Source organism: Pseudomonas sp. E1BtOHC1 (assembly GCF_058744285.1).
The window spans coordinates 5678928-5794270 of the sequence record NZ_CP196023.1 but is presented as its reverse complement, the minus strand read 5'-3'; the positions used below and the strand labels follow the sequence as shown (position 1 = coordinate 5794270).

The 115343-nt window shown below is 63.8% G+C and carries 86 protein-coding genes, 2 tRNA genes, 3 rRNA genes and 1 pseudogene (2 of these 92 cut by a window edge); 45 read left to right on the top strand and 47 right to left on the bottom strand.

Annotation, left to right across the window (positions count from 1 at the left end; genetic code table 11):
- From ACSSVC_RS26000 to ACSSVC_RS25990, 3 genes are all read right to left on the bottom strand, one after another.
- A protein-coding gene (locus ACSSVC_RS26000) for a response regulator (protein ID WP_346632129.1) crosses the window boundary here: on the bottom strand, positions 1-484 show its 5' portion. The gene continues 176 nt to the left of window position 1, outside the view; 484 of the gene's 660 nt are visible here — the first part of the coding sequence; it begins with the start codon at positions 482-484; its stop codon lies beyond the left edge, outside the window.
- On the bottom strand, positions 481-1374 hold the full coding sequence (locus ACSSVC_RS25995) for a sensor histidine kinase (RefSeq protein ID WP_404940070.1): 894 nt from the start codon (positions 1372-1374) through the stop codon (positions 481-483). Before ACSSVC_RS25995 ends, ACSSVC_RS26000 begins: the two co-directional genes overlap by 4 nt.
- A gap of 535 nt (positions 1375-1909) precedes the next feature.
- Positions 1910-2347 (bottom strand): hypothetical protein, encoded by a 438-nt coding sequence (locus tag ACSSVC_RS25990; RefSeq protein WP_346632128.1) that lies wholly within the window; start codon positions 2345-2347, stop codon positions 1910-1912.
- A gap of 563 nt (positions 2348-2910) precedes the next feature.
- On the opposite strand from ACSSVC_RS25990, the gene ACSSVC_RS25985 reads away from it, so the two are divergent.
- Both ACSSVC_RS25985 and ACSSVC_RS25980 read left to right on the top strand, forming a co-directional pair.
- Positions 2911-3846, top strand: coding sequence for a chemotaxis protein CheV (locus ACSSVC_RS25985; protein WP_102860937.1), 936 nt, complete (start codon positions 2911-2913; stop codon positions 3844-3846).
- A gap of 93 nt (positions 3847-3939) precedes the next feature.
- The gene (locus ACSSVC_RS25980; RefSeq protein ID WP_492611666.1) at positions 3940-4743 is read left to right on the top strand and encodes an MOSC domain-containing protein; all 804 of its coding nucleotides are present in this window, start codon (positions 3940-3942) and stop codon (positions 4741-4743) included.
- A gap of 80 nt (positions 4744-4823) precedes the next feature.
- Here the strand turns inward: ACSSVC_RS25980 and ppnP are convergent, their stop codons facing one another.
- The 8 genes from ppnP to ACSSVC_RS25940 all read right to left on the bottom strand — a co-directional run bounded on the left by ppnP (position 4824) and on the right by ACSSVC_RS25940 (position 14111).
- Positions 4824-5108, bottom strand: coding sequence for a pyrimidine/purine nucleoside phosphorylase (gene ppnP / locus ACSSVC_RS25975; protein WP_011062476.1), 285 nt, complete (start codon positions 5106-5108; stop codon positions 4824-4826).
- Between the two features lie 74 nt (positions 5109-5182).
- A complete protein-coding gene (locus ACSSVC_RS25970) occupies positions 5183-5722 on the bottom strand; it encodes a 3'-5' exonuclease (protein ID WP_306399780.1) in 540 nt (179 codons plus the stop codon).
- Between the two features lie 62 nt (positions 5723-5784).
- On the bottom strand, positions 5785-7770 hold the full coding sequence (locus ACSSVC_RS25965; protein WP_492611665.1) for an acetyl/propionyl/methylcrotonyl-CoA carboxylase subunit alpha: 1986 nt from the start codon (positions 7768-7770) through the stop codon (positions 5785-5787).
- 57 nt (positions 7771-7827) lie between these two features.
- Positions 7828-8625: an enoyl-CoA hydratase/isomerase family protein gene (locus tag ACSSVC_RS25960; protein WP_492611664.1), complete on the bottom strand. Its 798-nt coding sequence runs from the start codon at positions 8623-8625 to the stop codon at positions 7828-7830.
- The gene (gene atuD, locus ACSSVC_RS25955; RefSeq protein WP_123727110.1) at positions 8622-9779 is read right to left on the bottom strand and encodes a citronellyl-CoA dehydrogenase; all 1158 of its coding nucleotides are present in this window, start codon (positions 9777-9779) and stop codon (positions 8622-8624) included. Before atuD ends, ACSSVC_RS25960 begins: the two co-directional genes overlap by 4 nt.
- A gap of 41 nt (positions 9780-9820) precedes the next feature.
- Entirely contained in the window at positions 9821-11437 is a 1617-nt protein-coding gene (gene atuC / locus ACSSVC_RS25950; protein ID WP_492611663.1) for a geranyl-CoA carboxylase subunit beta, read from the bottom strand.
- A gap of 3 nt (positions 11438-11440) precedes the next feature.
- The gene (locus ACSSVC_RS25945; protein WP_346632122.1) at positions 11441-12310 is read right to left on the bottom strand and encodes an SDR family oxidoreductase; all 870 of its coding nucleotides are present in this window, start codon (positions 12308-12310) and stop codon (positions 11441-11443) included.
- 10 nt (positions 12311-12320) lie between these two features.
- On the bottom strand, positions 12321-14111 hold the full coding sequence (locus ACSSVC_RS25940; RefSeq protein WP_492611662.1) for an acyclic terpene utilization AtuA family protein: 1791 nt from the start codon (positions 14109-14111) through the stop codon (positions 12321-12323).
- A 178-nt stretch (positions 14112-14289) separates the two neighbouring features.
- Here ACSSVC_RS25940 and ACSSVC_RS25935 point away from each other — a divergent pair, with 178 nt between their 5' ends.
- The 3 genes from ACSSVC_RS25935 (at position 14290) to ACSSVC_RS25925 (ending at position 16253) form a co-directional block, all read left to right on the top strand.
- Entirely contained in the window at positions 14290-14913 is a 624-nt protein-coding gene (locus tag ACSSVC_RS25935) for a TetR/AcrR family transcriptional regulator (RefSeq protein ID WP_346632120.1), read from the top strand.
- 96 nt (positions 14914-15009) lie between these two features.
- On the top strand, positions 15010-15804 hold the full coding sequence (locus tag ACSSVC_RS25930) for a substrate-binding periplasmic protein (protein ID WP_346632119.1): 795 nt from the start codon (positions 15010-15012) through the stop codon (positions 15802-15804).
- 95 nt (positions 15805-15899) lie between these two features.
- Positions 15900-16253: a hypothetical protein gene (locus ACSSVC_RS25925; protein WP_404937418.1), complete on the top strand. Its 354-nt coding sequence runs from the start codon at positions 15900-15902 to the stop codon at positions 16251-16253.
- Between the two features lie 40 nt (positions 16254-16293).
- On the opposite strand, the gene ACSSVC_RS25920 is transcribed toward ACSSVC_RS25925, so the two are convergent.
- Entirely contained in the window at positions 16294-16842 is a 549-nt protein-coding gene (locus ACSSVC_RS25920) for an RNA polymerase factor sigma-70 (protein ID WP_011062465.1), read from the bottom strand.
- A 374-nt stretch (positions 16843-17216) separates the two neighbouring features.
- On the opposite strand from ACSSVC_RS25920, the gene ACSSVC_RS25915 reads away from it, so the two are divergent.
- From ACSSVC_RS25915 to ACSSVC_RS25890, 6 genes are all read left to right on the top strand, one after another.
- Positions 17217-30233 carry a non-ribosomal peptide synthetase gene (locus tag ACSSVC_RS25915; protein WP_492611661.1) on the top strand — a complete coding sequence of 4339 codons (13017 nt, stop codon included), beginning with the start codon at positions 17217-17219 and terminating at the stop codon, positions 30231-30233.
- 211 nt (positions 30234-30444) lie between these two features.
- Complete coding sequence (locus ACSSVC_RS25910) at positions 30445-30783, top strand: PH domain-containing protein (protein ID WP_446439287.1); 339 nt, start codon at positions 30445-30447, stop codon at positions 30781-30783.
- Between the two features lie 90 nt (positions 30784-30873).
- The gene (locus ACSSVC_RS25905) at positions 30874-31911 is read left to right on the top strand and encodes a ParB/Srx family N-terminal domain-containing protein (RefSeq protein WP_492611660.1); all 1038 of its coding nucleotides are present in this window, start codon (positions 30874-30876) and stop codon (positions 31909-31911) included.
- A 148-nt stretch (positions 31912-32059) separates the two neighbouring features.
- Positions 32060-33109, top strand: a complete 1050-nt coding sequence (locus tag ACSSVC_RS25900) for a hypothetical protein (RefSeq protein ID WP_404937414.1) — start codon at positions 32060-32062, stop codon at positions 33107-33109.
- Between the two features lie 657 nt (positions 33110-33766).
- The gene (locus ACSSVC_RS25895; RefSeq protein ID WP_492611659.1) at positions 33767-34123 is read left to right on the top strand and encodes a DUF6124 family protein; all 357 of its coding nucleotides are present in this window, start codon (positions 33767-33769) and stop codon (positions 34121-34123) included.
- A 108-nt stretch (positions 34124-34231) separates the two neighbouring features.
- Positions 34232-35044 carry an alpha/beta fold hydrolase gene (locus tag ACSSVC_RS25890; protein ID WP_492611658.1) on the top strand — a complete coding sequence of 271 codons (813 nt, stop codon included), beginning with the start codon at positions 34232-34234 and terminating at the stop codon, positions 35042-35044.
- 111 nt (positions 35045-35155) lie between these two features.
- Here the strand turns inward: ACSSVC_RS25890 and dsbG are convergent, their stop codons facing one another.
- Genes dsbG through dsbD form a run of 3 tightly spaced genes read right to left on the bottom strand, consistent with a single transcriptional unit; the run spans position 35156 to position 38513 of the window.
- Positions 35156-35923: a thiol:disulfide interchange protein DsbG gene (gene dsbG, locus ACSSVC_RS25885; protein WP_210694041.1), complete on the bottom strand. Its 768-nt coding sequence runs from the start codon at positions 35921-35923 to the stop codon at positions 35156-35158.
- Complete coding sequence (locus ACSSVC_RS25880) at positions 35899-36762, bottom strand: TlpA disulfide reductase family protein (RefSeq protein ID WP_123727123.1); 864 nt, start codon at positions 36760-36762, stop codon at positions 35899-35901. The genes dsbG and ACSSVC_RS25880 overlap by 25 nt, the downstream gene beginning before the upstream one ends.
- Positions 36762-38513 (bottom strand): protein-disulfide reductase DsbD, encoded by a 1752-nt coding sequence (dsbD, locus tag ACSSVC_RS25875; protein ID WP_446439290.1) that lies wholly within the window; start codon positions 38511-38513, stop codon positions 36762-36764. The genes ACSSVC_RS25880 and dsbD overlap by 1 nt, the downstream gene beginning before the upstream one ends.
- A gap of 154 nt (positions 38514-38667) precedes the next feature.
- Between dsbD and ACSSVC_RS25870 the strand changes: the two genes are divergently transcribed.
- From ACSSVC_RS25870 to ACSSVC_RS25855, 4 genes are all read left to right on the top strand, one after another.
- Complete coding sequence (locus ACSSVC_RS25870) at positions 38668-39345, top strand: response regulator (protein ID WP_041119327.1); 678 nt, start codon at positions 38668-38670, stop codon at positions 39343-39345.
- Positions 39346-40671 carry a sensor histidine kinase gene (locus ACSSVC_RS25865; protein ID WP_346632112.1) on the top strand — a complete coding sequence of 442 codons (1326 nt, stop codon included), beginning with the start codon at positions 39346-39348 and terminating at the stop codon, positions 40669-40671.
- Positions 40672-40905: 234 nt separating this feature from the next.
- Positions 40906-42318, top strand: coding sequence for an aspartate aminotransferase family protein (locus ACSSVC_RS25860; protein ID WP_404937413.1), 1413 nt, complete (start codon positions 40906-40908; stop codon positions 42316-42318).
- Between the two features lie 82 nt (positions 42319-42400).
- Positions 42401-42625: an MbtH family protein gene (locus ACSSVC_RS25855; RefSeq protein ID WP_011062453.1), complete on the top strand. Its 225-nt coding sequence runs from the start codon at positions 42401-42403 to the stop codon at positions 42623-42625.
- Positions 42626-42713: 88 nt separating this feature from the next.
- Here ACSSVC_RS25855 and ACSSVC_RS25850 read toward each other — a convergent pair whose 3' ends face one another.
- From ACSSVC_RS25850 to ACSSVC_RS25805, 10 genes are all read right to left on the bottom strand, one after another.
- The gene (locus tag ACSSVC_RS25850) at positions 42714-43541 is read right to left on the bottom strand and encodes a class I SAM-dependent methyltransferase (protein WP_346632110.1); all 828 of its coding nucleotides are present in this window, start codon (positions 43539-43541) and stop codon (positions 42714-42716) included.
- Positions 43542-43663: 122 nt separating this feature from the next.
- Entirely contained in the window at positions 43664-44653 is a 990-nt protein-coding gene (locus ACSSVC_RS25845; RefSeq protein WP_346632109.1) for a metal ABC transporter solute-binding protein, Zn/Mn family, read from the bottom strand.
- Positions 44654-45553, bottom strand: coding sequence for a metal ABC transporter permease (locus tag ACSSVC_RS25840; RefSeq protein WP_011062450.1), 900 nt, complete (start codon positions 45551-45553; stop codon positions 44654-44656).
- Positions 45553-46296 (bottom strand): metal ABC transporter ATP-binding protein, encoded by a 744-nt coding sequence (locus ACSSVC_RS25835; protein ID WP_325985070.1) that lies wholly within the window; start codon positions 46294-46296, stop codon positions 45553-45555. Before ACSSVC_RS25835 ends, ACSSVC_RS25840 begins: the two co-directional genes overlap by 1 nt.
- The gene (locus tag ACSSVC_RS25830) at positions 46293-47222 is read right to left on the bottom strand and encodes a metal ABC transporter substrate-binding protein (protein WP_346632107.1); all 930 of its coding nucleotides are present in this window, start codon (positions 47220-47222) and stop codon (positions 46293-46295) included. The genes ACSSVC_RS25835 and ACSSVC_RS25830 overlap by 4 nt, the downstream gene beginning before the upstream one ends.
- A gap of 34 nt (positions 47223-47256) precedes the next feature.
- Entirely contained in the window at positions 47257-47829 is a 573-nt protein-coding gene (locus tag ACSSVC_RS25825; RefSeq protein WP_346632106.1) for a DUF6162 family protein, read from the bottom strand.
- A complete protein-coding gene (locus ACSSVC_RS25820) occupies positions 47826-48164 on the bottom strand; it encodes a hypothetical protein (RefSeq protein ID WP_346632105.1) in 339 nt (112 codons plus the stop codon). The genes ACSSVC_RS25825 and ACSSVC_RS25820 overlap by 4 nt, the downstream gene beginning before the upstream one ends.
- A complete protein-coding gene (locus ACSSVC_RS25815; protein ID WP_404937409.1) occupies positions 48164-48703 on the bottom strand; it encodes a PA2404 family protein in 540 nt (179 codons plus the stop codon). The genes ACSSVC_RS25820 and ACSSVC_RS25815 overlap by 1 nt, the downstream gene beginning before the upstream one ends.
- A complete protein-coding gene (locus ACSSVC_RS25810) occupies positions 48700-49923 on the bottom strand; it encodes a PepSY-associated TM helix domain-containing protein (RefSeq protein ID WP_346632103.1) in 1224 nt (407 codons plus the stop codon). Before ACSSVC_RS25810 ends, ACSSVC_RS25815 begins: the two co-directional genes overlap by 4 nt.
- Before the next feature lie 368 nt (positions 49924-50291).
- Positions 50292-50759: a VOC family protein gene (locus tag ACSSVC_RS25805; protein ID WP_346632102.1), complete on the bottom strand. Its 468-nt coding sequence runs from the start codon at positions 50757-50759 to the stop codon at positions 50292-50294.
- 283 nt (positions 50760-51042) lie between these two features.
- Here ACSSVC_RS25805 and ACSSVC_RS25800 point away from each other — a divergent pair, with 283 nt between their 5' ends.
- From ACSSVC_RS25800 to ACSSVC_RS25790, 3 genes are all read left to right on the top strand, one after another.
- Positions 51043-52266 (top strand): SfnB family sulfur acquisition oxidoreductase, encoded by a 1224-nt coding sequence (locus tag ACSSVC_RS25800; RefSeq protein ID WP_492611657.1) that lies wholly within the window; start codon positions 51043-51045, stop codon positions 52264-52266.
- A 4-nt stretch (positions 52267-52270) separates the two neighbouring features.
- Complete coding sequence (locus ACSSVC_RS25795; protein WP_346632100.1) at positions 52271-52936, top strand: methionine ABC transporter permease; 666 nt, start codon at positions 52271-52273, stop codon at positions 52934-52936.
- 84 nt (positions 52937-53020) lie between these two features.
- Positions 53021-53791, top strand: coding sequence for a MetQ/NlpA family ABC transporter substrate-binding protein (locus ACSSVC_RS25790; protein ID WP_346632099.1), 771 nt, complete (start codon positions 53021-53023; stop codon positions 53789-53791).
- Positions 53792-53906: 115 nt separating this feature from the next.
- Here the strand turns inward: ACSSVC_RS25790 and ACSSVC_RS25785 are convergent, their stop codons facing one another.
- The 5 genes from ACSSVC_RS25785 to soxR form a co-directional block, all read right to left on the bottom strand.
- Positions 53907-55241, bottom strand: coding sequence for a coiled-coil domain-containing protein (locus ACSSVC_RS25785; protein ID WP_446439294.1), 1335 nt, complete (start codon positions 55239-55241; stop codon positions 53907-53909).
- Positions 55238-61555 carry an AAA domain-containing protein gene (locus ACSSVC_RS25780; RefSeq protein ID WP_492611656.1) on the bottom strand — a complete coding sequence of 2106 codons (6318 nt, stop codon included), beginning with the start codon at positions 61553-61555 and terminating at the stop codon, positions 55238-55240. Before ACSSVC_RS25780 ends, ACSSVC_RS25785 begins: the two co-directional genes overlap by 4 nt.
- Positions 61556-61570: 15 nt before the next feature.
- Positions 61571-62215 carry a 4Fe-4S cluster-binding domain-containing protein gene (locus tag ACSSVC_RS25775; protein ID WP_346632096.1) on the bottom strand — a complete coding sequence of 215 codons (645 nt, stop codon included), beginning with the start codon at positions 62213-62215 and terminating at the stop codon, positions 61571-61573.
- On the bottom strand, positions 62212-64050 hold the full coding sequence (locus tag ACSSVC_RS25770) for an AAA family ATPase (protein WP_492611655.1): 1839 nt from the start codon (positions 64048-64050) through the stop codon (positions 62212-62214). Before ACSSVC_RS25770 ends, ACSSVC_RS25775 begins: the two co-directional genes overlap by 4 nt.
- 343 nt (positions 64051-64393) lie before the next feature.
- On the bottom strand, positions 64394-64867 hold the full coding sequence (gene soxR, locus ACSSVC_RS25765) for a redox-sensitive transcriptional activator SoxR (protein ID WP_346632094.1): 474 nt from the start codon (positions 64865-64867) through the stop codon (positions 64394-64396).
- Between the two features lie 108 nt (positions 64868-64975).
- Here soxR and ACSSVC_RS25760 point away from each other — a divergent pair, with 108 nt between their 5' ends.
- Positions 64976-65338, top strand: coding sequence for an antibiotic biosynthesis monooxygenase (locus ACSSVC_RS25760; protein WP_346632093.1), 363 nt, complete (start codon positions 64976-64978; stop codon positions 65336-65338).
- Here the strand turns inward: ACSSVC_RS25760 and ACSSVC_RS25755 are convergent.
- From ACSSVC_RS25755 to msuE, 4 genes are all read right to left on the bottom strand, one after another.
- Positions 65335-66435 carry a sigma-54 interaction domain-containing protein gene (locus ACSSVC_RS25755; RefSeq protein WP_492611654.1) on the bottom strand — a complete coding sequence of 367 codons (1101 nt, stop codon included), beginning with the start codon at positions 66433-66435 and terminating at the stop codon, positions 65335-65337. The genes ACSSVC_RS25760 and ACSSVC_RS25755 overlap by 4 nt on opposite strands.
- A 24-nt stretch (positions 66436-66459) precedes the next feature.
- A complete protein-coding gene (locus ACSSVC_RS25750; RefSeq protein ID WP_404937404.1) occupies positions 66460-67647 on the bottom strand; it encodes an acyl-CoA dehydrogenase family protein in 1188 nt (395 codons plus the stop codon).
- Between the two features lie 134 nt (positions 67648-67781).
- Entirely contained in the window at positions 67782-68921 is a 1140-nt protein-coding gene (gene ssuD, locus ACSSVC_RS25745) for an FMNH2-dependent alkanesulfonate monooxygenase (protein WP_492611653.1), read from the bottom strand.
- A 9-nt stretch (positions 68922-68930) separates the two neighbouring features.
- Complete coding sequence (gene msuE / locus ACSSVC_RS25740) at positions 68931-69494, bottom strand: FMN reductase (RefSeq protein WP_346632090.1); 564 nt, start codon at positions 69492-69494, stop codon at positions 68931-68933.
- A 399-nt stretch (positions 69495-69893) separates the two neighbouring features.
- Here msuE and ACSSVC_RS25735 point away from each other — a divergent pair, with 399 nt between their 5' ends.
- The 4 genes from ACSSVC_RS25735 (at position 69894) to ACSSVC_RS25720 (ending at position 74116) form a co-directional block, all read left to right on the top strand.
- Positions 69894-70154: a hypothetical protein gene (locus tag ACSSVC_RS25735; RefSeq protein WP_492611652.1), complete on the top strand. Its 261-nt coding sequence runs from the start codon at positions 69894-69896 to the stop codon at positions 70152-70154.
- A gap of 103 nt (positions 70155-70257) precedes the next feature.
- The gene (locus ACSSVC_RS25730; RefSeq protein ID WP_492611651.1) at positions 70258-70872 is read left to right on the top strand and encodes a LysE family translocator; all 615 of its coding nucleotides are present in this window, start codon (positions 70258-70260) and stop codon (positions 70870-70872) included.
- A 210-nt stretch (positions 70873-71082) separates the two neighbouring features.
- Complete coding sequence (locus ACSSVC_RS25725) at positions 71083-72252, top strand: cysteine desulfurase family protein (RefSeq protein WP_346632087.1); 1170 nt, start codon at positions 71083-71085, stop codon at positions 72250-72252.
- Between the two features lie 55 nt (positions 72253-72307).
- On the top strand, positions 72308-74116 hold the full coding sequence (locus ACSSVC_RS25720; RefSeq protein WP_492611650.1) for an aminopeptidase P family protein: 1809 nt from the start codon (positions 72308-72310) through the stop codon (positions 74114-74116).
- 71 nt (positions 74117-74187) lie between these two features.
- Here the strand turns inward: ACSSVC_RS25720 and ACSSVC_RS25715 are convergent, their stop codons facing one another.
- Positions 74188-74781, bottom strand: a complete 594-nt coding sequence (locus tag ACSSVC_RS25715) for a 2-hydroxychromene-2-carboxylate isomerase (RefSeq protein WP_346632085.1) — start codon at positions 74779-74781, stop codon at positions 74188-74190.
- A 37-nt stretch (positions 74782-74818) separates the two neighbouring features.
- Entirely contained in the window at positions 74819-75559 is a 741-nt protein-coding gene (locus ACSSVC_RS25710; protein WP_123727151.1) for an SDR family oxidoreductase, read from the bottom strand.
- A gap of 92 nt (positions 75560-75651) precedes the next feature.
- On the opposite strand from ACSSVC_RS25710, the gene ACSSVC_RS25705 reads away from it, so the two are divergent.
- Entirely contained in the window at positions 75652-76221 is a 570-nt protein-coding gene (locus ACSSVC_RS25705; protein ID WP_346632084.1) for a TetR/AcrR family transcriptional regulator, read from the top strand.
- Positions 76222-76230: 9 nt separating this feature from the next.
- Here ACSSVC_RS25705 and ACSSVC_RS25700 read toward each other — a convergent pair whose 3' ends face one another.
- Complete coding sequence (locus ACSSVC_RS25700; RefSeq protein WP_317069416.1) at positions 76231-76512, bottom strand: hypothetical protein; 282 nt, start codon at positions 76510-76512, stop codon at positions 76231-76233.
- Positions 76513-76670: 158 nt separating this feature from the next.
- On the bottom strand, positions 76671-77558 hold the full coding sequence (gene rhtA, locus ACSSVC_RS25695; protein ID WP_492611649.1) for a threonine/homoserine exporter RhtA: 888 nt from the start codon (positions 77556-77558) through the stop codon (positions 76671-76673).
- 696 nt (positions 77559-78254) lie between these two features.
- Between rhtA and ACSSVC_RS25690 the strand changes: the two genes are divergently transcribed.
- The 6 genes from ACSSVC_RS25690 to mrdA all read left to right on the top strand — a co-directional run bounded on the left by ACSSVC_RS25690 (position 78255) and on the right by mrdA (position 85621).
- Positions 78255-79793 (top strand): 16S ribosomal RNA (locus tag ACSSVC_RS25690).
- A gap of 123 nt (positions 79794-79916) precedes the next feature.
- Positions 79917-79993, top strand: a tRNA-Ile gene (locus tag ACSSVC_RS25685).
- A gap of 10 nt (positions 79994-80003) precedes the next feature.
- Positions 80004-80079, top strand: a tRNA-Ala gene (locus ACSSVC_RS25680).
- Positions 80080-80314: 235 nt separating this feature from the next.
- Positions 80315-83206 (top strand): 23S ribosomal RNA (locus ACSSVC_RS25675).
- A 148-nt stretch (positions 83207-83354) separates the two neighbouring features.
- A 5S ribosomal RNA gene (rrf, locus tag ACSSVC_RS25670) occupies positions 83355-83470 on the top strand.
- The 16S, 23S and 5S rRNA genes sit together here with 2 tRNA genes alongside, the layout of an rRNA operon.
- A 258-nt stretch (positions 83471-83728) precedes the next feature.
- Positions 83729-85621, top strand: coding sequence for a penicillin-binding protein 2 (gene mrdA, locus ACSSVC_RS25665; RefSeq protein ID WP_346636199.1), 1893 nt, complete (start codon positions 83729-83731; stop codon positions 85619-85621).
- Between the two features lie 57 nt (positions 85622-85678).
- On the opposite strand, the gene ACSSVC_RS25660 is transcribed toward mrdA, so the two are convergent.
- Positions 85679-86614 carry a LysR family transcriptional regulator gene (locus ACSSVC_RS25660; protein WP_492611648.1) on the bottom strand — a complete coding sequence of 312 codons (936 nt, stop codon included), beginning with the start codon at positions 86612-86614 and terminating at the stop codon, positions 85679-85681.
- Between the two features lie 177 nt (positions 86615-86791).
- Between ACSSVC_RS25660 and ACSSVC_RS25655 the strand changes: the two genes are divergently transcribed.
- The 7 genes from ACSSVC_RS25655 (at position 86792) to qhpG (ending at position 96412) form a co-directional block, all read left to right on the top strand.
- The gene (locus tag ACSSVC_RS25655; RefSeq protein WP_404937400.1) at positions 86792-88105 is read left to right on the top strand and encodes an MFS transporter; all 1314 of its coding nucleotides are present in this window, start codon (positions 86792-86794) and stop codon (positions 88103-88105) included.
- Positions 88106-88124: 19 nt separating this feature from the next.
- Positions 88125-89354, top strand: coding sequence for a Zn-dependent hydrolase (locus ACSSVC_RS25650; protein WP_492611647.1), 1230 nt, complete (start codon positions 88125-88127; stop codon positions 89352-89354).
- Between the two features lie 10 nt (positions 89355-89364).
- Positions 89365-90390 (top strand): histone deacetylase family protein, encoded by a 1026-nt coding sequence (locus tag ACSSVC_RS25645; protein ID WP_446440632.1) that lies wholly within the window; start codon positions 89365-89367, stop codon positions 90388-90390.
- Between the two features lie 422 nt (positions 90391-90812).
- The gene (locus tag ACSSVC_RS25640) at positions 90813-92717 is read left to right on the top strand and encodes a sigma-54-dependent Fis family transcriptional regulator (protein ID WP_492611646.1); all 1905 of its coding nucleotides are present in this window, start codon (positions 90813-90815) and stop codon (positions 92715-92717) included.
- Complete coding sequence (locus ACSSVC_RS25635) at positions 92717-94435, top strand: ABC transporter ATP-binding protein (protein WP_346636193.1); 1719 nt, start codon at positions 92717-92719, stop codon at positions 94433-94435. Before ACSSVC_RS25640 ends, ACSSVC_RS25635 begins: the two co-directional genes overlap by 1 nt.
- Positions 94425-95108: a subtilisin-like serine protease QhpE gene (gene qhpE / locus ACSSVC_RS25630; RefSeq protein ID WP_404937395.1), complete on the top strand. Its 684-nt coding sequence runs from the start codon at positions 94425-94427 to the stop codon at positions 95106-95108. Before ACSSVC_RS25635 ends, qhpE begins: the two co-directional genes overlap by 11 nt.
- Positions 95093-96412: a flavin-dependent monooxygenase QhpG gene (gene qhpG / locus ACSSVC_RS25625; RefSeq protein ID WP_346636191.1), complete on the top strand. Its 1320-nt coding sequence runs from the start codon at positions 95093-95095 to the stop codon at positions 96410-96412. Before qhpE ends, qhpG begins: the two co-directional genes overlap by 16 nt.
- Before the next feature lie 150 nt (positions 96413-96562).
- Here qhpG and ACSSVC_RS25620 read toward each other — a convergent pair whose 3' ends face one another.
- Together ACSSVC_RS25620 and ACSSVC_RS25615 are read right to left on the bottom strand one after the other, a co-directional pair.
- On the bottom strand, positions 96563-98053 hold the full coding sequence (locus ACSSVC_RS25620; protein ID WP_346636190.1) for an aldehyde dehydrogenase family protein: 1491 nt from the start codon (positions 98051-98053) through the stop codon (positions 96563-96565).
- 203 nt (positions 98054-98256) lie between these two features.
- Positions 98257-98835 carry a DUF4337 domain-containing protein gene (locus tag ACSSVC_RS25615; RefSeq protein WP_346636189.1) on the bottom strand — a complete coding sequence of 193 codons (579 nt, stop codon included), beginning with the start codon at positions 98833-98835 and terminating at the stop codon, positions 98257-98259.
- Between the two features lie 238 nt (positions 98836-99073).
- Here ACSSVC_RS25615 and ACSSVC_RS25610 point away from each other — a divergent pair, with 238 nt between their 5' ends.
- Genes ACSSVC_RS25610 through ACSSVC_RS25600 form a run of 3 tightly spaced genes read left to right on the top strand, consistent with a single transcriptional unit; the run spans position 99074 to position 103240 of the window.
- Positions 99074-100552: an efflux transporter outer membrane subunit gene (locus tag ACSSVC_RS25610; protein WP_346636188.1), complete on the top strand. Its 1479-nt coding sequence runs from the start codon at positions 99074-99076 to the stop codon at positions 100550-100552.
- Positions 100549-101658: an HlyD family secretion protein gene (locus tag ACSSVC_RS25605; protein ID WP_492611645.1), complete on the top strand. Its 1110-nt coding sequence runs from the start codon at positions 100549-100551 to the stop codon at positions 101656-101658. The genes ACSSVC_RS25610 and ACSSVC_RS25605 overlap by 4 nt, the downstream gene beginning before the upstream one ends.
- Positions 101651-103240 (top strand): DHA2 family efflux MFS transporter permease subunit, encoded by a 1590-nt coding sequence (locus ACSSVC_RS25600; RefSeq protein WP_346636186.1) that lies wholly within the window; start codon positions 101651-101653, stop codon positions 103238-103240. Before ACSSVC_RS25605 ends, ACSSVC_RS25600 begins: the two co-directional genes overlap by 8 nt.
- Positions 103241-103244: 4 nt before the next feature.
- Here ACSSVC_RS25600 and ACSSVC_RS25595 read toward each other — a convergent pair whose 3' ends face one another.
- A complete protein-coding gene (locus tag ACSSVC_RS25595) occupies positions 103245-104012 on the bottom strand; it encodes an AraC family transcriptional regulator (protein WP_492612591.1) in 768 nt (255 codons plus the stop codon).
- Positions 104013-104350: 338 nt separating this feature from the next.
- On the opposite strand from ACSSVC_RS25595, the gene ACSSVC_RS25590 reads away from it, so the two are divergent.
- A complete protein-coding gene (locus ACSSVC_RS25590; RefSeq protein WP_492611644.1) occupies positions 104351-106066 on the top strand; it encodes a 2-isopropylmalate synthase in 1716 nt (571 codons plus the stop codon).
- A gap of 518 nt (positions 106067-106584) precedes the next feature.
- Here ACSSVC_RS25590 and ACSSVC_RS25585 read toward each other — a convergent pair.
- The gene (locus tag ACSSVC_RS25585) at positions 106585-107250 is read right to left on the bottom strand and encodes an HAD family hydrolase (protein ID WP_492611643.1); all 666 of its coding nucleotides are present in this window, start codon (positions 107248-107250) and stop codon (positions 106585-106587) included.
- Positions 107251-107343: 93 nt separating this feature from the next.
- Entirely contained in the window at positions 107344-108999 is a 1656-nt protein-coding gene (locus tag ACSSVC_RS25580) for a WG repeat-containing protein (RefSeq protein ID WP_346636184.1), read from the bottom strand.
- 380 nt (positions 109000-109379) lie between these two features.
- Between ACSSVC_RS25580 and peaA the strand changes: the two genes are divergently transcribed.
- From peaA to peaD, 4 genes are all read left to right on the top strand, one after another.
- Positions 109380-110960, top strand: a complete 1581-nt coding sequence (gene peaA, locus ACSSVC_RS25575) for a quinohemoprotein amine dehydrogenase subunit alpha (RefSeq protein WP_492611642.1) — start codon at positions 109380-109382, stop codon at positions 110958-110960.
- 80 nt (positions 110961-111040) lie between these two features.
- Positions 111041-112474 carry a quinohemoprotein amine dehydrogenase maturation protein gene (peaB, locus tag ACSSVC_RS25570; RefSeq protein ID WP_446440640.1) on the top strand — a complete coding sequence of 478 codons (1434 nt, stop codon included), beginning with the start codon at positions 111041-111043 and terminating at the stop codon, positions 112472-112474.
- Between the two features lies 1 nt (position 112475).
- On the top strand, positions 112476-112799 hold the full coding sequence (qhpC, locus tag ACSSVC_RS25565) for a quinohemoprotein amine dehydrogenase subunit gamma (protein ID WP_102861784.1): 324 nt from the start codon (positions 112476-112478) through the stop codon (positions 112797-112799).
- 23 nt (positions 112800-112822) lie between these two features.
- Positions 112823-113941 carry a quinohemoprotein amine dehydrogenase subunit beta gene (gene peaD / locus ACSSVC_RS25560; RefSeq protein ID WP_346636180.1) on the top strand — a complete coding sequence of 373 codons (1119 nt, stop codon included), beginning with the start codon at positions 112823-112825 and terminating at the stop codon, positions 113939-113941.
- Positions 113942-114046: 105 nt separating this feature from the next.
- Here peaD and ACSSVC_RS25555 read toward each other — a convergent pair whose 3' ends face one another.
- The 3 genes and pseudogenes from ACSSVC_RS25555 to ACSSVC_RS25545 all read right to left on the bottom strand — a co-directional run.
- Positions 114047-114445, bottom strand: coding sequence for a lysozyme inhibitor LprI family protein (locus ACSSVC_RS25555; protein ID WP_492611641.1), 399 nt, complete (start codon positions 114443-114445; stop codon positions 114047-114049).
- Positions 114446-114482: 37 nt separating this feature from the next.
- Positions 114483-114932 (bottom strand): GFA family protein, encoded by a 450-nt coding sequence (locus ACSSVC_RS25550; RefSeq protein ID WP_346636202.1) that lies wholly within the window; start codon positions 114930-114932, stop codon positions 114483-114485.
- Positions 114909-115343: pseudogene (locus tag ACSSVC_RS25545) on the bottom strand (ADP-ribosylglycohydrolase family protein) (its annotated part continues 462 nt past the right edge of the window); the annotation flags it as partial. The pseudogene ACSSVC_RS25545 and the gene ACSSVC_RS25550, both read right to left, overlap by 24 nt.

Below are 115343 nucleotides of genomic sequence, written 5' to 3'. Positions count from 1 at the left end.
TTTCCAGCTGGCGAGCCGTCAGGTTGTGGTTTTCCACAGGCTGGGGCTGGTGCTTCTGGGCCCGGGTCAGCGCCTGGTTGATCACTGTGTGAGCAATGGCCGGGCTCAGGTAGCGCTCGTTGTTGCGCAGCGCTTGCAGGGCATGTTCGAGTTCGGTGGCGGTGGTGTCCTTGAGCAAATAGCCGTGGGCGCCGGATTCCAGGGCCTGCATGATCAGGGTGGGATCGGTGTGCATCGACAGGATCAGGACTTTGCTCTGGGGCCGCATCGCCTTGAGCCGGCGCAGGGCGTCGAGACCGCCAATGCGTTTCATCGACAGGTCCAGCAGGACGATGTCCGGATGCAGTTTCTCGACCATCTCCAGCAGGTGTGCGCCATCATCGGCTTCACCGATCACCGCGTATCCGGGAATGTCCATGACCAGGGCACGCACGCCAGCCCTGATAAGCGAGTGGTCATCCACCAAGAGTAAATTACAGGTCAATGTGAAACCTTATTCGTGCTGGCCCGCTCCAGGGTGCGAGGGGCCCAGGGAAAGAGTGCTTCGATCTGGGTGCCTTGGTCGACCTCGCTGGTGACCTGCAACAGGCCGCCCAACTGGCTGATTCGTTCCTGCATCCCGGCCATGCCGCGCTGGCCCAGGGCGCCGGGATCGCTGGCCGGGGCGAACCCCTGGCCATCGTCGCTGATGAACAGCGAAAGGCCTTCCGGCAGTCGCTGCACCCGTACCAGCAGGTTTTTCGCCTGGGCGTGGCGCAGCATGTTGGTGACCGCCTCCTGAGTGATGCGGAACGCTGCGACGGCCATTTCCTCCGGGATTCCCGACAGGCGCTGGCGGCATTCCAGGCTCCAGTGCACCGAGGTGTTTTCCAGGGTCTTGAGCAGGTGGGCGCGCAGGCTGGCTTCCAGTCCCAGGCTGGCCAACTGCCGGGGATTGAGGATCGCGGACACGTCACGCACCTTGGCCAGGGTCTCTTCCAGGGTGGTGCCCAGTAACGCGCAGGATGCCTGCAGGTCATCCGGCAGGCGCCGCTTGAGCCAGTCGGTCTGCAGTTTTGCCGCTGTCAGCAACTGGCCGATGTCATCGTGCAGTTCACGGCTGAGGCGGTGCCGCTCATTCTCCTTGACCTCAAGCAGGCGTTCGGCGAGTTCCTGGGGCTGGAAGCGAATGGACTTTCGCGAATAGCCGTATTGCATCCAGATACAGGTCAGAGCCGCGACATTGAGCAACAGCAAGATCAGCGGCAGGGGCCGGCCCAGGCAATAGATCAGCACATTGCCCAGGGTCGAGCAGGAACACAGCAACAGGCTGAGCCAGCGCAGATGATCTCGGGAGAGGGGCCAAGAGAAGAGTGACTTGAGGCTGGCGTACATAGCGGATGGAGCCAATGAATGTTCGCTGCGAGAGCCCGGTCAGGGGTGGATGACGGGGCTTGTTTGAGAAACGGTGCTATTTGAATACCCGGTTTCAATCAACCTTGTCTGTTTGTCTTGTACAAGCCGAGTAGTGACTGCCGACATTGGAATCAAAGTGCCATTAACTGTGTCCGTTTATGGGCGACATAATACCACCGAAGATACCGTTGGTCGCGTTTATACGCACAGGTATATATGTCTTGAAAGTCAGGAATATGGGCCTGCGGAACGTCTGTTCCATGTCCTCCATAGGCCTTGGAGAGGCCGAGGATATTGGGGGTTGCGGACGGTTTTGCGGGCACGTATATGGGGCCGAACAGTAAGTCCCGGGGCTGGCTCTAATTGAAGTTATTGAATCGATGATGTCGCTCTTGGGTATGAAATACTCAATAACGACCAGATATTTGACCCGAAACCTGAAGTCTTACTGATGTTTCGGGCTGGCTATCGTAACTACGGGTTTTATCTGCCATCCAGCGGCACAAGTGCAACTTCAATGGGTGCAGGATGGATAAGCGCAGGTGCAGTTTTGCGCCACTTGATCGGTCAGTTCATCGATCAGCAGGACCTGTTCGCTGTCATCCAGATTGAGTTGGCCGTTGTGCGGGTCGATCAGTTCCAGTTGCCAGGCCATCAGGGTCAGGCAGCTTTTCAAGGCGTCGAGGATTGGGTCGTTAAGGTCCAGCGGATGTGCTGTGGGTTTCAGCACGCCATGAATATGCACGGCGAATTCGGCCAGCGGGCTGATGGAATGGCGAGCCGCTGTCTGGGCCAGACACAGCAGGCTGGCGAGCAGGCAATTGATCGCCTCTTCGTCATTCCTGATCAAGTGCAGATGGCTCAGGCAATCTTCCGATTTAGCCAGCAGGGCCTGGGCTTCAAGCAGGAACTCAGGCAGGGGGGGAGCGCACTTGCGGCCGTCCTTTAGCATGCTTATCTCCATGACTTCGAGTCCGATGACGGGATAGGGCGTTGGCTGAACGGTTTTAAGGTAGGGCGCGTTTTTTGCGTTTGTATATAAGATAAATCTGAATATTTTTCAGGGCTCGCAAGGGGCCGTAAGAGCCGATGTTCATCGCTTGCGCAAGCAGCCCGAATACCGGCCACAGCAATGCGGCGCAGGTGCGCTGGGGCTTGATGGGTGTGGGTGCTTGGGCTTGAAAGGGTACTGGGCCACCTTTCTGCGATCACAAACAAAAGCCTGACTCCGTTCATGCAATGAGAATGGCGTCACATTAATGGCTATTGGATATTGCGAATATCAGGATGGTCCTGATTGTTGCTAGGGGAAACCCTTAGGCGCGGGAACTTCACGTCGCGAACAAGGTCGCGTCGTCGGAGAGTCGTGCTGCTGAATTGACCGCCTCAGTAAAGCATGATGTTAATGTGACATCAATGGCTTTCGTGTGGCAATTTGCATGCGAGTCAAGATACGGCGAATCCCGCCGATATCAGTCTTTAGTGAATTCATCAGAACAAGCCCAGGAGTCATTAATGGCCGGCATTCTCGACACGGTAGATCAACGCACGCAACTGGTGGGTGAGAATCGCCTGGAAATCCTCATGTTCCGTCTGGCCGGTCGGCAGTTGTTCGCGATCAACGTCTTCAAGGTCCAGGAAGTCCTGCAACTGCCCAAGCTGACCCTGATGCCGCAGCGCCATCCATTCGTTTGCGGTGTGGTCAACCTGCGTGGCCAGACCCTGCCGGTCATCGACCTGTCCCAGGCCATCGGCATGCGCCCGCTGGTCCCGGGGCCCAACAGCACCATTATCGTCACCGAGTACAACCGTTCGGTTCAGGCGTTCCTGGTGGGCGGCGTGGACCGCATCGTCAACATGAACTGGGAAGCCATCATGCCGCCGCCTACCAGTGCCGGACGCCAGCACTACCTGACGGCCATCAGCAAGGTTGACGAGCAGCTGGTGGAAATCATCGACGTCGAGAAAGTCCTGGCGGAAATCGTGCCCTACAACGCCAAGGTTTCCCGGGACAAGCTGGAAGATCCCGTGCTGGAGCGTGCTCGCGGCCGCGAAGTGCTGCTGGTGGACGACTCCAATGTGGCGCTCTCGCAACTGCGCGATACCCTCGGCCAGCTCGGTGTGAAGATGCACATCGCCAGCGATGGCCTCAAGGCTCTGAACATGCTCAAGGCCTGGGCCGATACCGGGGTCGACATGACCGACAAGCTGTTGATGGTGTTCACCGATGCGGAAATGCCGGAGATGGACGGCTATCGCCTGACTACCGAGATCCGCAACGACCCGCGACTGCGTGGGCTCTATGTGGTGCTGCATACATCCTTGTCCGGCAGCTTCAACGAATCCATGGTGAAGAAAGTCGGTTGCGACAACTTCCTCTCCAAGTTTCAACCGGACAAACTGGTGGACGTGGTCCGTCAGCGTTTGATGCTGGATGAAGTCAGCGTCTGATTCGGGGGATGTCCGGCCGCTTTTCCCTTGCGTCTTTGTTTCGTCGAAGCGCTGGTATAGGGTGAGCTTTTTTGCCCACACAGGGAGCTGGACATGCGTCTTAGCGCGCTTTATCGATACCCGTTGAAATCCGCCAGGGGCGAAACCCTGCAACAGATCGGCCTGGACAAGCTCGGTCTGGAGGGGGATCGCCGCTGGATGCTGGTGGATGAGGCCAGCGGGCGCTTCCTCACCCAGCGTGCCGTGGGGCGCATGAGTCAGCTCTCGGCGCTGTGCAATGACCAGGGTGGCCTGACCCTCAGCGCTCCCGGGTTTTCCACCCTTGATGTGCCCCTGCCGGTGGCCGATGCCGCACTGCGCGGCGTCACCATCTGGCACGACAGCCTGCGGGTGCCCGATGCCGGGGACGAGGCGGGCGCCTGGGTCAGTGAGTTCATTGGCAAGCCTACCCGCTTGGTGCAGGTGCCCGCGGAACGGGCGCGGAGCACCGCTGCCGGTTACGGCAGGGACGACGATCAAGTGGCGTTTGCCGATGGTTTTCCGCTGTTGTTGATTGGTCAGGCGTCCCTGGAGGACCTGTCGGGTCGGGTGGGTCGGCCTCTGGAGATGCTGCGTTTTCGACCCAATCTGGTGATCGAAGGCAGCGAGGCCTTTGCCGAGGACCAGTGGCGGCGCATACGGATTGGCGATGTCGAGTTTCGTGTGGTCAAGCCGTGTTCGCGCTGCATCCTGACCACCATTGATCCACAGACTGGTGAACGCAGCGCCGACCGCGAACCCCTGGCCACCTTGCAGAAGTATCGCGCCCAGGCTGACGGCGCGATGTTCGGACAGAACCTGGTCAACGACGGCAATGGTCGATTGCAGCTGGGGATGCCCGTGACCGTCCTCGAATAGCGTTTCTTGGCTCCATGAAAAAAGCCCGTCTCTTTAGGAGACGGGCTTTTTTTGTCAGCGCGATAGCCGTGGCAGGTGAATCAACCGCGGTATTCGCACAGGTAGGCGGTGTCCACGGCGACTTTCAGCTGGAACTTGCTGTTGGCCGGTACGTTGAACTGGCTGCCGGCAGGAAAGGTTTCCCAATCGGCGCTGTCGGGCAGGCGCACGGTCAGGGCGCCGGACACCACGTGCATGATTTCCCGTTGCGCTGTACCGAACTCGTATTCGCCCGGGGCCATGACGCCAATGGTGGCTGGACCTTCGGCCGTGCCGAAGGCAATCGACTTGACGGTGCCGTCGAAGTACTCGTTGACTTTAAACATGGGCGATTCCTCAAGAAAGGGTCAAAAAGGTCGGCCAGTATGCACAAGGCCTCAAAGGCCGTCACCTGCCGCCATCATGGAAGAATCAGCGGCAATAAGCGTGCTGTATTACGTGCATCTTCCAGGGCTCGATGCTGTTGGCCGTTGAACTGCATGCCGGCCAGTTGCAAGGCAGCATTCAGGCCCAGGGGGCGCTCCAGACGCCGGGCTTTGGCAAAGCGCTGCTTGAGGTTCATGTGCGGGACGTCATTCAACAGGCTGTGCAGTTGCTGGTTATGCCACTCCAGTTGCAGTTGCTTGCGGTCGTAGTCGCCCCAGCTGGCCCAACCCTCCAGGCGCGACTGATGCTGGCCGAGCCAGCGTTCGAACAGGGTCCAGACTTCGCTCAACGGTGCGGCGCTGTCGATATTGGCCTGAGTGATATGGGTCAGCTCGCGACAGAACGGCGTCAGCCGCGGACGTCGCAAGGGACGGACGAAACGCTGGAAATGGTCCTGTTCCCGACCCTGGCGATTGACCAGGGTGGCTCCGATTTCGATGATTTCCATCTCGCTTACCGGCCAGCCCCCTTCATCCGTCGTGGCTTCCAGATCTATTACCAGCCAGTGGGGCATCGCAAATTCCAGCCTTCAAACTCCTGATGAGGCTTGAGCGTAGCCAAAGCTGACGCATCCGCCTAGTGCTCCATTTCCGAGGCGGGACCGGCTTGCTCCACCTCCAGCAGAATCTGCCGGTTCTTCACCTGGTCCCCGAGGTTGACCTGGACCCGGGTGATCACTCCGTCGATCCCGGCCTTGAGCGGGTGTTCCATCTTCATTGCCTCCAGCACCAGCAGCAGTTGGCCCTTGCTGACACTCATGCCTTCACTGACCAGCACGTCGACTATGGCCCCGTCCATGGGCGCCTTGAGGGTGCCGGAATCGGCGCCCAGTTGACCCTGTACCGGCGCATGGGTGCGGTCCTGCAGATGCAGGCTGCCCTGGCGGCTGCTCAGCCAGAGTTCGCCGTCGTGCAGTTGATAGGCGTAGTGCCGGCGAATGCCCGCGACCTCCAGTGTGGCCCGGCGGCCATCGGCGGCCATGACCTTGATTGTCCACACCTCATCCCCCTGCTGTACGTGCAACAGGCCCGATGCCGAGGGGCTCAGTTCCAACGACCATTGACTGTCATCCAGACCGATGCGGTAGCCCAGGGGCACACTGGCATTGTTGCGCCAGGCACTCAGGTTTGAGCGGTGTGCGCTGGCGCTGTGGTGGTAGAAGAGCGCAGCGGCGATGGCCAGTTCCTCGTGGCTGGGTTGCTGCGGTTGCAGGCTCGGGTCCTCGGCAAAGTGTTCGGCGATGAACCCGGTGCTGAACCGACCACTGGCAAATACCGGGTGCCTGAGCAAGCCGGCCAGCAGCCGACGGTTGCTCTCAAGCCCCAGCAGCACACAGTCCTCGACCCCGCGCAACAGCTTGCGCCGGGCTTCCTCGCGGGTGGCGCCGTGGGCGATCAGCTTGCCCAGCATCGGGTCGTAGAAGGGACTGACCCATTGGCCTTCCTGCAAGCCGTGGTCGATGCGTATCCCCGGCGCCGGCTCCCAGCGCAGAACCTGGCCGGTCTGGGGCAGGAAGTTCTGCGCCGGGTCCTCGGCGTACAGGCGCACTTCAATGGCATGGCCGTTGAGCTGTACTTGCTCCTGGGTCAGGGGCAGCGGCTCGCCGGCAGCGACTTGCAACTGCAGGGCCACCAGATCCAGGCCGGTGACCAGTTCGGTGACCGGATGCTCCACCTGCAGGCGGGTGTTCATTTCCAGGAAGTAGAACTGACCGCGGGCGTCCAGCAGGAACTCCACGGTGCCGGCGCCGACATAGTTCACCGCGTGTCCGGCCTTGAGCGCCGCCTCGCCCATGGCCCGACGCAGTTCCTCGGTCATTACCGGGCAGGGGGCCTCTTCGATGACCTTCTGATGGCGGCGCTGAATCGAGCAGTCCCGTTCACCCAAATAGATCAAATGACCGTGCTGGTCGCCGAAGACCTGCATTTCCACGTGCCGGGGCTCGATCAGCGCCTGCTCCAGAATCAGCTCGTCGCTGCCGAAGGCATGCAGGGCTTCCGAGCGAGCGGTACGGATCTGTTCCAGCAGTTGCTCGTGACGCTGCACCAGGCGCATGCCGCGTCCGCCGCCCCCGGCGCTGGCCTTGATCATCAGCGGATAGCCGATGCGCTCGGCCTCGCGCTGTAAAGTGGCGTCGTCCTGCTCCTCGCCCTGGTAACCCTGGATACAAGGCACGCCGGCTTCGAGCATGGCGATCTTCGAGCGGCGCTTGCTGCCCATCAGTTCGATGGCGGCGGCACTGGGGCCAATGAAGGTGATGCCCGCGGCTGCACAGGCCGCGGCGAACTCGGGGTTTTCCGAGAGGAAGCCGTAGCCAGGGTGGATGGCGTCGGCACCGCTGCGTCGGGCGGCGTCGAGGATTGCGCCGCTGTTGAGGTAGGACTGCTGCACCGGGGACGGGCCGATGTGGATGGCTTCGTCGGCCATGTGCACATGCAGGGCATCGGCGTCGGCGTCGCTGTACACGGCCACGGTGCGGTAGCCCAGGGCCTGGGCGGTGCGCTGGATGCGGCAGGCGATTTCACCACGGTTGGCGATCAGGATCTTGCTGAAGGTGGGCATACAGGCTCCCGGGAATCGGTGGGGGGCGTTCGCCGGCAAGCCGGCTCCTGAAAGGGCTCAGCTGGCCCAGGTCGGTTTGCGTTTCTGCACAAAGGCCAGGGTGCCTTCGAGGCCTTCCGCTCCGGTGACGGCCTGGGCGAAGTCTTCGGCGGCCTGATCCAGCAGCGGCCCCAGAGGCTGGTCGACGCTGGCCAGGAGCAGGGCCTTGGTCGCAGCGTTGGCCCCGGGGGCGCAGCGCAGGACTTGCGACAGCTGCTGTTCAAGGCGTTCTTCCAAGGACCGGGGATCAGCCTCGACAAAGTGCACCAGGCCCAGGCGCACGGCCTCGGCCCCGTCGAAGCGGGCGGCGGTCAGGGTCAGGCGTCGGGCCTGGGTCAGGCCGATGCGCCGCACCACGAAGGGGGCGATCTGCGCCGGCAGCAGACCGAGGCCGGTTTCCGGCATGCCGAACTGCGCACTGTGTTCGGCGATGGCGATATCGCTGACACACGCCAGGCCGAAGCCGCCGCCCAGCACCGCGCCCTGCAGCACGCAGACCAGCACCTGGGGTGTCTGCTGGGCTTCTTCGAGCAGCGCACCGAAGGCCCGGTTCAGTTCACGGTAGGCAGCGCTGCCTCGGGTGCGGGCGCCGGCCATGTCCTTGAGGTCGCCGCCGGCACAGAAGTGGCCAGCGGCACCCCGCAGGACCAGGGCGCGGATGCTCCGGCGCTCTCGCACGGCGGCGAGCACGGTACGCAGTTCCGCCACCATCTGCAGGCTCATGGCGTTGCGGCTCTCGGGGCGGTTGAGGGTGATGAACAGCACACCATTGCGCGGTTCCAGCAGCAGGGTCTGGCAGGCCGGGAGCGGGCTCATTTCTTTTTCCCCGGCAGGATGCCCATGAGTTTGCAGATGATCCCCAGCATGATCTCGTCGGCGCCGCCGCCAATGGAAACCAGGCGCACATCGCGATAGGCGCGGGCCACCGGGTTGTCCCACATGAAGCCCATGCCGCCCCAGTACTGCAGGCAGCTGTCGCTGACCTCGCGGCCCAGGCGCCCGGCCTTGAGTTTGGCCATGGAGGCCAGGCGAGTCACGTCCTGGCCGCGCACATACTGCTCGGTAGCCTGGTAGACCAGGGCCCGCAGGCACTCGATCTCGGTGGACAGTTCGGCCAGGCGGAAGTGGATCACCTGATTGTCGATCAGCGGGTTGCCAAAGGTGCGGCGCTCCTTGCAGTACTCGATGGTGCTGTCCACGCAGTACTCCAGGCCCTTGATCATGTTCGCCGCGCCGAACAGCCGTTCCTCCTGGAACTGCAGCATCTGCATCATGAAACCGGCGCCTTCATGACCGATACGATTGCGCTGGGGCACCCGCACGTTGTCGAAGAATACCTGGGCGGTTTCCGAGCTGCGCATGCCGAGCTTGTCCAGGTGCGAACTGAGGCTGATGCCCGGGGTGTTCATCGGCACCATGATCAGCGACTTGTTGACGTGGGGCTTGTCGTCCGAGGTATTGGCCAGCAGACAGATGAAGTCGGCGCTGGGGGAGTTGGTGATCCACATCTTGCTGCCGTTGATCACGTAGTCGTCGCCGTCCTTGCGGGCGTGGGTCTTGAGCCCGGCCACATCGGAACCGGCGCCGACTTCGGAGACGCCGATGCAGCCGACCTGCTCGCCCGTGATGGCCGGCCGCAGAAACTCGTCGCGCAGCTCATCGGAACCGAAGCGCGCCAGGGCCGGGGTGCACATGTCGGTCTGTACGCCGATGGACATGGGAATGCCGCCGCAATGGATGGTGCCGAACTCTTCGGCGGCGACGATGGAATAGCTGTAGTCCAGGCCCATGCCGCCGAACTTTTCCGGCTTGGAGATGCCCAGCAGCCCCAGTTCGCCGGCCTTGCGGAAAATCTCGTGGATGGGAAAGCGCCCGGCTTTCTCCCATTCCTCCACATGGGGGTTGATTTCGCGGTCGACAAAATGGCGCACCGTGCGCCGCAGCTCTTCGTGTTCCTGGGTGAAGATCATTGTTGTTCTCCTCAAGTGGGGTCAGACCGCGAAATGCCCTATCAAAACCGTGCCACACCGAAACTGTTGGGCTGCAAGACCCGGGCATCGGCCTCATGGCAGATGTCCAGCAGATAGCCCAGGAGCGTGCGGGTATCCCGGGGGTCGATCAGGCCGTCGTCCCACAGGTTGGCGCTGCCGTACAAGGCGGTGGACTGGCTGTCGAGCTTCTGCGCCGTGACCTGTTCCAGCATGTCGAGCATCTTCGGGTCCGCCTCCTGGCCGCTCTTCGCATGCTTGGCCTCGGTGACGATGCGCAGCACCTTGCCGGCCTGGGCGCCGCCCATCACCGCGGTACGGCTGTTGGGCCAGGCGAAGATGAAGCGCGGGTCCAGGCCTCGGCCACACATCGCATAGTTGCCGGCGCCATAGGAGCCGCCGACGACGATGGTCAGCTTCGGCACCCGGGCATTGGCCACCGCCTGGATCAGCTTGGCGCCGTGCTTGATCACCCCTTGCTGTTCCGACTCGGTACCCACCATGAAACCGGTGGTGTTGTGGAAAAACAGCAAGGGCGTGCGGCTCTGGTCGCAAAGCTGGATAAACTGCGCGGCCTTGCTCGCGCCCTGGGGCGTGATCGGGCCGTTGTTGCCGATAAAGCCGCAGGGCCGGCCTTGGATCTGCAGGTGGCCACACAGGGTCTGGGCATCGAACTCGCCCTTGAACTCCAGGAACTGTGAGCCGTCCGCCAGGCGGGCGATGATTTCCCGGGCGTCATAGGGTTTTTTCGGATCGTCGGGAATCAGGCCGAGCAGTTCGTCGATGGGGTACAGCGGCTCGTTCCAGGTTCTGGCCGGTTGTACCGGCAGTTGGGCGTTCCAGGGCAACAGGCTGACGATCTCGCGGACGATGCGGATGCCGTCGGCGTCGTTCTCCGCCAGGTACTCGGCAGTGCCGGCGACCTGGGCGTGCATCTCGGCCCCGCCCAGTTGTTCATCGGTGGCCACTTCACCGGTGGCGGCCTTGAGCAGTGGCGGCCCGGCGAGAAACAGCTTGGCCTTGCCGCGCACCACCACCACGTAATCCGAGAGCCCGGGCTGATAGGCGCCGCCGGCGGTGGCCGAACCGTGGACCACGGTGATCTGTGGCAGGCCCATGGCCGACATCCGCGCCTGATTGGCGAAGCTGCGCGCACCTTCGACGAAGATCTCTGCCGCGTAGTTAAGGTTGGCGCCACCGCTTTCCGCCAGGGTCACCACTGGCAGTTTGTTCTCCATGGCGATCTGTTGCAGGCGCAGGGACTTCTTCAGGCCGCTGGGGGAAATGGTCCCGCCCTTGATCGCACTGTTATTGGCCACCACCAGCATGCGCACCCCGCACACATAACCGATGCCGGCGATCAGGCCGCCGCCGGCCTGGCTGCCGTCCTTGTCGTCGTGCAGCTTGTAGCCGGCGAGGCTGGCCAGTTCAAGAAAGGGCGCTCCGGGGTCCAGCAGCAAGTTGAGGCGGTCCCGGGGCAGCAACTGGCCGCGCTTGTCGAACTTGGCCTTGGCCTCGGCCGCCTTGTTCAGCAGGTTCTGCTGCAGCGTCTGCAACTGTTGCAGGCCTGTCAGCATCGCCTCGCGGTTCTGGGCGAACTGCGGGCTGTGGGGATCGAGCTGGGATAGGATCACCGGCATGGCTCAGTCCTCGCCTTTGAGCACATCGGGCAGGTAGGCCCGATGAAAACCGTTGTACGACTCACTGTTGCGCGCCTTGGCCAACGGCCAGGCGCGGCTGCCGAGGCTGGCGGCGCCGTCGATGCGCAGGGTGCTGCCACTGACAAAGGCCGCGCCGGGGCTGAGCAGAAACACGATGGCCGCGCTGACTTCCGATTCCGTGCCAATGCGTTTGAGCGGCACGTGCTCGCGCAGGGTGGGAATGACGGCCTTGAACGCGCCTTCGTAAGTGTCCATGCCACTGGAGGCGATCCAGCCCGGGGCCACGGCGTTGACCCGGACGCCGGCATGGCCCCATTCGTAGGCGGCGGTCTTGGTGAAGTTGTCCATACCCGAGCGCGCCGCGCCGGAGTGGCCCATGCCGGGCATGCCGCCCCACATGTCGGCGAGCATATTGACGATGCTGCCGCCGTGGCGGCTCATAGACTGGTTGAACACTTCCCGGGCCATCAGGAAACCGCCCACCAGATTGGTGCGCAGCACGGTTTCGAAACCTTTCTGGTTGATCGAAGCCAGGGGCGCCGGATATTGGCCGCCGGCATTGTTCACCAGGCCATGGATCGGCCCGTAGCGCTCGATCAACTGCCCCACCAGGGTCTTGACTGCTTCCTCGTCGCGAATGTCACAGGCTTGCCAATGAGCCTGGCCGCCGTCCTCGGCAATCTCCCCGGCAACCTTCTGCAGTTTCTCCGCCTTGCGCCCCACCAGCAGCACCTGGGCGCCCAGTGCCGCCAGCTCATGGGCCGTGCAACGGCCGATGCCGCTGCCGCCGCCGGTGACGATGATGGTCTGGCCGGCGAACAATTGCGCTTTGAAAATCGAGTCGTACACCACGGCAGCTCCTTTAGTTGACGGCGTCGGCGATGCGCTGGGGCACCGGGATCTGGATTTCCAGCAACTGCTGGGCGAAGGCCTTGCCTTGTGGGTCGATGCGCAGGCTGGCGACACCGCCGCCGCCCAGGGCGTTTTCCAGCAGGAAGTTGAGGCCATGGATACCCGGCAGGTACCAGCGCTGTACACGGCCGTGGACCGGGTCCAGCACATGCCCCATCCAGTCCACCAGCACTTCGGGGGTCAGGGCTTCAGCGATCCACGGCAGGTAGTCGGGGTGACGCGCCAGCACGCCGATGTTGCTGTGGTTGCCCTTGTCGCCCGAGCGTGCCACCGCCAGCTTGACCAGGGGCACGCTGGCGTCGGGACGGCCTTGGGGTTTGGGCAGTGAATGCGGGGCGGGCAGGGCGCTGGCGTCCAGGCGGTCGACTTCGGGCAGGGTGCAGGGATGACGCTGGCCGGCGAGGTCGATTTCCAGGTGGCAGGCGTCCTTGTCCAGCAGGAAAGAAAACAGCCGGATCACCGGATACACCGTGGGGCGTCCGCCGACGATGCCGGTCAGCCCTGGAGCCATGCCGGTGGCAGCCTGGGCAATCTCCCGGGAGAACAGCACCAGCGCCGCCTTGTGCGGATGGCGCACCGCCAGCTTGATCACCACTTCGCGGCTGTCCTGGCGCCGGCCATGGGCGCCGTAAGTGGCCTCGCTGCCCAACAGCTCGATGTTGACTTCGCTGTAGTCTGGCCAGCCGCGCTGGCTGAACATTTCGCGGGTCTTGTCGATGATCGCCTGGCTGACCCGGCGCGCCTTGGCCACCGCGTCGATCCCGGCCATCAGGCAACTGGCGGTGCAACGGAAACCGTCCGGGTAGGTGGCGCTGACCTTGTACTGGTGGCTCGGGGGCAGGCCCTTGGCGCCCTGGACCCGGACTTCATTCGGTGCCGACTGCTGCACCTGCACCTGGGAGAAATCGCACACCACATCGGGAAGCAGATATGCCCGTGGATTGCCGATTTCGTACAGCAACTGCTCACCGACCGTCAGCGGACTGATGAGCCCACCGGTGCCCGGGGCCTTGCTGACCACGAACCCGCCGTCGGCGTCGACCTCGACAATGGGAAAACCGATGTGTTCGTAGTCCGGCACGTCGCGCCAATCGGTGAAGTTACCGCCGCTGCACTGGGCGCCACACTCGATGATGTGCCCGGCGAGGGCCGCCTGGGCCAGGCGGTCGTAGTCCCGCCAGGACCAGGCGAACTCGTGGACCAGAGCGCCACTGACCACCGCGCTGTCGACACCGCGACCGGTGATCACGATATCCGCCCCCAGGCCCAGGGCCTCGACGATGCCCGGGGCACCCAGGTAGGCATTGGTGGAGACGCACATCGGTGGTAAGGGGGCGTCGCTGAACATTTCCTTGATCCGGGCGCCGGCCAGTTGCTTGAACTGCGGTTGCAGGTCGTCCCCCAGCAGCACGGCGATCTTCAGCGGCACCCCGGCCTGTTCGCAGGCGGTGCGCAAGGCCCTGGCGCAGGCGTGGGGATTGACCCCGCCGGCATTGCTGATCACGCGGATCTGCTGTTCATGGATCGACGCCAGCAGCGGCTTGAGCACCTCGACGAAATCCGTGGCGTAACCTGAGTCCGGGTCTTTCATGCGGGCCCCGGCCATGATCGACAGGGTGATCTCCGCCAGGTAATCGAACACCAGGTAATCCAGGCGTCCACCTTCCACCAGTTGCGCGGCGGCGCTGCTGGTGTCGCCCCAGAAGGCGCTGGCGCAGCCGATTCGTACGGTCTTGGTCATGGCAGGGCTCTCGAAAAAAGAACTGCGAGGAGGCTACCAAGCAAGCGCTTGGTTTGTAAATGGGCGAATGGATTCTTCGACCCAAGCGCTTGCTTGGTGGCAGTAGGGGGCTTAAATTGCGCGCGCTACAGCCGGTTTCGGGCTGAGCTATTGACGAAGTGACGGTAGGAGAACACCGGTGGACGAGCAAAAAGCCTTGCAGGTAGTGCGCGAGCTGATCGCCAGCGGACAAGTGACCGATCCCGAGAGCGCCCGGGGCAAGCTGTTGCAGACCGCCGCGCACCTGTTTCGCAACAAGGGCTACGAGCGCACCACGGTGCGGGATCTGGCCGGCGCGGTGGGTATTCAATCCGGCAGCATCTTCCACCACTTCAAGAGCAAGGACGACATCCTGCGCGCCGTCATGCAGGAAACCATCCACTACAACACTGCCTTGATGCGCGCCGAACTGGCCGAGGCCGGCAGCGTGCGCGAGCGAGTGTTGGCGCTGATCCGCTGCGAACTGCAATCGATCATGGGCGGCAGCGGCGAAGCCATGGCGGTGCTGGTCTATGAGTGGCGCTCGCTGTCTCCGCAAGGCCAGGCCGCGGTCCTGGCATTGCGGGACATCTACGAACAGATCTGGCTGCAGGTGCTGGGCGAGGCCAAGGACGCCGGATTCATCAAGGGCGATGTGTTCATCACCCGGCGCTTCCTCACGGGGGCGTTGTCCTGGACCACCACCTGGTTCCGCGCCCAGGGCAGCATGACTTTGGAGCAATTGGCCCAGGAAGCCTTGCTGTTGGTGCTCAAGGATCATTGAGGCGCTGATTTATTCTCTGCCGCGAGATTGTCGAAGCGCCCGAAAACGCCTAGCTTTACGGCATTCCCTTTCTTTTATCCGAGGTGTGTTGCCTTGATGTCCTTGCCGCTGCGGTCAGCCTTGCGAATGCTCTTGCTGGCGCTGGCAACACTTTGGGTCTGTCCGGCCTCCTCGGCGCAGCTGGTGCGGGTCGCGGCGGCGCATTTTCCGCCCTATACCGTCCGTCCTGAAACCGGTGCCGATACCGGTGTGCTGCCGCAGTTGGTGGAAGTCCTCAACCAGTCCCAGGACGACTACCAGTTCGTTCTGGTACCCACCTCGATTCCCCGGCGCTTCCGAGATTTCGAACAAGGTCGGGTGGACCTGGCGATCTTCGAGAATCCGGCCTGGGGCTGGCAGAACATTGCTCATACCAGTGTCGACATGGGCCTGGAAGATGCGGAGATTTTTGTTGCCCAGCGCGAGCCCGGCCGCGGCCAGGAGTATTTTGCCGACCTCAAGGGCAAGCGCCTGGCCCTGTTCAGCGGTTATCACTACGCCTTTGCCCAGTTCAATGCCGACCCCAAGTACCTGGCCGATACCTACAACGCCACGCTCACCTATTCCCATGACAGCAACCTGCTGATGGTGCTGCGGGGCAGGGCGGACATCGCCCTGGTGACCCGTTCCTACCTCAGCGACTTCCTGGCGCGCAATGCCCAGAGCAACGGCCAGTTGCTGGTGTCCCAGCGCATCGATCAGGTCTACCACCACTACACCCTGATCCGGCCCAAGGCGCCCATCAGCGCCGAAGACTTTGCCGGGCTCCTGCAAAAACTCCGGGACAACGGCCAGATGCGCAAAATCTTCGATCCCTACCGCATCGTCGTGATGCCCGTGCCCCACGCCTGAGGTCCGGGTTTTCCCGGTTCTGCGGGGAGCGCGCCTAAATTTCTCCTGACGGCCCACGTCACTTGGTTGAATGCCCATTGACGGTGAGCCTTGCCATGTCCCTTGTGAATCCGCTGAGTGTCGAGGCTGTATCCGCAGGCAGAGCGCCGGTGATCGACGAGGTTGCCGGCCGGCAGCGGCTGTTCGAGTGGATCTGTACCCGGGGGCCGACGCCCATCGACGCCCAGTCCGTAGAGGAGGCCCGGCAGGACCGGCTGGCATTCTGGTTGTCGGCGCAGGTGCATGCTTTGTACCTGGACCCGCCGGGCACGCAAGCGCCCCCGGCATTCGCCCACACCCCCATCTGTGCCGGGCATAACCGTTGTCGGTACTGCCAGCAGGAATTCGATCTGTTGCACAAACGTGCGGCATTGCTGGTGCTTGGCCAGAGTGGCCTGCTTGAGGTGTGAACACGGCTCAAGCCAGGGGATGCAGGGTGCCGGTCGCAGGTCAGCGGCGGGCGAAGGTATCGGGTCGGTTGCCCGAGACTTTGCGGCAATGCACCAGGGCATCGCGAATCATGAAGTTCACCAGGGTCGGCGAGACCCCCAGCTCCTTGGCGATGTCCTTTTGCGGGACGCCGTGCAGGCGATACATCTCGAAGGCGTAGCGCGTGCGGCTGGGCAGCTCGGTCAGGGCTTCGGCGATGTTTTCCAGGGTGGAAAAGTTCATGTGGGAGGTTTCAGGTGAAGCGCCATGAATGACCACATTCAAGCCTTCCTCTTCAGTGCCTGAATACTTCTGCTCCAAGGCCTGCTTGCGGTAGTGATCGATGGCCAGGTTGCGCACGATCTGGAACAGGTAACTGAGCTGGGCCTTGAACGAGGAGGTGATTTGCGGCGCCGACTGCAGGCGGAAAAAGGCATCCTGGACCACATCTTCAGCCCGGGATCGGCAGCCGGTAATACGGGCTGCGATCTTGACCAGGATCAGACGGTTGTCGACAAAAGCCTGGAGTAACGGTGAATCGCACCTGCTTGTGGATACTTGTTCCGTCATGGAAATCACCTTGTTGCAAAGAGGTAAGTGGGACGTCAGAAAAATCCGACCTGTCCTACACATCGAGCGACAAATTAGGCTGAATGATAATGATTGTCAATTGAGAAAAAGAACTAATGCTCTCTGTCGGTGCAGATTGAGAACGGCTGCTCGTTCATGGGGTGGATCAGGGCCATGAAGGGCAGCATGCGGACTAATTATTTCAAGACGTCATCCGTTCTCATTGGAGAAAGATTCCGGGCAGCAGGCCCGGCCACGGCGCCTTCCGGATGCCCATGATTTACTTATAACTATTTGATTTATAGATAGTTTTTTAAGTTATGGCAGAGCGAGGTCCGATCTCCATTGCAAGCATAATCCTGGCAGGAAACCCCATGACGGACGCGTTCGAACTCCCCAGTACCCTGGCCCAAGCCCTTCAACGCCGGGCAGTCCTGGCACCTGATCAAGTGGCGTTGCGTTTCCTCGCCGAAGAGCAGGCGCAGAGCGTGGTCCTCAGTTATCGGGATCTGGACCTTCGTGCGCGGACCATTGCGGCCGCCCTGCAAGCCGATGCCGAGCAGGGGGATCGGGCGGTCCTGTTGTTCCCCAGTGGTGCGGATTACGTCGCGGCGTTTTTCGGCTGCCTGTATGCCGGGGTCATCGCGGTGCCGGCCTATCCGCCGGAGTCGACCCGTCGTCATCACCAGGAACGCTTGATCTCGATCCTTGCTGACGCCGAGCCGCGTCTGCTGCTGACCAGCGCCGGGCTGCGGGAGTCGCTGGCGCAAATGGACGAGCTGCAGGCCGCGGGCGCACCACACCTGCTGTGCGTGGACACCCTGGACGCCGGGCTGGCCGAAGACTGGCAGGCGGTTGAGCTTAAGGACGACGACATCGCCTTCCTGCAATACACCTCCGGCTCCACTGCGCTGCCCAAGGGCGTGCAGGTCAGCCACGGCAATCTGGTGGCCAATGAGCTGTTGATCCGTCGCGGTTTCGGTATCGACCTCAACCCGGACGACGTGATCGTTAGCTGGCTGCCGCTGTACCACGACATGGGCTTGATCGGCGGCCTGCTGCAACCGATTTTCAGCGGCGTGCCCTGTGTGCTGATGTCACCGGCCTACTTCCTGGCGCGGCCCGTACGCTGGCTGGAAGCGATCAGCGAATACGGCGGCACCATCAGCGGCGGCCCGGATTTCGCCTACCGCCTGTGCAGCGAGCGAGTCAGTGAATCGGCCCTGGAGCGTCTCGACCTCAGCGGCTGGCGCGTGGCTTATTCCGGTTCGGAGCCGATCCGCCTCGACACCCTGGAGCGCTTTGCCGAAAAATTCAGCGCCAGCGGTTTTTGTCGCGACAACTTCCTGGCTTCCTACGGCCTGGCCGAAGCCACTCTGTTCGTCGCCGGTGGCGTGCGCGGCCGGGGCATCCCGGCCCTGCACCTGGACGACCAGGCCCTGGCGCAGAACCGTGCCGAGCCGGGGCAGGGCAGCGCGATGATGAGCTGCGGCTTCAGCCAGCCGGAACACGCCGTGCTGGTAATGGATCCTCAGCAACTCAGCGAATTACCTGACAACCGCATCGGCGAAGTCTGGGCCGCCGGGCCGAGCATTGCCCACGGCTACTGGCGCAATCCCGAAGCCAGCGCCAAGACCTTCGTCCAGCATGCCGGCCGTACCTGGCTGCGCACCGGTGACCTGGGTTTCATGCGCGACGGTGAGCTGTTCATCACCGGGCGCCTGAAGGACCTGCTGATCGTGCGCGGGCACAACCTGTATCCCCAGGACATCGAAAAGACCATCGAGCGCGAAGTGGAAGTGGTGCGCAAGGGCCGGGTGGCAGCGTTCGCGGTCAGCGACCAGGGGCAGGAAGGTATCGGCATCGCTGCGGAAATCAGCCGCAGCGTGCAGAAGATCCTGCCCCCCGAAGCGCTGATCAAGGCCATCCGCCAGGCCGTGGCCGAAGCCTGCCAGGAAGCGCCCAGCGTGGTGGTGTTGCTCAACCCCGGGGCCCTGCCGAAAACCTCCAGCGGCAAGTTGCAGCGCTCCGCCTGCCGCACCCGTCTGGCCGATGGCAGCCTGGATTACTACGCGCTGTTCCCGCAAGCCGGCAGCGAACCCGCGCGGGTCGGCGAAGGTTCCGGCGACGCGCTGCAAAGCCTGATCGGGCGGATCTGGCAGGAACAACTGCAATGCACGGCAGTGGCCGCCGACGATCACTTCTTCCTCCTGGGAGGCAACTCCATCGCGGCCACCCAGGTCATGGCCCGCCTGGGTCAGGAACTGGGCCTGGAGTTGAGCCTGCGCCTGTTGTTCGAGGCCCCGACCCTGGGCGCCTTCAGCGCCGCCGTGGCGCGCCTGCAACAGGACGGCGGCGTGGCCCAGGGCAGCATCAACGCCCTGTCGCGCCAGCAGCCGCTGCCCCAATCCCTGGCACAGAACCGTCTGTGGATCACCTGGCAACTGGACCCGCACAGCAGCGCCTACAACATTCCCGGCGGCCTGCGTCTACGTGGCGAACTGGACGAAGACGCCCTGCGTACCAGCTTCCAGCAGTTGCTCCAGCGCCACGAAGCCCTGCGCACGCGCTTCTTCGAGCGTGACGGCCAGGCCCTGCAGCAGGTGGACGCCGCTGGCGAATTCAATCTGCAAGTGATCGATATCAGCGATTTGCCTGTGGCCGAGCGTGAAGCCCGCGCCCTGCAGATCCGCGAGGATGAAGCCCGCACCCAGTTCGACCTGGAGCAAGGCCCGCTGTACTGGGCGACCCTGGTGCGCCTGGATGACGAAGAGCACCAACTGCTGCTGACCTTGCACCACATCATCGCCGACGGCTGGTCGCTGAATGTGCTGATCGACGAGTTCTCCCGGCTCTACGCCGCGGCGGCCCAGGGGCAAAACCTGGACCTGGCCCCCCTGACCTTGCAGTACGCCGATTACGGCAGTTGGCAGCGTCAATGGCTGGCCCAGGGCGAAGGCCAGCGCCAGCTGGACTACTGGAAGCGCCAGCTGGCCGGCGAGGCTCCGGTACTCAGCCTGGCCACCGACCACCCGCGCTCGGCCCAGGTCCGCCACAGCGCGGCGCGCCACAGCCAGCGCTTGAGCGCGACCCTCAGCGAGGCGATCCGCCAGACTGCCCAGGCCCAGCAAGTGACGCCGTTCATGCTGTTGCTGGCCACCTTTCAGACCCTGCTGCACCGCTACAGCGGACAGACCGATATCCGCATCGGTGTGCCCAACGCCAACCGTCCGCGCCTGGAAACCCAGGGCCTGCTGGGCTTTTTCATCAACACCCAGGTATTGCGCGGCCAGCTGGATTCGCGCCAGACCTTCGCCGAGCTGCTGCAACAGACCCGCCGCACCGCCCTTGAAGCCCAGGCTCATCAGGACCTGCCCTTCGAACAGTTGCTCGAAGCCCTCCCCGAAGCCCGCGAGCAAGGCCTGTTCCAGGTCATGTTCAACCACCAGCAGCGCGACCTCAGCGCCTTGCGCCGTCTGCCCGGGCTGCTGGCCGAAGAGCTGCCGTGGCACAGCCGCGAGGCCAAGTTCGACCTGCAACTGCATACCGAGGAAGACCGCAACGGCCGCTTGAGCCTGGCGTTCGACTACGCCGACGAGCTGTTCGAGGCGACCAGCATCCAGCGTCTGGCTGGGCACTTCATCAGCCTGCTGGAGCATGCCTGCCAGCAACCGGACAGCGCCCTGGGCGACTTGCCGTTGCTCGGCAAGGCCGAAGCAGCGCAGCTGCAGCAATGGAGCGTGGCCCCCTGTGCGCCCGCCGAGCGTTGGTTGCCGGAGCGCCTGCAGGAACAACTGCAGCAGACCCCGGAGCGCACCGCGCTGGTCTGGGACGGCGGCCAACTGAGCTTTGCCGAACTCCACGCCCAGGCCAACCGCCTGGCCCACTACCTGCGGGACAAGGGCGTCGGCCCGGACGTGTGCGTGGCCATCGCCGCCGAACGTTCGCCGCAACTGCTGATCGGCCTGCTGGCGATCATCAAGGCCGGTGGCGCCTACGTACCCCTGGACCCGGACTACCCCGCCGAGCGCCTGGCCTACATGCTCGAAGACAGTGGCGTGGAGCTGCTGCTGACCCAGACCCATTTGCTGGGCCAGATGCCCGAGGCCCAAGGCGTCAGCACCCTCGCCATGGACAGCCTCAAGCTCGACAGCTGGCCGAGCCAGGCCCCGGGCCTGCACCTGCACGGCGACCACCTGGCCTACGTGATCTACACCTCCGGCTCCACCGGTCAGCCCAAGGGCGTCGGCAACAACCACCGCGCGCTGATGGAGCGCCTGCAATGGATGCAGGACAACTACCAGCTGCACGCCGACGATGTGCTGATGCAGAAGGCTCCCATCAGCTTCGACGTGTCGGTGTGGGAGTGCTTCTGGCCGCTGATCAGCGGCTGCCGCCTGCTGCTCGCCGCCCCCGGCGAGCACCGCGATCCCCATCGCATCGCTCAGCTGGTGCAGGAGTACGGCGTCACCACGCTGCACTTCGTGCCGCCGCTGTTGCAGCTGTTTGTCGAGGAGCCGTTGAGCGCCCAATGCCACAGCCTGCGCCGGGTGTTCTCCGGTGGCGAAGCCTTGCCCGCCGAACTGCGCAACCGCCTGCTGCAACTGTTGCCGAACGCGCAACTGCACAACCGCTACGGCCCCACCGAAACCGCGATCAACGTCACCCACTGGCAGTGTTCGGTGGATGACGGCGAGCGCTCGCCCATCGGCCGCCCGCTGGGCAATGTGCTGTGCCGGGTGCTGGATGCCGAGCTCAACCTGATGCCCGTCGGGGTGCCCGGCGAGCTGTGCATCAGCGGCCAGGGCCTGGCCCGGGGTTACCTGGGGCGCCCGGCGCTGACCGCCGAACGCTTTGTTGTCGACCCCCTGAGTGAGGAGGGTGCGCGCCTGTACCGCACCGGTGACCGCGTACGCTGGTGCGCCGACGGCGTGCTGGAATACCTCGGTCGCCTCGACCAGCAGGTCAAGCTGCGGGGCTTTCGGGTCGAGCCGCAGGAAATCGAAGCGCGGCTGCTGGCCCAGGACGGCGTGGCCCAGGCCGCAGTGCTGGTGCGGGACACCGTCGCCGGTGCGCAGTTGATCGGCTACTACACCGCTAATGCCACCGACGAAGATGAAACCGAACACAGCGCCCGGCTGAAAAATGCCCTGGCCGCTGAACTGCCGGAGTACATGGTGCCGGCGCAACTGCTGCGCCTGGACGCCATGCCCCTGAGCCCCAGCGGCAAGCTGGATCGCCGGGCCTTGCCGGAGCCGCAATGGCAGGTGCGCGAGCACGTCGAGCCGGGCACCGATCTGGAGCGGCAGATCGCCCAGATCTGGCGCGAAGTGCTGGGTCAGCCACGGATCGGCCTCAAGGACGACTTCTTCGCCCTGGGCGGGCATTCGCTGCTGGCCACCCAGATCATTTCCCGTACCCGCCAGGCCTGCGATGTCGAACTGCCGTTACGGGCACTGTTTGAAGCCAGCGAACTGGGGGCCTTTGCCGAACAGGTGCTGCTGATCCAGCAATCCGGTGCGCGCAATCAGCAGCCGCCGATTGCCCGGGTCGACCGCAGCCTGCCGGTGCCGCTGTCCTATTCCCAGCAGCGCATGTGGTTCCTCTGGCAGATGGAACCCGATAGCCCGGCCTACAACGTTGGCGGTATGGCGCGGCTGTCTGGCGTGCTCGACGTGGGCCGTTTCGAGGCGGCGTTGCAGGCACTGATCCTGCGCCATGAAACCCTGCGCACCACCTTCCCCAGCGTCAATGGCGTGGCCCATCAGCAGGTGCATGCCGATACCGGCCTGCGCATGGCCTGGAAGGATTTCTCGGCCCTGGCTCCGGATGCCCGGCAACAACGCCTGCAACAACTGGCGGACAGCGAAGCCCACCAGCCCTTCGACCTGGAGACCGGCCCCTTGCTGCGCGCCTGTCTGGTCAAGGCCGGCGAGCAGGAGCACTACTTCGTCCTGACCCTGCACCACATCGTCACCGAAGGCTGGGCCATGGACATCTTCGCTCGCGAGCTGGGTGCGCTGTACGAAGCCTTCCTCGACGACCGCGAATCGCCCCTGGAACCCTTGCCGGTGCAGTACCTGGATTACAGCGTCTGGCAGCGCCAGTGGCTGGAATCCGGCGAGCGCCAGCGTCAGTTGGACTACTGGACCGGGCAACTGGGCCGCGAACACCCGCTGCTGGAACTGCCCAGCGACCGGCCACGCCCAGCGGTGCAAAGCCACCAGGGCGAGCTGTACCGCTTCGATTTGAGCGACGAACTGGCGGCCCGGGTGCGCGCCTTCAATGCCGAGCACGGCCTGACCCTGTTCATGACCATGACCGCCGCGTTGTCGCTGCTGCTGTATCGCTACAGCGGCCAGAGCGACCTACGCATCGGCGCGCCGGTGGCCAACCGCATCCGTCCAGAAAGCGAAGGGCTGATCGGCGCCTTCCTCAACACTCAGGTGCTGCGTTGCCAGCTCGACGGGCAGATGAGCGTCGGCCAGTTGCTGGAGCAGGTACGCCACACCGTGATCGAGGGCCAGTCGCACCAGGACCTGCCGTTCGACCATCTGGTGGAAGCCTTGCAACCACCGCGCAGTACCGCCTACAACCCGCTGTTCCAGGTGATGTGTAACGTCCAGCGCTGGGAGTTCCAGCAAAGCCGGCAGTTGGCGGGCATGACCGTGCAATACCTGGTCAACGATGCCCGGGCCACCAAGTTCGACCTCAACTTGGAAGTCACCGACCTGGATCAGCGTCTGGGCTGCTGCCTGACCTACAGCACCGACCTGTTCGACGAGCCGCGCATTGCGCGCATGGCGGCCCATTGGCGCAATCTGCTGGAGGCCTTGCTCAGCAATCCGCAACAGCGTCTGTGCGAGTTGCCGCTGCTGCACGCCGAGGAGCAGCAACAGCTGCTGGACAGTTTGAGTGTCGAGCCCGGCGAGCAACGTCTGGACCAGTGCATCCACCACCTGTTCAGCGAACAGGCCCTGGCCCGCAAGGACGCCCCGGCCCTGACCTTCGCCGGACAGACCCTGAGCTACAGCGAACTGGACAGCCGCGCCAACCGCCTGGCCTGGATGCTTCGTGAGCGTGGCGTGGGCCCGCAAGTGCGGGTCGGCCTGGCGCTGGAGCGTTCCCTGGAAATGGTCGTGGGCTTGCTGGCGATCCTCAAGGCCGGTGGCGCCTACGTGCCCCTGGACCCGGAATACCCCCTGGATCGCCTGCACTACATGATCGAGGACAGCGGCATCGGCCTGCTCCTCAGTGATGCGCGGATGTTCGCCGCCCTGGGTGAGTTGCCGACGGGTGTCGGTCGTTGGTGCCTGGAGGAAGACGGCGCGCTGCTGGCCGACTACCCGGCCGGCGAATTGCCCTTCATCAGCCTGCCCCAGCATCAGGCGTACCTGATCTACACCTCCGGCTCCACCGGCCAGCCCAAGGGCGTGGTGGTGTCCCACGGGGAAATTGCCATGCACTGCCAGGCGGTGATCCGTCGTTTCGGCATGCGCGCGGACGATTGCGAGCTGCACTTCTATTCCATCAACTTCGACGCCGCCACCGAGCGCTTGCTGGTGCCGCTGCTCAGCGGTGCCCAGGTGGTGCTGCGGGCTCAGGGCCAGTGGGACGCCGAGGAAATCTGCCAGCTGATTCGTCAGCATCGCATCAGCATCCTCGGCTTCACCCCGAGCTACGGCAGCCAGTTGGCCCAGCATCTGGCGACCCAGCAGCAGACCCTGCCGGTGCGCATGTGCATCACTGGCGGCGAGGCCCTGACCGGCGAACACCTGCAGCGCATCCGCGCGGCGTTCCAGCCGAGCCTGTTCTTCAACGCCTACGGCCCCACCGAAACCGTGGTCATGCCCTTGGCCAGCCTGGCGCCTGAGCACTTGGCGGACGGCGTGGCCAGCGTGCCGATCGGCCGCATTGTCGGGGCGCGGGTGGCTTACATTCTCGATGCCGATCTGGCGCTGGTGCCTCAGGGCGCGACGGGTGAGCTGTATGTCGGCGGTGCCGGTCTGGCCCAGGGTTATCACCGTCGTCCGGGGATGAGTGCCGAGCGCTTTGTCGCCGACCCATTCGCCACCGATGGCGGGCGCCTGTACCGCACCGGGGATCTGGTGCGCCAGTGCGCCGACGGCCAGCTGGAGTACATCGGCCGAGTCGATCATCAAGTGAAAATTCGCGGCTTCCGCATCGAGCTGGGGGAAATCGAAACCCGTCTGCTGGATCATCCGGCTGTGCGTGAAGCGGTGGTGCTGGCTATCGACACCCCGGCCGGCAAACAGCTGGCCGGCTATTTGGTCAGCGAAGTGGCCGAGCACAACGAGGTGCAGCAGGCCAACCTGCGCGAAGCCCTCAAGCAGCAGCTGAAAACCCAGCTGCCGGACTACATGGTGCCGACCCACCTGATCCTGCTCGGCAGCATGCCGTTGACCGCCAACGGCAAGCTCGATCGCCGAGCCCTGCCGATGCCCGATCCGGAGCTCAATCGCCAGCAGTACGTGGCGCCGAGCAACGAGCTGGAACAGACCCTGGCCGGGGTCTGGGGCGAAGTGCTGAACGTGCAGCAAGTGGGCCTCAACGACAACTTCTTCGAACTGGGGGGCGACTCGATCCTGTCGATCCAGGTGGTCAGCCGCGCTCGCCAGCTGGGGATTCATTTCACCCCGCGGGACCTGTTCCAGCACCAGACCGTGCAGACCCTGGCGCGGGTTGCCAGCCACACTCAGCGCGTCAGCGCCGAGCAGGGCCAGCTCAGTGGCGAAGCGCCGCTGACGCCGATCCAGCACTGGTTCTTCGACAGCCGTATTCCCCAGCCGCAGCACTGGAACCAGGCCTTGTTGCTGGAACCGCTGGGCACCCTGGATGGGTCGTTGCTGGAGCAAGCGCTGCTGGCGGTGCTGGAGCAACACGACGCCCTGCGCCTGCGCTTCAATCGGGCAGGCGGGCAATGGCGCGCCGAGTACCTGCCGCTGTCCGACGCACCCTTGCTGTGGCAGGTGCGGGTGCCGTCCATGGACACCTGCGAGGCGCTGTTCGCCGATGCCCAGCGCAGCCTCGACCTGGAACACGGGCCGCTGCTGCGGGCGGTGCTGGTGGACGGCCCTGAAGGCGAGCAACGGGTGTTGCTGGCCATCCACCACCTGGTGGTGGACGGCGTGTCCTGGCGCGTGCTGCTGGAAGATTTGCAAAACGCCTATCGTCAGTTGCAAGCCGGACAGGCCCTGAACCTGCCGGCCAAGACCAGCGCCCTGCGGGACTGGTCGAGCCGCCTGCAAGCCTATGCCGGCAGCGAATCCCTGCGTGAAGAACTGAGCTGGTGGCAGCAACAACTGGCTGGCCCGGCCGCGCAACTGCCGGGCTTGAATGCCGCTGGCAGCCAGCAGCATCAACAGGCCCGCAGCCACAGCGTGACCCTGGATGCCGAACGCACCCGCCAGTTGCTGCAACAGGCTCCGGCGGCCTACCGCACCCAGGTCAATGACCTGCTGCTGACCGCCCTGGCCCGGGTGCTGTGCCGCTGGAGCGGGCAGCCTTCGGCCCTGGTGCAACTGGAAGGCCACGGCCGCGAGGCGCTGTTCGACGAGATCGACCTGACCCGCACCGTGGGCTGGTTCACCAGCGCCTATCCGCTGCGCCTGACCCCGTTGCAGGTGGAGGAAGCGGCCGGGCAGGGCGCTTCGATCAAGGCCATCAAGGAACAACTGCGGGCCGTGCCGCACAAGGGCCTGGGTTATGGCGTGCTGCGCTACCTGGCAGATGCAAGCTGCCGCGAGGCCCTGGCAGCGCTGCCGCTGGCGCCGGTGACCTTCAACTACCTGGGGCAGTTCGACCAGAGCTTTGGCGCCGATGCCTTGCTGCGCCCGCTGGATGAATCCGTGGGCCCGGCCCACGCACCTGAAGCCCCGTTGCCCAACGAGCTGAGCATCGACAGCCAGGTCTATGGCGGCGAACTGGTGCTGCGCTGGACCTACAGTGGCGAACGTTTCGATGCCGAGTTGATCGGCGAGCTGGCGAGCGCCTACCTGGGCGAGCTGCAGAGCCTGATCGCCCATTGCCTGAAGGACGATGCCGGTGGCCTGACGCCGTCGGACTTCCCCCTGGCGCGCTTGACCCAGGCCCAGCTCGATGGCCTGCCGGTGCCGGCGGCGCAGATCGAAGACGTCTACCCGCTGACCCCGATGCAGGAAGGCATGCTGCTGCACACCCTGCTGGAGCCGGGCACCGGCCTGTATTACATGCAGGACCGCTACCGCATCAACAGCGAACTGGACCCGGAGCGTTTCGCCCAGGCCTGGCAGGCGGTGGTGGCCCGCCATGAGGCTCTGCGCGCGTCCTTCTGCTGGAACGTCGGCGAAGACATGCTGCAAGTTATCCACAAGCCGGGCCGCACCCCGATCGAGTTCCTCGACTGGAGCGCGGTGCCCGAGGCCGAGCAAGAGGCCAAGCTGCAGGCCCTGCATAAACAGGAGCGTGAGGCCGGCTTCGATCTGCTCAATCAGGCGCCGTTCCACCTGCGGCTGATCCGCGTCGGCGCTGCGCGCTACTGGTTCATGATGAGCAACCACCACATCCTCATCGATGCCTGGTGCCGCTCGTTGCTGATGAACGACTTCTTCGAGATCTACACCGCCCTGGGCGAAGGTCGCGAGGCGCAGCTGGCGGTGCCACCGCGTTACCGCGACTACATCGGCTGGCTGCAGCACCAGAGCCTGTCGCAGGCGCGGCAGTGGTGGCGGCAGAACCTTGAAGGTTTTGAACGCACCACGCCGATCCCCAGCGACCGGCCGTTCCTGCGCGAACACGCCGGCGACAGCGGCGGCATGACAGTCGGCGACTGCTACACCCGCCTCGATGCCCGGGACGGTGCGCAACTGCGCGAGCTGGCGCAACAGCATCAGCTGACCATCAACACCTTCGCCCAGGCGGCCTGGGCCCTGGTGCTGCGGCGCATGAGCGGCGATCGCGACGTGCTGTTCGGCGTCACCGTGGCCGGGCGCCCGGTGGACATGCCGCAGATGCAACGCACCGTCGGCCTGTTCATCAACAGCATCGCCCTGCGGGTCAAGCTGCCCGAGGAGGGGCAGCGCTGCAGCGTGCGCCAGTGGCTCAGCGGCTTGCTCGACAGCAACATGCAGCTGCGCGAATACGAGTACCTGCCGCTGGTGGCGATCCAGGAAACCAGCGAACTGCCCAAGGGCCAGCCGCTGTTCGACAGCCTGTTCGTGTTCGAGAACGCCCCGGTGGAAGTCTCGGTGCTGGACCGTGCCCAGAGCCTGAACGCCAGTTCGGATTCCGGCCGTACCCATACCAACTTCCCGATCACTGCCGTGTGCTACCCGGGGGATGACCTGGGCCTGCACCTGTCCTACGACCAGCGCTACTTCGAGCAGGCGACCATCGAGCGCATGCTCGGCGAGTTCAAGCGCCTGCTGCTGGCCCTGATGCAGGGTTTCCACGGCGACATGGCCGAACTGCCGCTGCTGGGTGAAGAGGAGCAGGACTTCCTGCTCGCCGGCTGCAACCAGAGCGAGCATGAGTACCCGCTGGAGCGCAGCTACGTGGAGCTGTTCGAGGCCCAGGTGGCGGCCCATCCGCAACGCGTTGCCGCCAGTTGCCTGGATCAGCGCTATAGCTATGCCGAGTTGAACCAGTGCAGCAACCGTCTGGGCCACGCCCTGATCGCCAACGGCGTGGGTTTTGATCAGCCGGTGGCCTTGCTGGCCGAGCGCGGCCTGGAACTGCTGGGCATGATCATCGGCAGCTTCAAGGCCGGGGCCGGCTACCTGCCCCTGGACCCGGGCCTGCCAAGCCAGCGCCTGGGCCGCATCATCGAACTCAGTCGCACGCCGATCCTGGTCTGCAGCGCGGCCTGCCGCGAACAGGCCCAGGCCCTGCTGGACGAGTTCGCCTGTGCCGGGCGTCCGCGGCTGCTGGTCTGGGAGGAGCTGCAAGCCGCCGGGCATGCCGAGAGCAACCCGGGCCGCTACAGCGCGCCGGACAACCTGGCCTACGTGATCTACACCTCCGGTTCCACCGGCCTGCCCAAGGGCGTGATGGTGGAGCAGCGCGGCATGCTCAACAACCAGCTGAGCAAGGTGCCGTACCTGCAACTGAGCGAGGCCGACGTGATCGCCCAGACGGCGTCCCAGAGCTTCGACATATCGGTCTGGCAGTTCCTTGCCGCACCGCTGTTCGGCGCCCGGGTCGACATCGTGCCCAACACCATCGCTCACGATCCCCAGGGCCTCCTGGCCCACGTCGAGGAGCAGGGCATCACGGTGCTGGAGAGCGTGCCGTCGCTGATCCAGGGCATGCTCGCCCAGGACGTCATCGTCCTCGATGGCCTGCGCTGGATGCTGCCCACCGGCGAGGCCATGCCGCCCGAGCTGGCGCACCAGTGGCTGCTGCGTTATCCACAGATCGGCCTGGTGAACGCTTACGGCCCGGCGGAATGCTCCGATGACGTGGCCTTCTTCCGCGTCGACCTGGCCTCGACCCGGGGCGCCTACCTGCCCATCGGTACGCCCACCGACAACAACCGCCTGTACCTGATGGACGAAGCCCTGGAGCTGGTGCCCCTGGGCGCGGTCGGCGAGTTGTGCGTGGCCGGCACCGGTATCGGCCGCGGTTACGTCAGCGACCCGTTGCGTACAGCGCTGGCCTTCGTGCCCCATCCGTTCGGTGCTGCGGGCGAACGCCTGTACCGCACCGGCGACCTGGCACGCCGGCGCAGCGACGGCGTATTGGAATACGTTGGCCGTATCGACCACCAAGTGAAGATCCGTGGCTATCGCATCGAACTGGGGGAAATCGAAGCGCGCCTGCACGAACAGCCGGAACTGCGCGATGCCGCCGTGGGTGTGCAGGAAGGGGTCAACGGCAAGCATCTGGTGGGCTATCTGGTCGCCAGTGACTCAAGCCTGAACCCGAGCGAATGCCTGGAGCGGATCAAACCGCGCTTGCGCGCCGAGCTGCCGGAATACATGGTGCCGTTGCACTGGCTATGGCTTGCGCGCCTGCCCCTCAACGCCAACGGCAAGCTTGATCGCAAGGCCCTGCCGGCCCTGGAGATCGGTCAGTTGCAGAGCCAGGACTATCAAGCACCGGGCAATGAACTGGAGCAAACCCTGGCCGATATCTGGGCCGAGGTGCTCAAGGTCGAACGAGTGGGCGTGCGCGACAACTTCTTCGAGTTGGGCGGGCATTCCTTGCTGGCCACGCAGATCGCCTCGCGGGTACAGAAAACCCTGCAACGCAACGTACCGCTGCGGGCCATGTTCGAATGCAGCACGGTGCAGGAGTTGGCCGCGTACATCGACGGTTTGGGTGCCAATGAAATCAGCGAGGAGAAGGTCGACCGCCTGAGTGACCTGATGGCCGAGCTGGAGGGCTTGTAAGCTTTTACGGCGGGCGCAGCCACCCCAAAGGCTGCGCCTCACTCCTTCAGGAAGGTCGCGGATTCAGGCTTTACGGCCGCTGCATAACCGAGCGGTCTCTACAGGAAGCCTATACAGGGGGGGAAATACAAAGGCAGTATTAAGCTAAGGGTTTTTGTTTGCCCTTATCGATTGGACTGAGCATGAAGAAAAAATGACAAGGATGCACCGAATGAAAGCAGAGTTGCGAGGCGGCGAAAAAATCATCAAAGAAGGGCCTGCAAACCTTCAAAGAAATATTGAGACGGTGGGCGGAAGGCTTTTTCTGACGAACCAGCGTGTGCTATTTGTCGCGCATAAATTTAACTTCCAAAGCGCTCCTGACGAGATTGAAATCTCAAACATCCAGTCATTGCAGCCGGCATGGACTAGATTTTTAGGTCTTATCCCCGTTTTCCCCAACTCTTTATCTGTTTTTACAAAGCAGGGTATAGAGTCTCGATTTGTACTATTTGGCCGTGACGCATGGGCTGCTGCCATTGCTGCAACCATGAATGGGGCCAATGGCTAAATAACCTTCAGTTTGAAATAGTCCGCCGCGCATTGCCCGACAGCAGCCCTGTCGGGCTTTGTCGTTTCAGACAGTTCAAGGAGCGGAACCATGGCAGAACAGCTTTACTGGCACGACATCGAAGACTCCCTGGGCAACTGGAGTGGCCTCGGTGTTGAAGTCGAAGCGGGCGCCACGGACAGGCCGCCGCTGCACCTGCGCACCGGCAACAATGCCCGGATCAAGCTGATGCACCACGACACGCCACTGTTCTGGGCCACCTTCGCCTGGGATCACGGCGGAGTCTGGCTGGTGCGCAACCCGCTGGCGGAAGGCGCCGAATGCCGAATGCTGGCCCCCATCGACTCACCCACAGTCCAACAGTACGCAGCCCTGGCGCCTGAGCTACGGATCAAGGCCTGGAGCCGCTATTTCGTCAGCCGCCTCAGCGAAAGCGCCCGGCACTTCCTCACCCCCGGTTTCTGGCTGGCCCAGAGCCTGCTGCCGGAGCCCTCCAGCACCGCGAACGGCCTGGACCACTGGCGCTTCACCTCGGTGATCGATCCTTTGACCCACGTGCCCAGCTGGCACCTGTACGGCGAGGATTTTCTCGACAACCTGCAACCCCAGACCCTGGAGTGGATCGACTGGTGGCACGGCGGCGGCAAGCTCATTGGCCTGCACCGGGTCGATCCCCAAGCCGGGCGCTTGAAATGGTGGCGCAAGAAGGCCCGGGAAGGCAGCCTGCCGCCGATTCTGCTGTGGTACGTCGGCGGGCTGGCCTCCTATGTGGTCATCGATGGGCATTACCGCTTGCAGGCGGCCATTGCGGAAAACCTCGCGCCATCATTCATCGTCCTCAGCGCCACCCGCGAGCGCGACTTCACGCCGAGCCTGGAGCATCAGCAGCGGGTCATGGATTCACTGCGCAAGCGCGGCGACGCGGTGCCGCGCAACCCGGCCCTGAGCACCGAGCACCTCAACCGGGTGCTGATCCAGGCGTTCGATGACCGGCCGCAATACCGCAGCGCTACCCCGGCCTGGGCCGGCAACGAGCCGGAATCGCAGTGGTGCGACGAGGTGCGCCAGTGCTTGAACGGGCAGGGGCTGGAGGACCAGATGGAGGCGGTGATTGCCCGGCGTGGGTAGGGCGCTGGCCGTGTTCGCTGGCAAGCCAGCTCCTACAGGGGGGCTGCTTGTAGGAGCCGGCTTGCCGGCGAACAGGTCCCCAAACACTCTGCTATATTCGCGCCCGCCCGCCGTAGGGCCGGTCATTGATTAAGGATTATGGACAATCGTGGAACAGATTTTCTGGCGTGACATCGAGGATTTGGCCGGCCACTGGAACGGCCTCGGCGTGGACGTCAAATGCTCGGCCAACAGCAAGCCCAACCTGTGCCTGCTCAGCGGCAACAACCGCCGCATGCAGTTGGTGCTGGGGGACCAGACCCTGCTCTGGGGCACCATGTCCCGCTGCCTCTACGGCGTGTGGCTGGTGCGCAATCACCTCCAGGAGCAACTGCCGCAAACCCTGGTGGGACCCATCGACTCGCCTCAGGTTGAACAACAGGCGCGCCTCGACCCGGCCCAGCGCCTCAAGGCCTGGAGCCGCTTTTTCGTCGAGCAACTGATGCAGCACCAGCCGGACTTCCTCTACCCCGGCTACTGGCTGGTGCGGGCCCTGCGCCCGCAGTCCCAGAAACCCCTGCGGCCGCTGCTCAGCGGCACCGAAGCCTGGTACTTCAAGGGCGGTGAAGATGCCCAGAGCCATATGCCGCAGTGGGCGATCTACGGCCGCAACATCCTCGACAATCAGCAGCCCGGCTCGGCGCGCTGGGTCGAGTTGTACGAGGGCGGCGGGGCGGTGGTCGGCCTGCATGCCGTGGACCCCCATTCCGGGCGCTTGAAATGGTGGCGCAAAAAAGCCCGCGAAGGCAGCTTGCCGCCGATCCTGCTGTGGTATGTCAGCGGCCTGAACTGCCACCTGATTCTCGATGGTCATTACCGCCTGCAGGCGGCCATCGATGAAAACCTGCCACCGGAGTTCCTGGTGCTCAGCACGCCGCGGCTCTACCACTATCGCCCCAACCCGCAAGAGCAGCAGAAAGTGCTGGGGGCGCTGCAAGTGCAGGTCCAGCGCAACAACCTGGACACCAGGCGCTTCAACCAGTTGCTGATCAGCACCTTCGATGATCGGCCGTATCACGGCTTCGGCAGCCAGTCGTGGGCGGGGATTGCCTCGGAGCAGGCGTGGATCGAGCAGGTCAGCGGCATTCTCAAGGAGCGCGGAGACCTGAGCGACCTGGAGGAAATCCTCGAACGCGAGGCGCCGGAAGAGTACCGCTGAGGCCCAGCCCTAAGGCGTACACGCCCTCTGTAGGAGCTGGCTTGCCAGCGAACAGGCCCGTAATCCATACGCCAGCCTGAAGGACGCCTTCGCCGGCAAGCCGGCTCCTACGGGTGTAGATACGTGTGATGGGTGGGGATACGTGTTGTAGGAGCTGGCTTGCCAGCGAAGAGGCCCGCAAGCCATGCGCCAGCCTGAAGGACGCCTTCGCCGGCAAGCCGGCTCCTACGGGCGGGGATACGTGTTGTAGGAGCTGGCTTGCCAGCGAAGAGGCCCGAAAGCCATGCGCCAGCCTGAAGGACGCCTTCGCCGGCAAGCCGGCTGGAAGGTCGCTGGGATGGCGTTTAGTCGCTTTCTTTTGTAAGGCATTTCCGAGAAACTGCGGGCCGCTTGAATGCGTCGGGTGGGCGGGCTAGGGTTCCGGAGCCATCGCCCAATCGATGGCTCGGATGTGCAAGTCCGACCGTTACCAGACGCATAAGCGCTCAGTCATGCCTGAGCGATTTCATGTTCGCCGTGTTATGGCGGCCGTGCGCGGGAGATCTTCGGATCTGCCGGGGTTCTGGTAACTCGGTCTTGCACACCCGCGTACGGCTGCCACCTTATTCGTGTGCAAGCGAACGGTGTCAGCTCCTTGTCATTACCAGGAGTTTGACCATGAAAAAGCTCGTCCCCGATCCCCCCACGTCCTATCGCGATCCCGCCCTCAAGGCCGCCAACGCCACCCTGCGCGTGGCCCTGGCCCGGCAACCGCTGGACTCCGCGCTGTTCCAGCTCACGACCCAAGCCAAACCCGTTTCCCCCGACTCGCTGTTCAGCGTGCGCGAAGGCGTTAGCGCCGAAGAGGCCTTGGTGCACGTGGCGTTGTTGCTCAAATGCGCCGAAGAGGTCTGCGATGAAATCACCCAGCAGGGCAGCGGCCTGGAGCGCGGGCTAATCTGGTCCATGGTGCATTCGGTGGAGATGGCCCGCGCGGTGGTGGAGGCCTTGCTCGACGGCCAGCGCGGGCCGTGAATCCGGGCATTTCCTGATACGTTTTTGTCGCCCCGGTCCGATTGACTGAGCCTGGTTCACGGCACAGTCTGTCGGACCTTTTTCGTCATTCCCTACAGGAGCTAGCCGATGCCTTTCGTGACCATCGATGGACAACCGTTGCACTACCTTGACCAGGGCCAGGGGCCGGTGGTGTTCCTGGCCGGCAGTTATTTGTGGGACACGAGCATGTGGGCGCCGCAGATCGAGGCGTTGTCGGCACAGTACCGGGTGATTGCCGTGGACCTGTGGGGTCATGGCCAGTCCGGGCCGTTGCCGGCAGGCACCGTGTCGCTGGACGATGTGGCACGGCAGATGTTGGCCTTGCTCGATCATTTGCAGATCGAACGGGTGACCCTGGTGGGCTTGTCGGTGGGCGGCATGTGGGGCGCGCGTCTGGCCCTGGCGGCGCCGCAGCGCATCGACGGGTTGGTGCTGATGGACACTTACCTGGGCGCCGAGCCGGAGCCGACCCGGCAGTATTACTTTTCCCTGTTCCAGCAGATCGAGGACAGCGGCCTGATCGCCGAAGCGCTGCTGGATATCGTGGTGCCGATCTTCTTCCGTCCGGGTATCGATCGGCAGTCGGCGCTGTTCCAGGATTTTCGCGCCAGCCTCGCGGCGCTGCCCGCCGAGGGCCTGCGCCAGAGCGTGATTCCCATGGGGCGCATTACCTTCAGCCGGGCGGATGTGCTGGATCAGTTGGCGCATTTGGATGCGCGCAACACCTTGCTGCTGTGCGGCGACCAGGACCAGCCGCGGCCGCCGGCGGAAACCATCGAGATGGCCGAACGCATCGGCTGCCCTTACCAGCTGGTTCCCGAGGCCGGGCATATTTCCAGCTTGGAGAACCCGGAATTCGTGACCCGGGCCTTGTTGGGGTTTTTACAGCGCAATGGTTGAAGCGCGATTTTTCCGTCGTAGGAGCTGGCTTGCCAGCGAAGGGGCCCGCAAGCCAGGCGTCCGTCGCAAGGACGCCTTCGCCGGCAAGCCGGCTCCTACAGGGGCGGGGATTTATTTCGGGCCGAGGATCTGGGTCAGCTTGCCCGGGGCCGGGGCGCCCTGCTGCTGTTGCAGCTCACCCTTGTCGTCGAGGTAGAAGATCGCCGGGGTCGCCGACAGCTCTAGCTCTTCCATCAGTTTCATGTTGGCGTCGAGTTTGGCCTGGACCGCTGCAGGAATACTGGCCAGGGGTTTCAGGGCGCTGCCCTTGCCGGCCTTTTCATGATCCTGCAGGGCCTGTTGCGGGTCTTTGGCGGCCAGCAGGGCGGCGGATTTGCCCGGGCTGTCTTCGCGGATGATGCCCACCATGATATGCCGCAGCTGCACTTTGCCGGCCTTGACCCAGGGCCGTGCCTGTTCCCAGAACATATTGCAGTAGGGGCAGTTGGGGTCGCTGAACAGGTAGACGATGCGCGGTGCATCGGCCTTGCCGTCGGCGATCCAGTTGCTCTTGTCCAGGTTGCCCCAGACCTCCTTGGCCATCGGCGCGTAGACCAGTTTCTGCAAGGGTTCGGCGCTCAGGTCCTTGCCGTCGGCGTCGTACAGGTTGCCCAGCAGCACGTGCTTGCCGTCAGGGGTGAGGTACAGGGTCATGCCGCGGTTCTGGTACTGCGCGGCGTAGCCCTTGAGGCCGTCCGGCGCATCGAAGCTGCCGATGATCTTGGCGCCTTTTTCCTCGATCTTGCGGATCGGTGCAGGCAGTTCTTCGGCCTGCAGCAGCGGCACGTTGAGCAACGCTGCGCCCAAAGACAGGCTCAGCAGGTGGCGGATGAAGGGCATGGCGGTTTCCTTGATGGGGCGACCGGAGTCGGGTGTATGCCGTCGAAATTTTCCAGGGCCCGGGCCAGGCTGGCCTCGGACAACTCTCCCAGGTGGCTGCCCAGCAGGCGGCCGTCGGCGCTGTAGAACAGCGTAGTCGGCAAGGCCATGGAACCCACGGCCTGGCCCAGGCGGCCACCGCCGTCGAACAGGACGTTGTCCAGGTTCAGTTCCTGGGTGGCGAGGAAGGTGGCCACGCTTTGCATGCTTTCGCCCTGGTTGACGAACAGGAAGGTCAGGTCCGGGCGTTGCTGCTGGGCTTTTTCCAGCACTGGCATCTCTCGCCGGCACGGCGGGCACCAGGTGGCCCAGAGATTGATCACCAAGGGCCCGCCCTGGTAGTCGGTGAGTTGCACGTGGTCGCCGGTGGCATTGTGCAGGGCCACTTCGGGCAGGCGCGTGCCCTGGTCGTAGAGGGTCAGGGACAGGGTCGCCAGCAGCCAGAAGGCCAGGCCGCTGCCGACTCCGGCGCCCAGGGGGCGACGCAGTGCCGGGCGTTTCCAGCCCCAGGCCAGGGCCGCCAAGAGCATGAGGATGACCCCGGGCCACGCCAGGAAGCCGCCGTCGCGCAGGTCGATGATCATCCACAGGTCGTGGCGGTAGTGCTTCCAGTAGGCGATGACGAAGCTGATCCGCGCCGCCAGCATGCCCAGCAGGAACAGCGAAAACAGCACCGACTCAGGGTTGTCACCGCCGCGCTTGGCCACCCGCCAGCCCACCAGGGTGGCCAGGGCCAGGGCACTGATCAGCAGCAGGTGGTTGAGGGCAATGGCAAAGGTGCCGATGGTAAAGGTCAGCATCAACGGGCTTCCCGAGTCTGGGTCCAGCGTTGCAGGAAGGTGCTGGCATCCACTTCGCCGGTGATGCGCTGGCTGCGGCGCTCGCTGCCGTCCGGGCCGATCCACAGCATGCTCGGTGGCCCCGGCACTTTGTAGCGGCTCAGGAGTTCGCGGCCGTCGGCGTTGTCCAGGGTGACGTCCAGGCGCAGCAGGCGCACGTCCTTCAGGGCATCCAGGACCTGGGGCTGGCCGAACACGGTTTTCTCCATGATCTTGCAGGACACGCACCAGTCGGCGTAGTAGTCCAACAGCACCCACTGGCCCTGGGCCTGAGCATTGTCCAGGGCGCTTTGCAGCTCGGCCGGGGACTTCACGGTGGTAAAGGCATCATGGGCAGTGACGCTGCTGGCCACACCGCCACCGCTGTAGACCTTCAGTGGCCGCCACAGCTCGTCGCTGCCACCGGCGGCGCCCACCAGCAGCATGCTGCCCCAGACCCCGAACAGTACCGAGCTGGCACCGAAGGCGTGCACCAGCCGCCCGGCGATGGCCCGCTGTTGCCAGGCGCAGTAGGCGAGTACCAGGGCCAGGGCGCCCCACAAACCTATCCACAGGCTGGCGCCCAGTACCGGGCGCAGCATGTAGATGGCGGTGCCCAGGAACAGGAAGCCGAACACGCCCTTGAGCAGGTTCATCCACGGCCCCGGCTTGGGCAGGAAGCGGTTGCCCACGGTCACCAGCAACAGCAGGGGCAGGCCGATGCCCAGGCCCAGGGCGAACAGCGCCAGGCCGCCAAACAGGGCATTGCCGGTCTGGGCGATGTACAGCAGGCCACCGGCCAGGGGCGCGGTCATGCACGGGCCCACCAGCAGCGCAGACAGCGCGCCGAGAGCGCCACAGCCGATCAGGCTGCCGCCCTGGCGCTGGCGACTGGCACCTTCCAGGCGGTCACGCAGGGCCACGGGCAACTGCAATTCAAAGAAGCCGAACATCGGCAGCGACAGCAGGACGAACAGGGCGGCGAAACTGCCCAGCACCCAGGGTTGTTGCAGCCAGGCCTGCAGGTTGCTGCCCAGCAGGGCGGCGATCACCCCCATGCCGGCATACACCAGGGCCATGCACAGCACGTAGCTTGAGGCCAGGGCCAAGCCGCGGCGCGGGCTGGCGCCGCTGCCGACGACCATGCCGGCGAGAATCGGCAACATCGGCAGCGAACAGGGGGCGAAGGCCAGCAGCAGGCCGAAGCCGAAGAAGGCCAGCAGGCCCAGGCCCCAGGATTTCTGTTGCAGCTCATTGGCCAGCAACTGGTCCTGGGCCGAGCCGCCGCTGGTTGTCGCAGAGTTGGCGGCAGCGACTGTGGGCGCACCGCCCAGGTCCACTTCCAGGGTTTGCGGCGGGTAGCACAGGCCGGCGTCGGCACAGCCCTGCCAGCCCAGCTTGATCTTGCCGCTGGCGGCGGCGGGCAATTTTACTTCCAGGCCTTGGCGATACACCGTCTGTTCGCCGAAGAATTCGTCGCTGTGGTCTTCACCCGCCGGCAAGGTCGGTTGCTGCTCGGGCGGCAGGCCGTCGAACTTCAGGCGCTTCTGGTACAGGTAGTAGCCGTCGGCGATCTGCCAGAACAATTGGGTTTCCCCGGAAGGCAGGCGTTCGGAGGTGAACACGAAGGCCTTGCCCACCGGCAGGAAGTCGGGCTTGACCTCGAACGGGTTGTTGCCGGCTTGCGCCAGGGTGGTGAACAGCATGAACAGCAAAATGAACAATCGACGCATGGCCAAGCCTTAAACCGGTGCAAGTAGCGAGCACAATGGCGGGTCCTGATTAACCGATGATTAACCCTGCCTGGCTTGTGGCCAGTGGGCGGCAGGCATAATGTCCGCTTAATCCGCAGCCTGCTTAATCAACGCCTTTGTTACAGGACCGACCATGCACGTACTTGTCTGTGAAGATGATGAGCTGATTGCCAGCGGGATAGTCGCCGGCCTCACGGCCCAGGGCCTGACGGTCGAGCATGTGGCTACCGCTTCTGCGGCGCGGGCCATGCTCGGCGTGGCCGATTTCGACGTGATGGTACTGGACTTGGGCCTGCCGGATGAAGATGGTTTGAAGTTGCTCAAGCAACAGCGCCAGCAGGGCCTGGAGATTCCGGTGCTGATTCTCACCGCCCGGGACTCGGTGACCGACCGGGTCGACGGCCTGCAGGCCGGGGCCGACGACTACCTGCTCAAGCCGTTCGACCTGCGGGAACTGGCGGCGCGCCTGCACACCCTGTTGCGCCGGGTGGCGGGGCGCAGCGTCAACCTCATTGAACACGGACGCCTGACTTACGACCCCAGCACCCGGGAAACCCTGCTGGGCGGCCAGCCGGTGGACTTGTCCCGGCGTGAGCAATCCCTGCTCCAGGCGCTGCTGCACAACCGCGGCCGGGTGCTCTCCAGCGAGCAGCTCAAGGACAGCGTCTATGGCTTCAACGATGAGCTGGAGAGCAACGCGCTGAATGTGCACATCCACCACCTGCGCCGCAAACTCGGCAACGGTATCGTCGAAACCGTGCGTGGCCTGGGCTATCGCCTGGGCCCGGCGGATGGCGAGGAGAATCCGTAAGTGAGGAGCCTGCGCCTGCGCCTGAGCATGACCCTCGGCGCCGCCTTCATCCTGATCTGGGCCCTGGCGGCGGCCTGGATGCTCAGTGATCTGCGCAATCAGATGATGTTCTCCCTGGACCAGCGCCTGGTGGCCTCGGCGCGCATGGTGGCCGGCCTGCTGGAACAGATGCCGACGCTGCCGTCCCACGCCCCGGGCAATCAGATCAATAGTGCGGCCCTGACCATTCCCGGGGGCATGGCCTGCCAGGTCAGTTCCTTGCGTGGGCAGATCCTGGCCCGCAGCCACAGCACTCCGGAACACACCCTGGAAGCCGAGAAGCTGGGCTTTCATGACCAGATGATCGACGGTGCGCCCTGGCGCACCTTCACCCTGGTGCGCGGTGACTTGCGCATCACCACCGCCGACCGTCAGGTGGAACGCGAGGCCCTGAACATGTCGGTGCTGCTCGCCGCTTCGGTGCCGGTGGGCGTGGCCTTGCTCGGCTGCCTGTGGCTGCTGTGGCTGGGCATCGGCCAGAGCCTGGCACCACTGAACCGGATCCGCGACGCCCTGATGCGCCGCAGCGCCGATTCCCTGGAGCCGCTGCAGATCCAGCCCATGCCCAGTGAGCTGCGGCCGTTGCTGGAAACCCAGAACCAGCTGTTCCAGCGCATCGCCAAGACCATCGAACGCGAGCGCCGGCTGACCGGTGACGCAGCCCACGAGCTGCGCAGCCCGTTGACCGCAATCAAGACTCACCTGCAAGTAGCGCGCATGACCGAAGGTGCGGCCCGTGACCAGTCCCTGGCCCGAGCCGAAGAAGGGGCCGACCGCATGCACCGGACCCTGGAGCAACTGCTGTTGCTGGCCCGAGTCGAGGGCAGCCTGTCGTTCGATGACGGTGTGCACTGCAACGCCGAGCAGGTGGCGCGCCTGGCGATCCAGGATGCTGCCGTGGGCGCCCGCGCCCGGGTCAAGGTGCACCTGGGGGACAACGCTGCCGAGGCCCCGGTGGAAATGCCCTCGACCTTGGCCATTGCCGCTTTGCGCAACCTGCTGGACAACGCCCTGCGGCATACGCCGCAAGAGTGCCCGGTGGAGTTGAATCTGGAGATTGTCGCCGGTCGCCTGCGCTTCCAGGTGCGTGACCATGGCTCGGGCATCCCCGCAGAAAACCTGCAGCACCTGACGCAGCGCTTCTGGCGTGACAGCCAGAGCAGCGGTTGCGGCCTGGGCCTGGCGATTGTCCAGGCCATTGTCCAGCGTTGCGGTTGCGAGCTGCACTTCGACAGCCGCCCCGACGGCCTGCGCGTCGAACTGACCCTGCCTGCCCACCGCGCCTGACCCATCACCGTCCACTGTAGGAGCTGGCTTGCCAGCGAAGGGGCCCGAAAGATCGCCTTCGCCAGCAAGCTGGCTCCTACGGGGCGGCATGTGCAATTTCCTCGCCCCGGGGTGTAAATCCCGACCGCGCTGATGCGTTTTTAGAACAGGAAAACCTGTCAGTGCGCACCCTGCTTCGGCTGCGCATCCGGCCGGTGGCCGTTTTGCTCAAATTGCAGCGTGAGGGTTCGAGACATGTCAGCCGTTACCAGCCTTATGGAAGATTCGCCGGTGGGCCTTGGCGCCACCCCGGCAGAGACGCTTTACCAGTTCGACGAATCGCCCCTGCTGGCCCGTCAAAGTCGCCAGGAATCCAATGCCCGCAGCTATCCGCGACGCATCCCCCTGGCCCTCAAGCGGGCCAGCGGCATCCACGTCGAGGACGTCGAGGGCCGGCGTTTCATCGATTGCCTGGCCGGTGCCGGGACCCTGGCCCTGGGCCACAATCACCCGGTGGTGATCGCCGCGATCCAGCAGGTGCTGGCCGATGAGTTGCCGCTGTTGACCCTGGACCTGACCACCCCGGTCAAGGATCAGTTCGTCCAGGACCTGTTCGGCCTGTTGCCCGAGGCCCTGGCCGCCGAGGCCAAGATCCAGTTCTGCGGCCCCACCGGCACCGATGCCGTGGAAGCCGCGCTGAAACTGGTGCGCACCGCCACCGGACGCAGCACCGTGCTGTCGTTCCAGGGCGGTTACCACGGCATGAGCCAGGGCGCGCTGAGCCTGATGGGCAGCCTGGGGCCCAAGCGTCCGCTGGCGGGACTCTTGAACAACGGCGTGCAGTTTTTGCCCTTTCCCTATGACTACCGCTGTCCGTTCGGTCTGGGCGGCGCCGAGGGGGTCAAGGTCAACCTGCATTACCTGGAAAACCTGCTGAGCGACCCGGAAGCGGGAGTGGCCCTGCCGGCGGCGGTCATCGTCGAGGCCGTGCAGGGCGAGGGCGGGGTGATCCCGGCGGACCTGGAATGGCTGCGGGGTGTGCGTCGCATCACCGAGAAGGCGGGGGTGGCGCTGATCGTCGATGAAATCCAGAGCGGCTTCGGTCGCACCGGCAAGATGTTCGCCTTCGAGCACGCCGGGATCATTCCCGATGTGGTGGTGATGTCCAAGGCCATCGGCGGCAGCCTGCCGCTGGCGGTGATGGTCTATCGCGACTGGCTCGACACCTGGCAGCCGGGGGCTCACGCCGGCACCTTCCGCGGCAATCAGATGGCCATGGCCACCGGTTCCGCGGTGATGCGCTACCTCAAGGAGCACCGACTGCCCGAGCACGCGGCGGCCATGGGCGAGCGCTTGCGCGAGCACTTGCTGATCCTGCAACGCGACTACCCGCAGTTGGGGGATATCCGTGGCCGTGGTCTGATGCTCGGCGTGGAACTGGTGGACCCAGCCGGCGCGCCGGACGCCCAGGGCCATCCGCCACAGCATTCGCGCCTGGCTCCCCTGGTACAGCGTGAATGCCTCAAGCGCGGCCTGATCCTTGAACTGGGCGGGCGCCATGGCAGCGTGGTGCGCTTCCTGCCGCCGCTGATCATCAGCGCGGCGCAGATCGATCAGGTGGCGGGGATCTTCAGCAAGGCGGTGGCGGCGGCAGTGGCCAGCCTCTAATTTTTCGCAGCCCTGATTCGTTCCTTCTACACAACTGTCACGCCCGCGGCGCGGCACACCTTATTAGCGATGGAGACAAGCAATGACTTCAGTATTCGACCGTGAGGACATCCTGTTCCAGGTGGTGGTCAACCACGAAGAGCAATACTCGATCTGGCCCGACTACAAGGCCGTGCCCCAAGGCTGGCGCACTGTGGGCAAGAGCGGTTTCAAGAAGGACTGCCTGGCCTACATCGAGGAAGTCTGGACCGACATGCGTCCGCTGAGCCTGCGCCAGAAGATGGACCAGCAGGCTGTGGCCGGCTGATCTTCGGCACGGGCTCTGTAGCCGCTGCTCCAAACGCAAAAAAGCCCGCTGAACCCTTGAGGTCAGCGGGCTTTTTCATGCCCGGCGATCAGGCCGCGGGCTTGATGGCCTGCAAGGTGTAGCTCAAGGGCAGGCGCCATGGCGCGTCCTTGAGCCGCCATTCGCCGCGTTCATCAACGATCATCTGCCCGGGGAGGGCTTCCCAGGGGATGCTCTGGTGCTCCACCAGACCGGTGATCTGCAAGCCCTGGCCCAACAGGGCGCTGATGATTTCGCCCATGCCGTGATTCCACTCGTGGGTCACCGTGGCCTTGAGGCTGCTGTCGGTTTCCACGTAGGTGGCGTCATCGTCCCAGACCAGCGGCTCGCTGCGTTCGAAGTAGGGAAACGCCACTTGCAGCGAGTCGCTGTGACCCTCGTCCAGGGCCCAGAGCATTGGATGCCCCTCGCGGATAAACAGCCGGCCACCGGGCTTGAGCAGGGCGCCGACGGTGTGCGCCCAGCGCTCGATGCTGGGCAGCCAGCACAGGGCGCCGATGCCGGTGTAGACCAGATCGAACTCGCCGCGGGGCAGGACTTCGGCGGCCGCGAACACGTCCGACTCGTGGTAGTCGATGGCGGTGTTGCAGCGCTGGGCCAGGGTCCGGGCTTCAGCCAGGGAGGCCGAGGAAAAATCCAACCCGCTCATCCGCGCGCCGAGGCGCGCCAGGGACAGGGTATCGGTGCCGATATGGCATTGCAGGTGCACGCCGCGCAGGCCCTGGATGTTGCCCAGCAGGGGGCGGTCGAACTGCACGACATCGGAGAGAAACTGCGGGTCGTCGACAAAGCGCTGCACTGCGTAATCCGCCGAGGCGGCGTGCAAGGGCGCGCGTTCGTCCCAATTGGTCTTGTTGAGTTTCAGGTATTCGCTCATGGCGTGGATTTCCTGTCTGGGCATTTTTGCGAAGCGCAGACTAGCACCGGGAAAGGACGACAATCTTGAGGGAATATGTAAGCGCCGCCGCCGAACCGGCGGCAGCGGCGACAGGGGTAGGCTCAGCTTTTCGGGGCCAGGGCCTGGGTGACTTTCTGCAGGTTGCCTTCCAGTTCGCCGAGTGGGTCGGCGCTGTCGGTTTCCAGCACCAGCAACTGGCTGCCGCCGGCGCTGACCGCGGCTTTCAGGGCATCGGACGGCTGGCGATGGTGCAGGACAATGGCCACATCATTGTCCTTGAGCCGGGCTTGCAGCTTCTGCAGCGCTTCGGGCGTCCATTCGTTGTCGGCGCGGGCGTCGACTTCCACCAGCTCCAGGTTCAGGCCGCTGACCAGATAGCCAAAGTGCTCGGAGAGGCTCAGCACGCTGAGGTTGTCGGCCTCGGCCAGGCGCGCTTCGCTGTCGGCGCTGAGTTTGAGCAGGCGTTGTTTCAGCCCCGCCAGGTTGTTCTCGATCTGTGGCTTGGCTTCGGGGGCCAGGCGTGCGAGGTCGGCGGCGAGCACATCCGCCATGCGTCCCAGGTTGTTGCTGGACAGCCAGGGCTGAGCGTTGAGCCCGTCGCTCTTGCCCGGTTGCAGGGCCACCCCGGGCAGGGCGCCGTCCACTGGGCGGGCGGCATCGATCTCGACGATACGGATGTTGCTGCGCCGGGCGTTGGGGTACAGCGGGTCGTCCGGCCAGATCGAACGCAGGCCGATCACCGCGTCGGCGTTCAGCGCCAGTTGGGTCAGGGCCGGGGCGCCGCGTCCGGTGAAGTAGGCGGTCTGCCGCGAGCCCGGCAGGTTGGCCGGGGCCGCCCGTTCCAGCTGGACGCGGGTGCCTTGCAGCAGGATCTGCCCCAGGCCGAAGGTCACCGGCAGGGAGGCCAGCACCGTCAGCGGTTTTTCCGAGGTGGCGCTGTGCAGCGCGGTATTGCCCATGCCGTGGCTGGCGACCACGCGCATCGGCTCGAAGTGGTCGCGCTCGGCCAGGGCCGGGGTGCTGATCAGGCCGCCGAGGACCAGGGCCAGGCTCAGCTGACGCAATGACAAGTGACGCAATGAACTGTGCATTTATCCGATATTCCCTTTCAGGCTGGGGACAGTGCCACGGGCGATGGCGGCCAGGGCGAAGGCGACACCGGCCACCAGGATGATTGCCGCGCCGGAGGGCACCGGCAGGTCGAAGACGATCGGCAGCAGGATGCCGCACAAGGTGCTGACGGTGGCGATGCTCACCGAGATCCAGAAGAAGCCCTTGAGGGACTGGCTGAGCAAGCGGGCGGCAGCGGCCGGAATCACCAGCAGCGCGCCCACCAGGATGGCGCCGATGACCTTGACCGCGGCCACGGTGATCAGGGTCACCAGGATCACGAACAGGTAGTCCAGGGTCTTGACGGCGACGCCGCGCACGGCCGCCAGCTGCGGGTTGAAGCTGGCCAGCATGATGCGGTTGTACAGCGGCAGGCTCAGGCCCAGCACCAGGGCGCCGACGATCAACAGCACCAAGAGGTCGTTGCCGTTGACCGTGAGCACCGAGCCGAACAGCACGTTTTCCAGAATGTGCACGTTGATCTTGCCGGCCAGGATCAGCAGCAGGCTGGCGCCCAGGGCCAGGGACACCGAGAGGAAGACCCCAATCAGGGTGTCCGGGGCCAGCCCGGTGCGGTTGCGCAGGTAGTTGAGGAGGATGCCGAACAGCAGGCAGTAGCCGAACAGGCTGCCGTAGGGACCGGTGTAGGGCTCGCCCAGGAGAATGCCGATGGCCACCCCGGTGAGGGCAGCGTGGCCTACCGCTTCGGAGAAGAAGGCGAAGCGCTTGACCACCACCAAGGTGCCCAGGCCACCGAGCACCGGCCCGATCAGCAGGCCGGCCAGCAGTGCATTGACCACGAACCCGTAGGCCAGGGCTTCGGGCAGGTAGCCGGCCGAAGCCCAGCCCTGGACCATCAGGCGAAAAGCTTCATAGGTCATCAGGCAGCACTCCCGGCGGTTCGTGGATGAGTGGAGAACAGGCTGAGCAGGCGCTCCGGGGTCAGGGTCTGCTGCGCCGGGCCGTCGAACAGCACCCGGCGATTGAGGCCGGTGACCCGGTCTGCCAGACGGCCCACGGCTTCCAGGTCGTGCTCGATCCACAGCAGGGTGATGCCGCTCTGGCGCCAATCGTGGAGCAGGCGTTCGAAGACCTGGATCCCGGCCTCGTCCAGGGCCGACATCGGTTCGTCCAGTACCAGCAGTTGCGGGGCCGGGATCAGACCCTGGGCCAGCAGCACGCGCTGGCGTTCGCCGCCGGACAGAGCACCCATGCGCCGTTTGCGCTTGTCTTGCATGCCGACCCGTTCCAGGGCCTCGCCTATGGCCTGGGCGTAATGTCGGCTGAGGCCGAGAAAGGCCGGGCGGCGCTGGCACATGGCAGCCATGAAATCGTCCACGGTCATCGGCAGGCCACGGTCGAACTCCAGGGCCTGGGGCACGTAGCCGATGGTGCCGGGCGCATCCGGCCATTGCAGGCGCAATTGGCCCTGGTGCGGCATCTGCCCCAGCAGGGTCTTGATCAGCGAACTCTTGCCGCCGCCGTTGGGGCCCACCAGTGCGTGCACGCTGCCGGGCTGCACCTGGAAGGTCACGCGGTCGAGGATGGTGGTGTTGCCCAGGGTCAGGCTGACCTGATCGAACTCGATGGCCGGGCCCCGCAGCAGGGTCTCGATGGCGGTCATGCCCCGGCCTCCTGGATGGCCCGGACCACGGTGTCGAGGTTGCCTTTCATTTCCTTCTCGTATTTCTCGGCGCTGTAGTCGCCGTAGGAAATGTGCGACAGCGGGTAGAGCTTGACCCCGGATTCGCGCTGGATGGTCTCGACGTAGGTGGAGGGGAAGTCCATCTCCGAGAAGATCACCTTGACGTCCAGTTCCCGCAGTTGGTCGATGGTCTTTTTCAGCTGACTGGGGCTGGGCTCGATGCCGTGGGCCGGTTCCACCACCGCGGTGACTTGCAGGCCGAACTCGCGCAGCAGGTAGTCGTAGGCTGCGTGCACCGTGGCCACCCGCAGGTCGGCATTGGGTGCCTGGGTCAGCTTGGCCAGGGCATCGGCGCGCATCTGCCGCAGGCGCTTGCCATAGGCACGGGCGTTCTGGGTGTAGGTCTTGGCGTTGGCCGGGTCCATCTTGCCCAGCTCCCGGGCGATGTTGTTGACCTGGGCGATGGAGGCGCTGATGGACAGGAAGGTGTGCGGGTTGACCACTTTGCCGGCGCCCCGGGCGGCGACGCCGGTGGCGGCCAGCAGCGGCACGTTTTCGTTGGCTTCGATCACCGGGATGTCCGGGCGCTCGCTGGCGGCGATCATGCGGTCGGCGAAGTCATCGTGGCCCACGCCGTTGAGCACGATCACGTCCAGGGTGCCGATGCGCTTGATGTCCTCGGCCCGGGGTTCGTAGGCGTGGGGGTTGAAGCCGGCGGGAATCAGCGGCACCACTTCGGCCTTGTCGCCGACGATATTGGCCACGTAGCTGTAGTAGGGGTGCAGGGTGATGCCAATGCGCAGGCGCTTGGCCGGGTCGGCGCTGACCAGGGGGCTGAGCACCAGGGCCAGCAGGCTGACCAGCAGCACCCGCAGGAAGGGGCGGCGTTGCGATGAAATAGGCATGGGCTTGCAGTCTTCTCTCGGGGAGTACGTGGATTCAGTGGCGATGCTGGCGAGTCACCCCGGCATCGAATTGCGCGACCACCTGTTGCCAGCCGGCGGCGGCCAGCTGCGAGTCGCTGAGATCGACAGGCACGGTGACGGACGGGGCACGATTGAGCCAGATATCCACCTTGGCCTGATCCTCGGTATCCAGGCGCATCAGAAAGGAACCGGCCACTTGCGGGTTCTGGCTCAGGCCCAGGTAGGCCCGATCCTGCAATTGCCAAGCATGGCCACCACGGCTCACCGAGCTGGCGTCCTGGGCGAAGGGGGCGAAGCCTTCCTCGGCCAGTTGCTCCGGGCTCGGCAGCGTCTGGCTTTCGGCCAGCAGCAGGTGGATTTCATCGAGGGTCACCCGCAGGTCGGCGTAGATGCCTTGTTCACCAGCGCTCAGGTCGCGGCGGGCGTCCAGTTGGTGGCTGGCGACGCTGGCGGTTTCGACTTTTTCGCCGCGCCACAGCACCACCGTGGCGGCCACACTCAGGATCAGCGCGCACAACAACAGCACATAGAGGGTTTCGTGGCCGGCGCCGGCGGGGCGCACGACCTGGGTGGTGGCTGGGTTCATGGGGCCTCGATATCCGCTTGGTCGATCTCGACCACGTGGCCGGGGCCCGCATCGAAGAGCACGTAAAACTCGCTGGCGGGCTTCTTGAAGGTCAGGGTCGAATCGGCCCCCAGCTTGCCCGGCACCAGAATGCTTTCGTCGTAGCCGATCACGTCCAGGGTCACCCCCGGTGCGCCGCTGCCATCGGAAAAGCCACCGGTGCAGCGGATCTGCTCGGCGTCGATAGCCTTGCACTCGCACATCGGGTTGTGGGCCAGGGCGCTATGGCTGAAGGCGGCGCCCAGCAGCAACAGGGCAGCGCCGCCGAGGCGCCGGGTGGATACTGCGCGAATCATCATTTGCCTCCTTGTTTTTCGAGCCAGGCCACGGTGGCGGGTGAAGCCTGGCTCAGGGGAATGGATGCCTGGTGCATGCTGCCGTCCCAGCCTTCCATGGTGATCCACAGCTCAGCGTCGGCTTTGGTCTTTTCCGGAATCGGCAGGCTGGCCCCCATGCGATACGGGCTGCCGAAGAAGATCACTCCGGCGGCCCGCAGGCTGCGGGGTTTGCCGATGCGCAGGTAGGTAGCCTTGACCGGCTCGATGCAGGCCTGGCACAGGGCGGCGTTGAAGCTTTTCAGGTAGCCGGCGGGGCCATCGCTGCGGGGAGCTTCGTTGCGCATCTCGGCCAGGCGCAGGCTCCAGGGGCCAACCTGGACTTCGCCGATTTCTCGTTCCCCCAGGCCGCTTTCACCCCGAAACAATGCGACGTCGGCGAAGTACTTGGGCATGAAGCCCAGGGGGATCAGCAACAGCAGGATGTTCAGGTGAAAGCGCCATTTGTGCCAAAGCCGGCTCAGCAACGAAGGCGCGGTTGCGCTGTGGGTCTGGCTCACGAGTGGCTCTCCGAAGTTTCGATGCTCATGGCCGGGGTGGGCGTCGGCACGGGTTTGCTGGCGGGACGAGCACGAGCGGCCTTCTCCTCACGCTTGAGGGCGTTGGCGGTGGCCAGGGCGGTACGCTTGGTCCAGATCAACAGGCCGCTGAGGACCATCATGCTCAGCACCAGGCCGAAGAAGAACCAGATCAGCTTGACCCAGATCCCGCCAAAATCACCGGTGTGCAGCGGGCGCATGGACTCGGTGACGAACTCCAGGGTGTTGCGGTCGCTCAGCAGGTGCGAGGTGTCCAGGGAGCCGGTGTAGGGGTTGATGTTGGCGGTCTGGTACATCAGCGGGTACCAGCCACGACCGCCCACGTACAGGTGGCTGTAGGCATTGCTTGGCAGGCTGACGAAGCTGATGTCGAAGCCGGGGATCTTCTGGGTGGCGATGCCGATGGCCTGGTCCAGGCCGATCATCGGTGCCGGGCTGCCGTCAGTGGTGGCCGGCACCTGCTCGCGGGCGATGACCGGGACAATGGGTTGGCTGGAAATGCTGACGTGGTTGTCGGCGAGAACGGCCTCGATCAGGAACCAGGTGCCGGTGATCGAGATCACCGTGATAAACCAGATGGACCAGATACCGCTCAGGCGGTGGAAGTCGCCCCAGAAGATCCGTGCCCCATGGCGCAGGCGCAAGGTCGGCTTGAGAAAGCCCTTCCAGAACTTCTTGTAGACCACCAGTCCGGTGATCAACGAAATCAGCATCGGCAGGCCCAGGAACGATACCAGGTACCAGCCCCAGCTATAGCCGTTGGTGAAGGGCACCAGCCACCAGCCATGCAGGGCCCGGGTGAAGCCCTGGAAGTCGAACTCTGGGCTGGTGCCCTGGATCACCCCGGTGTAGGGGTTGACGTACAGCGTCGGGGAGCGGCCGTCCGGGTAGCTGACGCTGACACTCAGGGCGAAATGGCTTTCGTCCGGGGTCACGATGGTATCGATGCGGGTGCTGGGTTCGGCCTGCTTGATGGCCGCCACGATCTGATCGTAATTGAGCGGCTGCGCATCATCGCTGGGTTTGCTGGCTCGGATATCCGGATTGGCCAGCCACACGATCTCCTGGCTGACCACCGCCAGGGTGCCGGTGACACAGACGATCAGCACAAAGAACCAGATGGGCAGGGCCAGCCAGCTGTGCACCAGAAACCAGATTTTTGAACGGGACTTCTTCGACATGGAGTGGGCGTCTTGATTCGAGGAATGGAGCGGCACTGGAACCCTGGGCCGGGCCTGGCACAAAGGTGCCGGGCATAGCCTTGGCCAACGCGGCCTGCTGCATCTAATTAAGACGAATGAGAATCGTAAATCCTGAAAGGCGATATGAAAGTAAATGTTACGAAGCCCGGGAAACCCCATGAAAATGGGATTTTTCCTGGGCTTTCGGTTTGTGCATCAGGGGCGGCTGGCCGGTGTAGGAACTGGCTTGCCAGCGAAGGGGACCGTGAGATCGCCTTAGCCGGCAAGCCGGCTCCTACAAGAGGGGGGCCGTGAGAGGGGCTTTGCCGGCAAGCCGGTTCCTACGGTGTGTTGGGCCTCAGGGCGGGTCAATGGGGCTGTTGCTGGAACATTTCCTGCGCCCGTCGGCTGATTTCCTCGGTACTCAGGTCTTCCTTGCGGCTGGCCAGAAACCAGACATGCCCGAACGGGTCTCGCAGGCTGGCGCTGCGATCGCCATAGAACTGGTCCTTGAGCGCCGACACTTCGCTGCCGCCGGCGGCCAATGCCCGGGCGAAGCTGCTATCGACATCTTCCACGTACAGATGCAACCCAACCGAGGTCTTGTGGGTGTCCGGGCTGTCCATCGGGGTTTCTTCGCAGGGGCTGCCGAGCATGATGGCCGAGCCGCCGATGCGCAGTTCGGCATGGCCGACGCTGCCGTCGGGCATGTCCAGGCGCATGGTTTCCACCGCGCCGAAGGCCTGCTTGTAGAACTCGATGGCCTCGGCGGCGCGCTTGATGCCCAAGTAGGGAGTGACGCCGTTGAAGCCTTCGGGAATGGGTTTGACGCTCATCTGGGTTTCTCCTTGATGTTGTTTTTGGAAACGGGTCCGTCGCCGGATCGAGCAGCTTTCACTCTATACCCGGGAACCTTAGGTACCGGTGTGGGCCGACGAGGTGTCGTCCAGGCAACAGCGATTCACTGTTGGCCCACCAACAGCCCTCCAGCAATTTGTCTGGCGGCCCACTGGGCAACCGCCAGGAACGGCCTGTAAATCCTTGAATTCACAGGCCTGATCTTTCGGCACAGAAGCTGCAATGACGGGGTGGAACCTTCATTCGCCCCGAGAGCGCTGTATGTCTTCATTGCCTGAATCTGCCTTTTATCCCCTGCATACCCCGGCTGCCCATGTGATCCGCGATGGCGCCGAAGCGTTGGTCGTGGCCCGGCGCGTGGCGGCGGTCCTGCTGGAGCAGGACGCCGAGCGCGACCGCACTCGTGAGGTGCCCTCGCAGCTGGTCGACCTCTATTCCAACAGTGGCCTGTGGGGCATCAGCGTGCCCCGGGAATATGGCGGGGCCCAGGTGTCCTACGCGGTGCTGGCAGAAGTGATCGCCATCATCTCCGCCGCCGATCCGTCCCTGGGGCAGATCCCGCAGAACCACTACTGCCTGCTGGAAGACATCCGCCTGCAAGGCACTCCGGAGCAGCAGACGCATTTTTTCGCCCTGGCCCTGCAAGGCCACCGTTTTGCCAATGCGCTGTCGGAAACCGGCGGCAAGAACGTTCAGGACATTCAGGCCAGCATCCGTCGTTCAGGTGACGGTTATGTGATCAACGGCCGCAAGGGTTATTGCACCGGTTCGCTGTACGCTCACTGGCTGGCGGTGCTGGCTCTGGACGAGCAGGGCCGCGGGCAACTGGCCTTCGTGCCCCGGGGCAGCGAGGGACTGGCGGTGATCGATGACTGGGACAGCATCGGCCAGCGCACCACGTCCAGCGGCACGGTGCTGGCGCAAAACCTGCAGGTGCCGGCCTTCAACCTGTTCCCCACCTATCGCTCCTATGAAAGCCCGACCCTGGCCGGGCCCTTCGCCCAGCTGACCACGGCGGCCATCGACGCCGGCATCGCCCGGGCGGCGCTGCGGGACACCATCGCCTTTGTTCGTCAGCACGCCCGGCCGTGGATCGACGCCGGGGTGGAAAAGGCCAGTGAAGATCCATTGACCATCATCCAGGTGGGGGCCCTGGATATCCGCCTGGAGGCCGCCGAAGCCCTGCTGGAACGGGCCGGCCTGGCCCTGGACGCGGCGCGTCCGGCACCCGATGAAGACAGTGTTGCCCGGGCTTCCCTGGCGGTGGCCAAGGCCAAGGTGCTGACCACCGAGATCGCCATCGAGGCCAGCAACAAGCTGTTCGAGTTGGGCGGCACCCGCTCGACCCTCAAACGCCACAACTTCGACCGCCACTGGCGCAATGCCCGGGTACACACCCTGCACGACCCGGTGCGTTGGAAGTACCACGTGGTGGGCAACTGGCTGCTCAACGACATCAAGCCACCGCGCCACGACTGGTCCTGACGCCATGGCCGAGTGGTTCAAGAACATCTACTGGGCCGATATCGCCCAGGCCTGTCTCGACACCCTGAGCATGCTCGGTGCGGCCCTGGGCTTTACCGTGCTGCTGGGGCTGCCGCTGGGGGTGCTGTTGTTTCTCACCGGCAAGCGCCAGTTGCATGAAGCCCAGGGCGTTTATCGAGTGCTGTCGGTGCTGGTCAACGTGCTGCGCTCGTTGCCCTTCATCATCCTGCTGATCGTGCTGATTCCCCTGACCACCTTGCTGGTGGGCACTTCCCTCGGGGTGCCCGGCACCATCCCGCCGCTGGTGGTGGGCTGCACGCCGTTCTTTGCCCGGCTGGTGGAAACCGCCCTGCGGGAAGTGGACCGCGGGGTGGTGGAGGCGACCCAGGCCATGGGCGGCAGCACCTGGCAGATCATCCGCCACACGTTGTTGCCGGAAGCCCGAGGCGGCCTGCTGGCAGCGGTCACGGTGACCGCCATCGTGCTGGTGGACTACACCGCCATGGCCGGAGTGATCGGCGGTGGCGGGCTGGGGGACCTGGCGATTCGCTACGGCTACCAGCGTTTCCAGACCGACGTGATGCTGGTCACCGTGGTCCTGTTGCTGGTGCTGGTGCAGGCCCTGCAAATGACCGGCGACCGCCTGGTGGCGCGTTACAGCCGACGCTGAATCAAACCCTTGAAAAACACCCACAACACCCGGCCCACGTGCGCCTCACGACGGCTGTCAGTCATCTGCCTTAGGAGCAACTCCATGAAAAAGACCCTGGCCGTATTGGCCGCTGTGCTGTCCTTGAGCGTTCATGCCAACGAGAAACTGCTGGTGGGCGCCACCCCGGTGCCTCACGCCGAGATCCTCGAATTCATCAAGCCTGAGTTGGCCAGGGAGGGCGTGGACCTGGACATCAAGGTCTTCACCGACTTCATCCAGCCCAACCAGCAATTGGCGTTGAAGAACCTCGACGCCAACTACTACCAGTACCGGCCGTTCCTCGATGACTTCAACAAGACCCGGCACACCGACCTGGTGCCGGTGGTGGGGGTGCACATCGAGCCTTTCGGTGCCTATTCCACCCGGATCAAGAGCATCGCCGAACTCAAGGACGGTGCCACGGTGTCGATTCCCAACGATCCGGTGAACACCGGTCGTGCCCTGGTGCTGCTGCATGAGGCGGGGCTGATCAAGCTCAAGGACCCGAGCAACACCCTGGCCACCCCGCGTGACATCGTCGACAACCCCAAGCACCTGAAGATCCGTGAACTGGAAGGCGCCTTGCTGGCCCGCTCGGTGAGCCAGGTGGACCTGGCGTTCGTGTTCGCCAACTACGCCCTGGAAGCCGGGATCGACACCAACAGCGCCTTGATCGTGGAGAAGGGCAAAGACCTGTACATCGAATTTCTGGTGGCCCGCCCGGACAACCTCAACGACCCGCGGATTCAGAAACTGGCCAAGGCACTGAACTCCGACGCAGTACGCCAATTCATCCTGACCCGCTACAAAGGCCAGATCGCCCCCGGCTTCTGACCGCCGCCCGATCCCCGGTTCCCACGGGGAGGCGAATTGTAGGAGCTGGCTTGCCAGCGAAGAGGCCCGTGAGATTGCCTTCGTCGGCAAGCCGGTCCCCACAGGGCGAGGGGGGTCAGGTGCGCTGTTGCGCCTGCTCCCGGTATTCCTGCCGGGTGTCGTCCAGTTGCACTTCCTTGAGCGGTACGGCCCCTACGGCCAGTGCTTTCTCGATGCTCAGGGCGTCGCCCTGGGCGGCCAGCAGGGCTTGCAGACGCTGGAATTCGCCGCACCAGAGGGTCTCGATGTCTTTGTCGCGCAGGGTATCGCGCTGGGCGCTGAGGGCCACCGCACGTACTTGCAGCCGGCCGTTGTCGGCCGTGCCTCCGACCTCCACGCCATACCCCGGAGTGGCGCTCTTGCGCAGCACTACCCGACCTTCCTTGGCCCAGGCAGTGGCCATGCCCTCGCGGACTTCGTAGCCCAGGCCAGCCAGGCCTTCGAGTACTGCCTGGCGGCGGGCCAGGGCGGCGCGTTGTTGCAGCTCGGCTTCGATCAGCGTGTTGAACCGGGCAATCAGTTCATCCACTGGCGCCATATTGGCCAGGCTGCATTGTCCGGCCTGGGCCAGCTCTTGCTCGACAGCCGCGGGACACAGGATCGCGACTTCATTGGCCAGCTCCTGGAGAAGAACCAGGCGCGCGCGGCGTTCATGGCTGTCGCGGGTGGCCTGGGCCAGTTCCAGCACCAGGCTGTCCAGCAGCAGGTTGCGCTGCTGCACGCGGGTTTCGGCGTCTATCTGGCGCAACTTGGCCAGGTAGGGTTCGGCGCTGGCCTGATCATCGAGGGTCAGCAACTGGGCAATGTGTTGCTCGATGCGTTCCAGCCTGGGTTCCTTTTGCTCATGGGCGGCGCGCCATTGCGCCAGGGTCTGGGTAGCATTCTCGCCTTGCAGGCGTCGGGCCAGTTGCTGCTGTGCCTCGCTCAGGCCCTGTTCTTCGGCTGCGGCACCGAGGCTGGCGAAACCCTGGGCGAGAGTCGACTCGACAGCCGCCACGGGCTGTCCGTCGGCAATCGCCTGCAACTGTTGCAGCAGTTCGGTTGGCAGCGCTTTGCCTTGCAGCGCGCCCAGCAGAGTGGCGGCGTTTTCCCGCTGGCGGCGGGCCAGTTGGCGCTGTTGCGTGGCCTGCTGCACCGCGCGGTTTTCCCGCTGTTGCAGATCGTCCTTGAGGAACTGGATTTCGATTGGCACCTGCTTTTGCAGATCCAGCAGGCGATCGGCCTCGATCAATTGGCGCAACTGTTGGAAACGCCCGTGGGTGGCGGCCCGTTCCTGTTCGCTCAGTTGCCCCAGGCGTTGCGCCTGTGCTTCCCAGCGGGCAATCGCCTGCTCCAGGCGCCGCAGGTGGCCGGCGCAGATTTCCAGGATCTCTTCGCGGGTGACGATACGCACCACTTTCGGGCCGCTCATGGGGTTTGCTCCGTGTCAGCCAGGGCTTGGGGTTGCGTCTGTGCCGCACTGCCGGCCAGCGGTTGCAGGGCCTGCTCGATGGCGACCTGCAGACGCGCGCGTTCGCTTTGCGGGTCGTGGTACCAGGCCTGCGACGAGACCCGATGCAGATGGGGAATGGCCCGGCGCAGGACCGATGGCCGCCAGATCTCCCGGGAGCGGGCGCGGCTCAGCAGCCCATGGCGCGGGGTATCGCATTCGATGCCCAGGGCGTAGAGCCCGGTATCGGGGTGCTCGATGGCAAAGTCCAGGCCGAAGGCATCCCCTTCGTTGGCACTGACCGGGTTCCAGCCCAGGGTACGGATGAATGCCGCTACCGCCTGGGTGAAACCGTCGCTGTGGGCGTTGTGCTGGACCTTTGCATCCTGGCGCTCGGTGACCAAACGCCCCAGCAGGTTGTGGCCGCTGGCGAACTCCCCGGCCGACAGGGCGCGGGCGTACTCCAGGTAGCCTTGCAGGTAGTCCCGCGGGCTGGCGGGTGGGCGCTGGGTGGTGAGCATGTCGGAGATATCGGCAATCGGCATCGAGGTGATCATCACCACTTTGCGCCGGGCCCGGGTTACCGCCACATTGAGCCGGCGTTCGCCGCCGGTTTGCCCCAGAACCCCGAAGTTGCGCCGGAAACTGCCCTGGCTGTTACGCCCGAAGGTCGAGGAGAACACGATGATGTCGCGCTCATCGCCCTGGACGTTCTCGACGTTCTTGACGAACACCGACATGTCCTCGCCGTCCTCGCTGCGTTCGCGCTCCTGGCTGTAGGCCGCACGAAACACCGGGTCCTGCTCGGCGCGCAGCTCCAGGCGCTCCTCGATCAGGTCGGCCTGCTTGCGGTTGAAGGTCACCACGCCCACCGAGGGTCGTTCGGCGTAGGGCGTTTGCCACAGCTCGGCCAGGTAGTCGACCACCCGTTCGGCCTCGTCAGGGTTGACCTGCTGCTGGTAGATGCCGTCCACGCGGATCAGCTCCAACGGCTTGATGGCGAGGATATTGGCCTCTGGGTGACGCACCGGAATGCTTAACCGGTTGCCATAGAACGAGGCGTTGGAGAAACCGATCAGCTCACGGTAGGCCGAGCGGTAGTGGATCTGCAGGGTGGTGGCGGGCAACGCGCTGCGGGCCAGTTGCAGCAGGTCCGGGCAGTCCTTGATTTCGCGACGGTTCCAGGTGTCTTCGAAGGCTTCGCGTTGTTCTTCGTCAGCGTCGGCGTCCGGCTGGTCGCCCTCGAACAGTTCGGCCTCGTCGCTTTCCACCCGGCTGGAGAAGAAGGCCGTGGGCGGCATCTGCTTCTCGTCGCCACTGACCACCGTGACTCGGCCCCGGTACAGGGTCGGCAGGGCGAACTCCACGGGCATCTGCGAGGCTTCGTCGTAGATCACGATATCGAACAGCCCGGGCTTGAGCGGCAGCACCCGGCTGGCCACGTCCGGGTTCATCAGCCACACCGGTCGCAGGCTCATCAGCCCCAGCCCCGCGCCCATCTCCATGAACTCGCGCAGCCTGCGCGAACGCCGTCCAGTGAGGCGGGTGACGTCTTCCCATTGTTTGCGGGTACCCAGGCGCGACAGCTCGATGCCTTCACTGAGCAGTTGGCGGTTGAGGCTGCGCATCTGGGTGTCGGCTTCCCCGAGGCTGGTGATCTTCGCCGCGGTTTCGCTGTGCTCCAGCATCAGCTCGGGTTGGCGTTGTTCCATCTGGCGTTTCCAGCCCAGTCGCGCTTCACGGTTGAGCATGCGTCGGACCACGGTTTCCAGTTGCTCGGCGGGAATCCCATCGAGCGTCGCTTGGTAGTCCCGCAGTACCCCCAGCAACTCCAGGTCTGCCGGCGCCAGTTGGCCGGCCCGGGCGCGGAACGCCTGGTAGGCGCTCAGGGTCGGCAAGGCTTCGCGCAGGCGATTGAGGGGCAACTGATTGCTCTGGTTGAGCTCCACGCGCTGGCGCAATTGGCCCAGCAGCTCGGGTTGCAGCCACTGATTCAGGCGCTGCAGGGCAGTCAGGCTGTCCTGGCGCACGCTGTGGCGGATAAAGGCCGCGTCATAACCGGCCAGCAGGCTGTCCAAAGATTGCCGTTGGCCGGTCAGGACCACTGCGTCCAGTTGCTCCACCCGGGGAGCTTGCGCCATGGCCTGCGCCAGGGTGCGGATCTCTTCCAGGTGCCCGAGGTCCTGGCGTACCTGCGGCAGCAGGCCCGGGCCACAGTCGCTGGCGATCTCTGCAAGGCTCAGTTGCTGATGCAGTTGCTGCAACTGGTTGCGCAATGGCCGCCACTGGCTTTCCAGCTGGGCCGCCGCCAGCAGTTCCGGCAGGCGCTGCGGCTCGGCCGGGGCGCCCTGTTCAGCGAGGAAGGCCAGCAACTGGCGCTGGCGGATCAGGCGCAGCGGGTTGAGGCGTGCCAGCCAGGAACGACCCTGGATAACCGCGCGGGCGCGGTGCTGCAGGGTGCGCAGCTGGGCCGCGGGCAGGGCGCTGAGGCCCGGCGCCAGATCGGCCTGATGGGCCGCCGCGTCGCATTGCTCCAGTTGTTGGCGCAGGGCCTGCAGGGCTTGGATCAGCTCGTCGCCTTGCGTTGCTTGGCTGTTGCTGCCACGGAACAGGGGGAGCCAGCGCGCCAGCCGTTGGCGGCGTTCATCGTCCAGGCCCAGCAGGCTGTGCACGTGCTGTTCAAGCCAGGCGCGGTAGGGCGCCGGGTCATCGACTTCGAAGTCGGCCGGGTGCGCCTGCAGGGTGTCCAGGCGCTGCTCTTCGCAGCTCAACAGGCGCTCGAAGCCCTGGTTGAACGCTTGCAGGGTGGCTGCATCAGTGGGGAAAGGTTGCAGTTGGGCCAGGGCGCTCTGTTCATAGCGGGCCGGCAGCCACAGGCGGATCAGCGGTGCACAGGCTTCTTCCAGACGCGTCAGGTCGGCGATGTCCAGGGCGGCCAGGTGCTGGCGCAAGACCGGAACATCCAGTGGCGCAGGCCCCTGTTCCAGGCCGATCAGTTCGCCGATCAACTGGCGGTAGCTCAAGCCACAGTGTTCATCGATGCGGTGCAGGCTCAGGTGGAAACGATCCAGTTCACCTTCCAGGGCTTCGATGCGCGCCGCCAGGCGTTCGCGCTGGTGCAGCCAGGGTTGCTGGGCGGCATCGCCCTTGAACAGGGCTTCGAGCTGTTCGCGGACACTGCGGATCACCGGTTCACGGTCGCGGTTGATGTCGTTGAGCATCACCACCCGGTTGCCCAGACCCTCGGCCACCAGGCGCTTGTGCACCACTTCCAGGGCGGCGTGCTTCTGGCAGACGATCAGCAGGCTGCGCTGGCGACCGATGGCATCGGCCACCATGTTGACGATGGTCTGGCTCTTGCCGGTGCCGGGTGGGCCTTCCACCAGCAACCCGGGGGCCTGGCGGGCCTGGAGTACGGCGGCTTCCTGGGAGGGGTCGCTGGCCACGGTAAAGAAGCGCTGCAGTTCAGGCGCGAGCGCGGTGGCCTGGCTGTCGCTGCTGTCTGGTTGCGTCGGGTTCAGGCGCAGGGCGGTTTCCAGGCCGGTGCCGCCGGGAGGCAGGGCCTTGAGCTGGCGCAGATCCTCGCCGATGGCCTGGCCCATGAAGGCCACATGGAACAGCACGGCGGCACAGGCCAGTTGATCCTGGTAGGGCTGCACTTCGGTGGTCGCCGGCGGCAGGCTGCCGAGCACTCGGGAGCTGGCAGTGGCCAGCATGCCGAAGGCGTCCATGACGTCGCCGGCCTTGAGCGCCGAGCGCCCCAGCAGTTCGTCGGCGGCCTTGCGCCAGAGCTTGGCGGCATCGATGCCCAGCAAGGTGTCGAGCCCCGGGTTGAGGCGCACCTCTTCACGCTCGCTGTCGAAGACCAGGGCCACCTTGCCGCGGCTGCCGACTTCCAGCAGCAGCTTGACCGGCCACAGCAGCAAGGGGGCGATGCGGGTGCGGGTGGTACCACGCGGGTCCCGGGTCAGGAGGAAGGGGAAGCCCAGGTACAGGCCATCGATCCCGGTGTCGCGTTTGTACAGCGAGCTTTGGCGGTACAGGCTGTTGAGTCGCGCATCCAGCTGCGGGTTCTCGGCGAAGCACGCCGGGTCGAGGGTGATGGGCTGGGCGTTGCGCGCGACCAGATGATCCAGCAGCGCCGGGGCCGGGCTGCGTTCACTGTGCAATTCGTTGAGGTCGACCCGGGCGGTGGTCTTGCCGATGCTCATGCGCACCAGCGGGCCGCGCAGCACCACGCTGGCGACCTTCTTCTCGAAAAAGTCGAGGATCTGCGAAACGTAATGCTGCTTTTGCGGCTCCAGCCACTGTTCGGCGCCGATGGCTAGCAGCACCAGGGCCTTGGCCAGGGGCATGCGCCGTTCCAGGCGAAATTGCTCGGCCCACTCATCGATGCTCGGCACGCCACAGCGGGCGAAGCCGCTGATGCGTTCGTCAATTTCACGGTACAAGGCCGGGCGCGGCAGCCCCAGCAGGGTACGGGCGCTATCGGCATCGAAGCTCAGGACCACGGCCTCGCGGGCCAGGGTGGTGGCTTCTTCGAGGATGGCGTCCACCGAGCGGAACTGGCCGATGGCGGCACTGAGCAGCACGATCAGGTCTTCTTCGCTGATGGTGCGTCGGTCGGCCAGGGACAAGATGCCGTTGTGCTCGCTGTCCGGCAGCAGGCGTTGGCGCTCTTCCCACTGGGCGGCCAGACGAGCGCGGGAACTGGAGAGCAGGTAGATGCGCAGCTGGTCCTCGTCCAGTTCGATGGCCTGGTGCAGGGCGCGTTGGCGCACCTGTTCGGCCCGTAGTTTGAGCCGCGACAGCCAGTGCTCGGTTTCCAGGCGTTCCAGCAGGTCCGGGGCCGGGCCGCTGATCAACCGGTAACCGTCCAAGGGATGCTCCAGCAGCCAGCCCGGGGTGACGATCTCGCCGCGCAGGATCAGCGGCATTTCCGGGTTCAGCAGTTTCAGGGCGAGCATCAGCCGGGTGTCGTCGTCCAGCCCTTCGTGCTGGGCCACCTGGCGCAGGCCGGCCAACTGCCGCGCCGACAAGCCGGCCTGTTCGGCCCAGGTGACGATGACCCCGCGCAGCAGGTGATCCAGGGCCTGAGGCCAGTGTTCGACTTCGGCAGCGGCCAGGGCGAACGGCCCCGGCCGACGAAAGCGCCGGTTGCCCAGGGCGATGCTGGCGCCTTCGTCGGCGCCCTCTTCACTGGCCACCGAGGCCGGTACGCTGGGGCTTTCGCCCTGCAGCCAGGCCTGCACCTGGGGCCATTGCCAGCGCTGGTGACGATCCCGGGCCAGCAGGCCGCGCAGCAGCAGCTCCAGGCGTGGGTCGAGGTCGTCCGGCAGCAGTACGCCATTGGCCAGAATGTGAATCAGGTAGGCGTTGGCATTGATGCCGGCGAAGCACTCACCCTGGGTCAACTGTTCCAGCAGGATCATCCCCAGGCTCCACCAGTCGGAGGCGGCGGCCACGCCTCCGGCGATGGCTTCGGGGGCCATGTAGCGGCTGGTTTCCAGAGGCGAGACGATGTCCAGGTCGAACTCGGACAGACGCGCCGAGCCGAAGCCGCTGACCACCAGGTCCAGGGGCTCACGGCTGCGCACCAGCAAGGTCGCGGGACGCAGGTCGCGGTGGCGCAAGCCGGCTTCGCTGAAGGCATGCAGGGCCTGGCCCAGCTCACTGACGATGTGCTGCACCGCCGCCCGATCGCTGACCACGATCCCCAGGTCGGCCAGGGTGCCGCCGGTGAGTTCTTCGGCTACTTCGAAGGCGCGCTCGTCCCAGCGGCCGGTGTGGATGATCTCCGGCACGTGTTCCCGGGGCAGACGCTTGAGGGCTTCGTACACCGAGGGATCGGGTTCGGCGCCGGCCTGGTAGAGGGTCAGTACCGCCTGGTGTGCGGTTTCACGGTGCTCGGCGATAAAGCGCTCGCGCACGCCGCCGCTGCTGATCTGACGCAACAGGCGCCAGCCTTCGATCACGGTTTCACTGTCGGCGGCTGGGGGCGCGGTGGGTGGCTGTTGCTCCGGGGCGAGCGGGTCGGCGCCGCAGACCAGGCACATCAGGTCGCCGTCCGCCATGGCATGGCCGTTGCCGCAGACCAGGGGGGAGCCGCTGTCCGCTGCGACCGGGGGCTGCGGCTCAAGCGCTTCGAGGGTGACTACCGGCTGTGGGCGCCAGCCTTCGGGATGAATCGCTTCGGCGGACAGTTCCCAGCCGCAGGCTCGGTTGTCGACCCGCCCTTCGCAGAAGATTTCGGCCAGTGAGCGTTCAGTCTGGCAATTGGGGCAAAAACGTATCATCGGTAGCGGTTCCGGTTAACGGCGGCGTGAGGTGTGGGCGCTGATCTGGAGTTGGTGGCCCTGGTCGTGCAGCAGGTCGCGCAGACGCAGCAGGTCGTCACGCCGAGGGATTCCAGCCATCCAGACACTGCCGTCGTCGTCGAACATCACATCCAGCGCGCGGTCCTCGCGGTGCAGCGGGCGCTGGTAGGCGGACAGACGCTGGCGGCCCAGCTCGGTCAAGAGGATCAGGCGCTGGTTGTCGCTGCCCCGTAGGACCAGCGTTTGCGCCTGTTGTTGCTCGAAGGGGTCGCAGATCAGTGCGTCCAGCAGGCCTTCGGCTTGTTTCAGCAGCGGTTGCAGGGTTTCCAGGGCGTGGCCGCTGTAGACCAGGATGTCGACCTGGGTGCGTTCGCGCAGGGCTCTAAGCAGGGCCAGTAGCGCCTCGGGCTGGTCGAAGGGCTCGCCACCGGACAGGGTGATGCCTTCGGCCTGGGCCAGCCAGGGTTGCAGGTCGTGCAGCACCTGGGTCAACGGCAATGGCTGCTTGCCCGGTCCCCAGGTGTCCGCGGAAATGCAGCCTGCACAACGGATGCTGCAGCCCTGGAACCACAGACCCAGGCGTTGCCCCGGCCCCAGGGTGGTGACCGGGAAGTGCACCCGCGACAGGCTGATGTTCACGAGGCGCGGGCTAGCAGTTGCAGGCTGCCGGCCTGCAACTGGCGGACTTCGAAGGATTGGCCGGGCTGCGCATCCTGGTCGAACAGGGCCCGGGCCAGGGGGTTGAGCAGGTGCGCTTCCAGCTGGTTGCGAATGCCCCGGCCGCCGTTGGACAAATCCTGCAGGCACAGCTGGCGCAGGCTGTGCAGGGAGTCGTCATCGAGCTGCACATGCAGGGCCTGGGCGGCCAGGTCGGCGAGGATGTTGCCGACCATCTGCTGGAAGATCTGCTCGGCGATGTCCGGGCGGATGAAGTCGAAGACGATGATGTTCTCGCCGATCCGGTTGAGGATTTCCGGCCGGTTGAGCACCAGCTTGAAATAGCGCTCGATCTCGCCCTGGACCTTGCCCTGCACCGCTTCGAAGGCCTCGCCGGGCTGCACGTTGGCCACCCGTTCGCCGTTGTCGCCCTGGCGGTAGATGCCCAGGTTGGAGGTGAAGACGATGAGCGCCTCGGAGAAGTACACCCGGTCGCCCCGGCCTGATGTGAGCACACCGTCGTCGAGGATCTGCAGGAACTTGTCGAGGATTCGCGGGTGGGCCTTTTCGATCTCGTCGAACAGCACCACGCTGAAGGGTTTTTCGCGGATCGCGTTGGTCAGTTCGCCGCCCACGTCGTAGCCCACATAGCCGGGTGGCGCACCGACCAGGCGTTGGTCGGCGTGTTCGGCGCTGAATTCCGACATATCGAAGCGGATGTATGCGCTTTCATCGCCAAACAGCAGGCTGGTGATGGTCTTGGCCAGTTCGGTCTTGCCGACCCCGGTGGGCCCGGCAAGAAACGCCACGCCCCGGGGGCGGTTGCCCTTGCGGCTGGCGCCGACCCCGGTCATGGCGCGCTTGACGATATCCAGCATGTGGGTCACCGCGTGGGCCTGGCCCTTGACCCGCTGGCGGATGAAGTCGTCGGCCTGGCGGATGCGCTGGCGGTCGATCTTCAGCCAGGGGTCTTCGGTGACGCCGACTTTATAGCGGCGCACCGCGTCGCCAATGCGCTCCATGGCCAGGCCTTCGACCCGGGCCAGTTGGACGATCGCATTGAGGTCGAGCAGCAGCAGGCCTTCGGTATTCTCAACGAAGGCTCGCACTGCGTTGTCGCGGCTTTCTTCGCTGGCCTCCTGGGCGCCGGGCAGGCCTCGCAACAGCGCCGGCGCTAACGCCTGGCGGGCCTGCTGGTCGGGTTTGGACACGGGAATGGGGCGCAGGCGCGGGTTGTCGATCAGCATCCAGTCGGGCAGGTCGCCTTCCTTTTCCACCACCCAGAGGATGCTGTTGAAGAACGGCGTGCGCTGTTCCCCGGCAGGTCGACTGCGGGCCTGGTGGGACAACACCAGGGCCTGGGTGAACAGTTGGTGCTCGGCGGCGCTCAGGGCGTCATTGCGGATCACCAGGCGTGATGCAAAGTCGACAATCAGGGCCAGCGGCGCGCCTTGGCGCTCCACCAGGCGCGGCAAGGTGGCTGACAACAGGTCGAGGCCGGCCGGCGCCGCTCCTTCCACCGGGGTCAGGCCCAACTCGCGCAGCAGGTTGTCGGCCTGGGCCGGTTCGCTGCCCGGAGGCAGCAGCACGCGCAGACCGCCAAGGGGGTCCCAGCTCAGCACCTGGGCGTAGCCCGCCGCCAGCAGTTCGTCGCGCAGATTGAGGTTGAAGGGCTGGGGGGTAATGACCCCGGGGGCCACCTCACTGGCTTGCAGGTCGCGGACATTGCCGGACAGTACGAATTGGCTTTTCAGGGGTAGAAAGCGCAGCAGATCGCGCAGCCAGCGTGGCTTTTCGAAGGAGGCAGTCCTTGGCATGGAAGCGGAGCTCGTCGTAGGAAGCAGGACGCGACATTAGCATAGGGAAGTTTTTACTTACGATGCTCCACAGGTTTTCTTACCTGCCAGCGCTGAGTGGGCATCTGCCTTGCGAGGGAAGAGGCCTGTGAGATCGCCTTCGCCGGCAAGCCGGCTCCTACGGGTATGAAGGCGATATCGCTGTCGGAGCTGGCTTGCGAGGGAAGAGGCCCGTGAGATCGCCTTCGCCGGCAAGCCGGCTCCTACGGGTAAGAGGGCGCCGTCGCTGTAGGAGCTGGCTTGCCAGCGAAGAGGCCCGAGAGTCAGCCTTGGCCGGCAAGCCGGTTCCTACGAGGGAAGCCGGCTATGGGGTGTCGGTGGCGGCGTCGGGCTCCAGCAGGCGGGCGCCCGGGCCGGCGTCTCCCAGGGCATCTCCATAATTGCGCAGCGGACACCCTTCCATGGACAGGCAGCCACAGCCGATGCACTGGTTCAGCCGCTCGCGCAGCAGGCTCAGTTGGCGGATGCGTTCGTCCAGTTCGCGGCTCCATTGTTCCGACAGGCGCTGCCAGTCCGCGGCACTGGGCGCGCGGTCGGCGGGCAGAGTCGCCAGGGCCTGGCCAATCTCCGCCAGGGGAATGCCCAGGCGCTGGGCCACCTTGATCAGGGACACGCGACGCAGCACTGAACGCGGGTAGCGCCGTTGGTTGCCCGCGTTGCGATTGCTCTTGATCAGCCCCTTGGTTTCGTAGAAATGCAAGGCGGTCACGGCCACGCCGCTGCGGGCCGACAGTTGGCCAACCGTCAGTTCTTTGTGGAGGGCGTCGGGTTCGATCATTAAAGGGCACCAGGATGAAAAACAGGCTTGACCTTGACTTAACTAGAGGTTTTACCCTGCAGCGCATTCAATCGCAAGATTCTGTCCGACCGCCGTAGGGAGCAGTTCATGGCCGCATTTGAGAGAAATCGCAGCTTTACCCAATTGATCGAGTTCGAGATCGAACCTCATCAGCAGGAGGCCCTGGTGTCGGCCTTGTCCGCGCAGACCGAGCGTCTGGCCCAGGGCTATGGCGGCTTTCTCAGTGCCAGCGTGCAGGCCAGCGACGATGGTCGGCGGGTGCTCAATTACCTGCAATGGCAGTCCCGGGAAGCCGGCGAGGCGGCCTTCGAGCGTTTCGAGAGCGGCGAGCAGGATTTCTGGCAGTTGATCCTGACCCATCAGGCCAAGACCGTGACCTTCGGTTCGTTCCAGGTGCTGAGCAGCATTGCCCGCAGCCAGGACAATGCCCTGCACTGCAATCTGCTCTAGATCGACAGCTGCAGGGTGCGTTCGCTGTGGGCGTCCACCGGGCGGCGCTTGTTGACCGCCAGTTCGCCGATCTTGATCAGCCGGGTGCGGGTGACGTTGCGGCTCAAGCCCAGCAGGTTGGCGGTGTGCACCTGGTTGTAGTGGCTGAAGCGATAGGCTGCGCGCAGCAGGGCGTCCTCGACCTTTTCATGCAAGGCGCCGGCCTGCTCGGCGAATAGTTTCTGGAAGGCGCGGTCCAGCAGCGCTTCGGCGGAGTCGTCGTGGCTGGGATGGCTGTCGTCGGCGCGCTCGATGCGCATGTTCGACAGGCGCAGGTCATCGCGCTCGATCACGCCATTGCGGCAGATCAACAGGGTGTGGTGGATGACGTTTTCCAGTTCGCGGATGTTGCCCGGCCAGCTGTAGCTCTTGAGTTTGTGTTCGGCCTCCTTGCTGATGCTGATGCTGCCGTAACCCAGACGCTGGCTGTAGGCCTCGATGAAGTGCCGGGTCAGGGGCAGGATGTCGCCGGGGCGTTCGCGCAGCGGGCTCAGTTCCAGGCTGACCACGTCCAGGCGGTAGTACAGGTCCTCGCGAAAGTGCCCGGCATTGATAGCCTTTTCCAGTTGCACGTTGGTGGCGGCCAGGACCCGCACGTCGATGGGAGTGCTTTTGCGCGAGCCCAGGCGCACCACTTCACGCTCCTGCAGCACCCGCAGCAGTTTGACCTGGATGGCCATGGGCAAATCGCCGATCTCGTCGAGGAACAGGGTGCCGCCGTCGGCCTCTTCGAACCAGCCGGCCTTGGCGCTGAGGGCGCCGGTGAAGGCGCCTTTTTCATGGCCGAACAGTTCGGCCTCTACCAGTGATTCGGAGAAGGCGCCGCAGTTCACCGCCACGAACGGCCGGTTGCGCCGGGCGCTGAGGTTGTGGATGTGGCGTGCCACCAGTTCCTTGCCGGTCCCGGTTTCACCGATGATCAGCACGCTGGCTTCACTGGGTGCCACCTGTTGCAGGTGCGCCAGCAGGGCCTGGGATTTCGGGTCCTCGAACACCTGGGCGGTGGCGCGGATCGAGGTCGCCAGGGCGGGCGAGGGCGGTAGGGTCAGAAGCTGCATCGGCACTCTCCGTGAACAATAAGGCTAGGAGTAGAAGGTCGGGGTCGGCAGGGACTGGTTCAGTGCCCAGTCGCCCAGTTCGTGGAGCTTGTAATCCAGCGGGTCGTGCAGGGTCTGGGTGCGCAGGTTGCGCCAATGGCGGTCCAGGCGCAGGGAAGCGTGGGTCGAGCGTGCGCCGGTGACTTCGAACAGGCGACTGCACAGGTCCAGGCCCTGGCGGCTGGCGGCGACTTTGGCGGTGGCGATGGCGGTGGCCAGGTGCCCGCGCTCCTCGGCGCTGAGGCCGGGACCTTTGGCCCACGCCTGGTCCAGCAGCCCGGCGGCCCGCTCCACCAGCAGGCGGATGCCTTCCAGGGCCACCCAGAATTCGCCGTAGTGGCGCAGTACATAAGGGTCCTGGCGCACATCCTGGGCGCTGGATCTATGCCAGACCCGGGTCTCGGTGAGGGTGTATTGCCGGGCTTCCTCGAAGGCGCCTTCGGCGATGCCGAGGAACATGTGGGTGAAGGTCAGTTGGGCGATCAGCGGGCGCAGGCAGGCGAACGGCGTGCTCAGCGGGCCCGGGTCCAGCAGCAGTTCCGACTCTTCCACCCTGACCCGTTCAAAGGTGGCGCTGCCGCTGTCGGTCTGGCGCTGACCCATGTTGTTCCAGTCGTTGTGCAGGGTGATGCCGCTGCGGCCGCTGGGGATGGCGGCGATCAGCAATTTGCCGCCGTTGCTTTCATCCACCGCCGAGGCGATAAGCATTTCCGAATCGCTGGCCCCGGAGCAGAAGCTCTTTTTGCCGGAGAACTCGCGCCAACCGCCGAGGTTCCGGACCAGGGTGCGGGTGTCCAACGGATTGAGGGCGTTGCCCCAGAACCAGTTCTTGCGCGCGGTCTGTTCGAACCAGGGTTGCCATTGCTCTGGCTTGGCGAACAGGCGCACGGTGGCCAGCATCAAGTGATGGAAGCCAAAGACGTGGGCGATGGAGCTGTCGACTCTGGCGAACTCGCGGACGATGTTCAGGGTTTCGCTCCAGGGCGCGCCGAGCCCGCCGAACTGGGTGGGGATGCTCAGGGCCAGCAGGCCGCTGTGGCGCAGGGCATCGCGCTCGGCCTTGGGGGTGCCGCCACGTTCATCGCGTTCGACGGCGGTGAGGGCAAACTCGGCGGCCAGTTGGCGAGCGGTCTGCAAGGGGGACAACAGGGCGCTTTGCGGTTTGGCAGTCACGCGGTGTTCCTCGTTCGTGGCCGTTGTGGCGGCCGGGAAAAGGTGCTGCGAGCTGTAGGAGCTGACTTGCCAGCGAAGAGGGCCGAAAGATCGCCTTCGCCGGCAAGCCGGCTCCTACAACAGCTTTGGGGATTTCAGCGGCTGTTGGGCAACACGTCGTTGGCGATCATTTCGCCGAACGGCCCGGTCAGGTTGGTGACGCCACGGCCGGCCAGGCTGGCATAGGGTTCCGGCAGCAGTGGGAACACCAGTTCGGCGAAGCGATAGGCTTCTTCCAGATGCGGGTAGCCGGAGAAGATAAAGCTCTCGATGCCCAGGTCGGCGTACTCCTTGATGCGTTCGGCCACTTGCTGCGGGTTGCCCACCAGGGCGGTGCCGGCACCGCCACGCACCAGGCCGACTCCGGCCCAGAGGTTGGGAGCGATCTGCAACTGATCACGGCGACCGTCGTGCAGGGCGGCCATGCGCCGCTGACCTTCGGAGTCGAAGCGCGAGAAGGATTGCTGGGCGGCGGCGATGGTTTCGTCGCTGATGTGTTCGATCAACCTGTCCGCGGCTTTCCAGGCTTCGTCCTCGGTTTCGCGGACGATCACGTGCAGGCGGATGCCGAACTTCACGGTGCGGCCCTTGCGCGCAGCGCGTTCGCGCACGTCGGCCAGCTTTTGGGCGACCGCTGCAGGAGGCTCGCCCCAGGTCAGGTAGACATCCACCTGATCGGCGGCCAATTCGTGAGCGGCCTCGGAGGAACCGCCGAAGTACAGCGGTGGATAGGGCTTCTGCACCGGTGGATACAGGGCTTTGGCGTTCTGTACATGCAGGTGCTTGCCTTCGAAGTCCACGGCTTCGCCTTGCAGCACCCGGCGCCAGATCTGCAGGAATTCGTCAGTCACTTCGTAGCGTTCGCTGTGGCTGAGGAAGCTACCATCGCCACGGTTTTCGTCCGGATCGCCACCGGTGACTACGTTGATCAGCAGGCGACCGTTGGACAGCCGGTCCAGGGTTGCGGCCATGCGCGCGGAAACGGTGGGGGAGATGATTCCCGGGCGAATTGCCACCAGATAGCGCAGGCGTTCGGTCAGCGGCACCAGGGCCGAGGCGATGACCCAGGAGTCTTCGCAGGAGCGTCCGGTGGGAATCAGCACGCCGTGGTAGCCCAGGCTGTCCGCAGCCTGGGCCACTTGCTTGAGGTAGTTGAGGGTGACCGGGCGGGCGCCCTGGGCAGTGCCCAGGAAGTGGCCGTCGCCGTGGGTCGGAAGAAACCAGAACACATCCATGACAGGTCCTTAAGCGATTTTCAGCAGGTTTTTCGGGTGAGCGCCAAACAGCGGCGCGGCCCGTTCGGCGGCCAGCTGGATGCGGGCTTTCAACAGTTCGCTGGTGATCTGGTAATTGCTGAAGTCGGCTTCGGTGGCGTACACGCCAATCGGCAGGGTCAGGGCCTGGAAGAAACTGAACAGCGGACGCAACTGGTGATCCAGCACCAGGGCGTGGCGTTCGCTGCCTCCGGTTGCGGCCAGCAGCACCGGGGTATCGATCAGGGCGTTCAGGTCGATGAGGTCGAACAGATGCTTGAGCAGGCCGGGGTAGGAGCCGCGATAGACCGGGGCGGCGACGATCAACAGGTCGGCGTTTTCGATGGCCTGGAGCTCGGCCTCGACTTCGGCCGGCAGTTCCTGGCGCGACAGGGCTGCGCCTACCGGACGGGCAATATCGCCCAATTCGATGAGGTGGCTGTTGATCGGCAGGTGCCCGGACAGTTCGTCCAGCAGGGCCTGGGTCAGCACCAGGGTGCGGGACGGGCGCCAGGTTCCACCGGAGAGGGCAACAACGTTCAAGGGACGGGACATGATCGGTTCCTTTTTAAACAGTGGCTCTGCGAGCAATGGCAGGTGTCCTGGATCGGGAGCAAGAGCTGTACCAACCCGTAAAAGCCTTGTATTGCAGGGGTTGTGGGCGATCCGGAGCGGATTGGCTGCTGTTGCGCAGGCACTGTTTTGTTGATCGACTGTTGCTGGGCAAACAGTTGCCAGGGCAACAGTTGGGCAACGCAATGCAGCTGTTATAAAGGCTTGTTGTTATTCCTCAAAAGAGCTTGTTTCCATATTTATAGGTCGTTATGGAATATGAGGCGCGACTGCCAAGACCTTGGAACAGTCGATAGCGACTATCGAGCTGGATGATTTTTGCCGTTGCCGGTGCGGGAGTAGCCTTTGTGCATTGTTCGCAACCCGCTCCAGGTGCTCGCCATGAAGGCTTCCTCCATTGTTCTGTTGATGTTGGTTTTTAGTGTGCTGGCCGGCTGTGCCAGCCCGGGCACTCCTGAGTTGCGTCCCTACACGGCCCGGGAAACTCGCGAACTGGCGTTGGAAGCCTTGAATCGTCGCGGCCTGTCGTTCGATGAGTACCAGCAGAAAAAGGCCGAGCTGCTTGGCCGTCCTGGGACGTTCGATGGGCAGGGCGAGATGAGCGCCCAGCGCAATATCAGTCGGCACCATCCGGCTAGTTGATTAAAACTGTACTGGTCGAAGTTTTGCGCAACTGTCCGTGGGTTTCAGGCAGGCCCTGAGTTAGGGTCGAGGCCTGATCGACCTTGCCCAGGACCTTGCATTCATGACCCTTTCCCTTGACCTGCTGTTGGCGTTCGCCCTGTTTGCCTTGGTCACTTCCATCACGCCCGGCCCTAACAACACCATGTTGCTGGCCTCGGGGGTGAACTTCGGCTTCAACCGTTCCATTCCTCATATCCTCGGCATCAGTTGCGGTTTTTTCGTTCTGGTGCTGGCGGTTGGCCTGGGCCTGGGGGCGGCGTTCGAGGCCTATCCGTTGCTGTACAGCGTGCTGCGATATGTCGGAGTGGCGTACCTGCTGTACCTGGCGTGGAAGATCGCCCGTTCCGGGCCCATGTCCGAGGAGCAACAGGGCCAGGGGCAACCGTTGGGGTATTGGGGGGCTGCGGCGTTTCAGTGGGTCAATCCCAAGGCTTGGGTGATGGCGGTGGGGGCTATCAGCACTTACACCCCGTTGCAGGGTTACTTCACCAATGTGCTGGTGATCGCGGCGGTGTTCGCCTTGATCAATGCTCCTACGGTCAGCCTTTGGGCCGCGTGCGGCAGCCTGCTGCGCAACGTGCTGCGCAATCCTCGCTGGCTGCGCCTGTTCAATCTGGGAATGGCCGGATTGCTGGTGATTTCCCTGGCGCCGCTGCTGCTGGAAAACATCAGTTAAGCGGCGCTTCAACGCGTTGCCCCGAGCCTGTTAAGCTGCGTCCCAGGAGCGTTCCTACGCACTTTTAAACGAAGTTGTTCTTCTTTAACTGCATCCGATCGCGTATTGCTGAGTGCCTGCTTTGACGCGCCGTTCTTGTACGGCGCGTTTGTGCGTCATCTTCTCTCGAGCCAATGCCGATCCTGGAACAAGCTCTGCGGGTCTTCAGTCATGAACAAACGTCCTCTTTATTTCGACTACGCCGCCACCACGCCGGTGGATGAGCGGGTCATCCAGGTGATGCTGGAGTGTCTGGGTTTCAACGCCAATTTCGGCAACCCGGCGTCCAGTTCCCATGCTTTTGGCCAGGAGGCGCGGCGCAGTGTCGAGCGCGCCCGGCAGCAGGTCGCACAGTTGGTGGGCGCGCAGCCGGAGCAGATTGTCTGGACCTCCGGTGCCACCGAATCCAACAACCTGGCGCTCAAGGGCGTGATGCAGGCCCGGGGCCTGAGCGGTGGGCACATCATCACCAGCCAGATCGAGCATAAGGCGGTGCTCGACACCGCCCGCCAGTTGCAGGAAGCCGGTGTGGCGGTGACCTATCTGGTGCCGGATGCCGACGGGTTGATCACGGCCCAGGCGGTCAGTGAAGCCTTGCGCGACGACACTTTTCTGGTGTCGTTGATGCTGGTCAACAACGAACTGGGCACCCTCAACGACATCCCGGCGATTGGCCAGGTGGTGCGTGCGCGAGGTGCGTTGCTGCATGTGGACGCGGCCCAGGGTGCCGGCAAGGTGGCTATCGATCTTGAGCACTGGCCGGTGGACCTGATGTCGTTCTCCGCGCACAAGTTGTATGGCCCCAAGGGCATCGGCGCGCTGTATGTCGGGCCGCGGGCTCAGCAGCGGCTGCTGGCGCAGATTCATGGTGGCGGTCACGAAGGCGGATTGCGTTCCGGGACCCTGGCCACCCACCAGATCGCCGCCATGGGCGCGGCCTTTGCCCTGGCGGGTGAGCTGTTCGAGGAAGAAACCGCGACCATCGTCCGTCTGCGCCAGCGATTGCTGGAGCAACTGGCGGGCATTGCCGGCCTGCGCTTGAATGGCAGTGTCGGCCAGCGCATTCCCCATACCTTGAGCCTGACTTTCAGCGAGGGGGGCTTCGATTCGGCGGCACTGAGTGCGTCCCTGGCGTTTTCCGCGACCTCGGCCTGCAACTCGGCGAGCCATGCGCCTTCCCATGTGCTGCTGGCCCTGGGGCACGATGCATCACAGGCCGCTCGCACCATCCGCTTGAGCCTTGGGCGTTTCACCACCGAGGAGGATGTGGATCGCGCCGCACAGTTGATCAAGGCGTCATGCGCCACCGCTCCGGCGTTCTGGGCCGGAGCCCAGTCTTGAGGGGCGAGTGATCTCGACCTTCCATAACAATGAATAAGCCGGTTAAGGAGACACAATGAGTACCCAGCCTTCGACCCAGGGAGTGGTCACCCAGCGCTTGGCGCACGTCCGTCAGTTGATGAGCCGCGAGGGCATTCATGCCTTGCTGGTGCCGTCGGCCGACCCGCATCTGTCGGAATACCTGCCGGGTTACTGGCAGGGGCGCCAGTGGCTGTCGGGCTTTCATGGCTCGGTGGGCACGCTGATCGTGACCGCGGATTTCGCCGGGGTCTGGGCCGACAGTCGTTATTGGGAACAGGCCAGCAAGGAGCTCAAGGGCAGCGGTATCGAACTGGTGAAGTTGCAGCCGGGCCAGCCCGGCCCCCTGGACTGGCTGGCGGAGCAGACTCCGCAAGGTGCGGTGGTGGCGGTGGATGGTGCGGTGATGGCTGTGGCCTCGGCCCGCACTTTGGGCGCCAAGTTGCAGGAACGCGGAGCCCATCTACGGACCGATATCGATCTGCTTCAGGAGGTGTGGAGTGATCGTCCCGCGTTGCCGGATCAGCCGGTCTATCAACACTTGCCGCCACAGGCGACGCAGAGCCGGGTGGAGAAGCTCGGCAAGCTGCGGGAAACCCTGAAGGAGCGGGGCGCGGACTGGCATTTCATTGCCACCCTCGACGATATCGCCTGGCTGTTCAACCTGCGGGGGGCGGATGTTTCATTCAACCCGGTGTTTGTGTCCTTCGCCCTGATCAGCCAGCAGCAGGCCACTTTGTTCGTGGCCTTGAGCAAGGTTGATGACCACCTGCGTGGGGTGCTGGAGGCGGATGGCGTGAGCCTTCGGGACTATTCGGAAGTGGCGGCGGCGCTGCGCGCAGTGCCTGAAGATGCGACCTTGCAGATTGATCCGGCACGGGTCACCAGTGGCCTGCTGGACAATCTGCTTCCCGGGGTGAAACTGCTGGAAGGGCTCAACCCCACGACCTTGGCCAAGTCGCGCAAGAGCCTGGCGGACGCCGAGCACATTCGCCAGGCCATGGAGCAGGATGGCGCGGCCCTCTGTGAATTCTTCGCCTGGTTGGAGAGCGCCCTGGGTCGTGAACGAGTCACCGAGCTGACCATTGATAAACACCTGACGGCGGCTCGTGAGCGGCGTCCGGGCTACGTATCCCTGAGTTTCAATACCATTGCCGCATTCAATGCCAATGGGGCGATGCCTCATTACCACGCTACGCCTGAAGAGCACGCGGTGATCGAGGGCGATGGTCTGTTGCTGATCGACTCCGGTGGCCAGTACCTGGGCGGCACCACCGATATCACCCGCATGGTGCCTATCGGTACTCCGAGTGCCGAGCAGAAGCGCGATTGCACCCGAGTGCTCAAGGGGGTTATCGCGTTGTCCCGGGCGCAGTTCCCACGGGGCATTCTTTCGCCGTTGCTGGATGCCATCGCTCGTGCGTCGATCTGGGCCGAAGGCGTGGATTACGGACATGGCACCGGGCATGGTGTCGGTTACTTCCTGAACGTTCATGAAGGTCCGCAGGTGATTGCCTATCAGGCCGCACCAGCGCCGCAAACCGCGATGCAGCCGGGGATGATCACCTCCATCGAGCCGGGGACTTATCGTCCCGGGCGTTGGGGAGTGCGGATCGAGAATCTGGTGTTGAACCGCGAGGCAGGTACTACTGAGTTTGGTGAGTTCCTGAGGTTTGAAACCCTGACGCTGTGCCCGATCGACAGCCGTTGCCTGGAGCCGTCGTTGCTGACTCAGGAGGAGCGTGAGTGGTTCAACGCTTATCACGGTGATGTTCGTCGGCGTCTCAGTCCACTGTTGGAAGGGGCGGCGCTGGAGTGGTTGCAGGCTCGGACTGCGGCGATCTGAAGTAAGGCCTCACCCGCGCAACGCGGGTGAGGTGGCTGCGGCGACTCAAGCGTCGCCGCAGATGCCGGTGGTTACTTGCTCAAGGCTTCTCGGACGAAGTCGAGCCGATCCTGACCGAAAAACAGTTCCTCACCCACGAACATGCTGGGAGCACCGAATACTCCCCGTTGCAACGCCTGTTCGGTCTTGTTCTTGAGAGCGGTCTTGACGTCCTCGGCATTGCTCAGGTCGAGGATCTGTTGTGGGTCGAAACCGCCTTGTTCCAGGACCTGGGCGACGCTGGCGGCGTCGTTGAGGTTGCGTTTGTCGACCCAGAGTGCACGGAACAGGCAGTCGACGAAATCGATGAAGCGTTCCGGCAAATGCATCTGCACTCCGGTAGTGGCGCGCATCAGCAGCAGGGTATTGATGGGAAAGTGCGGGTTGAAATTGAGCTGCACCTGATAGCGTTGGGCGAAGCGCGCCAGGTCCTGCAACATGTAGCGGCCTTTGGCAGGGACGCTGATGGGGGACGCGTTGCCGGTGGTCTTGAAGACACCGCCCAGCAGCATGGGTTGGTAGACCAGTTGACTGCCGGTCTGGGCACAGATCTTCGGCAGTTGGGTGTAAGCCAGGTATGAAGTAGGGCTGCCCAGGTCGAAGTAGAACTCCACCTTTTTATTCATGATCCAGATTCCCTGATTGTTGTTATGGAGGGGGGGGTTACCAGCGTTCGCTCCAGGGGCGCAGGTCCAGTTCGAAGGTCCAGGCATCCCGGGGCTGGCTGTGCAGGTACCAGTAGTTCTCGGCGATATGCTCGGGGTTGAGGATGCCATCCTGATCCTTGAGGGCATATTTCTCGGGAAAGCTGGTGCGGATGAAGTCGGTGTCGATGGCACCGTCGACGATGATATGGCCGACGTGGATGTTCAAGGGCCCCAGTTCCCGGGCCATGCTCTGGGCCAGTGCGCGGATGCCGTGCTTGGCGCCGGCAAAGGCGGCAAAGCCCGCGGCGCCGCGGACCCCGGCGGTGGCGCCGGTGAACAGGATGGTGCCGCGCTTGCGGGTGACCATGCGCTTGGCCACCTCGCGGGCATTGAGGAAGCCTGAAAAACAGGCCATCTCCCAGATCTTGAAGTATTTACGTGCGGTTTCCTCAAGGATGCTGCAAGGGACGTTGGCACCGATGTTGAAGACGAAGGCTTCGATCGGGCCAATCTGGGTTTCGATCTGTTCGATCAGTGCCACCACGTCCTCCTCTTTCCGGGCATCGCAGGCAAAGCCATGGGCTTGGCCACCGGTTTGCTGAATGGCGTCTACCAGCGGCTGCAGTTTGTCTGCGCTGCGTCGGGTCACGCAGGCAGTAAAGCCTTCTGCGGCGAAACGCTTGGCAATGGCGCCACCGGTGGCATCACCGGCACCGACCACCAGTACGACTTTGTTCTTGTTCAAGGCTGTAGTCATGGGAGGCTCGCTGTTTAGTAAACGATCGTTAACTAAACGAACGTTATGCTATGATTTTTCTGTCGTCAAGCAAGTAGGGGAGTCCATCAGGAATGCGTTATTCAGTCGGTCATAAGCAGGAAACCCGAGAACGCCTGTTGCAGAGCAGTGCAACCCAGGCCAAGAACGATGGTTTTTCTACCGTCGGTGTGGATGCGTTAATGAAGGCCATCGGCCTCAGTGGCGGGGCTTTTTATACTCACTTCACATCCAAGGACGAGCTGTTCGGCTCCATCGTCGAGCGCGAGTTGAGCCAGAGCCTGGAGCGTCTGGGCGGGGAGGGGCAGCAGAATCAGGCAAAGCTGCGGCGTTGCTTGAAGCAGTACCTGAGTGTGGCGCATCTGCAGCAGCCGGGGGCGGGATGTGCGTTGCCAGCGTTGGGCGCGGAGATTGCTCGGGGCAGTGTCGAAGTACGGCAGGAGGCGCAAGACTGGATCTGCCGTTTGCATCAGGCTTGGGCGCAGACCTTGGGCAGCGAGAGTCTGGCCTGGTCGATCCTGTCGCAGTGTGTCGGCGCACTGGTGGTGGCGCGAATGCTGGTAAGCCCGAGTATTCAGCAGCAGGTGCTGGCATCGAGTCATGAGCAGATCATTGGGCAGCTGGAAGGGCTGCCCGAAGATTGAACGGTACCGCTATTTGCAGATAACGATCATGCTGCGGCTGGTGTAACCGGCTGGGTTCAGGCCGAAGGGGTAATCCCCCGGGTCTTCCACGGTATCACCAGATTTTGCGATCACCTTGTAGCCCTTGGGGCCGCAGGACTGGGTGGCCTTGGTGTAGCACTTGTCCCAGGAAGAAGACAAACCCGAGCAGTTGATGTGGAGTCCTTTCTTACCCCGTTTGACTTCAGTTTTCGCGGTCGCAGCGCAGCCTGCAATAGCAAGTACGGCCAACACTATCAAAAATCGTTTCATCCCCGTCCTTATCGCTAGCCCCGGATCTATCGCCCGAGTGTGACTGCATTACCGGTGGTCTTTTACGTTTGCGATATCCCTGTCTGACAACTCCATGGTTGACGTTGAGTAGCCGACTAAACATGGCCTAATTGAACGGTAATTACCAGAGTTGAATCTCAATCAACCGCAACTAATGGTTTGGACTCGCGACGCATAGTCATGGTTGCTCCTACGGAAGCAAGGATGATGCAGGCGATGGCCATCCACTGCGCAAGGGAAAGGTATTCGTGCAGGAACAGCAGGCCGGAAAGTGCGCCGAAAGCAGGTTCGATACTCATCAGGGTGCCAAAGGTGCGTGCTGGCATGCGGGTCAGGGCGACCATCTCCAGACTATAAGGAAGCGCGGTAGACAAGATGGCCACGCCCAGGGCTACGGGGATCAAGGAAGGGGTGAGTAAGGCGGCGCCGGCGTGGACGATGCCAATGGGGGCGACGAAGAGTGCTGCGATCATTACTCCCAGGGCTGCGGTCTGGATACCGTTCTCGGCCCCGGCCTTTTGCCCGAACAGGATGTACAGTGCCCAGCAGACTCCGGCCCCCAATGCGTAGCCTGCGCCCATCGGGTCGATGGCGGTTTCGGTGGCTCCAGTGGGAATGAGCAGCAGTAGTCCGACGATGGCCAGGGCGATCCACAGGAAGTCGATAGCCTTGCGTGAGGCGTAGATGGCCACCGCCAAGGGGCCGGTGAACTCCAGAGCGACAGCAATTCCCAGGGGCACAGTTCTCAGGGACATATAGAAGAGGAAGTTCATCCCGCCCAGGGCCATACCGTAGACGATCACGGTGCGCAGGGTATTGGCGGTGAACTTGGCGCGCCATGGCCTTAATAGAAGCAGCATGATGATGCTGGCGAAGATCAGGCGCAGGGTGGTTGTGCCTTGGGCGCCAACGACGGGGAACATGCTCTTGGCCAGGGAGGCGCCCGATTGAATCGAGGCCATGGCAATAAGCAGTAGCCCCACCGGAAACAAGGTCGAGGCAAGGCTGCGCGGTTGGTCGTTCATGCAGGGAGTCATCCAGAGTGTGAGGGGGGGAGCATGTGGGCCATGATGCTTAACTAATGAGCGATGAGCAATATAGTGCGCAAAGTCTTTTTTGCGCTTCTATATAGAAGCTGTCGGCAAGGCTTTTTGCGTTGAATCATAGAAAATGCAAATTAACCCTTGACGGCAGATTCTACAGGTCTATAATTCGCCCCACTTCCGGCGCAGTCGAAACGGAAAACTCCTTGATATTCAACGAGTTACACAGTTTTCGACAGCGGTTACGCTTCAGTTCATCGAAGCCAGAAGCAGTTGGTAAGGCAGTGTGTTTTCGCCTTATTAACGATTCGATCCTCTCGGTCGAAAGCGGTTGAAAAGAGGTGTTGACAGCAGCGTGTAACGCTGTAGAATTCGCCTCCCGCTAACGAGAGATCGGAGGCGCAAGTGGTTGAAGTTAAAAAGGAAACTTTGAAAACTTCTTAAAAAAATCACTTGACAGTAAATGAGGCTGCTGTAGAATGCGCGCCTCGGTTGAGACGAAAGATCTTAACCAACCGCTCTTTAACAACTGAATCAAGCAATTCGTGTGGGTGCTTGTGGAGTCAGACTGATAGTCAAAAAGATTATCAGCATCACAAGTTACTCCGCGAGAAATCAAAGATGTAACCAACGATTGCTGAGCCAAGTTTAGGGTTTTCTCAAAACCCAAAGATGTTTGAACTGAAGAGTTTGATCATGGCTCAGATTGAACGCTGGCGGCAGGCCTAACACATGCAAGTCGAGCGGCAGCACGGGTACTTGTACCTGGTGGCGAGCGGCGGACGGGTGAGTAATGCCTAGGAATCTGCCTAGTAGTGGGGGATAACGTCCGGAAACGGGCGCTAATACCGCATACGTCCTACGGGAGAAAGTGGGGGATCTTCGGACCTCACGCTATTAGATGAGCCTAGGTCGGATTAGCTAGTTGGTGAGGTAATGGCTCACCAAGGCTACGATCCGTAACTGGTCTGAGAGGATGATCAGTCACACTGGAACTGAGACACGGTCCAGACTCCTACGGGAGGCAGCAGTGGGGAATATTGGACAATGGGCGAAAGCCTGATCCAGCCATGCCGCGTGTGTGAAGAAGGTCTTCGGATTGTAAAGCACTTTAAGTTGGGAGGAAGGGCAGTTACCTAATACGTGATTGTTTTGACGTTACCGACAGAATAAGCACCGGCTAACTCTGTGCCAGCAGCCGCGGTAATACAGAGGGTGCAAGCGTTAATCGGAATTACTGGGCGTAAAGCGCGCGTAGGTGGTTTGTTAAGTTGAATGTGAAAGCCCCGGGCTCAACCTGGGAACTGCATCCAAAACTGGCAAGCTAGAGTATGGTAGAGGGTGGTGGAATTTCCTGTGTAGCGGTGAAATGCGTAGATATAGGAAGGAACACCAGTGGCGAAGGCGACCACCTGGACTGATACTGACACTGAGGTGCGAAAGCGTGGGGAGCAAACAGGATTAGATACCCTGGTAGTCCACGCCGTAAACGATGTCAACTAGCCGTTGGGAGCCTTGAGCTCTTAGTGGCGCAGCTAACGCATTAAGTTGACCGCCTGGGGAGTACGGCCGCAAGGTTAAAACTCAAATGAATTGACGGGGGCCCGCACAAGCGGTGGAGCATGTGGTTTAATTCGAAGCAACGCGAAGAACCTTACCAGGCCTTGACATCCAATGAACTTTCTAGAGATAGATTGGTGCCTTCGGGAACATTGAGACAGGTGCTGCATGGCTGTCGTCAGCTCGTGTCGTGAGATGTTGGGTTAAGTCCCGTAACGAGCGCAACCCTTGTCCTTAGTTACCAGCACGTTATGGTGGGCACTCTAAGGAGACTGCCGGTGACAAACCGGAGGAAGGTGGGGATGACGTCAAGTCATCATGGCCCTTACGGCCTGGGCTACACACGTGCTACAATGGTCGGTACAAAGGGTTGCCAAGCCGCGAGGTGGAGCTAATCCCATAAAACCGATCGTAGTCCGGATCGCAGTCTGCAACTCGACTGCGTGAAGTCGGAATCGCTAGTAATCGCGAATCAGAATGTCGCGGTGAATACGTTCCCGGGCCTTGTACACACCGCCCGTCACACCATGGGAGTGGGTTGCACCAGAAGTAGCTAGTCTAACCTTCGGGAGGACGGTTACCACGGTGTGATTCATGACTGGGGTGAAGTCGTAACAAGGTAGCCGTAGGGGAACCTGCGGCTGGATCACCTCCTTAATCGACGACATCAGCTGCTCCATAAGTTCCCACACGAATTGCTTGATTCATTGAAGAAGACGATAGAAGCAGCTTTAAGCTCCAAGCTGATAGCTCCAAGCTAACAGTTACAAGCTCGAAATTGGGTCTGTAGCTCAGTTGGTTAGAGCGCACCCCTGATAAGGGTGAGGTCGGCAGTTCGAATCTGCCCAGACCCACCAATTTTGTTATGGGGCCATAGCTCAGCTGGGAGAGCGCCTGCCTTGCACGCAGGAGGTCAGCGGTTCGATCCCGCTTGGCTCCACCATAAACTGCTTCTGAAAGCTTAGAAATGAGCATTCACTTTGAATGTTGATTTCTAGTCTTTTGATTAGATCGTTCTTTAAAAATTTGGGTATGTGATAGAAAGATAGACTGAACGTTACTTTCACTGGTAACGGATCAGGCTAAGGTAAAATTTGTGAGGCTCTTAATTGAGCAGCAATTGCAAATTTTCGGCGAATGTCGTCTTCATAGTATAACCAGATTGCTTGGGGTTATATGGTCAAGTGAAGAAGCGCATACGGTGGATGCCTTGGCAGTCAGAGGCGATGAAAGACGTGGTAGCCTGCGAAAAGCTTCGGGGAGTCGGCAAACAGACTTTGATCCGGAGATGTCTGAATGGGGGAACCCAGCCATCATAAGATGGTTATCTTGTACTGAATACATAGGTGCAAGAGGCGAACCAGGGGAACTGAAACATCTAAGTACCCTGAGGAAAAGAAATCAACCGAGATTCCCTTAGTAGTGGCGAGCGAACGGGGACTAGCCCTTAAGTGGCTTTGAGATTAGCGGAACGCTCTGGAAAGTGCGGCCATAGTGGGTGATAGCCCTGTACGCGAAAATCTCTTAGTCATGAAATCGAGTAGGACGGGGCACGAGAAACCTTGTCTGAATATGGGGGGACCATCCTCCAAGGCTAAATACTACTGACTGACCGATAGTGAACTAGTACCGTGAGGGAAAGGCGAAAAGAACCCCGGAGAGGGGAGTGAAATAGATCCTGAAACCGTATGCGTACAAGCAGTGGGAGCAGACTTTGTTCTGTGACTGCGTACCTTTTGTATAATGGGTCAGCGACTTATTTTCAGTGGCGAGCTTAACCGAATAGGGGAGGCGTAGCGAAAGCGAGTCTTAATAGGGCGTCTAGTCGCTGGGAATAGACCCGAAACCGGGCGATCTATCCATGGGCAGGTTGAAGGTTAGGTAACACTGACTGGAGGACCGAACCGACTACCGTTGAAAAGTTAGCGGATGACCTGTGGATCGGAGTGAAAGGCTAATCAAGCTCGGAGATAGCTGGTTCTCCTCGAAAGCTATTTAGGTAGCGCCTCATGTATCACTGTAGGGGGTAGAGCACTGTTTCGGCTAGGGGGTCATCCCGACTTACCAAACCGATGCAAACTCCGAATACCTACAAGTGCCGAGCATGGGAGACACACGGCGGGTGCTAACGTCCGTCGTGAAAAGGGAAACAACCCAGACCGTCAGCTAAGGTCCCAAAGTTATGGTTAAGTGGGAAACGATGTGGGAAGGCTTAGACAGCTAGGAGGTTGGCTTAGAAGCAGCCACCCTTTAAAGAAAGCGTAATAGCTCACTAGTCGAGTCGGCCTGCGCGGAAGATGTAACGGGGCTCAAACCATACACCGAAGCTACGGGTATCACGTAAGTGATGCGGTAGAGGAGCGTTCTGTAAGCCTGTGAAGGTGAGTTGAGAAGCTTGCTGGAGGTATCAGAAGTGCGAATGCTGACATGAGTAACGACAATGGGTGTGAAAAACACCCACGCCGAAAGACCAAGGTTTCCTGCGCAACGTTAATCGACGCAGGGTTAGTCGGTCCCTAAGGCGAGGCTGAAAAGCGTAGTCGATGGAAAACAGGTTAATATTCCTGTACTTCTAGTTATTGCGATGGAGGGACGGAGAAGGCTAGGCCAGCTTGGCGTTGGTTGTCCAAGTTTAAGGTGGTAGGCTGGAATCTTAGGTAAATCCGGGATTCTAAGGCCGAGAGCTGATGACGAGTTACCTTTTAGGTGACGAAGTGGTTGATGCCATGCTTCCAAGAAAAGCTTCTAAGCTTCAGATAACTAGGAACCGTACCCCAAACCGACACAGGTGGTTGGGTAGAGAATACCAAGGCGCTTGAGAGAACTCGGGTGAAGGAACTAGGCAAAATGGCACCGTAACTTCGGGAGAAGGTGCGCCGGTGAGGGTGAAGGACTTGCTCCGTAAGCTCATGCCGGTCGAAGATACCAGGCCGCTGCGACTGTTTATTAAAAACACAGCACTCTGCAAACACGAAAGTGGACGTATAGGGTGTGACGCCTGCCCGGTGCCGGAAGGTTAATTGATGGGGTTAGCTAACGCGAAGCTCTTGATCGAAGCCCCGGTAAACGGCGGCCGTAACTATAACGGTCCTAAGGTAGCGAAATTCCTTGTCGGGTAAGTTCCGACCTGCACGAATGGCGTAACGATGGCGGCGCTGTCTCCACCCGAGACTCAGTGAAATTGAAATCGCTGTGAAGATGCAGTGTATCCGCGGCTAGACGGAAAGACCCCGTGAACCTTTACTATAGCTTTGCACTGGACTTTGAATTTGCTTGTGTAGGATAGGTGGGAGGCTTTGAAGCGTGAACGCCAGTTTGCGTGGAGCCATCCTTGAAATACCACCCTGGCAACTTTGAGGTTCTAACTCAGGTCCGTTATCCGGATCGAGGACAGTGTATGGTGGGTAGTTTGACTGGGGCGGTCTCCTCCTAAAGAGTAACGGAGGAGTACGAAGGTGCGCTCAGACCGGTCGGAAATCGGTCGTAGAGTATAAAGGCAAAAGCGCGCTTGACTGCGAGACAGACACGTCGAGCAGGTACGAAAGTAGGTCTTAGTGATCCGGTGGTTCTGTATGGAAGGGCCATCGCTCAACGGATAAAAGGTACTCCGGGGATAACAGGCTGATACCGCCCAAGAGTTCATATCGACGGCGGTGTTTGGCACCTCGATGTCGGCTCATCACATCCTGGGGCTGAAGCCGGTCCCAAGGGTATGGCTGTTCGCCATTTAAAGTGGTACGCGAGCTGGGTTTAGAACGTCGTGAGACAGTTCGGTCCCTATCTGCCGTGGACGTTTGAGATTTGAGAGGGGCTGCTCCTAGTACGAGAGGACCGGAGTGGACGAACCTCTGGTGTTCCGGTTGTCACGCCAGTGGCATTGCCGGGTAGCTATGTTCGGAAAAGATAACCGCTGAAAGCATCTAAGCGGGAAACTTGCCTCAAGATGAGATCTCACTGGAACCTTGAGTTCCCTAAAGGGCCGTCGAAGACTACGACGTTGATAGGTTGGGTGTGTAAGCGCTGTGAGGCGTTGAGCTAACCAATACTAATTGCCCGTGAGGCTTGACCATATAACACCCAAGCAATTTGCTTAAGAAGCGAGTTGCGGTGTGTGAAGACGAAACAAACCGAAAGTTTGCACCGCTCACAAAGCACACGAATCTATTACATACCCATTTGCTGGCACGTTGCATAAGCGACGGTCTGGCTACCGAATTTCTTGACGACCATAGAGCGTTGGAACCACCTGATCCCATCCCGAACTCAGAAGTGAAACGATGCATCGCCGATGGTAGTGTGGGGTTTCCCCATGTGAGAGTAGGTCATCGTCAAGATTAAATTCCGAAACCCCAATTGCGAAAGCAATTGGGGTTTTGTTTTTGCGCGCGAAAAAGCCAATTCCCGCAACGACCAGAAAAGACAGTGCCTTCGCATAGCCCCACAGCTGCAGTGGGGCCAGCACCACTGATCACCCGCGATGGAAATCCCCTCAAAATCAGCGGGTGGTTTTTGGTATGGTGCAGCTCTTTTTAAGGACTTGAGTTCACCCGCACGGATCAGCGTCGACCTCTATTCAACGAGAAGCTGTAGCAATGCCCGAAGCGATTCCGATCAAGGACCACGAGAAAGAAAACCGCCTGGTCAACAAGCGCCTTCTGGCCTGCGCTGTGTTGGTGGTGGCCATTACCTGCGCCTTGGTAGGGCGTATGTACTTCCTTCAGGTGGTGGAGTTCGACTATCACTCCACTGTCTCGGAAAACAACCGTGTCCACGTGCTGCCGATCACCCCGACCCGCGGGCTGATCTACGACCGCAATGGCGTGGTTCTGGCGGACAACCGCCCCAGCTTCAACCTGACCATCACCCGCGAACGCACCACCGATCTCAAGGGCGAGTTGGACGCGGTGATCGACCTGCTGCACCTGCCGCCAGAGGATCGCCCCCTGTTCGACAAGGAGATGAAGCAGGCCCGCCACCCCTTCGTCCCCGTGACCCTCTTCTACGAGCTCACCGAAGAGCAAATCGCCGTCCTTGCGGTCAACGAGTACCGCCTGCCAGGACTGGATGTGGAAGCCCAGTTCGTCCGCCATTACCCCATGGGCGCCCACTTTGCCCACTCCATCGGCTACGTTGGGCGGATCAACGAGAAAGAAACCAAGACCCTAGATTCGGTGGAATACCGTGGCACCCAGTCCATTGGCAAGACGGGCGTCGAGAAGTTCTACGAGTCCGAGCTGCACGGTCACGTAGGCTATGAGGAGGTCGAGACCAACGCCCAGGGACGGGTCATGCGCGTGCTCAAACACACCGATCCTATCCCAGGGAAGAACATTGTCCTGAGCCTGGATATCAAGCTTCAGGAAGCTGCCGAAGAGGCCCTGGGGGATCGTCGCGGCTCAGTGGTAGCCCTCGACCCTGCCACGGGCGAAGTCCTGGCCATGGTCAGCAAGCCGAGCTTTGATCCCAACCTGTTCGTCACCGGTATCAGCTTCAAGGAATACGCCGCGCTGCACGACTCCATCGACCGCCCGTTGTTCAACCGGGTGCTGCGCGGCCTCTACGCACCAGGTTCCACCATCAAGCCGGAGGTGGCGATTGCCGGCCTCGACACCGGCGTGGTTACCGCCTCGACCCGAGTCTTCGACCCCGGTTACTACCAGTTGCCGGACTTCGATCACAAATACCGCAACTGGAACCACAGCGGCGATGGTTGGGTGGATATGGACGCAGCGATCATGCGCTCCAATGACACCTACTTCTACGATCTGGCCCACAAGCTCGGCATCGACCGTCTGCACGACTACATGGCGATGTTCGGCCTGGGCGAGAAAGTCTCCCTGGACATGTTCGAGGAATCCCCAGGATTGATGCCATCCCAAGCCTGGAAGCGCGCCACCCGCCGCCAGCCCTGGTTCCCGGGGGAAACCGTGATCCTCGGCATTGGTCAGGGCTATATGCAGGTCACGCCGCTGCAACTGGCCCAGGCCACAGCGCTGATCGCCAACAAGGGCGTGTGGAACCGTCCGCACCTGGCCAAGACCATTGATGGCGTGGCTCCAGTGGATGAGCATCCGATGCCCAACATCCTGCTGAAGAATCCTCACGACTGGGATCAGGTCAACCACGGCATGCAGATGGTGATGCACGACCCGCGGGGCATCGCCCGCGCTGCCGCCGCCGGTGCGCAGTACCGCATCGCCGGCAAGAGTGGTACCGCTCAGGTGGTGGCGATCAAACAGGGCGAGCGCTATGACCGTCTCAAGACCCGCGAACGCAACCGCGACAACGCCTTGTTCGTCGGCTTCGCCCCCGCCGAGCACCCACAGATCGTGATCTCGGTAATGATCGAGAACGGTGAGGCCGGCGGCCGGGTCGCCGGGCCCGTGGTGCGACAGATCATGGACGCCTGGCTGCTGGACCAGAACGGCCACCTCAAGCCGCAATACGCTACTCCCGCCAAGGCCCCTGGCGATCCCCACGTCTGAGTCATTGCAACATCGGGCTGCCCCGCACCTTGTGAGCCCAGCCGATCGTTCCTTGAGTCACTGAGCGGTGAGGCGGTCCTGCAGCAGCTTCAGGAACAGGACCTCGGCACGGCTCATGCGTTGTTCACGGTTCCACAGCAGATGGATATCGACATCGGCGATGCCGTCATGGGGCGGCAGGCGCCACAGCAGCCTGGCATCGACATCGGCGGCCACCACATGCTCCGGCAGGCAGCCGATGCCAAACCCGGCGATCACCAGGCGCCGTACCTCCTCCAGGCTCGGCGAGGAGGCGACGATGCGTCCGCTGAAGCCCTGCTGGTCACGGAAGATGGTCAGTGGCGAGAGCATGCCGCCGATCTGGTCGCTGGTGAAACTGACAAAATTCTCCCGCTGCAGATCACCCTCGGCCACGTCCTGACGCCCGAATAGCGGGTGATGCTTGCCGCAAAAAAATGCGTAGCGCTGCCGCAGGAACAGCCGTTGTTCCAGGCGTGGCTGTGGCCGCCGATTAAGGCTCAGGCCCAGGGTCGCGGTCTTCTCCTGCAGGGCGCTGACGATATCCGAGCTGCGCATCACCTCCACCTCCAGGTCGACTCGCGGATGCTGGCGATGGAAGTCGGCCAGAAAATCATCGAAACGCTCATTGAGGATCCGGCTGATGATCAGCAGTCGCACCTTGCCGATCACCTCGTCGGCGGGCTGCTCCAGCACGCTGCTGACCTGGGACACCTGGCCGTAGATTTCCCCGGCCAGGGCAAAGATCTGTTCGCCCACTTCGGTCAGGGCAAAGCGCGGCCCGCGCCTGGCGATCAACTGCCGCCCCAGCTGTTCTTCCAGGCGCTTGAGGGCTTGGCTCACCGCCGGCTGGGTCAGGTGCAGGCGCGCCGCTGCGCGACTGATGCTCAGTTCCTGGCCGATCACCCGGAAGGTGCGCAGCAGGTTCCAGTCGAGGCGGTCATTGAGCAGGCGTCGGGCATCGCGGTCGGACATGGCAGGGCTCTGGATCGGGATCTAGGTGGATAATAAGCCAGGATAATAATCGAGATAACCAATAGAAAATTGACTAATTATCTGGCGAAACGGATAAATCCCTCCCAGACAGGCGCCCACAGAAGCCCCTGCGTTTGACCCTTTCTCCTGCCACAAAAATAACCAAAGGAGCCAACCATGAAGCCTTCCGCTTCGCCGCAGCCACGCCGAGCCGCGGCTGCCGCCTTTATCGGCACCATGATCGAGTGGTACGACTTCTACATCTACGCCACCGCTGCGGCGCTGGTGTTCGGTGCCTTGTTCTTCCCCTCCGACGACAAACTGTTCAGCACCATGGCCGCTTTCGGGACCTTTGCCGTGGGCTTCTTCGCCCGGCCCCTGGGGGGCATCATCTTCGGCCATATCGGCGACCGTATCGGCCGCAAGAAATCCCTGGTCATCACCTTGCTGATGATGGGCGTGGTCACCGTGTGCATCGGCTTGCTGCCGACTTATGCACAGATCGGCGCCCTGGCCCCGGTGCTGTTGATCCTGCTGCGCATCGTCCAGGGCATTGCCGTGGGAGGCGAGTGGGGCGGGGCGGTGCTGATGGCCGGCGAACATGCGCCCAAGGGCCGGCGCAACTTCTTCGCCTCCTTCGCCCAATTGGGTAGCCCGGCGGGACTGATCCTTTCGTTACTGGCTTTCAGCGCCGTGACCCGCCTGCCCGAGGACGCGCTGATGAGTTGGGGTTGGCGCCTGCCGTTCCTCGCCAGCGCGTTGTTGCTGCTGGTGGGCCTGGCGATACGCCTGGGGGTCAACGAGTCGCCGGAATTTCTCGCCAGCCGCGAGCAGGCGGCCAAATCGGTGCGCAAGGAGCAGGCACCCGTGATGGAAGTGCTGCGCACGGCCTGGCGCCCGCTGCTGCTGTGCATTGGCGCCAATACCCTGGGAATCGCCGGGGTGTATTTCACCAACACCTTCATGATTGCCTACACCACCCAGCAACTGGAAATCCCCCGTTCGTTGATTCTCGAATGCCTGTTCGTGGTGGCGATCATCCAGTTCTGCATCCAGCCCCTGGCGGCCTGGACCGCCGAGAAAATCGGCGCCACGCGCTTTCTATGCCTGGTGTCAGTACTGGCCATGGCCTCGCCCTATCCGATGTTTGTGCTGGTGAGTTCCGCTCAGGCGCCCCTGATGATCTTCGGCATCGCCTTGGCAGTGGTGTGCATGGCCTCCTTCTACGCGGTGATCGCCGGTTACGTCAGCGGCATGTTCGAGACGCGGGTGCGCTACACCGCGATCTCCCTCGCCTATCAAGTCTGCGGTGCCCTGGCCGGTGGCCTGACCCCGCTGATCGGCACCTGGCTGGCCCACAGGTTCATCGGCCAATGGTGGCCGATGGCGCTGTTCTACAGCCTGATCGCCGCGGTATCGCTGATTTGCGTGCTGGCCCTGTCGCGCCGACATGCCCACGCCCAGCGCCTGGAAATGGCGTCCAACGCTTGATTGTCTGGAGAAATGATTGATGTTGAAAATCAATGGCGAACGCCTCTGGGCGAGCCTGATGGCCATGGCCGAAATCGGCGCCACCGCTCGCGGCGGTAGCTGCCGTCTGGCCCTGAGCGATGAGGACCGGGCCGGGCGCGAGCTCTTCGCCCACTGGTGTACAGAAGCCGGCATGACCCTGAGCGTCGACCCCATCGGCAACCTGTTTGCCCGCCGTCCCGGCAGCGACCCGGACGCTGCTCCAGTGATGATGGGCAGCCACCTCGACACCCAGCCCGAAGGTGGACGTTTTGACGGTGTCTACGGCGTGCTGGCCGGGTTGGAAGTGGTGCGCACGCTCAATGATCTTGGGGTCCGGACCCGCAAGCCCCTGGAGGTGGCGGTGTGGACCAACGAGGAGGGCGCGCGCTTCACCCCGGCGATGTTCGGCTCGGCGGTGTTCACCGGGAGCATGTCCCTGGACGCCGCCCTGGCGGTGCGCGATGCCGATGGCATCAGCGTCGCCCAGGCTCTGCAGCGCACCGGTTACGCTGGCAATCGGCCTTTGGGCGGGGCGGTGGATGCCTATTTCGAAGCCCATATCGAGCAGGGCCCGATCCTTGAAGACAACGCCAAGAGCATTGGCGTGGTCAGTGGCGGCCAGGCAATCCGTTGGCTCGATGTTCAGGTTGAAGGCATGGCTGCTCACGCCGGCACCACGCCGATGCCACTGCGCAAGGATGCCTTGTATGGCGCCGCGCAGATGATCCTCGCCGTGGAGCAGTTGGCGGTGGATTTTGCCCCGCAAGGCCTGACCACTGTCGGTGAGCTGAGCGTCGCCAAGTCGTCGCGCAATACCATTCCCGGGTTGCTGACCTTCACCGTCGACCTGCGCCACCACCATGATCAGCAGATTGCCGCCATGGAGCAGCAGGTAGAGGAACGCCTGGGCAGCATTGCCCGGCAGCGCGGGCTCAAGGTCAGCATCGACCGTCACTGGGTCAGCCCGGCCACGCCCTTTGACGCCGACTGCGTGGCGGCGGTGCAACAGGCGGTGGAAGGGCTTGGCTATGCTCAGCAGTCCATCGTTAGCGGCGCCGGCCACGACGCCATCCTGCTGGCACGCTATTGCCCCACCGCCATGGTGTTCATTCCCTGTGTCGGTGGCCTGAGTCACAACGAAGCCGAAGACGTGTTGCCCGAGGACGTGCGCCAGGGCGCCGATGTATTGCTTAACGCCGTGCTGGCCCGTGCCGGCCAGGTTGAATAAGGAGAAGGTCATGCGCAGTTTTTTCCACCCCGAACAGTTGCTCCACCATCCACGCAGCTACTACTCGCGCGGCCAGATGCGCATACCCCAGGAGGTGCCGGAGCGCGCCCAGCGCCTGGTGCAGGCCGCACACTCCCTGGGTTTTGCCGTCGAGCAGCCACGGGATGCCGGGATGGCACCGTTGTTGGCGGTACACGGCGCGCCGTACTTGGCGTTCCTGCAGGATGCGCACCAGGGCTGGAAGGACATCCCCGAAGACTGGGGCGATGAGGTGATGTCCAACATCTTCGTGCGTGAGCCCAATGCCCTGCGCGGGGTTCTGGCCCAGGCCGCGTGCTACCTGGCCGACGGCAGTTGCCCGGTGGGTGAGTCGACTTGGCGTGCAGCCTACTGGTCGGCGCAAAGTGCCGTCGCCGGGGCCCAGGCATTGCTCGACGGTGAGCCGGCAGCCTACGCCTTGTGCCGCCCGCCGGGCCACCACGCGCGGGCCGAAGCCGCAGGCGGTTTCTGCTACCTGAACAACGCGGCAGTGGCGGCCCAGGTCCTGCGGGACAAATACGCCCGGGTGGCGGTGCTCGACACCGACATGCACCACGGCCAGGGTATCCAGGAAATCTTCTACGAGCGCGCCGACGTCTTGTATGTCTCGGTGCATGGCGACCCGACCAACTTCTACCCGGGGGTGGCCGGCTTTGCCGAAGAGCGTGGCGCCGGAGCGGGGGAGGGCTACAACCTCAACTTGCCCATGGCCCACGGCGCCAGCGAAGGGGATTTCCTTGCCCGCCTGGAACAGTCCCTGGTGGCGGTGAAGGAATTCGGTGCCGAGGTGCTGGTGCTGTCCCTGGGTTTCGATATCTACGAGCTCGACCCGCAAAGCAAGGTCGCGGTGACCCGAGACGGCTTCGCCATCCTTGGCCAGCGCATCCGCAGCCTGGGCCTGCCGTGCCTGATTGTTCAGGAAGGTGGTTACCACCTGGACAGCCTGGAAGACAACGCTCGCGCCTTCTTTGCCGACAGCGCCGCCTGGGCCCTTTAGGACCGGCCGGTCGGCGTTCCGCTCAATGCCCTTTTCGCTGGCAAGCCAGCTCCTACGGTAAACCTGCATTTCTCCCCCACCGTAGGAGCCGGCTTGCCGGCGAAAGGGCCCTCAAGTCTTGCGCTGCTCTCAAGGCTCTCTTCGCCGGCAAGCCAGCTCCTGCAGCAGGGGCTGGGAGGAGGCATGCGGTACTTGCCATTTGCTTTACGTTAACGTCAAGATGCTCGGGCGCCCGTTTCACTGGCGCAGGTTTTGCTTGATCTCGAATCACAGGGTAAGCAATGCAGGGCTGCCCGATGATCCGGGCCAAGCCCCTTTACTGCCCTCTGAACCCGGTGTAGACATTGACCACGGCTTGCGTGCCTCGCGCAATCCAAGGGAGTGGAGCGGGAAGCAGCGGGCGGACCGATTCGGAGCGCTTGATGACGCTTATAAAAACAATAAAGGGTGAGCAGCAACACGAAGCCCGGCTGGCCCGGGAACGGCTGCACCTGGAAGGCCAGATCCCCGACGGGGTCCTGCGTGCGGAAATCGATGCCTCATGGCGGCGCAGCCTCAGCCATGGTGTGCACTTTGGCAGCCAACACCAACTGACCCTGGAATCCAGCGCCAGCCTCGAGGTGCTGCTGGCCAGCAACCGCCTGTTGCTGGACGCGGCGACCCCGGCCATTGACTACCTGACCCAGCATCAGGGCCAGGACGGCATGATCATCCTCGCCAATGCCGACGCCACCATCCTGGCCATCGAGGGCCGGGCCGATCGGCTCAAGGACAGCGGGGTGCAGGACATCACCCTCGGCGCCTGCTGGAGCGAAGCCACTCGCGGCACCAACGCCCTGGGCACGGCCCTGGTGGAAGCCCGGCCGACCCTGATCGATTGCGGCGAACACTACCTGGATCGCCTCAGCCATTTTTCCTGCACATCGGTGCCCATCCAATGCCCCCAGGGCGAGATCCTCGGGGTCCTTGACCTGACCCGCGAAGGCCCCCTGGGCCGCGTCCAGGACAGCACCGCGCTGTTGTCCATGGCGGTCAGCCAGATCGAGGCCCGGGTGTTCCACGCGTCCTACCCGGAGCAGATCGTCCTGGCCTTCCACAGTCGTCGGCAATACCTCGAATCGCCCTGGCAAGGCCTGTTGGCCCTGAGCCTGGGCGGGCAGATTCTTGCGGTCAGCGGCCAGGCCTGCCAGTTGCTCAACACCCCGCGTGCGGCTCTGGTGGGGCGGCGTTGCGAGGAGTTCCTCGGGGTCGACGGCCTGCAACTGCTCGCGCGCCTACAGCAAGGCGCCGTGGGCAGCCTGCAGACCGCCAAGGGCGAGTTGTTCTACAAGGCTCTGCGGGCGCCCCAGCCTGCGCTGAACCTGCACCGTACGCCCCGCAGCACGCCGAAAGCCACGCCCATGCCCCAGGACCTGGAAGCCCTGGCCGGGGGCAACAGCCGCTACGCCCGCACCCTGCGCATGGCCCGCCAGGGCCTGGCCAACGGCTTGCCAGTGTTGTTGCTGGGAGAAACCGGCACCGGCAAGGAAGTCCTGGCCCGGGCCCTGCATCGCGCGGGCAGTCGTGCCGAGAAACCCTTTGTCGCGGTCAACTGCGCGGCGATTCCCGAAGGCCTGATCGAGTCGGAACTGTTCGGCTACCGCGAAGGTGCCTTCACCGGCTCGCGCCGCGGCGGGATGATCGGGCGCCTGCAACAGGCCCACGGTGGCACCTTGTTCCTCGATGAAATCGGCGACATGCCTCTGGCCCTGCAGGCCCGCCTGTTACGGGTCTTGCAAGACCGCAAGGTGGCGCCCCTGGGGGCCGGTGAGGAACAGGACATCGACATTGCCCTGATCTGCGCCACCCACCGCGACCTCAAGCAGCAGGTGCAGGACCAGGCCTTTCGCCAAGACCTGTTCTACCGGGTCAACGGCATCAGCGTGCTGTTGCCGGCCCTGCGCGAGCGCGAAGACCTGGCGGCCCTGGTGGACAGCCTGCTGGCCAAGCTCGGCGGCGCCGAGGTGAACATCGCCGAGGATCTGCGCCGCCTGTTGGCCGACTACCACTGGCCCGGCAATATCCGCCAGTTGGAGATGGTCCTGCGCACCGCCCTGGCCCTGCGCGAAGAGGGTGAGAGTCATATCGGCCTGGAGCACTTGCCGGACAGCATGCTCGACGACCTCAATGCCCATCAACGGCCGCAGACCGGGAGCATCCGCGAGAACGAACTGGAGCTGATCCGCACTGCCCTGGACAACCATCAGGGCAATGTTTCGGCGGCAGCGGACGCCCTGGGCATCAGCCGCGCGACCCTGTACCGCAAGCTCAAGCAGTTGCGCTCCTGATGCAGCGCCTGATCACCCGGCTGGTGGACAGCCGCGATCCCCAGGCCCTGAGTGCCGCCCTGGGCTGGCTCTACAGTTTCGTGCGGCCCCACCGGCTGGCCATCGGCGGTCTGCTGGGGCTGTCGGTGTGCGCCTCGTTGCTGGTGCTGGTGCAACCCTGGCTGACCAAGCTGCTGATCGACGACGGGCTGCTGGCCCGCGACTTTTCCAGACTGGTGCTGATCGCCGGCCTGATGATCCTCGCCGGCCTGCTGGGCACGCTGCTGTCCGGGGTCAATCGCTACCTGCATACACGCCTGTCCGGGCGCATCCTGTTTGCCCTGCGCGACGACCTCTACCGCCATCTGCAACGGCTGTCGCCAAGCTTCTACGGTCAACGGCGAATCGGCGACCTGATGTCGCGCCTGGACGGCGATGTCGCGGAAATCCAGCGCTTTGCCGTGGACTCGCTGTTCTCCGCAGTGTCCAGTGTGATCGGTCTTGTCGTCGCCCTGGCCATGCTCCTGACCCTGTCCTGGAAACTCTCGCTGCTGGCCCTGGTGCTGATTCCCCTGGATGTGCTCTGGTTGCGCTGGATGCGGCGCAAGGTGGAGCGCGATGTCCGCCAGTTGCGCGAGCGCTCTGCGGACATGTCCTCGTTCATGGTGGAAACCCTGCCGGTGATGAAATTCATCCAGAGCGCCGGCCAGCAGCAACGGGAGGCCCAGCGCCTGGATCGCCTCGGCCAGGGCTACCTGAGCCAGTTGCTGAAGCTGCAAGTCACCGAGTTCTTCACCCAGGCGGTACCCGGTACCCTGACCTCGCTGTCCCGGGCCTGCGCCTTCCTGATTGGCGGCTACTGGGTGGTGCAGGGCACCTGGCAACTGGGGGCGCTGATCGCTTTTTCCACCTACCTGGGCATGGCGGTGGGCCCGGTACAGAGCCTGCTGGGATTGTATGTGGCGATCCAGCGCATGACCGTGAGCCTGGGCCGGGTCATGGAGCTGCGTGGTGAGGAGCCGGGCATCAGCACCCCCGCGGCGCCGTTGCCGGTGCCGGACAACGGCGAGCTGCACTTCAAGGATGTGCACTTCAGTCATCCGGGGCGCGGCTCGATCCTCAAGGGCATCGAAGCGCGGATTCCCTACGGCCTCAAGGTGGCCCTCAGCGGCACTTCGGGGGCCGGTAAAAGCACCTTGATCGACCTGTTGCAGCGTCACCACGATCCCCAGTCCGGGCAGGTCCTGCTGGGGGGCATCGACCTGCGTCAACTGGACCTGGCGCAACTGCGTTGTCAGGTGGCGGTGGTCAGTCAGGACATTGTGCTGTTTCGCGGCAGCCTGGCGGACAACCTGGCCTACAGCGTGCCCGCTGCCAGCCGTGAAGCCGTGGCCGAAGTGGCGCGGCTGGCGCAATTGCAGGGGCTGATCGAGTCTCTGCCCGAGGGCCTGGACAGTCCCCTGGGGGAGCGCGGCCAGCAGTTGTCCGGTGGGCAGAAACAGCGCATTGCTATCGCCCGTGCATTGCTCCAGGACCCGCTGATCCTGGTGCTGGACGAAGCCACTTCGGCGGTGGACGAGGCCACCGAGCGCGAGGTGATCGAAGCCATCGACCGTCTGTTCGCCGGGCGTACGCGCATCCTGATCAGCCACCGGCCTTCGACCCTGGCCGATGCCGACCTGCGCTTCGAGTTGCTGGACGGTGTATTGCATAGCGTGGTGGTGGCCCATGAAGTCTGAACTGCGCATCGGCGTGATCGACAGCGGCCATGCCCCTCATCAGCGGGTGGCGGCCGGCCGGCGTTTCTTTCTGCTGGCGCAAGGCATGGGCGAGGGCGAGTTGCAGCAGGACGCTCTCGGCCATGGCAGCGCGATCATCGAGGCCATCGAGCAGCGCGCGCCCGATGCCCAGCTGTATCTGGCCCAGGTGTTCGATCAGCGCGGGGTCACCAGCGCCGCGCAAGTCAGTGCCGCCCTGTATTGGCTGCTGGAACAGGATGTACGCCTGATCAACCTCAGCCTCGGGCTGCGCCAGGATCGCGATTCACTGCGCGCCGCCTGTGCCGAGGCGGTGGCTCGTGGCGTGCTGCTCTGCGCATCCAGCCCGGCCCAGGGTGAGCCGGTATTCCCGGCCAGCTATCCTGGCGTGTTGCGGGTCACCGGCGATGCGCGCTGCAGCCTACAGCAGTGGTCGTGGCTGAATACCGCCCAGGCCGATTTCGCCGCCTGCGTGCGCGCCAGCCGCCCGGGGCCGTCCGGCGCCAGCCTGGGCTGTGCCGCGTTGAGCGGGCATATCGCCGCCTACCTCAAGACCCAGCCCAGCGCGAGCAATCTGCAGGTGCGCCAGTGGCTGCAGGAGCAGGCCGCCTACCAGGGGCCCGAGCGCCGGAGCGTGCCATGCAATCGATCCTGATCCTGGGGGCGGGGCCGGCCGGTGCGGCGGTGGCCCTGGGGCTGCGGCGCCTCGGTTACCCGGTGACCCTGATCAGCGACTGGCGGCGTTTTCCGGCTCTGGAAGGGGTTTCCGTGCGGGTGCTGGAGGCCCTGCGCAGCGCTGGTCTGGAGTCGGCACTGGCCCAGGCTCTGCACCCTTCCCAGCGGCAAGTGGCGTGGAACGGCGCGCAGCACGCGCAGAACATCGAATACCTGCTGGATCGCCCAACGTTCGACCGTGGCCTGCGCGATGCCCTGCATCAGGCCGGGGTGACGCTGATCCAGGGCCGCGTGCTGGGTGTGCAGTCCACTGCGCTCGGGCACCGGGTGCAGGTGCAGGGGCACGAGGAGCAGCTCGGCGAGTTCCTGGTCGAAGCCCGCGGACGTCAGGCGCCTGCATTGGACAAGGCACTGCAGCAGGGCGTCGGGAACGGACGGCGTGGCCCGGAAACCCTCAGCCTGCTCAACCGTTGGCAAGGGCCGCCCGGCACTGCCGCCAGTGCCGTGCACAGCCTGGAGGACGGCTGGGCCTGGATGGCCCGGCGCAGCGACGGCCAGTGCTACTGGCAACTGACCCTGGATGTGGCCAGCGCTGCACTGCCGGGCAAGGCGCAGTTGCTGGAGTACTGCCGTCGGCGCCGTCAGGCGTCTGCCCTGGTCGCGGATTTTTTTGCCGGTGGTGTCGAACATGATCTGCACCTGCACGCCCGTAGCAGCACGGCGATTCTCTGCCCCCAGGTGTGCGGCGATCACTGGCTGCGGGTAGGGGATGCGGCCATGGCGGTGGACCCGCTGTCTGGCAATGGCATCTTCCAGTCCCTGTCCTCGGCCCTGCAGGCGCCGGCGGTGATCAATACCCTGTTGCAGCGGCCGGAGCGCACGGCCCTGGCCTGGCGTTTTCATCAGCAACGGGTGGAGCAACTGTTCCTGCGGTTTGCCCGCATCGGCCGGGACTTCTACGCCGACGAGCAACGTTGGCCCGAGCAGCCGTTCTGGCAGGCCCGCCGGCAGTGGCCGGACCGCCAGCCGGCGCACGCCAGCGTGGACTTCGCAGCCTTGCGTATCGAGCACGCCCCGGTACTGCGCGATGGCCTGGTGGACGCAGCCGAAGTGGTGATCACCCCGGATCAGCCCCTGGGCATCTGGCATGTGCAGGGTGTGGAACTGGCGCCGTTGTTGCGACGCTTGCAGCACCAGCCCCCGACTCAGGCGCTGGCGGACCTGAGCCCGGAGCAGGGACGGGTGGTGCGGGGCTGGTTGCTGGCCCAGGGCTATCGACCTTAGGGCCCTTTCGCCGGCAAGTCGGCGCCTACGCGGATGCCCACGTAGGAGCGAGCTTGCTCGCGAACCGCCCCGCGGCCATCCAGCGCCGTCGTCCCTGGAGCATCCCAGGCGTCATCCGGCAGGCCGAGGGGCGTTCGCCCTGGCCGCGGCTCAGAGCTTGATCAGCACCGATTTCAGCTCGGTGTAGTGCTCGATGGCCGCGTGGCCCATTTCCCGGCCGAGTCCGGACATCTTGTAGCCGCCGAACGGCAGTGCCGGGTCCAGGGCGCTGTGGCAGTTGACCCACACCGAGCCGGACTTGATCTTCGGAATCATCCGGTGCACCGCTGCCAGATCGTTGGACCAGATGCTTGCGCCCAGGCCATAGGGGCTGTCGTTGGCCATGCGCAGGGCGTCGGCCTCGTCGTCGAAGGGAATCGCCACCAGCACCGGGCCGAAGATTTCTTCCTGGACCAGCGAGTGCTTCTGGTCGACATCGACGATCACCGTCGGTTTGACGAAATACCCCGGACCGAACTGCTCGCCGCCACAGGCAATGGTGGCGCCGCTGTCCCGGCCCATCTCGATGTAGCGGTAGACCCGTTCCTGCTGGCGCGCGGAAATCAGCGGGCCCATTTCGACGCTGGCGTCCAGGCCGTTGCCCAGTTTCATGGCATTGGCGATGCCGGCAATGTCGGCTACCACGTTGTCGAAGTGCTTGCGCTGCACATACAGCCGCGAGCCGGCGCAGCACACCTGGCCCTGATTGAAGAAGATCGCGCTGGCGGCCCCGGCGGCGGCGCTGGCCAGGTCGGCATCGGCCATGACGATGGTCGGCGACTTGCCCCCCAGCTCCAGGGTGACCCGGGTCATGGAGTCCATGGCGATCTTGCCGATTTCTTTGCCCACGGCGGTGGAGCCGGTAAAGGTCAGTTTGTCCACCAGAGGGTTGTGGGTCAGGGCGCTGCCGGCGGTGATGCCGGTACCGGTGACCACGTTGAACACGCCGTCGGGGTAGCCGGCTTCCTGCACCAGTTCCGCCAGTTTCAGGGCGCTGAGCGGGGTTTCATCGGCCGGCTTGAGCACCAGGGTGCAACCGGTGGCCAGGGCCGGGCCGAGTTTCCAGCAGGCCAGCAGCAAGGGGAAGTTCCAGGCGACGATGGCGCCGACCACGCCCAGCGCTTCGCGACGGATGAAGCTGTGGAACTGGTCGTCGGGCATCAGCGGCAGCGAAACCTCGACGCTGGCGCCTTCGATCTTGGTGGCCCAGCCGGCCATGTAGCGCAAGAAGTCGATGGACAACTGCACGTCCATGGCCTGGGCCACGGCGGCGCTCTTGCCATTGTTCAGGCATTCCAGTTGGGCCAGCAGTTCGGCGTCGCGCTGCATCAGGTCGGCGAGTTTCCACAGCAGGTTCTGCCGCTCCCGGGGGCGGGTACGGGTCCAGGAGGAGTCGTCGAAAGCCTGACGCGCCGCCAGCACTGCACGATCGACATCGTCCACCGTGGCTCGGGGCACCAGGCACAGCTGTTCGCCGGTGGCGGGGTTGCGCAGGGGCATGGTCTGGCCATCGGCGGCCTCGACCCAGTGGGCGCCGATCAACATGCGCGGGGCGCGCTGGATAAACGCCGTGGTAGCGGCGAGCAGTGGGGCAATAGCCATGGCGAAGCCTCTTGTTGTAGGTGAGGCAGGGGCTTTCGCAATGGCTATGCCAGTTCCGCCGTGGCGGCGTGGCCTCGGGATTGCGGGGGCTTGGGCACATGACCGAGGCTGGCGCGGCGGCGGCTTTTCGCAAACTGCGACAGCCCGGTGAGATTCAAGAGACGCACCGGCTCGCCGGTCTGGGCGCTACCCGAGCGGGTTTTCTAGAGGTGCAGCCAGGCCAGGGAACCCAGCAGCACGCTGCCGCCGGCCGCGCCGTAGGCGAGCTTCTTCAACCATTCCTTGCGGGTCAGCAGGGTGATGGCCGCCATCGAGATGGCGATCTGGATCGCCATCATCGCCTGGGCCCAGCGGTGGTGCTGGTGCAGCGCGGCTTCCGATTGCTCGTCCCAGTCCCGAGCCTCGGCTTCCAGAGCCTCGGCCTTGAGGCGCACTGCCTCCTTTTCCTTCTGGTAGCGCTGGGCCTCGATGCCGTAATGCGTGGCATCGACCCCGGGAATATGGGTCGCCAGTTCCGCCAGGTTCTGCCGGCTGGACTTGGCCTGGTAGTAGCTCCACTGGTTGGCGGCTTCGGTCTTCTTCATGGCGGCGTTGTTCTTGTCCATGGCCGCGAGGCTTTCCGTGGAGCCGGCCTGATAGCTCAGCAGCGCTCCCAGGGTGGCCATGATTGCTGTCATCACCGCGATCTTGCTGGCGAAATTGTCGCTGCGGGCGTGGGCGTGTTCGGCCACGTGTTCCAGGTGCTTTTCGTGGGGGCTGGGCACATCGAAGTCTTCGGTCATGGCGATCGATCGGCGGGGGTGGGGAGAAGTATCAAATTGTATCCACGGTGCTGGATCGCCGTAGAGCCAGTGCGAATTCGTTCAGCTGGGCGACAGCCTGGGGCCATGACCGCATACCTGGAAGGAAGCGGCTCAGGGGGAAAGATGACCATTTCGCGATAATTGAAAAGAAGTTCTCGTTAGACGGTCGCCAGTTGGCCTTTCTAAAGTAGCTGCTTCGAATCCGTGAGTACTTCCCATGCCCATTTACCCAAGACCTGCATGGGCCCTGTGCGCCCTGTTGGCCGGCTGCACCCTGGGGCCGGAACGGCCGCCCGGCAGCACTGTGCCCCTGCCTGTGAGCCAGCTGGATGCAGCGGCCGAGCAGGGGCTCGACCAATGGTGGCAGCTGTACCGTGACCCGGGGCTCAATGCCGCCGTGCAGGAGGCCCTGAGCCAGAACCGCGACCTGCGGATGGCCGCGGCCAACCTGCTACAGGCCCGGGCGCTGCTGCGCGAAACCGATACCCTGCGCCAGCCCGCCACCCAGGTGACGGCCCAGGCCGGCTACGGCAGCACCGCCGATGACCAGCTGGAAGCCGCCTTGCAGAACAGCCAGCGGATCCGCACCGGCAGCCGCTACGGGGTTGGCCTGGATGTGCAGTGGGAGGCTGACCTGTTCGGCCGTCTGCACGGCCTGGCCGATGCTGCCCGAGCCGATGCCGAGGCGGCGCGGGCCGCCGAAGACGGCTTGCGGGTGGTGGTGGCCGCGGAAACCACCCGCGCCTGGTTGCAGGCTTGCAGCTATGGCCAGCGCCTGCAGGTGGCCGGTGAATCCCTGGCGCTGGTGGAGCAGGGCCGGGCCCTGAGCGCCCAGCTGTATCAGGCCGGCGCCGCAGTGACCCTGGATGTGGTGCGCGCCGAAGGCCTGGTGGGCCAGGTACAGGCCAGCCTGCCGCCGTTGCAGGCCGGGCGGCAGCGGGCCCTGGCTGAGCTGGCGGTACTGCTGGGGCGCCCTCCGGGTGATGCACCGGTGGCGGCCAAGGCTTGCCACCAGGCCCCGACCCTGGATTCGCCCATGCCCCAAAGCGATGCCCTGGCCATGCTGCGCCGGCGTCCCGACGTGAGTCAGGCCGAGCGCCGGCTGGCGGCGGCCACGGCACGCATCGGCGTGGCTCGGGCCGACCTCTATCCGCGGGTCAGCCTGGGGGCTGGGGTCTTCACGTCGGCGCACCAGCCCTCGGGTTTCGACGACCGCGACGCTTCGGTCTGGCAATTGGGGCCGCTGCTGTCCTGGAGCTTCCCCAACCTCAATGCTGCCCACGCGCGCATCACCCAGGCCGATGCCCGGGAAAGCGCGGCGCTGGCGGATTTTGACCGCAGCATCCTGGCGGCCTTGAAGGAACAGCAGCAAGCCTTGAGCGACTACCAGGCCGCGTTGCAGCGCCAGGATGCCCTGCACCTGGCGGCCGAGCGCGATCACCAGGCCCTGCGCCTGGCCGGGCTGGCCCGCGCGGCCGGTGCCTCCAGTGCCCTGGATTACCTCGACGCCCAGCGCACCGACGTGCGCACCCGGGCTGCGGCGGCCCAGGCCGATGCGGCCGTGATCGATACCCAGGTGCTGGTGTTCAAGGCCCTGGGCGGTGGCTGGCGCAGCGCGCCGCCGATTGTCCTTCCGCCGCCGAGCCGGGCGGCGGCCAACCCTTTCCTGCGAACTTCCGACGAGCCAGTGCAATGACCCAGAACCCTGTTCCTGCTTCTCCGGCGCAAGCCGTCACCCGCCGTCGCTTCCTGGGTTATGCCGGGTTGGCGCTGGTGGTGTTGCTGATCCTGGCCTGGTGCCTGCACTGGTGGTTCAGCGGGCGTTTCCTGGTGGAGACCGACGACGCCTACCTGCGCGCGGACATCGTCACCATCGCGCCACGGGTGGCCGGTTACCTGGCCGCGGTCGAGGTCCAGGACAACCAGCCGCTCAAGGCCGGCGACCTGCTGGCGCGGATCGATGACAGCGACTATCAGGCCCGGGTCGAACAGGCCGAGGCGGCGCTGCGCGAGGCCCAGGCCGAACAGCGTGCCGGGCAGGCGCGGCTGGCCAATCTCAAGGCCCGCCAGCAACAGCAGCAGAGCCTGATCGCCGAGGCCCAGTCCCGGGTCGCTGCTGCTGAGGCCGAGGCGCAACGGGCCGGTCAGGAAGGGCGGCGGCAGCAACACCTGGCCAGCCAGCAGGTCAGCAGCGTGCAGCAACTGGAAAACGCCGCGGCCTTGGCGCGTCAGGCCGATGCCGCCCTGGGCGCAGCCCGTGCCAGCCTGACCGCGCGGCGCCAACAGGTACAGGTGCTCGATACCGAGCAGCAAAGCGCCCGGGCGCAGCTGGACAAGCTCGAAGCGGGCGTGGCCCGGGTCAGTGCCCTGCGGCAGTTGGCCCGTATCGATCTGGCGCGCACCTTGATCCGCAGCCCGGTGGACGGTATCGCCGGCCAGCGCCGCCTGCGCCTGGGGCAGTACGTCGAAGTCGGCGCACCGCTCTTGGCGGTGGTGCCTGAGGACGCCTATGTGGTGGCCAACTACAAGGAAACCCAGGTCGACGGCATGCGCCCCGGGCAGCCGGCGCGGGTCGAGGTCGATGCCTTGGGTGGCCACGTGCTGCTGGGCCGGGTGGAGAGTTTCGCCCCGGCCTCCGGCGCCGAGTTCGCCCTGCTGCCGGCGGACAACGCCACCGGCAACTTCACCAAGATCGTGCAGCGCATGCCGGTGCGCATCCGCCTCGATCCGGGGCAGCCGCGACAGGCAGAACTGCGCCCCGGAATGTCGGTAGTGGTGAGCGTGGATACCCGTCATGAGTAGTGCCCAGGCAGTACATGACAGCGCGGGCGAGGCCGCCGTACAGGCGATTTCCCTGCGCACCTGGGTGGCGGTGCTGGGCAGCGTGGTGGGTTGCTTCATGGCCGGGATGAACGTGCACGTGACCAACGCTTCATTGCCGGACGTGCGCGGTTCCCTGGGCGCCACCTTCGAGGAGGGCTCGTGGATCACCACCGCCTACCTGGTGGCGGAGATCATCATCATTCCCATGACCGGCTGGCTGGTCTCGGTGTTTTCCATGCGCCGGGTGCTGATGGTCGGCACCGCCGGTTTCGTGCTGTTCTCGATCGCCTGCTCCCTGGCACCGAATATCCACAGCCTGATCGTCGCCCGGGTGCTGCAAGGGGCCTTTGGCGGGGTACTGATTCCCTTGTCATTCCAGCTGATCGTCACCGAGCTGCCGGCGGCCCGGCACCCCATGGGCATGGCCCTGTTTGCCGTGGCCAACAATGTCGCCCAGGCAGCGGGGCCGTCCCTGGGCGGCTGGCTCACCGATGCCTATTCGTGGCGCTGGATCTTCTACCTGCAAGTGCCGCCGGGGCTGTTGCTGCTGGCGGCCATCGGCTGGTCGGTGCGGCCCCAGCCCATGGTCCTGGCAAAGTTGCGCCAGGGCGACTGGGGCGGGATCGCCAGCATGGCCGTGGGCCTCTCGGCGTTGCAGATCATGCTGGAGGAGGGCGGCCGCCATGACTGGTTCGCCTCGGGCTTCATCTTCAACTGTGCGGTCCTGGCCACGGTCGGCCTGCTGGCTTTCGTGGCCATCGAACTGCGCCGCGAGCAGCCGCTGATCAACCTGCGCCTCTTGGGCCGCTACAACTTCGGCATCGCCAGCCTGATGCAATTCACCTTCGGTGCGGTGGTGTTCGGCGTGGTGTTCCTGGTGCCCAACTACTTTGCCCAAATCCACGGCTACAACGCCCGGCAGATCGGTTTGATGATGATTCCCTATGGCCTGATCCAGTTCGTCATGTCGTTCGCCACCCCGCGCCTGATGCGCTGGAGCAGTGCCCGCACCATCATCATTGCCGGCTTCGCCATCACTGGCATCGGCTGCCTGATGAACATCCACCTCAACCCCGATGCCTCGGTGAATGTCATCGTGCCGTCGCTGGTGGTGCGCGGTATCGGCCAGTCGCTGGTGGTGGTGGCGCTGGGGGTGATGGCGATCCAGGGGCTGGAAAAGGATCAGGTGGGCTCGGCCTCCGGGCTGTTCTCCATGGTGCGCAATGTCGGCGGGGCGATCGGTATCGCGCTGTCCAGCCAGATCGTGGTGGAGCGCGAGAAACTCCATGCCCTGCGCATCGGTGAATCCATCAACCTGTTCGCCCAGGCCACCCAGGAGCGTTTGGTGGAGCTGGTGCGGTTGCTGGCCCAGGCGCCGGTGGAGTACGCCAGGGCCCTGCACTCGGCGGCGCTGGCGCCACTGCGTCAGCAAGCTTTGGGCCTGATGGACAAGGTGCTGCACCGCGACGCCTTGCTGCTGGCCTACAGCGATGCCTTCCTGCTGGCGGGGCTGGCCATGCTGTTGTGCGTAGTGGCCGGTCTGTTGCTGCGCCGGGCCTGAGCCGTCAGCGGTAGAACTCCGATGGCGGCGTGCCGAACTGGCGCTTGAAGGCGGCGGCGAAGGCGCTCTGGCTGTCGTAGCCGTGTTGCAGTGCCACTTGCACCACCGGCATGCCCTCGGCCAGGCACTCCAGGGACATCAGCAGGCGCGCCTGCTGGCGCCAGCGGCCAAAGGTGATGCCGGTGTGGCGCAGGAACTGGCGATGGAAGGTTTTCGCGCTCATGGCCAGGCGGTCACTCCATTGCTCGGCGGTGCGATTGTCCGCCGGGTCATCCGCCAGCGCCTGGCACACCCGCAGCATGCGCGGTTCATGGGGCCACGGCAGGCTGAACGGCAGCACCGGCAGCGAGCGCATCTCATCGAGGATCAGGCGCATCAGGCGGCCGTCGCGGCTGTCCTGCGCATACTGCGTGCCGACCTGGGCGGCGGCCAGGATCAGTTCACGCAGCAGCGGCGAGACCTCGATCACGCAGTCATGCTCGGGCAGGCCGGCTATGGCATCGACGTTGATGAACAGGCTGCGCATGCGCACCGCGCCGCGCATCCGCACCCGGTGCTCGACACCCGCCTGCAGCCACACCCCGCGACTGGGCGGTACCACCCAGCGTCCGGACTCGGTGTCGATCACCAGCACGCCTTCGATGGCGTAGGCCAGCTGAGAGCGGGGATGGCTGTGGGCCGGTATTTCATGGCCGTTGGGGTAATCCACGGCGATGCTGGTGACCGGCATGGACAGGCAATCGATGGACGAGACAACCAGCAGATCGGACATGCAGCGCAGCGCCTCCGGAGCGGAAGGGATCATGGGGCGCCCATCATAAGTTCAAATGTCTATTTCACGACAATGAAAGGGTGTTTAGCGCAGTACATTCAGATGACAGCCCCCTAGACTGCCAGTCACTCCTTTCTCCCAGACGGTTGCCACTGCCCATGACTCCCCGCTTCCTGACCCTGCTACTAGCGCTACCCCTGCCTTACGGCCGGGGTCTGCCGGTGCTGCCAGGAAGCTGGCACCCAGGCTGATCTCCCCCAGACTCCGGCCTCGAAGCGCTTTCCATGCTGAAAGCAGGGGAGATCCATTGCCTTCTCCATGCTTCTTTCGAGGTCAGTATGCTCACCCATCCACATACCAAATATCGTGCCTTTGCCCCTGTGGACCTGGACTCGCGCCAGTGGCCGTCACGCACCATCACCCAGGCTCCGATCTGGCTGTCCACCGACCTGCGTGATGGCAACCAGGCGCTCTTCGAGCCGATGAACCGTGAGCGCAAGCTGCGCCTGTTCGAGGAACTGGTGCGCCTGGGCTTCAAGGAAATCGAAGTGGGATTCCCCGCCGCCTCGCGCACCGATTTCGAGGTGGTTCGTGAGCTTGTGGAACAGCAGCGGATTCCCGCCGATGTCACCCCCATGGTGATGACCCAACTGCGTGAGGACCTGATCCGCGAAACCGTACGCAGCGTGCAGGGCGCGCGCCGGGTCATCGTCCATCTGTACAACGCCATCGCCCCGGTCTGGCGGCGCGTGGTGTTCGGGCTTTCGGTGGACGAGGTCGAGGCCCTGGTGGAACGCCATGTAAGGCTGTTACGCGACTTGACCGATCAGCACCCGGAAACCGAATGGGTGCTGCAGTACTCCCCCGAAACGTTCTGCATGGCGGAGCTCGAGGTGTCGCTGCGCATGTGCAACACCGCGATCCGCACCTGGGACGCCGGCCCCGGGCGCCCGATCATCATCAACTTGCCGACCACCGTCGAGGTGGCCACGGCCAACGTCTTTGCCGACCAGATCGAATGGATGCACAAGCGCCTGGAGCGCCGTGATGAGGTGACGCTGTCAGTGCACCCGCACAACGATCGGGGCACCGGCGTGGCCTGTGCCGAACAGGCGTTGCTGGCGGGAGCCCAGCGGGTGGAGGGTTGTCTGTTCGGCAACGGTGAGCGCAGTGGCAACCTGGATCTGGTGACCCTGGCCCTGAATCTCTATACCCAGGGCATCGGCCCCGGGCTGGATTTTTCCGATATCGCTGCGGTGGCTCGAGTCGCCGAGGAGTGCACGGCGCTGCCGATCCATCCGCGCCATCCCTATGTCGGCGATCTGGTGTTCACCGCCTTTTCCGGCTCGCACCAGGACGCCATCGCCAAAGGCTTTGCCGCCCAGGCGGCCGACGGTTTCTGGGAGGTGCCCTATCTGCCCATCGATCCGCAGGACCTGGGGCGGACCTACGACAGCATCGTGCGAGTCAACAGTCAGTCCGGCAAAGGCGGGATCGCTTTCCTGCTGCAGCGCGACCACGGCATCGTCATGCCCCGGCGCATGCAGATCGAATTCAGCGCCATCGTGCAGAAGCTGGCCGATGCCAGTGATGCCGAACTGAGCAGTGAGGCTTTATGGGAGGTGTTTCAGTGCACCTACCTGGCTGTTGGAGAGGGGGAGGCGAGCCTGGTGTATCTCGGTCACCGATTGTTCGATGCCCCCGAGGGGCAAGGGATCGAGTTGCGCATCGCCCGCCTCGGGAGCCAGGAACTGTGCTTGCGTGGGGTGGGCAACGGACCTGTTGCTGCGACCTTGGCGGCCCTGGGCTTGCCGCTGCGCATCGACAGTTTTGAAGAGCGCAACCTGGGAGCGGGGGCCGACGCCCAGGCGCTGGCTATTGTGGAAGCGGCGTGGCCCGGGGTTGCCGGTTCACGTTTTGGCGCCGGATGTCACGCCAACATCGTCACCGCTTCGGTGCAGGCGGTGCTCAATGCCGCGGCGCGGTTTTATCCGGAGCGAGTGCTGACGTTCACCCCTGCCGCGGAATCCGTCCTGGAGCCCGCGACTCGCTGAGTGACTCGGGCCCGCGGTCGGCACCCTGTTGTGCCGGCCGGCGGATGCCCGGGCAAAAAAAAGCCCGCTATAGGCGGGCCAAATGGGATTCGTTAAGGAGTGGTAGTCAATCTAAGGGAGGCGAGGTGAAAGGACAGTGAAAAAAAGGTCGTGCTGAGGAAAAAACCTAAAATCATTTGTCCAGATCGCACCGCGTTTTAGGATCTGTCCGATAGGAGCGTCCCCAGCGCCCGCGTATATTCCTCCCTGCTCGCCCAGCCAAAGGGGGTACTTCGGCCTAGGTGCCACTGCCGAAGTGATGGGCGAGCACTTTTTCCTTCCTGCTTCTCGTTTCCCACCTGTTGCTTCCGACCTGCTGTTTCCCACCTGTTTGTTTCCCAGCTATCGCTCCTCACCTGTCGTTTCCGCTCTGGTTGGCCTGCGCCAACCGTCCCGCTGCACGCTCCAGCGATACTCCTTTCAAGACCTGATCCATGCTCAGTGCCTTCACGGGCGCCCGCTTCGTGGCGGCCCGCCCTTCAGGCCAGGTTGAGGCGGCGATGAATCTCGGCCCACAACTGCGGGTCGTCGAAGTCCTGAATCACCCGATGGGCGCCGGCACTCAGCAGGGTCTGTGGTTGCTGGCTGGTGGCCAGGCCGAAGGTGCAGATGCCGGCCTTGACCGCGGCGGTCAGCCCGGGGACCGAGTCCTCGAAGGCCAGGGAATGCTCGGCCCTGGCTTGCAGACATTCCAGGCCGCTGAGGTAGGGCAGGGGATCGGGCTTGGCCCGAGGCAGTTCCTCGGCCACCAGGACCGTCTGGAAACGCTCCTCAAGGCCCAGCACCTTGAGCATGTGCTCGGCGTTGGCCCGTGGGGCGTTGGTCACCACGCACACGCCGATGCCGTGCTCGGTGGCAAAATCCAGCAGGCGCAGCAGGCCGGGCATGGGCTTGAGTTGGGGGGACAATTGACGAAAGCGCACTTCCTTGCGTTCGGCGAAGGCCTCATGTTCCGCCACGCTGCGCTCGGGGAACAGGTAACGGCACATGTTGGCATTGGCCTGGCCGCTGACGTGGGCGGCGAACTCTTGCTCGGTGAACACCCGGCCGTCTTCTTCGTGCAACAACTGTTGCAGGGCCAGAAGGTGCAGGGCGTCGGTGTCGGTCAGGGTGCCGTCAAGGTCGAAAAGCAGAGCGTTGAGCATGGGACAGTTCCTGTCGGGCCCCATCCGGGCCGGTTGGCTGAATCGATCAAGCCCGCATCCTAGCAGGCTTGATCCCAACCGTGACCGCTGGCCTCAGCCCTGAGCGTTGTCGCCTTCGCCCTGGTCTTCTTCTTCGTCCGGTTGCGGGCAGTGGTCCTGTGGGTTGGCCGGCCACAGCACCTTGTCCTGGCCGTCACGCACCTGTTCGGCGCCGCATTCTACCTGGCTGACCTGGAAGCTCGGGGTGCCGTCCAGGCGATACAGGGCCTTGAGGCTGCGGGTCTGGTCGTCGCCCAGGCCTTCCACGGCATAGCCGAAGATCGCACCGCGGGTTTCGTCCACCACCAGTTCCTGCCACTTGCTGGCGATCAGGCGTTTGCCCTTGAGGTCATACAGGGCCGAGGTGGCCAGGGGCGAGGTGTCGTCGGTGGCCAGCAGGTAGTGGCCGCTGCTGTCCAGGTGGATGTCGACATACTGACCCGGCTCCAGCAGCACCTTGCCGCTGGCGTCCATCAGGCCCACGGTGCGTACTTGCGTGGCCTGGCCGAACAGGGTGGCCTGCTTGGTCGGGCTGTTGGCGGTACTGAAGACGAACAGGTCGGCGTTGATCGCACCGATCTGGGCGTAGGTGGGCTTGAACAGCTCGACACCCTTGTCCACATCGAAGATGCCGAAGGTGGCGCTGAACACGTTCTGCAGCACCGCGACCTGGTTCAGCCCCGGTATGTGCTTGAACATCCCCAGGGGGCTGAAGCCGGCCGGGTCCGCCGAGTCATAGACCGGTTGCACCTTCCACTGACCCTGGCGATCGATCATCCCGGCCTTGCCGGAGCTGCCGTCGGCATTCTTGGCGGTGACCAGCGCGCCCTGCTTGCCGAACACCTGGCAGGTGCCGAACTGGGCCTGGATCACGGTCTTGCCCTGGAAGTCCATGTAGCCGCAGGGGCTGTCGTATTTTTCGCGGAAGGCCACCAGGCCGTCACCCGGCTCGCCCATCCAGTTGTAGGTGGCGGCGCTGATCAACTGAGCCTTGGCATCGGCCAGGGCCTTGCCCTGTTCGGTGCTGACCACCAGATGCTGGTTGGCAAAGTAGTCGATGCTGTCGAAGTCGATCTTCTTCTGCTCGCCGGTCTTGAGGTTCAGCGCCCACTTGTCGCTGCCACGCTCGGCGATCATCCACCAGCCGCGCTTGGCGAAATCGTCGCGGACCATGCTGCTGTCGAACACGGCCTCGGTGATCACCTGCCCGGTGGCGCTGAGAATGCCGCGCTTGCCGCCGATCTCGTAGACGATGAAGTCATCATTGCCGCCGATGTACAGATCGTCGAAGCGCGGTGGCTGAATCTGCTTGCCGGCCTGGTCGATGATCCCCAGCTTGCCGTCCTGGCCGAAGCCGAAGAGGCCGGGCGTCAGCAGGCGCAGGTCATCGGTGAAGTCGGCCTTGATGACTTGCTTGCCATCGGCGCTGGCCAGGTTCCAGGTGCCGTCCTTGGCGAACAGGAAGCTCTTTTCCAGAGGCAGGGCGACCACGGCGTCGTAGTCGTTGTCGGCGCTGACCAGTACCGCACCGTTCTGGTCCAGCACGGCGCATTCGCCATTGGCGCAGATCGGCATGACCATGGCCGCCGGAGCCGGTGCCGGCGCGAGTGTGGCGGTTTTGGGACTGGAGTCTTCCTTGCATCCGACCAGGGTCAGAGCAGACAACGAGAGGATCAGCGAGCCGAGACGGGCACAGGCGCTTCTATCCATGAACTTCAGGTTCCTTGTAAATGAGGGGTAGTGCAGAGCGCCCCGGAATGCGGAGCGGGCAAAGCGCGGGTGATTCTGCGGTGGCGCCGGATAAATGCAAGATCCAATTGCAAAGAAAACCACAGGTACAGCGCTAAACCCTGTCTCAGACTGAGACGTTTGTCGCGAAATTGTACGGCGGGTAACACCCATCAGCCCGATGGCGCCCCAGGCATCTGTCTAAGTCATTGATCGGGCGCTGGTTTGTAAGCTGGCACGCTCCGTGTATTGCATAGCTTCAGACGTTTCTCTTGCCTCCATGGCCGGTATCGCCGGACATGGCAGAAACCATAAAAACGACTCGCTAAAAATAAGAAAGCACCGTGGGAGGTTCGACCCTGATGAAGAGAAAACTCCGCCTGAGGCTGAGCGCCAGCCTGCTGGCCATTGCCACCTGTAGCGCCTTGCATGCCCCTTCGAGTTTCGCCGCCCGGGATGCGCAGAGCATCCTCAAGGAAACCTGCCAGGGCTGTCATACCCCTGAGGCCGGGGACGCCCTGAGCCGCATCAGCCACCAGCGCAAGACCCCGGAAGGCTGGCTGATGAGCATTGCCCGCATGCAGACCATGCACGGCCTGCAAATCAGCGATGACGACCGCCGCACCCTGGTCAAGTACCTGGCCGATACCCAGGGCCTGGCCCCCAGCGAGACCGACGGCGTGCGCTACGCCCTGGAGCGGCGCCTGAACACCGTCGAGCATTTTGACGAGCAGACCACCCAGATGTGCGCCCGTTGTCACTCTGGCGCGCGCATCGCCCTGCAACGGCGCCCGGCCCAGGAATGGGAACGCCTGGTGAATTTCCACCTCGGTCAGTGGCCGTCCCTGGAGTACCAGGCCCTGTCCCGGGACCGCGAGTGGTTCCCCACCGCCCTCAAGGAAATGGTGCCCTTGCTGGCCACGCGTTATCCCCTCGACAACCCGGCCTGGAAGGCCTGGCAACAGGCCCGCCCGCAAGCGGCGGCACTGGCCGGCGACTGGAGCTTCAGCGGCCACCTGCCGGGCAAGGGCGAACTGGCCGGGGTGATGAGCGTCAGCGCCGGGGAGGGCGATCAGTTCGAGGTCAGCGTCAAGGGCCAGTACGCCGATGGCAGCCCGTTCAATGGCGAGGGCAGCGCGATCCTCTACAACGGTTATGAGTGGCGCGGCAACGTCACTGTCGACGGCGTGGTCATGCGCCAGGTGCTGGCGGCCCAGGGCAATACCCTGCAAGGGCGGATGTTCGAGGCCGAGCACGACGAGCGCGGCCTGGACTTCATCGCCGCCAGGCAGGGCAGCAGCCGACTGCTGGCGGTGCAGCCGGGTTACCTGAAGGCCGGTGAAGAGGCCGAAGTGACCCTGGTGGGCGCCGGCCTTGCGGGCGCCCCGAGCTTTGGCAAGGGGGTCGAGGTGGTGCAGGTGCTGGAGCAGCATCCAGAGCGAATCCGGGTCAGGCTCAAGGCTGCCGCGACGGCCCAGCCGGGCCTGCGCGAGGTCAGTGTCGGCAGTCTCAAGGGCGCGACGCTGGCGGTGTACAACCGCATCGCCGAGGTCAAGGTGGTGCCGGCGTTCTCCGTGGCCCGAGTGGGTGACGGCGGCGGTTCCACGCCCAAGGTCCAGGGGCGTTTCGATGCCGAGGCCTGGGGCAAGGGCGCCGACGGCAAGGCCTATCGCATCGGCGTGATGCCGGCGCAGTGGAAGGTCGAGGCCTTCGATGCCCAGGCGGCCAAGGACGAGGACGTCAAGTACGCCGGCAGCATGCAGGCCGACAGCGGCGTGTTCACCCCGGGCGATGCCGGGCCCAACCCGCAGCGCAAGATGTCCACCAACAACGCCGGCAACCTCAAGGTGATCGCCGCCGTGGATGACGCCGGCAAGGCCCTGACTGGCGAGGGCCAACTGATCGTCACCGTGCAACGCTGGAACAATCCACCCATTCCCTGAGGGCCGTCGAACGCTACCGACAGACACTTTCAGGCAATGACCGCAGGCCCCGAAAGCGGGGCTTTGCACAGGAGGTTGTAATGGGCGCAATTCTGAATCTGGTGGAGCGCAATCTGCATGAAGTGCAGGTGGACGCCGACCGCATGCTGTTCCATATCCCCAGCAGTTCGCTGTTCGCCAGCGATGCCCTGACCTGCAGCATCATCGATGCCCTGCGCGGGCCGGGCTGTACCCCGCAAGACTTGATCCAACAGCTGGCTGGCAGCTACGACGGCGTGGATGTCAGCGACACCCTGCGCGAGCTGATCGCCCTGGAGCTGGTCAGCGACGGCTCGCCCCTGACCCCGGAAATCGGCATCAAGCGGGTCGAGCGCACAGCGATCAATACCGTGGTGCTCAACGTCAACACCGGCTGCAACCTGAGTTGCACCTACTGCTACAAGGAAGACCTGGACAAGCCCTCGGCGGGCAAGAAGATGGGCCTGGAAACGGCCATCGCCTCGGTGGAGATGCTGCTTCAGGAGTCTCCGGACGAGGAACGCTACACCGTGGTGTTCTTCGGCGGTGAGCCCCTGAGCAACCGGCCGCTGATCGAGGCCATGGTGGACTACTGCGAACAGCGTTTTCGCGCGGCCGGCAAGTTCGTCGAGTTCGTCATGACCACCAACGCCACCTTGCTTACCGAAGAGACAGTGGACTACCTCAACGCCCACCGTTTCGGGCTGTCGGTGAGCATCGACGGGCCCAAGACCGTGCACGACCGCAACCGCATCACCGTGGGCGGGCAGGGCACCTATGACGTGGTACGGCGCAAGGCGCAGATGCTCCTGTCGCGCTACGACAGCCGGCCGGTGGGGGCGCGGGTGACCCTGACCACTGGAGTCACCGACCTTGAGACCATCTGGGACCACCTGTTCAACGAGCTGGGGTTTGCCGAGGTGGGTTTCGCCCCGGTGACCTCGGGCGACATCAGCAGCTTCAACCTCAGCAGCGAGGAGCTGATCGAAGTCTTCGCCAGCATGAAACGCCTGGGCCGGCGTTACCTTGCGGCGGCCCTGGAGCACCGCAATATCGGTTTCTCCAACCTGCACCAACTGATCACCGACATCCACGAAGGCCACAAGAAGGCGCTGCCCTGCGGCGCCGGGCTGAAGATGCTGGCGGTGGACCACAAGGGCGAGTTGAACCTGTGCCACCGCTTCACCGGCTCATCCCTGCCGACCTTCGGCAACGTGCATGACGGCGGGGTCAAGCAGGTGGAACTCAACGACTTCCTGTCCCAACGCCTGGACCGGACCAACACCGGCTGCGACAGCTGCCGCATCCGCAACCTGTGTTCCGGTGGCTGCTATCACGAGAGCTACGCCCGCTATGGCGACCCGGCGCATCCGACTTATCACTATTGCGAACTGATGCGTGACTGGGTGGATTTCGGCATCGAAGTCTACAGCCGGATCATGGCGCACAACCCTGCGTTCATCAGCAGTTACATCACTCCGCGCAAGGCTCACTGACATGAAACATCTCAAGCCGATCAATAACAAAGCTCAGAAACTGACCGAGGCTGCGGCCCAGGACCGGATCGAAGACGTGCTGGCGATGAACTCCGTGGCCGGTTGCGCTTCCACCACTGACCCGGGTTGGGAAATCGATGCCTTTGGCGGGGTTTCGTCCCTGTGCCAGCCGATGGAGGCCGACCTCTACGGCTGCTCCGACCCTTGCTGGTGGCCGGCCCAGGTGCCGGACATGATGAGCACCTACCCCGACTGGAACAAGGACGCCCAGGCCTCCAACGACAACTGGCGCAACCTCGGCACTGTCTTCCCGAAAGACAAGTGATGAACAAGAAGAAGGATTCCAGCATGCACAGCATCAAAGCCTGCGGCCTGGTCGCACTCGCGGTTCTCGGCGCCTGTTCTTTCAGTGCCCTGGCCGATGAGAGCCTGGCGCTCAACAGCGGTCACGAATACATGGTGACCACCAACTACCCGAACAACCTGCACGTCATCGATCTGGCCAGCGACAGCCTGTACAAGACCTGCAAGATGCCCGACGCCTTCGGCCCCGGCACCGTGCAACTGTCGCCGGACCGCAAGATCGCCTACGTGTTGAACAACCACTACGCGGATGTCTACGGCGTCGAGCTCGACAGCTGCAAGCAGGTGTTCCACGCCAGCATCACCCAGCACCCGGGAGAGAAGGCGCGCTCGATGTTCGCCTTCACCGTCAGCCACGACGGCAAGGAGTTGTACACCGTGGCCAACCCGACCTTGCTGCTTAATGATCGCTACGAGGTCAAGGAGCCGCGGCTGGATGTCTACGCCACCGACGCCGGGCTCAATGCCAAGCCGCTGCGCAGCTTCCCTGCGCCGCGCCAGCTGACCATCATGCAGAGCGGCGACGACGGCAGCCTGTATGTGGCCGGTCCGGACCTGTACAAGGTCAACGTACAGACCGGCAAGTTCGACGTACTGATCCCCAGCCGGCACTGGAAACGCCCCAACTACAGCGCCCCCGACGTGCTCTACATCTGGAACCAGCAGACCTACCGCCACGATTTCTCGCTGCTCTACACCGCGGCGAAATTCAAGGACAAGCAGCAGGACCCGGCCACCGCCGAGCCGCTGTACGGGCTGTTCAGCATCGACTTGAAGACCGGCAAGACTGAAACCACCGATTTCGGTCCGCTGACCGAAATCTACTTCAGCGGCATGCGCTCGCCCAAGGACCCGAACCTGATGTTCGGCGTGCTCAACCGTCTGGCCAAGTACGACATCAAGCAGAAGAAGCTGCTCCAGGCCGCGACCCTGGAACACTCCTACTACTGCATTTCGTTCAACAAGGCCGGGAGCAAGATCTACCTGACGGGGACCTTCAACGACGTGGCGATCTTCGATGCCGAGAGCATGGCGCAGGTGGGCAAGATCACCTTGCCCGGTGGCGACATGGCGGCCACCACAACGCAGATTTTCATCCGCTGACTGCGTCTCCAGCCGCCGGCTCCTGTGGTAGGAGCCGGCTGGCCGGCGAACAGGCCCGCAAGCGGTGAGGCGTCCTCACCGATGCTTTCGCGGGCAAGCCCGCTCCTACTGTCTGGGCACCGGGCAGCTCAAATCGCCTTCCTCGCACTGCAGGTACTGTTTGAAACTCTCCACGCGGGCCTTGGTCAAGGCCGTGATGCAGTTGCTGTAGGCCACCGGATACAGGCTGCCACCTTTCACGCCCGAGGTGGAAAAACTGCACTCGGCATCGCGGAACGCCACCCAGGCGCGCTGTGCGCTGACCAACAGCTTTTTGCTGTGTGGCTGGTCTTTCAGGCGCTGGTTGATCTGTTGGTAAAGGGTGTTCAGCTCCTTGTCCGCGGCCTTGTGCTGGACGTTGGCGCACAGGTTCATATCGGTCTGGGTGGTGCTGTTGCACTCATAGGCCTGGGCCAATGGAGCCAGCAGCAGCGGCGCAAGGGCCAGCAACAGGATCGGACGCATGGAAAGTCTCGCAATCGGTCAATGAGGAAAAAACAGTCTAGCCGCGGCTGGGTTGCCACTCGGGCCAGCGTTGCAGCGCTTCGTCGGCCAGCCAGGGCACATCGTGGGAAGTCCAGATATGCACCTGGGGCGTCTGTCCCGGATCATCGTCCAGGGTCGCCACCCGCAGGATCACGTGGGGCTGGCCCGGCCGCTCCGCCAGCAAATGAGAACCGCAGACCGAGCAGAAGTGCCGCAGCTTGCCCGGCGAGGACTCGAACGTCCTCAGCAGCTCCTGGCCCCGGGTCCAGCGAAAGTGCTCGCGCATCACCCCGGCGGTGGAGGCAAAGGCCGCGGCATGGGCCTTGCGGCAGGTCCGGCAATGGCAGTGACCGATGGGCATGTCCAGGCGTTGCACCTGATATTGCACGCCCTGGCACAGGCAACTGCCGTTGAGTGGTCGGGCAGAGGCGTGGCGTTGCGCGGCCTGCAGCAGGTCGTCGGCCATGGCCTGGATTTCATCGCCCATGTGCAGCCGGGCCAGCCAGTGCGGCGGTATCCCCTGGACGCCATAAAAGGCTCCAGCCAGTTGACCGACGATGGCGGCAGTGGTGTCGGCGTCGTCCCCCAGGTTAGTGGCGGCGAGCACCGCTTCGGCGTAGCTGTCACTGTGCTGGAAGCACCATAGCGCGGCCTCCAGGGAGTCGACGCAGTAGCCGCTGCCACGAATCTGCTCGCGGGTTTTCTCCAGGTAGCCGCCCTGGGCCAATGCCGTGACCTTGTGCTGGCTGAAACCCTGATCATCGAGCTGTCGCAGTTCCATCTTGCTGGCGCCACCCAGGGCCTTGGCGATCAGCCCGGCGAACAACTGGCAGCATTCGACGGCTTCGGCGGCGCCGTGGGTGGTGCGGGAACTGGC

Bases quoted from the DNA above. Each gene is read 5' to 3' on its own strand.
- ACSSVC_RS25995 (WP_404940070.1), bottom strand. From the start codon at position 1,374: ATGTACGCCAGCCTCAAGTCACTCTTCTCTTGGCCCCTCTCCCGAGAT.
- ACSSVC_RS25990 (WP_346632128.1), bottom strand. From the start codon at position 2,347: ATGCTAAAGGACGGCCGCAAGTGCGCTCCCCCCCTGCCTGAGTTCCTG.
- ACSSVC_RS25985 (WP_102860937.1), top strand. From the start codon at position 2,911: ATGGCCGGCATTCTCGACACGGTAGATCAACGCACGCAACTGGTGGGT.
- ACSSVC_RS25980 (WP_492611666.1), top strand. From the start codon at position 3,940: ATGCGTCTTAGCGCGCTTTATCGATACCCGTTGAAATCCGCCAGGGGC.
- ppnP (WP_011062476.1), bottom strand. From the start codon at position 5,108: ATGTTTAAAGTCAACGAGTACTTCGACGGCACCGTCAAGTCGATTGCC.
- ACSSVC_RS25970 (WP_306399780.1), bottom strand. From the start codon at position 5,722: ATGCCCCACTGGCTGGTAATAGATCTGGAAGCCACGACGGATGAAGGG.
- ACSSVC_RS25965 (WP_492611665.1), bottom strand. From the start codon at position 7,770: ATGCCCACCTTCAGCAAGATCCTGATCGCCAACCGTGGTGAAATCGCC.
- ACSSVC_RS25960 (WP_492611664.1), bottom strand. From the start codon at position 8,625: ATGAGCCCGCTCCCGGCCTGCCAGACCCTGCTGCTGGAACCGCGCAAT.
- atuD (WP_123727110.1), bottom strand. From the start codon at position 9,779: ATGATCTTCACCCAGGAACACGAAGAGCTGCGGCGCACGGTGCGCCAT.
- atuC (WP_492611663.1), bottom strand. From the start codon at position 11,437: ATGCCGGTGATCCTATCCCAGCTCGATCCCCACAGCCCGCAGTTCGCC.
- ACSSVC_RS25940 (WP_492611662.1), bottom strand. From the start codon at position 14,111: ATGACCAAGACCGTACGAATCGGCTGCGCCAGCGCCTTCTGGGGCGAC.
- ACSSVC_RS25930 (WP_346632119.1), top strand. From the start codon at position 15,010: ATGTCCTTGCCGCTGCGGTCAGCCTTGCGAATGCTCTTGCTGGCGCTG.
- ACSSVC_RS25925 (WP_404937418.1), top strand. From the start codon at position 15,900: ATGTCCCTTGTGAATCCGCTGAGTGTCGAGGCTGTATCCGCAGGCAGA.
- ACSSVC_RS25920 (WP_011062465.1), bottom strand. From the start codon at position 16,842: ATGACGGAACAAGTATCCACAAGCAGGTGCGATTCACCGTTACTCCAG.
- ACSSVC_RS25915 (WP_492611661.1), top strand. From the start codon at position 17,217: ATGACGGACGCGTTCGAACTCCCCAGTACCCTGGCCCAAGCCCTTCAA.
- ACSSVC_RS25910 (WP_446439287.1), top strand. From the start codon at position 30,445: ATGAAAGCAGAGTTGCGAGGCGGCGAAAAAATCATCAAAGAAGGGCCT.
- ACSSVC_RS25905 (WP_492611660.1), top strand. From the start codon at position 30,874: ATGGCAGAACAGCTTTACTGGCACGACATCGAAGACTCCCTGGGCAAC.
- ACSSVC_RS25895 (WP_492611659.1), top strand. From the start codon at position 33,767: ATGAAAAAGCTCGTCCCCGATCCCCCCACGTCCTATCGCGATCCCGCC.
- ACSSVC_RS25890 (WP_492611658.1), top strand. From the start codon at position 34,232: ATGCCTTTCGTGACCATCGATGGACAACCGTTGCACTACCTTGACCAG.
- dsbG (WP_210694041.1), bottom strand. From the start codon at position 35,923: ATGCCCTTCATCCGCCACCTGCTGAGCCTGTCTTTGGGCGCAGCGTTG.
- ACSSVC_RS25880 (WP_123727123.1), bottom strand. From the start codon at position 36,762: ATGCTGACCTTTACCATCGGCACCTTTGCCATTGCCCTCAACCACCTG.
- dsbD (WP_446439290.1), bottom strand. From the start codon at position 38,513: ATGCGTCGATTGTTCATTTTGCTGTTCATGCTGTTCACCACCCTGGCG.
- ACSSVC_RS25870 (WP_041119327.1), top strand. From the start codon at position 38,668: ATGCACGTACTTGTCTGTGAAGATGATGAGCTGATTGCCAGCGGGATA.
- ACSSVC_RS25860 (WP_404937413.1), top strand. From the start codon at position 40,906: ATGTCAGCCGTTACCAGCCTTATGGAAGATTCGCCGGTGGGCCTTGGC.
- ACSSVC_RS25855 (WP_011062453.1), top strand. From the start codon at position 42,401: ATGACTTCAGTATTCGACCGTGAGGACATCCTGTTCCAGGTGGTGGTC.
- ACSSVC_RS25850 (WP_346632110.1), bottom strand. From the start codon at position 43,541: ATGAGCGAATACCTGAAACTCAACAAGACCAATTGGGACGAACGCGCG.
- ACSSVC_RS25845 (WP_346632109.1), bottom strand. From the start codon at position 44,653: ATGCACAGTTCATTGCGTCACTTGTCATTGCGTCAGCTGAGCCTGGCC.
- ACSSVC_RS25840 (WP_011062450.1), bottom strand. From the start codon at position 45,553: ATGACCTATGAAGCTTTTCGCCTGATGGTCCAGGGCTGGGCTTCGGCC.
- ACSSVC_RS25835 (WP_325985070.1), bottom strand. From the start codon at position 46,296: ATGACCGCCATCGAGACCCTGCTGCGGGGCCCGGCCATCGAGTTCGAT.
- ACSSVC_RS25830 (WP_346632107.1), bottom strand. From the start codon at position 47,222: ATGCCTATTTCATCGCAACGCCGCCCCTTCCTGCGGGTGCTGCTGGTC.
- ACSSVC_RS25825 (WP_346632106.1), bottom strand. From the start codon at position 47,829: ATGAACCCAGCCACCACCCAGGTCGTGCGCCCCGCCGGCGCCGGCCAC.
- ACSSVC_RS25820 (WP_346632105.1), bottom strand. From the start codon at position 48,164: ATGATTCGCGCAGTATCCACCCGGCGCCTCGGCGGCGCTGCCCTGTTG.
- ACSSVC_RS25810 (WP_346632103.1), bottom strand. From the start codon at position 49,923: ATGTCGAAGAAGTCCCGTTCAAAAATCTGGTTTCTGGTGCACAGCTGG.
- ACSSVC_RS25805 (WP_346632102.1), bottom strand. From the start codon at position 50,759: ATGAGCGTCAAACCCATTCCCGAAGGCTTCAACGGCGTCACTCCCTAC.
- ACSSVC_RS25800 (WP_492611657.1), top strand. From the start codon at position 51,043: ATGTCTTCATTGCCTGAATCTGCCTTTTATCCCCTGCATACCCCGGCT.
- ACSSVC_RS25795 (WP_346632100.1), top strand. From the start codon at position 52,271: ATGGCCGAGTGGTTCAAGAACATCTACTGGGCCGATATCGCCCAGGCC.
- ACSSVC_RS25790 (WP_346632099.1), top strand. From the start codon at position 53,021: ATGAAAAAGACCCTGGCCGTATTGGCCGCTGTGCTGTCCTTGAGCGTT.
- ACSSVC_RS25785 (WP_446439294.1), bottom strand. From the start codon at position 55,241: ATGAGCGGCCCGAAAGTGGTGCGTATCGTCACCCGCGAAGAGATCCTG.
- ACSSVC_RS25780 (WP_492611656.1), bottom strand. From the start codon at position 61,555: ATGATACGTTTTTGCCCCAATTGCCAGACTGAACGCTCACTGGCCGAA.
- ACSSVC_RS25770 (WP_492611655.1), bottom strand. From the start codon at position 64,050: ATGCCAAGGACTGCCTCCTTCGAAAAGCCACGCTGGCTGCGCGATCTG.
- soxR (WP_346632094.1), bottom strand. From the start codon at position 64,867: ATGATCGAACCCGACGCCCTCCACAAAGAACTGACGGTTGGCCAACTG.
- ACSSVC_RS25760 (WP_346632093.1), top strand. From the start codon at position 64,976: ATGGCCGCATTTGAGAGAAATCGCAGCTTTACCCAATTGATCGAGTTC.
- ACSSVC_RS25755 (WP_492611654.1), bottom strand. From the start codon at position 66,435: ATGCAGCTTCTGACCCTACCGCCCTCGCCCGCCCTGGCGACCTCGATC.
- ssuD (WP_492611653.1), bottom strand. From the start codon at position 68,921: ATGGATGTGTTCTGGTTTCTTCCGACCCACGGCGACGGCCACTTCCTG.
- msuE (WP_346632090.1), bottom strand. From the start codon at position 69,494: ATGTCCCGTCCCTTGAACGTTGTTGCCCTCTCCGGTGGAACCTGGCGC.
- ACSSVC_RS25735 (WP_492611652.1), top strand. From the start codon at position 69,894: ATGAAGGCTTCCTCCATTGTTCTGTTGATGTTGGTTTTTAGTGTGCTG.
- ACSSVC_RS25730 (WP_492611651.1), top strand. From the start codon at position 70,258: ATGACCCTTTCCCTTGACCTGCTGTTGGCGTTCGCCCTGTTTGCCTTG.
- ACSSVC_RS25725 (WP_346632087.1), top strand. From the start codon at position 71,083: ATGAACAAACGTCCTCTTTATTTCGACTACGCCGCCACCACGCCGGTG.
- ACSSVC_RS25720 (WP_492611650.1), top strand. From the start codon at position 72,308: ATGAGTACCCAGCCTTCGACCCAGGGAGTGGTCACCCAGCGCTTGGCG.
- ACSSVC_RS25715 (WP_346632085.1), bottom strand. From the start codon at position 74,781: ATGAATAAAAAGGTGGAGTTCTACTTCGACCTGGGCAGCCCTACTTCA.
- ACSSVC_RS25710 (WP_123727151.1), bottom strand. From the start codon at position 75,559: ATGACTACAGCCTTGAACAAGAACAAAGTCGTACTGGTGGTCGGTGCC.
- ACSSVC_RS25705 (WP_346632084.1), top strand. From the start codon at position 75,652: ATGCGTTATTCAGTCGGTCATAAGCAGGAAACCCGAGAACGCCTGTTG.
- ACSSVC_RS25700 (WP_317069416.1), bottom strand. From the start codon at position 76,512: ATGAAACGATTTTTGATAGTGTTGGCCGTACTTGCTATTGCAGGCTGC.
- rhtA (WP_492611649.1), bottom strand. From the start codon at position 77,558: ATGAACGACCAACCGCGCAGCCTTGCCTCGACCTTGTTTCCGGTGGGG.
- mrdA (WP_346636199.1), top strand. From the start codon at position 83,729: ATGCCCGAAGCGATTCCGATCAAGGACCACGAGAAAGAAAACCGCCTG.
- ACSSVC_RS25660 (WP_492611648.1), bottom strand. From the start codon at position 86,614: ATGTCCGACCGCGATGCCCGACGCCTGCTCAATGACCGCCTCGACTGG.
- ACSSVC_RS25655 (WP_404937400.1), top strand. From the start codon at position 86,792: ATGAAGCCTTCCGCTTCGCCGCAGCCACGCCGAGCCGCGGCTGCCGCC.
- ACSSVC_RS25650 (WP_492611647.1), top strand. From the start codon at position 88,125: ATGTTGAAAATCAATGGCGAACGCCTCTGGGCGAGCCTGATGGCCATG.
- ACSSVC_RS25645 (WP_446440632.1), top strand. From the start codon at position 89,365: ATGCGCAGTTTTTTCCACCCCGAACAGTTGCTCCACCATCCACGCAGC.
- ACSSVC_RS25640 (WP_492611646.1), top strand. From the start codon at position 90,813: ATGACGCTTATAAAAACAATAAAGGGTGAGCAGCAACACGAAGCCCGG.
- ACSSVC_RS25635 (WP_346636193.1), top strand. From the start codon at position 92,717: ATGCAGCGCCTGATCACCCGGCTGGTGGACAGCCGCGATCCCCAGGCC.
- qhpE (WP_404937395.1), top strand. From the start codon at position 94,425: ATGAAGTCTGAACTGCGCATCGGCGTGATCGACAGCGGCCATGCCCCT.
- qhpG (WP_346636191.1), top strand. From the start codon at position 95,093: ATGCAATCGATCCTGATCCTGGGGGCGGGGCCGGCCGGTGCGGCGGTG.
- ACSSVC_RS25620 (WP_346636190.1), bottom strand. From the start codon at position 98,053: ATGGCTATTGCCCCACTGCTCGCCGCTACCACGGCGTTTATCCAGCGC.
- ACSSVC_RS25615 (WP_346636189.1), bottom strand. From the start codon at position 98,835: ATGACCGAAGACTTCGATGTGCCCAGCCCCCACGAAAAGCACCTGGAA.
- ACSSVC_RS25610 (WP_346636188.1), top strand. From the start codon at position 99,074: ATGCCCATTTACCCAAGACCTGCATGGGCCCTGTGCGCCCTGTTGGCC.
- ACSSVC_RS25605 (WP_492611645.1), top strand. From the start codon at position 100,549: ATGACCCAGAACCCTGTTCCTGCTTCTCCGGCGCAAGCCGTCACCCGC.
- ACSSVC_RS25600 (WP_346636186.1), top strand. From the start codon at position 101,651: ATGAGTAGTGCCCAGGCAGTACATGACAGCGCGGGCGAGGCCGCCGTA.
- ACSSVC_RS25595 (WP_492612591.1), bottom strand. From the start codon at position 104,012: ATGTCCGATCTGCTGGTTGTCTCGTCCATCGATTGCCTGTCCATGCCG.
- ACSSVC_RS25590 (WP_492611644.1), top strand. From the start codon at position 104,351: ATGCTCACCCATCCACATACCAAATATCGTGCCTTTGCCCCTGTGGAC.
- ACSSVC_RS25585 (WP_492611643.1), bottom strand. From the start codon at position 107,250: ATGCTCAACGCTCTGCTTTTCGACCTTGACGGCACCCTGACCGACACC.
- ACSSVC_RS25580 (WP_346636184.1), bottom strand. From the start codon at position 108,999: ATGGATAGAAGCGCCTGTGCCCGTCTCGGCTCGCTGATCCTCTCGTTG.
- peaA (WP_492611642.1), top strand. From the start codon at position 109,380: ATGAAGAGAAAACTCCGCCTGAGGCTGAGCGCCAGCCTGCTGGCCATT.
- peaB (WP_446440640.1), top strand. From the start codon at position 111,041: ATGGGCGCAATTCTGAATCTGGTGGAGCGCAATCTGCATGAAGTGCAG.
- qhpC (WP_102861784.1), top strand. From the start codon at position 112,476: ATGAAACATCTCAAGCCGATCAATAACAAAGCTCAGAAACTGACCGAG.
- peaD (WP_346636180.1), top strand. From the start codon at position 112,823: ATGCACAGCATCAAAGCCTGCGGCCTGGTCGCACTCGCGGTTCTCGGC.
- ACSSVC_RS25555 (WP_492611641.1), bottom strand. From the start codon at position 114,445: ATGCGTCCGATCCTGTTGCTGGCCCTTGCGCCGCTGCTGCTGGCTCCA.
- ACSSVC_RS25550 (WP_346636202.1), bottom strand. From the start codon at position 114,932: ATGGCCGACGACCTGCTGCAGGCCGCGCAACGCCACGCCTCTGCCCGA.